108 protein-coding genes and 1 tRNA gene (2 of these 109 only partly in view) are annotated in these 111,699 nt (G+C 68.7%); 57 read left to right on the forward strand and 52 right to left on the reverse strand.

The genetic code is table 11. From position 1 onward, the window contains the following. Positions 1–297, reverse strand: the 5' portion of a protein-coding gene (locus ABG085_RS01765; protein ID WP_347977732.1) for a hypothetical protein. It extends 312 nt beyond the left edge of the window; 297 of the gene's 609 nt are visible here — the first part of the coding sequence; the start codon lies at positions 295–297; its stop codon lies beyond the left edge, outside the window. After that, positions 297–923 (reverse strand): hypothetical protein, encoded by a 627-nt coding sequence (locus tag ABG085_RS01770; protein ID WP_347977733.1) that lies wholly within the window; start codon positions 921–923, stop codon positions 297–299. Before ABG085_RS01770 ends, ABG085_RS01765 begins: the two co-directional genes overlap by 1 nt. A 244-nt stretch (positions 924–1,167) precedes the next feature. Between ABG085_RS01770 and ABG085_RS01775 the strand changes: the two genes are divergently transcribed. From ABG085_RS01775 to ABG085_RS01785, 3 genes are all read left to right on the forward strand, one after another. Continuing rightward, positions 1,168–3,693 (forward strand): ATP-dependent Clp protease ATP-binding subunit, encoded by a 2,526-nt coding sequence (locus ABG085_RS01775; RefSeq protein ID WP_347979258.1) that lies wholly within the window; start codon positions 1,168–1,170, stop codon positions 3,691–3,693. 258 nt (positions 3,694–3,951) lie between these two features. Further along, the gene (locus ABG085_RS01780; RefSeq protein ID WP_347977734.1) at positions 3,952–4,455 is read left to right on the forward strand and encodes an amino-acid N-acetyltransferase; all 504 of its coding nucleotides are present in this window, start codon (positions 3,952–3,954) and stop codon (positions 4,453–4,455) included. A gap of 73 nt (positions 4,456–4,528) precedes the next feature. Then, positions 4,529–5,233 carry a hypothetical protein gene (locus ABG085_RS01785; protein ID WP_347977735.1) on the forward strand — a complete coding sequence of 235 codons (705 nt, stop codon included), beginning with the start codon at positions 4,529–4,531 and terminating at the stop codon, positions 5,231–5,233. Between the two features lie 99 nt (positions 5,234–5,332). Here ABG085_RS01785 and ABG085_RS01790 read toward each other — a convergent pair whose 3' ends face one another. Continuing rightward, a complete protein-coding gene (locus ABG085_RS01790) occupies positions 5,333–6,916 on the reverse strand; it encodes an amino acid permease (RefSeq protein WP_347977736.1) in 1,584 nt (527 codons plus the stop codon). Positions 6,917–7,115: 199 nt separating this feature from the next. Here ABG085_RS01790 and ABG085_RS01795 point away from each other — a divergent pair, with 199 nt between their 5' ends. The 6 genes from ABG085_RS01795 (at position 7,116) to ABG085_RS01820 (ending at position 12,874) form a co-directional block, all read left to right on the forward strand. Then, positions 7,116–8,471 carry a glutamine synthetase family protein gene (locus ABG085_RS01795; protein ID WP_347977737.1) on the forward strand — a complete coding sequence of 452 codons (1,356 nt, stop codon included), beginning with the start codon at positions 7,116–7,118 and terminating at the stop codon, positions 8,469–8,471. 103 nt (positions 8,472–8,574) lie between these two features. Next, complete coding sequence (locus ABG085_RS01800) at positions 8,575–9,312, forward strand: gamma-glutamyl-gamma-aminobutyrate hydrolase family protein (protein WP_347979259.1); 738 nt, start codon at positions 8,575–8,577, stop codon at positions 9,310–9,312. Further along, positions 9,309–10,670 carry an aldehyde dehydrogenase family protein gene (locus ABG085_RS01805; protein WP_347977738.1) on the forward strand — a complete coding sequence of 454 codons (1,362 nt, stop codon included), beginning with the start codon at positions 9,309–9,311 and terminating at the stop codon, positions 10,668–10,670. Before ABG085_RS01800 ends, ABG085_RS01805 begins: the two co-directional genes overlap by 4 nt. A gap of 123 nt (positions 10,671–10,793) precedes the next feature. Beyond that, entirely contained in the window at positions 10,794–11,567 is a 774-nt protein-coding gene (locus ABG085_RS01810) for a 3-oxoacyl-ACP reductase (protein ID WP_347977739.1), read from the forward strand. A gap of 127 nt (positions 11,568–11,694) precedes the next feature. Beyond that, the gene (locus ABG085_RS01815) at positions 11,695–12,411 is read left to right on the forward strand and encodes a GntR family transcriptional regulator (RefSeq protein ID WP_347977740.1); all 717 of its coding nucleotides are present in this window, start codon (positions 11,695–11,697) and stop codon (positions 12,409–12,411) included. Between the two features lie 52 nt (positions 12,412–12,463). Further along, entirely contained in the window at positions 12,464–12,874 is a 411-nt protein-coding gene (locus ABG085_RS01820; protein WP_347977741.1) for a dehydrogenase, read from the forward strand. A 306-nt stretch (positions 12,875–13,180) separates the two neighbouring features. Here ABG085_RS01820 and radA read toward each other — a convergent pair whose 3' ends face one another. The 3 genes from radA to ABG085_RS01835 form a co-directional block, all read right to left on the reverse strand. After that, entirely contained in the window at positions 13,181–14,551 is a 1,371-nt protein-coding gene (gene radA / locus ABG085_RS01825) for a DNA repair protein RadA (protein ID WP_347977742.1), read from the reverse strand. Between the two features lie 205 nt (positions 14,552–14,756). Further along, positions 14,757–15,710 (reverse strand): L-lactate dehydrogenase, encoded by a 954-nt coding sequence (locus ABG085_RS01830; protein ID WP_347977743.1) that lies wholly within the window; start codon positions 15,708–15,710, stop codon positions 14,757–14,759. Between the two features lie 152 nt (positions 15,711–15,862). Further along, the gene (locus ABG085_RS01835; RefSeq protein ID WP_347979260.1) at positions 15,863–17,233 is read right to left on the reverse strand and encodes an MFS transporter; all 1,371 of its coding nucleotides are present in this window, start codon (positions 17,231–17,233) and stop codon (positions 15,863–15,865) included. A 168-nt stretch (positions 17,234–17,401) separates the two neighbouring features. On the opposite strand from ABG085_RS01835, the gene ABG085_RS01840 reads away from it, so the two are divergent. Together ABG085_RS01840 and ABG085_RS01845 are read left to right on the forward strand one after the other, a co-directional pair. Next, entirely contained in the window at positions 17,402–18,259 is an 858-nt protein-coding gene (locus tag ABG085_RS01840; RefSeq protein ID WP_347977744.1) for an LLM class F420-dependent oxidoreductase, read from the forward strand. Between the two features lie 56 nt (positions 18,260–18,315). After that, a tRNA-Ser gene (locus ABG085_RS01845) sits at positions 18,316–18,406 on the forward strand. 524 nt (positions 18,407–18,930) lie between these two features. Here ABG085_RS01845 and ABG085_RS01850 read toward each other — a convergent pair. Beyond that, entirely contained in the window at positions 18,931–19,446 is a 516-nt protein-coding gene (locus ABG085_RS01850) for a VOC family protein (protein ID WP_347977745.1), read from the reverse strand. Positions 19,447–19,902: 456 nt separating this feature from the next. On the opposite strand from ABG085_RS01850, the gene ABG085_RS01855 reads away from it, so the two are divergent. The 5 genes from ABG085_RS01855 to ABG085_RS01875 all read left to right on the forward strand — a co-directional run bounded on the left by ABG085_RS01855 (position 19,903) and on the right by ABG085_RS01875 (position 24,756). Beyond that, on the forward strand, positions 19,903–21,363 hold the full coding sequence (locus tag ABG085_RS01855; RefSeq protein WP_347977746.1) for a basic amino acid/polyamine antiporter: 1,461 nt from the start codon (positions 19,903–19,905) through the stop codon (positions 21,361–21,363). Positions 21,364–21,395: 32 nt separating this feature from the next. Further along, positions 21,396–22,634, forward strand: a complete 1,239-nt coding sequence (locus ABG085_RS01860; protein WP_347977747.1) for an arginine deiminase — start codon at positions 21,396–21,398, stop codon at positions 22,632–22,634. Between the two features lie 82 nt (positions 22,635–22,716). Next, the gene (locus ABG085_RS01865) at positions 22,717–23,286 is read left to right on the forward strand and encodes a hypothetical protein (RefSeq protein WP_347977748.1); all 570 of its coding nucleotides are present in this window, start codon (positions 22,717–22,719) and stop codon (positions 23,284–23,286) included. Between the two features lie 184 nt (positions 23,287–23,470). After that, entirely contained in the window at positions 23,471–24,358 is an 888-nt protein-coding gene (locus tag ABG085_RS01870; RefSeq protein WP_347977749.1) for a fructosamine kinase family protein, read from the forward strand. Positions 24,359–24,483: 125 nt separating this feature from the next. After that, positions 24,484–24,756: a DUF1905 domain-containing protein gene (locus ABG085_RS01875; RefSeq protein WP_347977750.1), complete on the forward strand. Its 273-nt coding sequence runs from the start codon at positions 24,484–24,486 to the stop codon at positions 24,754–24,756. 86 nt (positions 24,757–24,842) lie between these two features. Here the strand turns inward: ABG085_RS01875 and ABG085_RS01880 are convergent, their stop codons facing one another. Continuing rightward, the gene (locus ABG085_RS01880) at positions 24,843–25,295 is read right to left on the reverse strand and encodes a cyclophilin-like fold protein (protein WP_347977751.1); all 453 of its coding nucleotides are present in this window, start codon (positions 25,293–25,295) and stop codon (positions 24,843–24,845) included. Between the two features lie 167 nt (positions 25,296–25,462). Here ABG085_RS01880 and ABG085_RS01885 point away from each other — a divergent pair, with 167 nt between their 5' ends. Continuing rightward, on the forward strand, positions 25,463–26,320 hold the full coding sequence (locus tag ABG085_RS01885; RefSeq protein WP_347977752.1) for a helix-turn-helix transcriptional regulator: 858 nt from the start codon (positions 25,463–25,465) through the stop codon (positions 26,318–26,320). 387 nt (positions 26,321–26,707) lie between these two features. On the opposite strand, the gene ABG085_RS01890 is transcribed toward ABG085_RS01885, so the two are convergent. Both ABG085_RS01890 and ABG085_RS01895 read right to left on the reverse strand, forming a co-directional pair. Beyond that, positions 26,708–27,067, reverse strand: coding sequence for a hypothetical protein (locus ABG085_RS01890; protein WP_347977753.1), 360 nt, complete (start codon positions 27,065–27,067; stop codon positions 26,708–26,710). A 34-nt stretch (positions 27,068–27,101) separates the two neighbouring features. Beyond that, positions 27,102–27,749: a TetR/AcrR family transcriptional regulator gene (locus tag ABG085_RS01895; RefSeq protein ID WP_347977754.1), complete on the reverse strand. Its 648-nt coding sequence runs from the start codon at positions 27,747–27,749 to the stop codon at positions 27,102–27,104. 114 nt (positions 27,750–27,863) lie between these two features. Between ABG085_RS01895 and ABG085_RS01900 the strand changes: the two genes are divergently transcribed. Genes ABG085_RS01900 through ABG085_RS01915 form a run of 4 tightly spaced genes read left to right on the forward strand, consistent with a single transcriptional unit; the run spans position 27,864 to position 35,396 of the window. Then, complete coding sequence (locus ABG085_RS01900) at positions 27,864–30,395, forward strand: glycoside hydrolase family 2 TIM barrel-domain containing protein (protein WP_347977755.1); 2,532 nt, start codon at positions 27,864–27,866, stop codon at positions 30,393–30,395. Between the two features lie 37 nt (positions 30,396–30,432). Then, complete coding sequence (locus tag ABG085_RS01905) at positions 30,433–31,791, forward strand: MFS transporter (protein ID WP_347977756.1); 1,359 nt, start codon at positions 30,433–30,435, stop codon at positions 31,789–31,791. 28 nt (positions 31,792–31,819) lie between these two features. Continuing rightward, entirely contained in the window at positions 31,820–34,318 is a 2,499-nt protein-coding gene (locus ABG085_RS01910) for a glycoside hydrolase family 78 protein (protein WP_347977757.1), read from the forward strand. Then, entirely contained in the window at positions 34,311–35,396 is a 1,086-nt protein-coding gene (locus ABG085_RS01915) for a family 43 glycosylhydrolase (protein WP_347977758.1), read from the forward strand. Before ABG085_RS01910 ends, ABG085_RS01915 begins: the two co-directional genes overlap by 8 nt. A 143-nt stretch (positions 35,397–35,539) precedes the next feature. On the opposite strand, the gene ABG085_RS01920 is transcribed toward ABG085_RS01915, so the two are convergent. Next, positions 35,540–36,424, reverse strand: coding sequence for a helix-turn-helix transcriptional regulator (locus tag ABG085_RS01920; RefSeq protein ID WP_347977759.1), 885 nt, complete (start codon positions 36,422–36,424; stop codon positions 35,540–35,542). A gap of 163 nt (positions 36,425–36,587) precedes the next feature. Here ABG085_RS01920 and ABG085_RS01925 point away from each other — a divergent pair, with 163 nt between their 5' ends. Then, complete coding sequence (locus ABG085_RS01925) at positions 36,588–37,409, forward strand: SDR family oxidoreductase (protein WP_347977760.1); 822 nt, start codon at positions 36,588–36,590, stop codon at positions 37,407–37,409. A gap of 18 nt (positions 37,410–37,427) precedes the next feature. After that, on the forward strand, positions 37,428–37,793 hold the full coding sequence (locus ABG085_RS01930) for a DUF2255 family protein (protein ID WP_347977761.1): 366 nt from the start codon (positions 37,428–37,430) through the stop codon (positions 37,791–37,793). 62 nt (positions 37,794–37,855) lie between these two features. Here the strand turns inward: ABG085_RS01930 and ABG085_RS01935 are convergent, their stop codons facing one another. Together ABG085_RS01935 and ABG085_RS01940 are read right to left on the reverse strand one after the other, a co-directional pair. Next, entirely contained in the window at positions 37,856–38,743 is an 888-nt protein-coding gene (locus tag ABG085_RS01935) for an aldo/keto reductase (protein ID WP_347979261.1), read from the reverse strand. A 245-nt stretch (positions 38,744–38,988) separates the two neighbouring features. Next, positions 38,989–39,627: a hypothetical protein gene (locus ABG085_RS01940; protein WP_347977762.1), complete on the reverse strand. Its 639-nt coding sequence runs from the start codon at positions 39,625–39,627 to the stop codon at positions 38,989–38,991. A gap of 222 nt (positions 39,628–39,849) precedes the next feature. Between ABG085_RS01940 and ABG085_RS01945 the strand changes: the two genes are divergently transcribed. Beyond that, the gene (locus tag ABG085_RS01945; protein ID WP_347977763.1) at positions 39,850–40,461 is read left to right on the forward strand and encodes a hypothetical protein; all 612 of its coding nucleotides are present in this window, start codon (positions 39,850–39,852) and stop codon (positions 40,459–40,461) included. Further along, the gene (locus tag ABG085_RS01950) at positions 40,461–40,655 is read left to right on the forward strand and encodes a hypothetical protein (RefSeq protein ID WP_347977764.1); all 195 of its coding nucleotides are present in this window, start codon (positions 40,461–40,463) and stop codon (positions 40,653–40,655) included. The genes ABG085_RS01945 and ABG085_RS01950 overlap by 1 nt, the downstream gene beginning before the upstream one ends. 34 nt (positions 40,656–40,689) lie before the next feature. On the opposite strand, the gene ABG085_RS01955 is transcribed toward ABG085_RS01950, so the two are convergent. Further along, on the reverse strand, positions 40,690–41,427 hold the full coding sequence (locus tag ABG085_RS01955; protein ID WP_347977765.1) for an SDR family NAD(P)-dependent oxidoreductase: 738 nt from the start codon (positions 41,425–41,427) through the stop codon (positions 40,690–40,692). Positions 41,428–41,816: 389 nt separating this feature from the next. On the opposite strand from ABG085_RS01955, the gene ABG085_RS01960 reads away from it, so the two are divergent. From ABG085_RS01960 to ABG085_RS01990, 7 genes are all read left to right on the forward strand, one after another. Continuing rightward, complete coding sequence (locus tag ABG085_RS01960; protein WP_347977766.1) at positions 41,817–42,806, forward strand: alpha/beta hydrolase; 990 nt, start codon at positions 41,817–41,819, stop codon at positions 42,804–42,806. A gap of 38 nt (positions 42,807–42,844) precedes the next feature. Next, complete coding sequence (locus ABG085_RS01965; protein WP_347977767.1) at positions 42,845–43,588, forward strand: alpha/beta hydrolase; 744 nt, start codon at positions 42,845–42,847, stop codon at positions 43,586–43,588. A gap of 198 nt (positions 43,589–43,786) precedes the next feature. After that, a complete protein-coding gene (locus tag ABG085_RS01970) occupies positions 43,787–44,191 on the forward strand; it encodes an ATP-binding protein (protein ID WP_347977768.1) in 405 nt (134 codons plus the stop codon). Then, the gene (locus ABG085_RS01975; RefSeq protein WP_347977769.1) at positions 44,149–46,551 is read left to right on the forward strand and encodes a LuxR C-terminal-related transcriptional regulator; all 2,403 of its coding nucleotides are present in this window, start codon (positions 44,149–44,151) and stop codon (positions 46,549–46,551) included. Before ABG085_RS01970 ends, ABG085_RS01975 begins: the two co-directional genes overlap by 43 nt. An 87-nt stretch (positions 46,552–46,638) precedes the next feature. After that, on the forward strand, positions 46,639–47,463 hold the full coding sequence (locus ABG085_RS01980; RefSeq protein ID WP_347977770.1) for an alpha/beta hydrolase: 825 nt from the start codon (positions 46,639–46,641) through the stop codon (positions 47,461–47,463). 23 nt (positions 47,464–47,486) lie between these two features. Next, positions 47,487–48,320, forward strand: a complete 834-nt coding sequence (locus tag ABG085_RS01985) for an alpha/beta hydrolase (protein ID WP_347977771.1) — start codon at positions 47,487–47,489, stop codon at positions 48,318–48,320. A gap of 86 nt (positions 48,321–48,406) precedes the next feature. Then, on the forward strand, positions 48,407–49,252 hold the full coding sequence (locus tag ABG085_RS01990; protein ID WP_347977772.1) for an alpha/beta hydrolase: 846 nt from the start codon (positions 48,407–48,409) through the stop codon (positions 49,250–49,252). Positions 49,253–49,377: 125 nt separating this feature from the next. Here the strand turns inward: ABG085_RS01990 and ABG085_RS01995 are convergent, their stop codons facing one another. The 9 genes from ABG085_RS01995 to ABG085_RS02035 all read right to left on the reverse strand — a co-directional run bounded on the left by ABG085_RS01995 (position 49,378) and on the right by ABG085_RS02035 (position 55,973). Continuing rightward, positions 49,378–49,695 carry a hypothetical protein gene (locus ABG085_RS01995; protein ID WP_347977773.1) on the reverse strand — a complete coding sequence of 106 codons (318 nt, stop codon included), beginning with the start codon at positions 49,693–49,695 and terminating at the stop codon, positions 49,378–49,380. Between the two features lie 104 nt (positions 49,696–49,799). Beyond that, a complete protein-coding gene (locus ABG085_RS02000; RefSeq protein WP_347977774.1) occupies positions 49,800–50,270 on the reverse strand; it encodes an amino acid transporter in 471 nt (156 codons plus the stop codon). Between the two features lie 86 nt (positions 50,271–50,356). After that, a complete protein-coding gene (locus ABG085_RS02005) occupies positions 50,357–51,382 on the reverse strand; it encodes a HoxN/HupN/NixA family nickel/cobalt transporter (protein ID WP_347977775.1) in 1,026 nt (341 codons plus the stop codon). Positions 51,383–51,446: 64 nt separating this feature from the next. Further along, positions 51,447–52,178, reverse strand: a complete 732-nt coding sequence (locus ABG085_RS02010; protein ID WP_347977776.1) for an urease accessory protein UreD — start codon at positions 52,176–52,178, stop codon at positions 51,447–51,449. Next, complete coding sequence (ureG, locus tag ABG085_RS02015; protein ID WP_347977777.1) at positions 52,175–52,957, reverse strand: urease accessory protein UreG; 783 nt, start codon at positions 52,955–52,957, stop codon at positions 52,175–52,177. The genes ABG085_RS02010 and ureG overlap by 4 nt, the downstream gene beginning before the upstream one ends. Further along, positions 52,950–53,624, reverse strand: a complete 675-nt coding sequence (locus ABG085_RS02020; protein ID WP_347977778.1) for an urease accessory UreF family protein — start codon at positions 53,622–53,624, stop codon at positions 52,950–52,952. The genes ureG and ABG085_RS02020 overlap by 8 nt, the downstream gene beginning before the upstream one ends. Continuing rightward, entirely contained in the window at positions 53,624–55,327 is a 1,704-nt protein-coding gene (locus ABG085_RS02025; RefSeq protein WP_347977779.1) for an urease subunit alpha, read from the reverse strand. The genes ABG085_RS02020 and ABG085_RS02025 overlap by 1 nt, the downstream gene beginning before the upstream one ends. Next, the gene (ureB, locus tag ABG085_RS02030; RefSeq protein ID WP_347977780.1) at positions 55,327–55,662 is read right to left on the reverse strand and encodes an urease subunit beta; all 336 of its coding nucleotides are present in this window, start codon (positions 55,660–55,662) and stop codon (positions 55,327–55,329) included. Before ureB ends, ABG085_RS02025 begins: the two co-directional genes overlap by 1 nt. Before the next feature lie 8 nt (positions 55,663–55,670). Further along, a complete protein-coding gene (locus ABG085_RS02035) occupies positions 55,671–55,973 on the reverse strand; it encodes an urease subunit gamma (RefSeq protein WP_347977781.1) in 303 nt (100 codons plus the stop codon). Positions 55,974–56,435: 462 nt separating this feature from the next. On the opposite strand from ABG085_RS02035, the gene urtA reads away from it, so the two are divergent. The 9 genes from urtA to ABG085_RS02080 all read left to right on the forward strand — a co-directional run bounded on the left by urtA (position 56,436) and on the right by ABG085_RS02080 (position 65,219). Next, a complete protein-coding gene (gene urtA / locus ABG085_RS02040) occupies positions 56,436–57,737 on the forward strand; it encodes an urea ABC transporter substrate-binding protein (RefSeq protein ID WP_347977782.1) in 1,302 nt (433 codons plus the stop codon). 91 nt (positions 57,738–57,828) lie between these two features. Further along, positions 57,829–58,713 (forward strand): urea ABC transporter permease subunit UrtB, encoded by an 885-nt coding sequence (gene urtB / locus ABG085_RS02045; protein ID WP_347977783.1) that lies wholly within the window; start codon positions 57,829–57,831, stop codon positions 58,711–58,713. Beyond that, complete coding sequence (gene urtC, locus ABG085_RS02050; RefSeq protein WP_347977784.1) at positions 58,710–59,813, forward strand: urea ABC transporter permease subunit UrtC; 1,104 nt, start codon at positions 58,710–58,712, stop codon at positions 59,811–59,813. Before urtB ends, urtC begins: the two co-directional genes overlap by 4 nt. Further along, the gene (urtD, locus tag ABG085_RS02055; protein WP_347977785.1) at positions 59,810–60,631 is read left to right on the forward strand and encodes an urea ABC transporter ATP-binding protein UrtD; all 822 of its coding nucleotides are present in this window, start codon (positions 59,810–59,812) and stop codon (positions 60,629–60,631) included. Before urtC ends, urtD begins: the two co-directional genes overlap by 4 nt. Next, on the forward strand, positions 60,631–61,311 hold the full coding sequence (gene urtE / locus ABG085_RS02060) for an urea ABC transporter ATP-binding subunit UrtE (RefSeq protein WP_347977786.1): 681 nt from the start codon (positions 60,631–60,633) through the stop codon (positions 61,309–61,311). The genes urtD and urtE overlap by 1 nt, the downstream gene beginning before the upstream one ends. 81 nt (positions 61,312–61,392) lie before the next feature. Next, on the forward strand, positions 61,393–63,090 hold the full coding sequence (locus ABG085_RS02065) for a cytosine permease (protein WP_347977787.1): 1,698 nt from the start codon (positions 61,393–61,395) through the stop codon (positions 63,088–63,090). After that, positions 63,090–63,653 (forward strand): TetR family transcriptional regulator, encoded by a 564-nt coding sequence (locus ABG085_RS02070; protein WP_347977788.1) that lies wholly within the window; start codon positions 63,090–63,092, stop codon positions 63,651–63,653. The genes ABG085_RS02065 and ABG085_RS02070 overlap by 1 nt, the downstream gene beginning before the upstream one ends. After that, on the forward strand, positions 63,653–64,237 hold the full coding sequence (locus tag ABG085_RS02075; protein ID WP_347977789.1) for a helix-turn-helix domain-containing protein: 585 nt from the start codon (positions 63,653–63,655) through the stop codon (positions 64,235–64,237). The genes ABG085_RS02070 and ABG085_RS02075 overlap by 1 nt, the downstream gene beginning before the upstream one ends. 1 nt (position 64,238) lies before the next feature. After that, positions 64,239–65,219, forward strand: a complete 981-nt coding sequence (locus ABG085_RS02080) for a hypothetical protein (RefSeq protein ID WP_347977790.1) — start codon at positions 64,239–64,241, stop codon at positions 65,217–65,219. On the opposite strand, the gene hutI is transcribed toward ABG085_RS02080, so the two are convergent. Genes hutI through ABG085_RS02105 form a run of 5 tightly spaced genes read right to left on the reverse strand, consistent with a single transcriptional unit; the run spans position 65,197 to position 71,192 of the window. Beyond that, positions 65,197–66,342, reverse strand: a complete 1,146-nt coding sequence (gene hutI / locus ABG085_RS02085) for an imidazolonepropionase (protein WP_347977791.1) — start codon at positions 66,340–66,342, stop codon at positions 65,197–65,199. The two genes, ABG085_RS02080 and hutI, sit on opposite strands and share 23 nt — an antisense overlap. After that, positions 66,339–67,664 carry a formimidoylglutamate deiminase gene (locus ABG085_RS02090; RefSeq protein WP_347977792.1) on the reverse strand — a complete coding sequence of 442 codons (1,326 nt, stop codon included), beginning with the start codon at positions 67,662–67,664 and terminating at the stop codon, positions 66,339–66,341. Before ABG085_RS02090 ends, hutI begins: the two co-directional genes overlap by 4 nt. Then, entirely contained in the window at positions 67,661–68,860 is a 1,200-nt protein-coding gene (locus ABG085_RS02095; protein WP_347977793.1) for an allantoate amidohydrolase, read from the reverse strand. Before ABG085_RS02095 ends, ABG085_RS02090 begins: the two co-directional genes overlap by 4 nt. Next, positions 68,857–70,509: a urocanate hydratase gene (hutU, locus tag ABG085_RS02100; protein ID WP_347977794.1), complete on the reverse strand. Its 1,653-nt coding sequence runs from the start codon at positions 70,507–70,509 to the stop codon at positions 68,857–68,859. Before hutU ends, ABG085_RS02095 begins: the two co-directional genes overlap by 4 nt. A 23-nt stretch (positions 70,510–70,532) precedes the next feature. Then, entirely contained in the window at positions 70,533–71,192 is a 660-nt protein-coding gene (locus ABG085_RS02105; protein WP_347977795.1) for a helix-turn-helix domain-containing protein, read from the reverse strand. A 234-nt stretch (positions 71,193–71,426) separates the two neighbouring features. Here ABG085_RS02105 and ABG085_RS02110 point away from each other — a divergent pair, with 234 nt between their 5' ends. From ABG085_RS02110 to ABG085_RS02120, 3 genes are read left to right on the forward strand one after another with little or no spacing between them, the layout of a single operon-like run. Next, a complete protein-coding gene (locus tag ABG085_RS02110) occupies positions 71,427–72,026 on the forward strand; it encodes a dihydrofolate reductase family protein (protein WP_347977796.1) in 600 nt (199 codons plus the stop codon). A gap of 37 nt (positions 72,027–72,063) precedes the next feature. Continuing rightward, entirely contained in the window at positions 72,064–72,393 is a 330-nt protein-coding gene (locus ABG085_RS02115; protein WP_347977797.1) for a YciI family protein, read from the forward strand. Beyond that, positions 72,390–73,610, forward strand: a complete 1,221-nt coding sequence (locus tag ABG085_RS02120) for a DUF6596 domain-containing protein (RefSeq protein WP_347977798.1) — start codon at positions 72,390–72,392, stop codon at positions 73,608–73,610. The genes ABG085_RS02115 and ABG085_RS02120 overlap by 4 nt, the downstream gene beginning before the upstream one ends. Positions 73,611–73,625: 15 nt before the next feature. Here the strand turns inward: ABG085_RS02120 and ABG085_RS02125 are convergent, their stop codons facing one another. From ABG085_RS02125 to ABG085_RS02155, 7 genes are all read right to left on the reverse strand, one after another. Next, positions 73,626–74,324, reverse strand: coding sequence for a TrkA family potassium uptake protein (locus ABG085_RS02125; RefSeq protein WP_347977799.1), 699 nt, complete (start codon positions 74,322–74,324; stop codon positions 73,626–73,628). Continuing rightward, positions 74,317–75,693, reverse strand: coding sequence for a potassium transporter TrkG (locus ABG085_RS02130; protein WP_347977800.1), 1,377 nt, complete (start codon positions 75,691–75,693; stop codon positions 74,317–74,319). Before ABG085_RS02130 ends, ABG085_RS02125 begins: the two co-directional genes overlap by 8 nt. A gap of 47 nt (positions 75,694–75,740) precedes the next feature. Continuing rightward, entirely contained in the window at positions 75,741–77,237 is a 1,497-nt protein-coding gene (locus ABG085_RS02135; protein WP_347977801.1) for an alanine/glycine:cation symporter family protein, read from the reverse strand. Between the two features lie 93 nt (positions 77,238–77,330). After that, a complete protein-coding gene (locus tag ABG085_RS02140) occupies positions 77,331–78,686 on the reverse strand; it encodes a hypothetical protein (RefSeq protein WP_347977802.1) in 1,356 nt (451 codons plus the stop codon). Positions 78,687–78,812: 126 nt separating this feature from the next. Beyond that, positions 78,813–79,403 carry a TetR/AcrR family transcriptional regulator gene (locus tag ABG085_RS02145; protein ID WP_347977803.1) on the reverse strand — a complete coding sequence of 197 codons (591 nt, stop codon included), beginning with the start codon at positions 79,401–79,403 and terminating at the stop codon, positions 78,813–78,815. A gap of 70 nt (positions 79,404–79,473) precedes the next feature. After that, positions 79,474–80,028, reverse strand: a complete 555-nt coding sequence (locus ABG085_RS02150; protein WP_347977804.1) for an N-acetyltransferase — start codon at positions 80,026–80,028, stop codon at positions 79,474–79,476. Between the two features lie 111 nt (positions 80,029–80,139). Then, positions 80,140–83,205: a glycoside hydrolase family 38 C-terminal domain-containing protein gene (locus tag ABG085_RS02155; RefSeq protein ID WP_347977805.1), complete on the reverse strand. Its 3,066-nt coding sequence runs from the start codon at positions 83,203–83,205 to the stop codon at positions 80,140–80,142. Positions 83,206–83,379: 174 nt separating this feature from the next. Here ABG085_RS02155 and ABG085_RS02160 point away from each other — a divergent pair, with 174 nt between their 5' ends. Next, positions 83,380–83,892, forward strand: coding sequence for a DUF1990 family protein (locus tag ABG085_RS02160; RefSeq protein WP_347977806.1), 513 nt, complete (start codon positions 83,380–83,382; stop codon positions 83,890–83,892). Between the two features lie 6 nt (positions 83,893–83,898). Here ABG085_RS02160 and ABG085_RS02165 read toward each other — a convergent pair whose 3' ends face one another. From ABG085_RS02165 to ABG085_RS02190, 6 genes are all read right to left on the reverse strand, one after another. Continuing rightward, positions 83,899–84,240 carry a hypothetical protein gene (locus tag ABG085_RS02165; RefSeq protein ID WP_347977807.1) on the reverse strand — a complete coding sequence of 114 codons (342 nt, stop codon included), beginning with the start codon at positions 84,238–84,240 and terminating at the stop codon, positions 83,899–83,901. Between the two features lie 137 nt (positions 84,241–84,377). Then, positions 84,378–85,052: a DUF6766 family protein gene (locus ABG085_RS02170; protein ID WP_347977808.1), complete on the reverse strand. Its 675-nt coding sequence runs from the start codon at positions 85,050–85,052 to the stop codon at positions 84,378–84,380. 2 nt (positions 85,053–85,054) lie between these two features. Continuing rightward, the gene (locus ABG085_RS02175; RefSeq protein WP_347977809.1) at positions 85,055–85,180 is read right to left on the reverse strand and encodes a hypothetical protein; all 126 of its coding nucleotides are present in this window, start codon (positions 85,178–85,180) and stop codon (positions 85,055–85,057) included. A gap of 89 nt (positions 85,181–85,269) precedes the next feature. After that, the gene (locus ABG085_RS02180) at positions 85,270–86,235 is read right to left on the reverse strand and encodes a TIGR03885 family FMN-dependent LLM class oxidoreductase (RefSeq protein ID WP_347977810.1); all 966 of its coding nucleotides are present in this window, start codon (positions 86,233–86,235) and stop codon (positions 85,270–85,272) included. A 79-nt stretch (positions 86,236–86,314) separates the two neighbouring features. After that, complete coding sequence (locus ABG085_RS02185; RefSeq protein ID WP_347977811.1) at positions 86,315–86,761, reverse strand: DUF6098 family protein; 447 nt, start codon at positions 86,759–86,761, stop codon at positions 86,315–86,317. Positions 86,762–86,875: 114 nt separating this feature from the next. Continuing rightward, positions 86,876–87,208, reverse strand: coding sequence for an ATP-dependent DNA ligase (locus tag ABG085_RS02190; RefSeq protein ID WP_347979262.1), 333 nt, complete (start codon positions 87,206–87,208; stop codon positions 86,876–86,878). Between the two features lie 166 nt (positions 87,209–87,374). On the opposite strand from ABG085_RS02190, the gene ABG085_RS02195 reads away from it, so the two are divergent. From ABG085_RS02195 to ABG085_RS02205, 3 genes are all read left to right on the forward strand, one after another. After that, a complete protein-coding gene (locus ABG085_RS02195; protein WP_347977812.1) occupies positions 87,375–88,079 on the forward strand; it encodes a GAF and ANTAR domain-containing protein in 705 nt (234 codons plus the stop codon). Then, positions 88,076–88,819 carry a GAF and ANTAR domain-containing protein gene (locus ABG085_RS02200; protein ID WP_347977813.1) on the forward strand — a complete coding sequence of 248 codons (744 nt, stop codon included), beginning with the start codon at positions 88,076–88,078 and terminating at the stop codon, positions 88,817–88,819. The genes ABG085_RS02195 and ABG085_RS02200 overlap by 4 nt, the downstream gene beginning before the upstream one ends. A gap of 76 nt (positions 88,820–88,895) precedes the next feature. Then, complete coding sequence (locus ABG085_RS02205) at positions 88,896–89,255, forward strand: hypothetical protein (protein WP_347977814.1); 360 nt, start codon at positions 88,896–88,898, stop codon at positions 89,253–89,255. Positions 89,256–89,265: 10 nt separating this feature from the next. Here the strand turns inward: ABG085_RS02205 and ABG085_RS02210 are convergent, their stop codons facing one another. From ABG085_RS02210 to ABG085_RS02220, 3 genes are all read right to left on the reverse strand, one after another. After that, positions 89,266–89,679, reverse strand: coding sequence for a CBS domain-containing protein (locus ABG085_RS02210; RefSeq protein ID WP_347977815.1), 414 nt, complete (start codon positions 89,677–89,679; stop codon positions 89,266–89,268). A 139-nt stretch (positions 89,680–89,818) separates the two neighbouring features. Next, a complete protein-coding gene (locus tag ABG085_RS02215; RefSeq protein WP_347977816.1) occupies positions 89,819–91,093 on the reverse strand; it encodes a hypothetical protein in 1,275 nt (424 codons plus the stop codon). 279 nt (positions 91,094–91,372) lie between these two features. Next, positions 91,373–92,020 carry a DUF2510 domain-containing protein gene (locus ABG085_RS02220; RefSeq protein ID WP_347977817.1) on the reverse strand — a complete coding sequence of 216 codons (648 nt, stop codon included), beginning with the start codon at positions 92,018–92,020 and terminating at the stop codon, positions 91,373–91,375. A gap of 258 nt (positions 92,021–92,278) precedes the next feature. Between ABG085_RS02220 and ABG085_RS02225 the strand changes: the two genes are divergently transcribed. From ABG085_RS02225 to ABG085_RS02235, 3 genes are all read left to right on the forward strand, one after another. Next, positions 92,279–93,247, forward strand: coding sequence for a ThuA domain-containing protein (locus ABG085_RS02225; RefSeq protein ID WP_347977818.1), 969 nt, complete (start codon positions 92,279–92,281; stop codon positions 93,245–93,247). 187 nt (positions 93,248–93,434) lie between these two features. After that, entirely contained in the window at positions 93,435–94,175 is a 741-nt protein-coding gene (locus tag ABG085_RS02230) for an IclR family transcriptional regulator (protein WP_347977819.1), read from the forward strand. Positions 94,176–94,193: 18 nt separating this feature from the next. Further along, complete coding sequence (locus tag ABG085_RS02235) at positions 94,194–94,961, forward strand: IclR family transcriptional regulator (protein WP_347977820.1); 768 nt, start codon at positions 94,194–94,196, stop codon at positions 94,959–94,961. Positions 94,962–94,979: 18 nt separating this feature from the next. Here ABG085_RS02235 and ABG085_RS02240 read toward each other — a convergent pair whose 3' ends face one another. Genes ABG085_RS02240 through ABG085_RS02250 form a run of 3 tightly spaced genes read right to left on the reverse strand, consistent with a single transcriptional unit; the run spans position 94,980 to position 98,409 of the window. Beyond that, the gene (locus ABG085_RS02240) at positions 94,980–95,642 is read right to left on the reverse strand and encodes a TetR/AcrR family transcriptional regulator (protein ID WP_347977821.1); all 663 of its coding nucleotides are present in this window, start codon (positions 95,640–95,642) and stop codon (positions 94,980–94,982) included. Next, entirely contained in the window at positions 95,639–96,568 is a 930-nt protein-coding gene (locus ABG085_RS02245) for a shikimate dehydrogenase (protein WP_347977822.1), read from the reverse strand. The genes ABG085_RS02240 and ABG085_RS02245 overlap by 4 nt, the downstream gene beginning before the upstream one ends. After that, complete coding sequence (locus tag ABG085_RS02250; protein ID WP_347977823.1) at positions 96,565–98,409, reverse strand: TIM barrel protein; 1,845 nt, start codon at positions 98,407–98,409, stop codon at positions 96,565–96,567. The genes ABG085_RS02245 and ABG085_RS02250 overlap by 4 nt, the downstream gene beginning before the upstream one ends. A gap of 137 nt (positions 98,410–98,546) precedes the next feature. Between ABG085_RS02250 and ABG085_RS02255 the strand changes: the two genes are divergently transcribed. Both ABG085_RS02255 and ABG085_RS02260 read left to right on the forward strand, forming a co-directional pair. Continuing rightward, the gene (locus ABG085_RS02255) at positions 98,547–99,302 is read left to right on the forward strand and encodes an IclR family transcriptional regulator (RefSeq protein ID WP_347977824.1); all 756 of its coding nucleotides are present in this window, start codon (positions 98,547–98,549) and stop codon (positions 99,300–99,302) included. Positions 99,303–99,307: 5 nt separating this feature from the next. Next, a complete protein-coding gene (locus ABG085_RS02260; protein ID WP_347977825.1) occupies positions 99,308–100,099 on the forward strand; it encodes an IclR family transcriptional regulator in 792 nt (263 codons plus the stop codon). 105 nt (positions 100,100–100,204) lie between these two features. On the opposite strand, the gene dctP is transcribed toward ABG085_RS02260, so the two are convergent. Beyond that, entirely contained in the window at positions 100,205–101,260 is a 1,056-nt protein-coding gene (gene dctP / locus ABG085_RS02265) for a TRAP transporter substrate-binding protein DctP (RefSeq protein WP_347977826.1), read from the reverse strand. A 315-nt stretch (positions 101,261–101,575) separates the two neighbouring features. On the opposite strand from dctP, the gene ABG085_RS02270 reads away from it, so the two are divergent. After that, on the forward strand, positions 101,576–102,688 hold the full coding sequence (locus ABG085_RS02270) for a Gfo/Idh/MocA family oxidoreductase (RefSeq protein ID WP_347977827.1): 1,113 nt from the start codon (positions 101,576–101,578) through the stop codon (positions 102,686–102,688). Then, positions 102,672–104,048, forward strand: a complete 1,377-nt coding sequence (locus tag ABG085_RS02275) for an FAD-dependent oxidoreductase (protein ID WP_347977828.1) — start codon at positions 102,672–102,674, stop codon at positions 104,046–104,048. The genes ABG085_RS02270 and ABG085_RS02275 overlap by 17 nt, the downstream gene beginning before the upstream one ends. A gap of 4 nt (positions 104,049–104,052) precedes the next feature. Here ABG085_RS02275 and ABG085_RS02280 read toward each other — a convergent pair whose 3' ends face one another. The 4 genes from ABG085_RS02280 to ABG085_RS02295 form a co-directional block, all read right to left on the reverse strand. Next, positions 104,053–104,490, reverse strand: a complete 438-nt coding sequence (locus ABG085_RS02280) for a type II 3-dehydroquinate dehydratase (protein WP_347977829.1) — start codon at positions 104,488–104,490, stop codon at positions 104,053–104,055. Between the two features lie 77 nt (positions 104,491–104,567). Beyond that, entirely contained in the window at positions 104,568–105,845 is a 1,278-nt protein-coding gene (locus ABG085_RS02285; RefSeq protein ID WP_347977830.1) for a TRAP transporter large permease, read from the reverse strand. 2 nt (positions 105,846–105,847) lie between these two features. After that, positions 105,848–106,504 carry a TRAP transporter small permease gene (locus ABG085_RS02290; RefSeq protein ID WP_347977831.1) on the reverse strand — a complete coding sequence of 219 codons (657 nt, stop codon included), beginning with the start codon at positions 106,502–106,504 and terminating at the stop codon, positions 105,848–105,850. A gap of 235 nt (positions 106,505–106,739) precedes the next feature. Continuing rightward, the gene (locus ABG085_RS02295) at positions 106,740–109,436 is read right to left on the reverse strand and encodes a PQQ-binding-like beta-propeller repeat protein (RefSeq protein WP_347977832.1); all 2,697 of its coding nucleotides are present in this window, start codon (positions 109,434–109,436) and stop codon (positions 106,740–106,742) included. A 303-nt stretch (positions 109,437–109,739) separates the two neighbouring features. Between ABG085_RS02295 and ABG085_RS02300 the strand changes: the two genes are divergently transcribed. Then, complete coding sequence (locus ABG085_RS02300; protein ID WP_347977833.1) at positions 109,740–111,188, forward strand: aldehyde dehydrogenase family protein; 1,449 nt, start codon at positions 109,740–109,742, stop codon at positions 111,186–111,188. Continuing rightward, positions 111,185–111,699: the 5' portion of a citryl-CoA lyase gene (locus ABG085_RS02305; protein WP_347977834.1), read on the forward strand. Its footprint extends 400 nt past the window's final position; the window shows 515 of its 915 coding nt (coding positions 1–515); it begins with the start codon at positions 111,185–111,187; its stop codon lies off the right edge, out of view. The genes ABG085_RS02300 and ABG085_RS02305 overlap by 4 nt, the downstream gene beginning before the upstream one ends.

Below are 111,699 nucleotides of genomic sequence, written 5' to 3' on the forward strand. Positions count from 1 at the left end.
GAGCCACGCGACCGCGCTCACGATGATCGATGCGCCGAGCGACACCGTAGAGACCACGTTGACACCCGTGGCCATCACGTCGCCTTCTGTCACGCGCACCGTCGTCACCGGCAAGCCTTCCGCCGGTGCGAAGTCGGCCGGCACGCCGGCGAACGGCACGCCGACCGAGACGCCCCCGCCGGTGAACGTCTCGAGCCACCGGAACACCGAGGTGACCACGACGATCACCGCGACCACGCCGGCGACCACGAGGGTGGAGAGGATGTCGTTGCGCTCCTTGGTCGTCGTCTCGGGCATCAGACCAGTCCTTCGGTCTCGCGCTGCAGGCGCGCGCCGATCGCGAATGCCCCGGCGACGAGCGCCAGCGCGAAACCCCATCCGACAGGCGCGAGATCGAGCTCCATGACGAAGGTCCCGAAGACGTCGACGACCTGCGGCGACGTCACGGCCAGATCGTCCACGAGGAACGCCCGGCCGAAAGCGCCGAGCACCTGACCGAGCACTCCGCCGACGACGACGAGGACGGCGACCACGCCGATCGCGGTCGACATCGCGCGGCGGAAGGGGCGTGCCCGCATGAGGGAGACGCCCAGCCACCAGGCGACGATGCAGACGCCGATCGTCGCCAGTGCCGGCAGCGCCAACTCCAGCCAGAGCATCCAGCCGACGGCAGCGGGAAGCCCCGTGAACGTCACGTCGGCCGACGCGAAGGCCGCCGCCGAGATCTCCGGAACGCCGGCGAGATCGGGCACCTCACCCCCGGTCACCAGCATCCGGACCGTCGGTGCGCTGCCGAAGATCTCGACGCCGCCGCGGACGACGGCCACCAGAGCCGCCACGGCGACGCTGATCGCACCGGTCGCGATGAGCCCCAGGGCGAACCCCTCGCCCCGGGACACGTGCAGACGTGAAGTCGAAGTCATGGGGAGCTCCTTTCGTATCGATAAACGTTGTTATCGAAGAACGATATGCCCATCGGATGCCGCCGGTCAAGGCATCCGTCGATCCCGTGGTGTCCCTTCCCACGCATTCCGCGCCCGCTCACCGACGCAAATGCGGCGCGCTATGCCCACGGCGAACACGGGTATGCGGCATCCACCCTCTGGTTACCCTCGATGTAAGGCGCAGTGGGCTCAGCAGACCCGCATCGCCCAGGAGGAGTGAATGATGTTCGAGAGATTCACGGACCGTGCCCGTCGTGTCGTCGTCCTCGCCCAAGAAGAGGCGAAGATGCTGAACCACAACTACATCGGCACCGAGCACATCCTGCTCGGTCTCATCCACGAGGGTGAGGGCGTCGCCGCCAAGGCCCTCGAGAGCCTCGGCATCTCGCTCGACGCCGTGCGCGAGCAGGTGCAGGACATCATCGGCCAGGGTCAGCAGCAGCCGACCGGCCACATCCCCTTCACGCCGCGCGCCAAGAAGGTGCTCGAGCTTTCGCTGCGCGAAGCGCTGCAGCTCGGTCACAACTACATCGGCACCGAGCACATCCTCCTCGGCCTCATCCGCGAGGGCGAGGGTGTCGCCGCCCAGGTTCTGGTGAAGCTCGGCGCCGACCTCAACAAGGTCCGCCAGCAGGTCATCCAGCTGCTGTCGGGCTACCAGGGCAAGGAGCCCGCCGGCGTCGCCAGCGGCGCGGGCGAGCAGACTCAGGGCACCACCCAGGGAGGTTCGCAGGTGCTCGATCAGTTCGGCCGCAACCTCACGCAGGCGGCGCGCGACAACAAGCTCGACCCGGTGATCGGGCGCGAGAAGGAGATCGAGCGCGTCATGCAGATCCTGTCGCGCCGCTCCAAGAACAACCCTGTGCTCATCGGCGAGCCCGGCGTCGGAAAGACGGCGGTCGTCGAGGGCCTCGCTCAGGCGATCGTCAAGGGCGACGTGCCCGAGACGCTGAAGGACAAGCAGCTCTACTCGCTCGACCTCGGCTCGCTCATCGCCGGTTCCCGCTACCGCGGTGACTTCGAGGAGCGCCTGAAGAAGGTCACCAAGGAGATCCGCACGCGCGGCGACATCATCGTCTTCATCGACGAGATCCACACCCTCGTGGGTGCGGGCGCCGCCGAGGGTGCGATCGACGCCGCGTCGATCCTCAAGCCGCTCCTCGCCCGTGGCGAGCTCCAGACCATCGGTGCGACCACGCTGGACGAGTACCGCAAGCACTTCGAGAAGGATGCCGCGCTCGAGCGCCGCTTCCAGCCGATCCAGGTCGCCGAGCCGAGCCTGCCCCACGCGATCAACATCCTGAAGGGGCTGCGCGACCGCTACGAGGCGCACCACAAGGTGCAGATCACGGACGGTGCGATCGTCGCGGCGGCGAACCTCGCCGACCGCTACATCTCGGACCGCTTCCTGCCCGACAAGGCGATCGACCTGATCGACGAGGCCGGCGCACGCCTGCGCCTGTCGATCCTGTCGAGCCCGCCCGAGCTGCGCGAGTTCGACGACAAGATCGCCAAGGTCCGTGAAGACAAGGAGCGCGCCTCCGAGGACCAGGACTTCGAGAAGGCCGCGGGCCTCCGCGACGAGGAGAAGTCCCTCCTCGCCGAGCGCCTGCGCCTCGAGAAGCAGTGGCGTTCCGGCGACGTCGCGACCCACGCGGTCGTCGACGAAGGCCTGATCGCCGAAGTCCTCGCCCAGGCCACCGGCATCCCGGTCTTCAAGCTGACCGAGGAGGAGTCGAGCCGACTCGTCTTCATGGAGAAGGCGCTGCACCAGCGCGTCATCGGCCAGGAAGAGGCGATCGCCGCCCTGTCGAAGACCATCCGCCGCCAGCGCGCGGGCCTCAAGGACCCGAAGCGCCCGTCGGGCTCGTTCATCTTCGCCGGGCCCACAGGCGTCGGAAAGACCGAGCTCGCCAAGGCGCTCGCCGAGTTCCTCTTCGACGACGAGGCCGCGCTGATCGCCCTCGACATGTCGGAGTTCGGCGAGAAGCACACGGTCTCGCGCCTGTTCGGTGCCCCTCCCGGGTTCGTCGGCTTCGAAGAGGGCGGGCAGCTCACCGAGAAGGTGCGCCGCAAGCCGTTCTCGGTCGTGCTCTTCGACGAGATCGAGAAGGCCCACCCCGACATCTTCAACTCACTCCTGCAGATCCTCGAAGAGGGTCGCCTGACCGACGGTCAGGGTCGCATGATCGACTTCAAGAACACGGTGATCATCATGACGACGAACCTCGGTTCGTCGGCGATCGCCGGGGGTCCGGTCGGCTTCCAGGTCGAGGGCAACAGCGGTACGACCTACGAGCGGATGAAGGGCAAGGTCAACGAGGAGCTCAAGCGCAACTTCAAGCCCGAGTTCCTCAACCGCGTGGACGACATCATCGTCTTCCCGCAGCTCGACAAGGACGAGCTGCGCCAGATCGTGGGGCTGTTCACCAAGCGCCTCGGCGAGCGCCTGCTCGACCGCGACATGACCATCGAGCTGTCGGATGCCGCGAAGGACAAGCTGATCGAGATCGGCTTCGACCCCGCGCTCGGCGCCCGTCCGCTGCGTCGCGCCATGCAGCGTGAGGTCGAGGACCGCCTGTCGGAGAAGATCCTGCACGGCGAGCTCGACCCGGGCGACCACGTGAAGGTCGACGTCGAGAACGGCGAGTTCTCCTTCGAGCACGGCCCGCGCGGCGAGAAGGTCGCGGTGGGCGTCGTCCACAACGGCGAGATCACCGCCACCCCGGACCTCGCTGCCAACGCGTAACCCTTCGACAACTCAGGGACCGGCAGCGGTTGCCGAGCCCGTCGAAGCACACGAAGAGCGGATGCCGCGGCCCTGTGCCGCGGCATCCGCTCTCCGTCGTTTCAGGCTCGGGTCGTTGCGGCGCGCTCCGCCGCCCCGGTCGTTGAGCGAGCGAGGAACGAGCGAGACGAAACGCCCCGCACGCGGCTCGCGACGTTTCGTCTCGGTCGCTGGCGCTCCCTCGCTCAACGACCGAGGGCGGGCATCTACGCTGGACGGGTGGCAGAGTTCACCGTCAGGCCCGCGCGCACGCGCGATGTTCGCCGCATCCAGGCGCTGCTCGAGCCGTTCGTGCAGCGGCGCATCCTGCTCGGCAAGGATCTCGTCGTCCTGTACGAGGCGACGCAGCAGTTCCTGGTCGCCGAGGATGCCGCGGGCGAGCTGATCGGCTGCGGGGCGCTGCACGTGATGTGGGAGGACCTCGGCGAGATCCGCACGCTCATCGTGGCCGACGGCTGGCTGCATCACGGCGTGGGGCGCGCGATCGTCGAGGCGCTCGAGACGAACGCGCGCACGCTGGGACTGTCGCGCCTGTTCTGCCTCACCTTCGAGGTGGACTTCTTCACCCGACGCGGCTTCGCGCCCATCGGCGAGCAGGTGGTCGACCCCGACGTCTACTCCCAGCTCATCCGCTCGCCCGACGAGGGCATCGCGGAGTTCCTCGACCTGGCGCACGTGAAGCCCAACACCCTCGGCAACACCCGCATGATGAAGCGCCTCTGACTCCGGCCCTCAGGATCGCGGCAAGCGGGGCGCGCCGAACGGCGATCACAGGCGCCGCGGTTAACCTGTGAGCATGACCGGCACCACTCCGCGACGTCGCCACTCCCCGGCGGTCTATCGTCGTCGGCGTCTGGCGCTGCTGCTGCTCGCCCTGCTGGTGATCGCCGGCGTCGTCTGGCTCCTCATCGCGCAGCCGTGGGCCGTCGCCGCGACGGACACGTCCGATGAGACAGAGCCCTCGCAGCAGCAGGACACCGCCGATTCCCTGCCGGTGCCGTCGTCGCAGGCGACGTCGGGGGGAACCGACACCGGGGTCGTCGAGGGCGCGGTGGTCGAGGGTGCGACGCCCACACCGGGCGCCACGCCGACGGCACTGCCGTGCGTCGCCAGCGAGATCAGCGTCGAGGCGGTGACCAGCGCCGACACCTACGCGGGCGATCAGAAGCCGGAGTTCTCGATCACGCTCACCAACAACGGCGCCGACTGCACCCTCAACGTGGGAACCACTGCCCAGTCGTTCACCGTGACCAGCGGCGACGACGTCTGGTGGCGGTCGACCGACTGCCAGAGCGAACCGAGCGACATGATCGTGATGATCGCCGCGGGCCAGACCGTGTCGAGCGCCGCACCCCTCACGTGGGACCGCACGCGCTCGGCCGTCGGCACCTGCGCGGACGGCAACCGCCCCCTCGCCCCGGGCGGCGGCTCCTCGTACCACCTCTCGGTCGAGATCGGCGGCATCGGCTCCACGGAGCCCAAGCAGTTCCTGCTCTACTGACGAACCCCGCTGTCCGATTCGCCCTCGCAACACGACGAAGCGGGGCGGCCCCCAGACCGCCCCGCTCGCCTTCCCCAACCTGAGGGTCTGGCCGAACCCCTAGGACTTGCCGCCGAAGACCTCGGTCTCCATCGCGTCATACCCCTCCTCCTGAGGGTCGCCGTGCGTGCCGCCCGAGAGGGCGTACTCCTCCTCCGGGGAGAGCACCAGGCGGTGACGGAAGTAGACCGCGAAGCCGACGAGGATCACGACGTACACGATGGCGATCGCGACGATCGCCGGCTGGAACGCGGCGTTGAGCAGGAACCCGAGGAAGATGAGCGCCGCGATCACGGCGGCGATGATGGCGCCCGCGACGCCCCACGGGCTCCGGTACGGGCGCCTCGCATTCGGGTACTTCCTGCGGAGGATGACGAACGCGATCATCTGCATGAGGTAGGCCAGCACCGCGCCCCACACCGCGATGTTCAGCACGATCGCGCCGGCGACCGCACCGGCGTTGTCGGGGTCGAGCCTTGCCAGCACGTCGAGCACGACCAGCGCGACGAAGCCGATGAGGGCGCCGACGAGCAGAGCGACCCACGGCGTCTGCTGCTTGCCCGTGAGCGAGAGGAACTTCGGGTAGTAGCCGGCGCGCGACAGCGAGTACATGTTGCGGCCGTAGGCGAACATGATGCCCTGCAGTGATGCCAACAGCCCGATCAGCGCGAACAGCGCGAGCACCGCGGCGAGCTGGTCGCCGACGATCGCTCGGAAGCCGTCGAGCAGGGGCTCCGCGGAGACGCCGGCCGCCTCGGCGCCGATGACGGCGGTGTTGAGGAAGAGCACCAGCAGACCCGTGACGATCAGCGTGCCGCGGGCCCAGAAGCCGGCGCGCGGGATGTCGCGCACGGGGTTGTGGGACTCCTCGGCGGCCAAGGGAAGCTCCTCGATTCCGAGGAAGAACCACATGGCGAACGGCAGGGCGAACAGGATCGGCAGCACGCCGTGAGGCAGGAACTCGTTCCAGCCCGGGTCGGGGGCGATGTTCCAGAGCGAGCTCCAGTCGAGCGCCGACGAGAAGAGGGCCATGACGGAGAAGACCACGAGGATGCCGATGGAGATGATCGAGACGACGATCGCGAACTTGAACGAGATGTTCGCACCTGCGGCGTTGAGCGCGATGAACACGGCGTAGAGGATCACCCACCACACCCACGCGTCCAGCGAGATCCCCAGCAGCTCCGACGTGATGGCGTTGGCGTACGAGGCCGAGAAGAACACGATCACCGCCGTCGTTGCGACGTACTCGATGGTCTCGGCCGCTCCGGTCACCAGGCCGCCCCACGGCCCCATCGCGGATCGCGCGAACGAATACGCGCCGCCGGTGTGCGGCATGGCGGCCGCCATCTCTCCGATCGAGAAGATCATGCCGTAGTACATGACGACGAGGATGGCGAAGGCGATGAGCATGCCGCCGAAGCCGGCGGCATCGATGCCGAAGTTCCATCCCGAGAAGTCGCCGGAGATGACGGCGGCGACGGCGAGGCCCCAGAGGCCCCAGACGCCGGCGGAGCGCTTCAGGGTGCGCTTCTGGAAGTAGTCCTGACCGGCCTGCGTATAGGTCGCTCCTGCGACCTTCGAAGAACGATCGGGTGTGGATGCCGGGGACGCCGGCTTGGGTGCACTGCTCGCTTGGGACATCGGTCCTCCAGGGATTTGCGAAGGGAGGTGCGCTCGGGTCGCGCGGATGCGCTTTTCGCCGATTGTGGTGCTTATTGGTGGGCTGTGTCTACCTTTGAAGTGGATTTTCGTTAGAGTGTGCGGGTGAGCGCGGTTCGGGGGGACCGCGCTCACGAGTTCGTCGCACGTCGACGGTCGCGTCGTCAGAGGAGGAGAGCGGATGCCGGGCAACCTCACCGTCGAGCAGTTGAACGCCGGGATCGCCGCGGGTGACATCGACACCGTGGTCGTCGCCTTCGCCGACGCGCAGGGGCGTCTGGTCGGCAAGCGCGTCTCGGCACGGCTCTTCCAGGAGGAGGTGCTGCCGCACGGCGCCGAAGCGTGCAACTACCTGCTCTCGGTCGACGTCGACATGAACACCGTGGACGGCTACGCGATGTCGAGCTGGGAGACGGGCTACGGCGACATGATGCTGCGGCCCGACGTGGCCACGCTCCGCCGCATCCCCTGGCTCCCCGGTTCCGCGCTGGTCATGGCCGACCTCACGTGGGAGAACGGCGCGCCCGTCGTGCAGTCGCCCCGCGACATCCTCAACCGCCAGCGCGCCCGTCTCGCCGACCGGGGCCTCGTCGCGTTCTCGGGCACGGAGCTCGAGTTCATCGTCTTCGACGACACGTACCGGGATGCCTGGGCCAAGGGCTACCGGGATCTCAGACCCTCGACCGACTACAACGTCGACTACGACCTCCTCGCCTCCGGCCGTCTCGAACCGCTGCTGCGCGACATCCGTCTGTCGATGGACGGGGCGGGCCTCTACACCGAGGGCGTCAAGGGTGAGTGCAACCTCGGTCAGCAGGAGATCGCGTTCCGCTACGCCGAGGTGCTCGAGACCGCCGACCAGCACGCGATCTACAAGAACGGCGCGAAGGCGATCGCCGAACACCACGGCAAGGCGCTGACGTTCATGGCGAAGTTCAACGAGCGCGAGGGGAACAGCTGCCACATCCATCTGTCGGTGCGGTCGGCGTCCGGCGAGCCCGTGATGGCGGGCGACGGCGAGCACGGCTTCAGCCCCCTCATGGAGCATTGGATCGCCGGCGTCCTCGCCACGCTCCGCGAGTTCACGCTGCTGTTCGCACCCAACATCAATTCGTACAAGCGGTTCGCGAAGGGCTCGTTCGCGCCGACGGGAATCGCGTGGGGCATCGACAACCGCACGTGCGCACTGCGGGTCATCGGCCGGGGCCCATCGCTCCGGGTCGAGAATCGGGTGCCCGGCGGCGACGTCAACCCGTATCTGGGCATCGCGGCGATCATCGCGGGCGGCCTGCACGGCATCGAGCACGAGCTGCCGCTGCCCGACCGGCTCGAGGGCAACGCGTACACGTCCGGCGTGGATCACCTGCCGACCACCCTGCGCGAGGCCGCGCAACTCTTCGACGAGTCGGCCATCGCCCGAACGGCGTTCGGCGACGACATGGTCGAGCACTACCTGAATCAGGCACGCATCGAGGTCGAGGCCTACGACGCGGCCGTGACCGATTGGGAGAGGGTCCGTGGTTTCGAACGGCTCTGACGCTTCGACAGGCTCAGCGACCGGGAGTGCGGGCTCAGCGACCGGGAGTTCCGGGGCCAGCTGGAGCGCGGTCCCTGAGCCTGTCGAAGGGCGCCGGCCGGTCATCGGCCTGACGACCTACCTCGAGCAGGCGAAGCAGGGGGTCTGGGACGTCCGCGCCGCCTTCCTGCCGCAGCAGTACTTCGACTGCGTCACCGCATCGGGCGGCATCGCCGTGCTGCTGCCGCCGCAGCCCGAGCCGGAGGCCGCCGCTGCCGCGGTGCTGGACGGGCTCGACGGGCTGATCCTCACCGGGGGACTCGACGTCGACCCGTCGCTGTACGGTGCGCAGCGGCATCCGCTCACCGACCCGGCGCGTCCCGATCGCGACGCGTGGGAGCTCGCGCTGTTCCGGGGAGCCGAGGAGCGGCGCATGCCGGTGCTCGCGATCTGCCGCGGGCTCCAGCTCGTCAACGTCGCGCGCGGCGGTACCCTGCACCAGCACCTGCCGGACGCGCTCGGCACCGAGCGGTTCCGCGTCGGCGGGGGCGTGTTCGCGACGAACGAGGTCGTCGTCGACGAGGGGTCGCGGCTCGCGGACCTCGTCGGCCCGGGTGAGCTCGACGTGCACAGCTACCACCACCAGGGCATCGACCGGCTGGGCGAGGGGCTCGTCGCCACCGCGCACACCGACGACGGTCTCGTGCAGGCGTTCGAGTCCGAAGGCGAGGGGTACGTCCTCGGCGTGCAGTGGCACCCCGAGGAGAATCGCGAGGACCGGCGGCTGTTCGCCGGCCTCGTGGCCGAGGCATCCGCGTTCCGTCGCGTCTCGCACGAACCGTCGAACGGAGTGCCGGCATGACGTCGACCTTCACCCTCATCAACCCCGCGACCGCACAGCCGATCCGCGAGATCGCGCGTGCCGACGTGGCGCAGACGGATGCCGCGATCGCGCGGGCGGTGATCGCTCAGCGTGCGTGGGCGTCGCTGCCGCCGGTGGCCCGTGCCGACGCGCTGCGCGCGTTCGCCCGCGTCGTCGAGGCGCACGTCGAGGAGCTCGCCCAGCTCGAGGTGCGCAACTCGGGGCACCCGATCGGGTCGGCCCGGTGGGAGGCGTCGCACGTCGCCCAGGTGCTGAACTTCTACGCCGGCGCGCCGGAGCGCCTCAGCGGTGAGCAGATTCCGGTGGCGGGCGGGCTCGATGTCACGTTCCACGAGCCGTACGGCGTCGTGGGCATCATCGTGCCGTGGAACTTCCCGATGACGATCGCATCGTGGGGGTTCGCGCCGGCGCTCGCCGCGGGCAACGCCGTCGTGCTCAAACCGGCCGAGCTGACACCGCTGACCGCGATCCGGCTCGGCGAACTGGCGCTCGAGGCGGGGCTTCCCGAGGGACTGTTCGCCGTGGTCACCGGGTCGGGCTCCGTCGTCGGGCAGCGGTTCGTGTCGCATCCGGACGTGCGCAAGGTGGTCTTCACCGGCTCGACGTCTGTCGGCACGGATGTCGCGGCCGGGTGCGCGCGCGAGCTCAAGCCCGTCACGCTCGAGCTCGGCGGCAAGAGCGCCAACATCGTCTTCGCCGACGCCGACCTCGAGAAGGCGGCCGCCGCCGCACCGGGCGCCGTGTTCGACAACGCCGGGCAGGACTGCTGCGCGCGCAGCCGCATCCTGGTCGAGCGCTCGGTGTACGACCGGTTCCTCGAGCTGCTCGAGCCGGCCGTGCAGGCGTGGCGCGTCGGCGACCCCGCAGACGAGGGCACCGACATGGGGCCGCTGATCTCGGCATCCCATCGCTCGACCGTCGCGGGATTCCTCGACGGCGCGAACGTCGCCTTCCGCGGCTCGGCGCCCGAGGGAGACGGCTTCTGGTTCGCGCCGACGGTGGTGCTCGCCGACCGCGCCGACCGCATCGCGCGGGAAGAGGTGTTCGGACCGGTCGTCGCGGTGCTGCCGTTCGACGACGAGGCCGACGCGATCGCTCTCGCGAACGACACGGCGTACGGGCTCGCCGGCTCGATCTGGACCGAGAACCTGGGCAGAGCCGTGCGGGTCTCGCGTGGCGTGAAGAGCGGCGTGCTGTCGGTCAACTCGCACTCGTCGGTGCGGTACTGGACGCCGTTCGGCGGCATGAAGGCGTCGGGACTCGGGCGCGAGCTCGGCCCCGACGCGGCAGAGCACTTCACCGAGACCAAGAACGTCTTCTTCGCGACGGATGCCTAGCCCCATGCCACCCGTCACCCCCTGCGTGTCCCGATCTCACGCCTTCATGTCCCCGAACCGATCGATCGAGTGCCCCTCGAGCGGTGGAGATCGGGACATGCTCAAGAAAGGAAGCCCTCTCCCATGGACCTGACCCAGCGACTGAAGGACCGGGTTGCGATCATCACCGGCGGCGCATCCGGGATCGGCCTCGCCACCGCGCGTCGCTTCGCCGCGGAGGGCGCGCGCGTCGTGATCGCCGACCTCGATCCGGCGACCGGCGAGGTCGCGGCCGACGAGGTCGACGGGGTGTTCCGCGCGGTGGATGTCGCCGACGAAGCCCAAGTGAACGCGGTCTTCGACGGCGTCGCCGCGGAGTTCGGCCGCATCGACATCGCGTTCAACAACGCCGGCATCTCTCCGGCCGACGACGACTCGATCGAGACCACCGAGCTGCCGGCGTGGGACCGCGTGCAGGACGTCAATCTCAAGAGCGTGTACCTCTGCTCGCGGGCGGCGCTGCGGCACATGGTGCCGGCGGGCAGGGGCTCGATCATCAACACGGCGTCGTTCGTGGCGCTGCTCGGCTCGGCGACCTCGCAGATCTCGTACACGGCGTCGAAGGGCGGCGTGCTCGCCATGACGCGCGAGCTCGGCGTGCAGTTCGCGCGGCAGGGCATCCGCGTGAACGCGCTGTGCCCGGGCCCCGTGAACACCCCGCTGCTGCAGGAGCTCTTCGCGAAGGACCCCGAGCGCGCGCAGCGCCGACTCGTCCACGTGCCGATGGGGCGCTTCGCCGAGCCCGAGGAACTGGCCGCCGCCGTCGCGTTCCTCGCCTCGGACGACGCGTCGTTCATCACTGCGACGGCGTTCGTCGTCGACGGCGGCATCACCAACGCGTACGTCACCCCACTGTGAAAGGTCGGTCGTTGAGCGAGCGAAGCGCGTCGAAACGGCCCGGACGGGCGCAGAGAGTCCGGTGCGTTTCGTCTCGGTCGCTGCGGCCCCTCGCTCAACGACCGCGGCTCGACGAAGGGGTTTTCCCATGAGCGACGCGCCGCTGCACGAGGTGCGCAGGGCCGTGTACCGGCCGGTGCGCGAGGGCAACGCGCTCGAAGACACCGTCGCCCGTCTGGTGCAGACGATCCGGCTCGGCGTCGTCGCGCCGGGGGAGTCGCTGCCGTCGGAGCGAGAGCTCGCCGTGCTGTACGCCGTGAGCCGCGACACCGTGCGCGAGGCGATCCGTGAGCTCGCCGACACCGGCTACCTCGTGCGTCGGCGCGGCCGCTACGGCGGCACGTTCGTCGCCGACCCCCTGCCGCAGCCCCCGCATCCCCGCGATGTCACGCCCGCCGAGCTCGAAGACGTGCTGGGACTCCGCCGCGTGCTCGAGGCGGGCGCCGCCCGAGCGGCCGCGGCCCGCAGCCTCGACGCCGCAGCGCGCGACGAGCTCTGGGCGCGGTACGAGGTCGTCGCCGAGGCATCCACGTCCGACTATCGCCGCCTCGACACGCTGCTGCACCTGTCGATCGCCGAGCTCGCCGGCATCCCGTCGCTCGTCGCGCTCGCCGCCGAGAACCGGGCGCGCGTCAACGAGTGGCTCGACACCTTCCCGCTGCTGCCGCGCAACATCGAGCACTCCAACGCGCAGCACGAGCGCATCGTGTCGGCCATCCTCGCGGGACGACCGGATGCCGCCGAAGCGGCGATCCTCGAACACCTCGCCGGCTCGGAGGCGCTGCTGCGCGGGTTCCTTGCCTGACCAGGCGACCGCTCGCCGCATCGCCCCGTCGCCGGGCGATTACGCTGGACGGGTGGCAGGCAAGAAGCGCGCGAACAAGCCGAAGGAACCGCTGGAGTTCCGCAACACGCAGCTCGCCGACGCGCTGCAGACACAGGACATGGCGGCGGTCGCCTTTGCGCTGCGTCATGGTCCGACGATCGCGCCGCTGATGCGCGCCGGCGATCGCGACAACCCGCTCGATGTCGGTGAGGTGTGGACCTACCGCGATCCCAAGACGGGCGACATCGCGCTGCTGCTGTTCAGCGACGCCGCCCACAAGCCGGCGTCGCTGCCCCCCGGCGTCGCGCTGCAGTCGCCGGCGTGGCTGCGCGCCTTCCTCGGGGCGCACGAGGACGAGATCACCACGGTCTTCTTCGATATCGCCGGCCCGCACCCGCTGCAGGCATCCCCCACCGACCTCATCGCCGCCCTCGACGCCTGACGCATCCCGCGCCGAGCTTCACCGGTGTGGGGCGCGTCGTGCCCATCCGGGGCGCGTCCGGTGCGCCCCGAACGACAATTCTGCGCCCCAAACCCCCGGTGCGTCGGGTAGGCGTCCGCGCGACAGAAGTCGGACTCTCCGTGCGAGCGTTTGCATCGCCGGGGAAGACGGGGCAGACTCGCCGGGTGGAATTCCTGCTCGTCGGAATCGTGTGCGCGGCCGGACTGGTGATCCCCATCGCCCTCGGGTACGTCGACCCTTCGCGTCGACGCCGGACTCGGGGTCGCTGAGCGGACCGGCCGAACCTCAGAACTCGGGGATGTCTTCCCCTGGCCGGCCCTTGGACCGGGCTCGCACGTCGCTGACGGCGCCGCCCAGCGACCCCGAGCGGTGGTCGATGACGTCTCGATACCCGAGACGCGCGCCTTCGCTGCGCCGCTGCGTCGCCTGGGTGACGGGCCGCACCTCGCCGGCCAGGCTCAGTTCGCCGACCGCAGCGATGTGACGGGGAATCGTCCATCCCTCGACCGCGCTGGCCACGGCGAGCGCGATGGCGAGGTCGGCCGCCGGTTCGGCGAATCTCACCCCGCCGACCGTCGAGACGTACACGTCTTGATCCGAGGTCTTGATCTTCATCCGCTTCTCGAGCACCGCCAGCACGGTCGCCACGCGGGCGGCATCGACACCGTTCACGATGCGCCGCGGGTTGCCCGACTTGCTGTCGATCGTGAGCGCCTGCACCTCGACCGGGAGCGCGCGGCGCCCCTCGAGCGCGATCGACACGCAGGTGCCCGGTTCGGTGCTGCCGTGCCCCAGGAAGAGGGCGCTCGGATCGGGCACCTCGGCGATCCCGGCGCCGGTCATGTCGAAGCATCCGACCTCGTCGGTCGGGCCGAAGCGGTTCTTGAGGGCGCGGACGAATCGCAGGGAGGTCTGCCGGTCGCCCTCGAACTGGCACACCACGTCCACCAGGTGCTCCAGGATGCGCGGCCCGGCGATGGAGCCGTCCTTCGTGACGTGGCCGACGATGATGGTCGGCAGCCCGCGGTCCTTCGCGACGCGGATGAGCGTCGCCGCGACCTCGCGCACCTGTGACGGATGCCCCGCCATGCCCTCGGAGAGCGCCGACGACACCGTCTGCACCGAGTCGACGATGAGCAGGTCGGGCGCCACCTCGTCGACGTGGCCGAGGATCGTCGCCAGATCGGTCTCGCTCGCGAGATACAGCTCGTCATGCAGGGCCCCGGTGCGCTCGGCCCGCAGCCGCACCTGTGCCGTCGACTCCTCGGCGCTCGCGTACAGCACCCGACGCCCCGCCTTGGCGGAGCGGGCCGCCACTTCGAGCAGCAGCGTGGACTTTCCGACGCCGGGTTCGCCCGAGAGCAGGATCGCGGCGCCCGGCACGAGCCCTCCGCCGAGAACCCGGTCGAACTCGCCGACGCCGCTCGTGCGTCGAGGTGCATCGGACGTGTCGATGCGGGTGATCGGCTGCGCCGCCCGCCCCGCGCCGGGGGAGACCGGCGTGATCGAACGCAGGATGCCGGTCTGCTCCGCGGCCTCGACCACCGTTCCCCACTGCTGGCACTCGCCGCAGCGCCCGACCCACTTGAGGGTGGTCCAGCCGCACTCGGTGCACCGGTAGGGCGCGGTCTGCGTCGGGCGTCTGGCAGCGGGCATGTGGCCAGCGTAGGCCGGGCGTGCGACACAGCCCGCGCGGCGAGCCGTGGGCGCCGCGACCTCCGCGCACATGAGCCGAGACGGAGCTCACACCAGCGGCATCCGCTCGCGGTGAAGTCAGCCCAGCGCGGCGGCGAGCTGCTGGAAGATCGTCGGGGCGGGCTCGCCTCCGCCAGAACACCGGGCGGAGGCTTCCCGGCCGGCATCAGCCGCGCAGCGAGTCGGCGACCTGCTTCAGCGCGTCGGCCGAGGCGTGGAACAGCTCGAGCTCGTTCGGCGCGAACCGGGTCTCACGGATGGGCACCGCGCCGGCGGCGCTCACGACGGACGGGACGGACAGCGCCACGCCGTCGACGCCGTGGAATTCGCGCAGCACCGTCGACACGGGCATGACGGCACGCTCGTCGTTGAGGATCGCCTCGATGATGCGGGCGCTCGACAGGCCGATCGCGTAGTTCGTCGCCCCCTTGCCCTGGATCACCTTGTAGGCGGCGTCCCGCACGTCGATGGCGATCTGATCGAGCTCCTCGACCGTCAGCCGATCACCGTGGGGCGTCACCCACTCGAGGATCGGGACCGTGCCGATCGTGGCCTTCGACCACAGCGGAAACTCCGTGTCGCCGTGCTCGCCGACGATGTAGGCGTGCACGCTGGACGTCGACACCCCGGCGCGCTCGGCGAGCTTCCAGCGCAGGCGGCTGGTGTCGAGCACGGTCCCCGACGCGAAGATGCGCTCGTAAGGCAGCTCGGTGTCTTCCTGCGCGAGCACGGTCAGCACGTCGCAGGGGTTCGTCACGATGACATAGATGGCGTCCGGAGCGACACTGAGCAGCTGCGGCATCATCTTCTTCATGATCCCGGCGTTGACGCCGGCCAGCTCGATGCGCGTCTGGCCGGGATTCTGCTTGGCGCCGGCGGTGATGACGACGACGTGCGAGCCTTCGACCACCGACAGGTCGCTGCCGCCGATGATGTCGCTCGTGCCGGTGAACTGCGTGCCGTGCGCGAGATCGAGCACCTCGGCCTCGACCTTGGCGGTCGCGATGTCGTACAGCGCCACGTGGCGGGCGGACCCGCGGATCAGCGCGGCGTACGCGGCGCTCGAGCCGACGCTGCCCGCTCCGACGATGGTGACTTTCGAGTTCTCGATGACGGCCATGGGCTCAGTCTTGCAGGGGGCGGCACGGCGCGGCCAGCATGGCGCCGGAAGAAAGGCGGGCGAGCGGATGCCGCGGCCACCCTGGTCGCCCGGCTGTGCCTGAGAACACCCCGGCGTGCGGAGAGAGGCAGGGCAGCAGCATCCGTCGTCCGTCAGGGTGCGGGTGTCGCGGCGGTCGCGCGATCCGGATTGCGGATGCCGAGGAACGACGTGACGCCGCCGGCGATCATCAGCGCCGCGGTGACGACGGCGGCGCGGTGGAAGCCCTCGAGGTCGAGGCTGCCGCCGACGATGGTGGCGAGCAGGGCGACCGCGATGAGCCCGGCGACCCGCGAGACGGCGTTGTTGACCGCCGATGCGATGCCCGAGCGCTCCGGCTCGATCGCACCGAGGATCGCCGACGTCAGGGGCGCCACGGTGAGGGCGAGGCCGGCTCCCATCACGATCATGCTCGGGAGCACCTGCCACCAGTACGAGAACTCGGTGGTGGTCGTGAGGAGCAGCAGAGCGCCGGCGCCCATCGTGATCGGGCCGACGGTCATGAAGAAGCGCGGACCCCACGTGCCGCTGAGCGCCCCGACGCGGGAGCTGAACAGGATCATGAGGATCGTCATGGGGAGGCTCGCGAGGCCCGCGAGAGTTGCGGGAAGCCCTGCGCCCTCCTGCAGGTAGACCACGACGACGAGCCCGTTGAGCGCGAGTGCTCCGTAGATGAAGGCGGTCGCGACGTTGCCCGTCCAGAAGTTGCGCACGCGGAAGAGGTCGAGCGGCAGGATCGGGTTGCGGACCGTCCGCTGACGGAGGATGAACGCCGTGAACATGCCGGCGCCGAGCACGAGCGTCAGCCAGATCACGGGGGAGCCCCACCCGAGGTTGGGCTGCTCGATGAGGGCGTAGACCATGCCGCCGAGGCCGAGGGTGCACAGCGCTGCGCCGATCCAGTCGATCGATGCGCCAGGATGCCGGGTGTCGCGGAAGCCGCCGCGGGCCAGGAGCACGAGGGTCACGCCGATGGGCACGACGTTGATGAGGAACGCGAGCCGCCACGACGCCAGGTCGACGAGCACACCGCCGACGAGCGGTCCGACGATCATCGCGGATGTCGTCATCGCGGTCCAGATGCCGATGGCCCGGCTCTGCACTGGGCCGCTGAAGTTCGACGTGATGAGCGCCAGCGAACTGGGGACGAGGAACGCGCCTGCGGCGCCCTGCACCGCGCGGGCCACGATGAGGAACTCGGCCGTGGGCGCGGCGGCGATCGCGATCGAGGCGATGCCGAAGCCGATGAGTCCGATGCGCAGCACGAGCACGCGTCCGTAGGCGTCGCTGACCGAGCCGGCAACGAGGATGAGCGCGCCGAGCGTGATGAGGTAGGCGTCGACGACCCACTGCTGCGTCGTGAGCCCGCCGCCGAGCTCGTCGCTGATCGAGGGGAGGGCGACGTTGATGATCGTGCCGTCGAGGAAGGCCACGAAGGAGCCGAGCACCGCGATCCACAGCACCGACCGCTGGATGGTGGACATTCTGCTCACCGGCGCTGACGTGCCGGGGGCGGGCTGATGATCGGTCACCAGCCCACGCTAGACCCGGCCGAAGACACCCGGGGCCGTCGTGGACGGTTGTCGGCGCTCACGGCTGCGGGCTAGCCTGACCCGTGCAGCGGACCCCGCCGCACGGACGGAGCACAGCAGATGGACTACGGGCTTCACATCGCAGACTTCACCTGGCGCAGCGGTGCGGCGAACCTCGGTCCCGCTCTCGCCGCACATGTGCGCAATGCCGAGGCCGCCGGCATCCGTCGAATCACCGTGATGGACCACTTCTGGCAGCTGCCGGGTCTCGGCCCGGTCGAGCACGAGATGCTCGAGGCGTACGCCACGCTCGGGTTCATCGCCGCGCACACGGAGACCGCGATGCTGCACGCCCTCGTCTCGGGTGTGATCTACCGGCATCCGTCGCTGCTGGCGAAGCAGGTCACCACCCTCAATGTGCTGTCGGGCGGTCGCGTCGGCCTGGGCATCGGGGCGGCATGGAACGAGGAGGAGTGCCGCGGGCTCGGCTTCCCGTTCCCGCCGGTCGCCCGGCGCTTCCGCGAGCTCGAGGAGACGCTGCAGATCTGCCTGCAGATGTGGTCGGACTCGGAGGAGCCGTACGAGGGCGCGATCTGGCAACTGGAGCGCACCCTCGACTCGCCGCAGAGCATCAGCCGCCCTCATCCGTATCTCCTGATCGGCGGTGGCGGCGAGAAGAAGACGCTCCGGCTGGTGGCCCAGTACGCGGATGCCTGCAACCTCGGCGTGAGCGGTGACCTGCCCACGCACAAGCTCGACGTGCTGCGCTCCCACTGCGACGATGTCGGCAGGAATTACGACGACATCGAGAAGACCGCGATGATCGCGATCACCCCCGAGTCGACGGCCACCGAGGTGGCCGAGCTGTCGGATTCGCTCGCAGGCGTCGGCTTCACCGCGACGTATGTGTATGCGGTCGGGATCGACGAGCCCGAGCGCGTCGTCGACGTGATCCGCGGTGCCATCGAGCTCGCCTGAACCAGCCGGTCGGCGCCGATTCGCGGCATCCGTCGACGTGTCGTAAGCTTGTCGGCGGTGACGTGTCCGAGCGGCCGAAGGTGCAACTCTCGAAAAGTTGTGTAGGGTAACCCCCTACCGTGGGTTCAAATCCCACCGTCACCGCCATTTTGGGCCAGATCGACGTCCTTCTCGGACGGTCTCGATCTGGCCCATTCCATGTGGTTCCGTCTCGTTCCGTCTCAGATGTGGGCGCGGCCGTGGTCAGGGGTTTTCCGGAGCTGGCGAGGCCGTTGAGAGCGATCGTGTGGAGCGGGAACGAGACCGACTCGGACCGCTCGAGAACGGTCGGGAAGGACGTCGGACTGTCGTCGAGGTGGGCCGTGCCCACACTTTGCCCACACGATTTCACGTGGGCATGCTGCCCACCGAAGACCAAGGTTTCGAGACGGCTCCGTCGCCGCACTCTTGGCCGTGTTGGCACCTTCGTGTCTGGCGTCCGCCACACGTATAGTGCGGCGGCAGCTTCACCGTTTTCTACTCGGGCACAGACATCCGAGGTGGGGGGCGGGCTCGCTCTGCCGGTGGAGTGAGAACACCGGTATGCCGGCGATGTTGATTCCAGGAAGGCCGTCATCGGGGCACACCGGCATCTCGCTCTCGCGGTCGTTCACTGCGCCGCCGGCGGCAGTTCAGCTCTTCTCGCGGGGGTCCCGCAAGTTGTTCATGGCGTCGATGAGCGTGGAATGGATGTAGTCGAGTTCGGGTGTCGCGAAGTTCTCCCACGACTCGCCGGCATCGGCCGCATCCCCCTCCTGGGTGCCGCCAGATGAGTCGGAGGCCTCGGATGCCGCTTCCCACTCCTGCTGCCCGGGCGTGTGCTGGTAGACCCACCACAGGTGACCGAAGGGGTCGGCGAAACGTGAGAACACATCGCCCCAGAACTCGGTGGGTTCCGTGACGATCCGCGCACCGTGCGCGACAGCCCGCTCAAGCGTCCCTGCCGCGTCGGCGACGTAAACGCGCGTGAACGCGGGCGTGTACGGCCACGTCGGCTTGCGATCGGCGATGGTGAGAAGAGAGTCGCCGATGTGAATCTCCGAGTGAAGCACCAGCCCATCAGCGTCGGCGGTGCGGGCGTCGGGGTTCTCGGCCCCGTCGAAGACCGCACACACAAAGGCGATCAGGCCGGTCGCATCGTCAGTCATGATGAACGAGTTCACGGTGTTTGAGCCGGCAGGCGCCGGCGGAATGGGACGGGAAGGCAGCGTGGACATTTTGGATTCTCCTTCGTATGTCTGCTCGACGTTCCACCGGAGCCCCACCACGGATCGGGGCCACGGTACCCACAATCCGTGCTGCCGACACCAACCGCAACCGCCGGCGTATGGTCGCAGACCTCGAGCCGCTCACTATGCGCCGATCTCGATAGCGGCGTGTCCGACGTTGTCGCCTGAGGCTCTACGCGAGGGCATCGATGCCTCCTCGGACTGAGCCGGATGGGTGTCGGAGCGCCTTACGGAGCTTCGGCGGTCATGGCCGCCCGCCTGCTTCGCGGGATCGCAGGGGAGGTCTTGTCCACCTCTGGCGACTGCGCTAGACATTAGTCACTAGCCCCAACAAACGTCGCTTAGACCGGAGTTGCACATGGGATCACTCGCCTGATGCCCGAAACGGCCGAGACTGCATCGAAGTCCAAACTCGCCCTGCCCGCGCTGACGGCGATGGTCGTCGGATCCATGGTGGGGGCGGGAGTCTTCCAGCTCCCGGCGCGCTTCGCCAGCCAGACCGGCGTGTACGGGGCGTTGATCGCGTGGTCGATCGCCGGCCTCGGCATGCTGACGCTCGCGCTGGTCTTCCAGACTCTGGCGGTCCGCAAACCGAAACTCGACAACGGCGTCTACGTCTATGCGCGGGAGGGGTTCGGACTCTATCCGGGGTTCCTCTCCGCCGTGGGATTCTGGGCCTCGACGTGCGCGGGGAACGCGTTCTACTGGGTGCTCATCATGACCACCCTGTCCCAACTGTTCCCCGACTGGCGATCAGTGCTGGGGGACGGCGATACCTGGCCCTCGTTCTTCATCTCCGCGGCCGCCGTGTGGGGCTTCTTCCTCCTGATCCGGCGGGGCGTCAAGGAGGCCGCGGCGATCAACTTCATCGTGACTGTGGCCAAGCTCGTCCCGCTCGCGCTCTTCCTCGTCTTGGTGATCTTCTTCGTCCGCTGGGACGTCTTCGCCGGCAACCTCACCGGCGGCTACGACGTCCCCGGCGGCGAGTCGCTGTTCGCGCAGGTACAGGGCACCATGCTCATCACCGTCTTCGTCTTCCTCGGCATCGAGGGCGCCAGCGTCTACTCGCGGTATGCAAAGAAACGTGAACACGTCGGCACGGCGACGGTGCTCGGATTCCTCTCGGTTTTGGCGCTGTTCGCGTCGATCTCGATCCTGTCCTACGGCATCCTGCCGAGGGACGAGCTCGCCGCGCTGCCGCAACCCTCCGTCGGGGGCGTCTTGGAGGCGGCGGTGGGGCCGTGGGGTGGAGCGTTCATCCGCGTCGGCTTGATCATCTCCGTACTCGGCGCCTACCTGGCGTGGCAGTTGCTTGCAGCGGACGTCGTCTACGCCGCAGCGAAGGACAACGACCTGCCGCGCCACTTCGCAGCGCTCAATCGTCGCCAGGTGCCCGAGCCAGCCGTGCTCTGGACGTCGGTCTTCGTCACCGTGATCTTGTTCGTGGTGCAGTTCGTCGACAATGCTCTGGACTTCACGCTCGATCTGACGGCGGCTCTCGCGTTGGCTCCGTATGCGCTCGCCAGCGCGTACGCGCTGAAGATCGCGATACAGCGAGATGGGTACAACGATCCCGCCGCTGGTCGTCGTACGCGTGATCTGGTGATCGCCGCCGTCTCCACGATCTATACGCTGTTCCTCATCTGGGTTGCCGGATACGTGTTCCTCTTCCTCGCGTGCATCCTGCTCGCGCCCGCGACCATCCTCTACATCGTGGCGCGAAGGCAGCAGCAAGCGAAGGTCTTCACCCGGCCCGGGCTCGCCACCTTCGTCGTGGTGCTGGGTTTCGCTGTCGTCGGCATTGTGCTGCTCGCGACGGGTGCTGTTCAAATCTGACCGGGAACGCCATCCGAAAGGAAGCCACCTCCATGCCTCAGAACACCTACGGTGTCCACTCCGAAGTCGGCAAGCTGAACAAGGTCCTCGTGTGCCGGCCTGGTCTCGCCCACGAGCGCCTCACGCCGAGCAACAATGACGCACTGCTGTTCGACGATGTCCTGTGGGTGCAGAACGCGAAACGGGATCACCATGACTTCGTTTTGAAACTTCGCGACCGAGGAGTCCAGGTCGTGGAGTTGCATGAACTCCTCACCGAAACGCTGGGAGTGCCTGGAGCCAAGGAGTGGCTCCTCGATCGCAAGGTGCAGGCGAACGATGTGGGCATCGGGCTCGTCGCGGATACACGGGCCTATCTGGAGTCCCTGGATGACGCCACTCTCACCGAGCACCTGATCGGCGGACTGTCCACCCGGGAGCTCCCGAACGACTTCCGCTCCGGCTACCTCGCGCTTGCTCGTGAGTTCAGCGGCGCGAACGAGTACCTGCTTCCGCCGTTGCCGAACACCATCTACACCCGTGACACGACCTGCTGGATCTACGGCGGGCTCACGCTCAATCCGCTCTTCTGGCCCGCACGCCACGACGAGACCCTCCTGATGAAGGCGATCTACGACTTCCATCCCGAATACGTAAGCAGCAACGTGTGGTGGGGCGACCCCGAACGGGACTGGGGGCAGGCGACGCTGGAAGGCGGCGACGTCATGCCGATCGGCAACGGCGCCGTTCTCATCGGCATGAGCGAGCGCACGTCGCGACAGGCGATCACCCAGGTCGCCGCAAACCTGTTCGAAGCCGGCGCTGCCGAACGCGTCGTCGTGGCGGGGATGCCGAAGCTGCGCGCCGCCATGCATCTCGACACCGTGTTCACCTTCGCCGACCGCGACCTCGTGACCTACTACCCGGACATCGTCGACGGCATCCATTCGTTCTCGCTTCGTCCCGCAGACACCGGAGGCGTAGAGGTCACCGAGGAGACGCGGACCTTTGTGGAAGTGGTGGCGGACTCGCTCGGCCTCAAGAAGCTGCGCACAGTGGAACCCGGCGGTGGCTGGTACGCGGGAGAGCGACAGCAATGGGACAGCGGCAACAACGCCGTGGCCGTCGAGCCCGGGGTGGTCTTCACCTATGACCGCAACACCCATGTGAACACGCTGCTCAGAAAGGCCGGCGTGGAAGTCATCACGATCGTGGGCGCCGAACTCGGACGCGGGCGTGGGGGCGGACACTGCATGACCTGTCCGATCTCACGCGATCCCGTCGACATCTAGTCATCCGGTTTCGGCCATGAAGTCTGTGCGCCCGGCCCGAGGATCACGGTTTCGACAGGCGCGGGGCTCGCTGGAGGCGATGGTGTCCGGTGAGCCCCAGCTGACGCCAGTTCCGCCGAGGTCGTCGCCCGCACTGTCTCCTCGGATCAGCAGGTGGGGCATCCTGACCGGCGGCGTCTTCGCGCAGGGAGTCGCTCAGCTCGCAGCGTTCTTCGTCGCCTACTTCGGGGCGGTCCCTTCCCTCGTGAATGCCGTGATACATCCGTATGAGGAGACCGCGACGGCGCAAGAGCTCGGCGTCGCGGTGTTCTGGTTCGTCATCCTGCTGCTGTCTCTCGGGATCGTCGTGCTGATGAACCGCTTCGCTCGCTACATGCACCAATGGTGGTTGGGGGAAGTCGCTGCCCGTGTCGCGGCGAACTACGACGTTCCCTGGCCGATGATCTCCAAAGCCACGCGGTACAAGCCGCTTGCCACACCGTACTGGCCCACGCGCAACCGGATCGTCCGTCTGCACGACAAGCGAGGATGGCTCTCCGGCGAACCGACCATCGAGATCCTCGTGCCGGCGAAAGCTGACCGGTCCATGCTCGTCGCGGTCCGCCGTGACGATCCGCGGCAGTATGGCGGCGCAGTCGAGGACGGCAGATAAACGGCGACTGAATTGGCCAGGCATTCGCTCGCGGGGGACGTCCCGTCGTCCACCCTCAAACTGACGATCTCGAATCGCGCGTCCCATGCTCGCTATCCATCAACCCGGAACCCGCGGTGGGACACTTGAAACCCCGAGCTGATCGCGCACCGCTGCGGGCCTGAAGAAGTGGGAGGAGCCGTCGATGCACGATCCGATCGCGTTGCTGACGGAGCGGCTGCGGTCGGCAGGGATCACCGACGTCGTCTCGAACGATCCCGTGACCGGCGGGCTCGCTGCGACGGCGGGGATCGCGCGGCGCGCCGACGGCGGATCGATCTTCGTGAAAGCGTTCGCCGCTCCGTCGGGCGACGCTTTCGTCACCGAGGCGGAGGGTCTCGACACTTTGCGAACGCTCGGCGGCGTCGTAACTCCCGAGGTGTTGCTGGCGGGCCGGGACCTGCTCGTCCTCTCCGTGTTGAGACCCAGGCGCGACTCTGAAGCCTTCTGGGAGCAGCTCGCGCACGCGCTGGCTCGCTTGCACACCACCACTTCCCACCCGAGGTTCGGCTGGCACCGCGACAACTGGCTGGGTCGCCGTCGGCAGGTCAACACCTGGGACCCCGATGGGTTCGAGTTCTTCGCTCAGCACCGGCTGCTGCGGTGGCTCGACGAACCTCGCGTGCAGTCGGCACTCTCCGCCGCGGACCGGTCCGCGTTGGAGAATCTGTGCGCACGACTGCCCGAGTTGCTCCCGGACAAGCCTGCCTGTCTGACGCACGGCGACCTGTGGGCGCAGAACGTGCTGAGCTCGGTGGACGGGCAGCCCGCGCTGATCGACCCCGCCGTCTCGTACATGTGGGCGGAGGTGGATCTCGCCCACCTGTGGACGACAGGGCCGCCTCCCGAGGCGCGGGTCTTCTTCGACCGCTACGCGGAACTGACCTCCCTCGACCGAGACTGGCGTCAGCGCATGCCGATCCTCCAGCTGCGCCAGCACCTCGCCGTCATCGCCCAGTTCGACGACGACTGGGGGGCAGCGGAGGCGGTGCGGACGACGTTGGCGCCGTTCCGGCGAATCGCCCGGACCTGATCCGGGCCGCGCCATGGGTCTGTGCCGGCTCTTCGAAAACCGCGGGGGTAACGGGGCGCCTTCCGACGGCTTCCCGCGATTGCCGCCGCCGTAGCGCCGCATCCCGACATCGTTAGAGTGAGCCCATGTCACAGCCTGCCCTGCGTTTCGAGGCGCCGATCGGAGTCGACGTCAAAGGTGAGACGTGGTCCTGCGTCGAGATTCCGGGTTCGGTCGATTTCCTCGGAACCAGAAAGTCGGTCCGGGTCGACGCGCAAGTCGATGAGGTCCGACTGGAGAACGTCGGTGCGATGGTCACGGGCACAGGTGGCCACATGATCTCGATCAGCGCAAAGGTCCGCAAACAGCTGGGCAAGGACATAGGCGACGTCGTTCGAGTCGCGGTAACGCTCCGCTGATCGACCCCCTCACGCGCCGGGAGGTCCAGAGGGGCGCCTTCGGTGACGGTACGCACGATGTGGCGTTTGTCGGGTTCTGCCCGGTGTCAGCTGGTCCTGGTGGCCACGAGTTCGACAGCGCAGTCTCGCGCGCAGTCGACGAGCTCATCCAGCCCGGTGGAGAGGTGGCCGAGGAGGATGAGTCCGTGGTCGGGGACCGCGGTCCCATCGGCGAGGAAGACGACGATGCTCCGCTCCGCCGCGACGTAGGCCGCGTCGCCGGCGCGGTAATCGTTCATCGGAGTGGCGCGGTCGAAGGAGAGGGGCGTGGGCAGCTGCGCGAACGCGGCGGTGCCCATCCGGTCGTGGAACGTCACGGTGACGGGAAGTCGCGCGGCGATCTGCGCGGCGCTCGCGGAGTCGTTGAGCACGACGGCCGCCCGCGGGGGCGGGGATGTAGTGGTGGGCGCAAGGATAGGCGTCGTCAGGAGCAGGAGTGCGGCGACGACGCTGTTGAGAATGCGTTGCGGCGCGAGTCGGAGAAGTGAAAGCTGCGGCATACCGCCCAGCCAACGGGTCGGCTGACGCGGGCGGGAGTCCCTGGTCCGACGTGCCCTATCAGGGCGTCCCAGCGCTACGGCGGTCGACTTAGCCTCTGTTCATGGACAACCGTTCAGAGGTCCGCGACTTTCTGATGTCGCGTCGAGCGCGCGTCGAACCCGAACCTGTGGGCTTCGCCCGCGGTGCCGACCGCCGCGTGCCGGGGCTGCGCCGGGGCGAGGCCGCCGCGCTGGCCGGCGTCAGCGTCGAGTACTACGCACGCCTGGAGCGGGGAGCGATCGCCGGCGCGTCGGAGGCCGTGCTGGATGGTGTGGCCAGGGCGCTGCAGATGGACGATGCCGAGCGGGAGTATCTTTACCGCCTCGCGCGACAGGCGGCAGGGGCGACCCACGCCGGCCGGCGATCGGGAAAGCATGCTGCGGTGTGGCGACCGACGCGGAGCATCCAATGGGTTCTCGACTCGATGCAGTCCGCCGTGGCCATGGTCGGCAACGGCCGCACGGATCTGCTGGCGTGGAACCCGCTCGGCGGCGCGCTGATGGACGAGATGCTGGCGTCGGCGACGACCACGCCCCCGAACTTCGCGCGGTTCATCTTCCTGGAACCTGTCGCTCGCCGGTTCTACCCGGACTGGGAGTCCATCGCGGGTATCAACGTCGCGCAGCTCCGCACTGAAGCAGGACGTGACCCGCACAGCAAACCGCTGCACGAACTCGTCGGGGAGCTGTCCGCGCGCAGCGATCACTTCCGGACCCTCTGGGGCCGCCACGACGTGTGGGAGCACCAGTCAGGAGTCAAGAGATTTCACCACCACGTCGTCGGCAACCTGACCCTTCACTTCAACGGGCTCGACCTGGTCGGTGAGTCAGGGGTGCAGCTGACGGTGCTCACCGCTCACCCGGGCTCACGCGACCATGAGGCGCTTGAGCTACTCGGCAGCTGGGCCCCGTCGACCTCCCGCGAAGAGCGTCCGCACCCGACCGACGCTGAAACGACGCCGAGAAAGTTCGGGGAGACCGTATGACAAGCCGACCGTTACGCATCGCCGTGCAGTTGCAGCAGCAGCAGGCGAGGTACAGACGGTCGGTCACCGTGCAGCGCGATCGGGACAGGAGTCTGGTCACCGGGAAGGCGAAGCCCCCGCGCGACGAAGTCGGCGGGGGCTCGCTTTGGTATTTCAACGATCGTGGCTGCTCATAATCTGTCCTTCCCTAGGGAACAACGCGAATCTAGTCAGCGCGTGGAGCTTTGACAATGCCAGGTGATGCACCCGCCATCGCCACCGTGCCCATTGAGCCGCGAGTGACCCGACGTGGAGCGTGGTCGCGATCGGCTCGCGGCAGCCGGGCCCGAGGTGACGGTTCAGGGCAGGAACAGCACGACAGACGACGGGTACGTGCCGGCCGCTGCGTCAGCCCGGACCGTCCGGATGCGCCATGTCGAACGCGCGGGCAACTTTGTCGGGCACGACCATGCGCCACGCGTCGACGACCAGTTCGCGCGCTTCCGCGGGCTCCAACGAGGCAAGATCCGCGTGCACCCAGTTGAAACGCATGTCGGATGCCGTCGGCATCTGGAACTTCCGGGGATCGCCCCCGACCAGAGCCGCCCGCTCCTCCTTCGGGAATGCGAAGCCCATGACGGTCTCATCGCGGGAGAACGCCACGTAGACGAGCTGTCCGACACGGAACTTCAGCATGCCGCGCACGTACACCCGATACGAGCGCTCCAACTCGGCCTCCAGCGCCAGGACATCCTGGATCACAGCCATGTTCAGTCTCCCGCGTAGGCTATTCGCCGCGGCGTCAGTGCGCGGCTGCCCTCACCATCGGCCCCGCCGCCGTCAGCGACGGGAACGATGGGATCACACTGCGCAGATATGCATGCAGGACGCGGTCGATGTCGGTGGCTGCCGGGTTGTAGAGCCACTGGATCTGCAGCCCGTCCATGAGTGCCAGGAAGGTGGCCGCCAGGGTGTCGGAGTCTTCGCTGGACTGGAGCTGACCGGCCTGCCGGACCTGTTCGAACGCGCGGGACAGATACAGGCGCAGGCGGTCGTATTGCAGACGGTGATGCTCGTGTGCGGGATGCTCAGCCGCAGTCGCATCTGCGCGGAGAAGGCTGTAGAGCTGGATGAGGCCGGGGCGTTCGGCGTTGTGGGTGGAGACGGCGGCCACGGCGGCGAGTGAATCGACTCCAGACGTGTTGCGAATCAGCTCCGCGTCTTCTTCCTGCCTCTGATCCAGTACCGCAGTGAGCAGCTCTTCCTTGCTCTTGAAATGGTGCCCCAGCCCACGCCTGCTGATCCCTGCGCGGTCGGCGACGTCATTCAATGAGGTCGCGAAGTACCCGACCTGCGCGAACGCCTGCATACCGGCTTCCAGAATTCGCTGCCGAACGGCAGCGGTTTTCGCGTATGGCCCTCGAACGCCGGCTCCGCCTTCGGTCGTCATCGTGCGCTCCTTCACCTCGGGATCGAATTTACCCCACCATGGCGATATTTGTGCTACTGTCTCCAAAACCGCCACAGTTGGGTATTTTAGCGGTGGATCATCGAGGAGGATGTCGTGCTGTCAGAGCAGACCGCCGTTGCCGGCGCAGAGGTCGACAAGATGCCGATCCGTTCGGCAGGTCGCACCCTCTTCAACGACGGCTGGTCGTTTCGCGAGAAGGTGACGGCTTTCCAAGAGCTGGGCGGCAGTTCCGCCTCCGCCTGGGCTCCTGTCCGGCTTCCGCACGATGGCCTCATCGGGCAGGCTCGTCGTGCGGACGCGCCGCGCGGTGAGACCAACGGGTACTTCCCGGGTGGCGTCTTCGAGTACCGCAAGACGTTCCTCGCTCCCGAAGCGGACAGCGGGCGACGCGTGCTCCTGGAGTTCGACGGTGTCTACCGGGACGCCGCGATCTTCGTGAACGGCCATCTGGCCGGGCAGCGAGCCTTCGGATACTCCCGCTTCACCGTCCGCATCGATCCCTTCCTCGTTTTCGGGGAGGACAACGAGATCCGTGTGGAGTGCCGCACCCACCTCGACAGCCGGTGGTATGCGGGCGCCGGCATCTATCGCGACGTGCACCTGCTCGTGAAAGATGCGGGGCACATCGTCCCCGATGGCGTGCGGGTCGCCACGCCCGTCGTCGATGCCGACGCAGCAGTCGTCGAGGTGACAGCTGAGGTGGAGAACGGCACCGCACTCACCAGGACCTACCGCCTCGACATCCTCATCGTCGACGCGGGAGGTGCCGTCGTCGCCAGCGGTGACTCGCCCGTCACGCTCCTTCCCGGCACTCGTGCGACGGTCCGACGGAGACTGTTCATCGACGAGCCGGCGCTGTGGAGCGTCGACTCGCCGAACCTCCACGACGTCCTCCTCACAATGCGTGACGGCGACCAGGTCGTCGACGAGGAGGCGGTGGCGCTCGGCATCCGATCACTGCAGCTCGATCCGCGGAACGGGCTGCGCATCAACGGGCAGTCGATCAAGCTTCGCGGCGCCTGCATCCATCTCGACAACGGCCCGCTCGGTGCGGTGTCGATGCGGGCTGCCGAGGAGCGCAAGGTCGCCCGGCTGAAGGCAGCGGGATTCAACGCCATCCGCAGTTCGCATTGTCCGATGAGCACGGCGCTGCTCGAGGCATGTGATCGACTCGGGATGCTGGTGATGGACGAGACGTTCGACGTCTGGACCTCCGGCAAGAGCGACTACGACTACTCGTTCGACTTTCCCGAATGGTGGGAACGTGACGTCGAGGCGCTGGTCGCCAAGGACTTCAACCACCCCAGCGTGATCTTCTACTCGATCGGCAACGAGATCCCGGAGACCGGTACGCCGATCGGGTCCACCTGGGGACGTCGCCTGGCAGAGAAGGTGCGTGCGCTCGATCCGACGCGGTTCGTCACCAACGGGATCAACCCGTTCGTCTCGATGCTCGACACGATCGTGCCGCAGATGAAGGCGCGCCGCGATGCCGCGGACGACGCGGCCGGCCAGGGCGGAGTGAACACGATGATGGCCGGCTTCGGTCAGATGATGGGTCACATCCAGTCGTCGGCCGCCGCCACCGAACGTACGGAGGAATCGTTCGCAGTGCTCGATGTGGCCGGCATGAACTACGCCGATGCCCGCTACCTCGCGGACGCTGAGCAGTTCCCCGGCCGGATCATCGTCGGCACCGAGACCTGGCCGAGCTCCATCGCGGGAAACTGGGAACTCGTCAAAGCCGATCGGCGGATCATCGGCGACTTCACCTGGACGGGGTGGGACTACCTCGGTGAGACCGGCATCGGCACCGTGCGCTACGCGGCGGCGGGGGACACCTCGAGTGCGTCGCCCCAGCTCACGTCCTTCTCAGGCGGTTTTCCGGAACTGACAGCCTGGTGCGGGGACATCGACATCGTCGGCCACCGCCGGACCGTCTCGTACTTTCGAGAGACGGTTTTCGGGCTGCGGACAGAGCCGTACATCGCCGTCGACAGGCCCGCATTCCACGATGTCCCGATCGCGGTCGCGACGCCGTGGTCGTGGACCGACTCGCTCGGCAGCTGGTCATGGCCGGGGTTCGAGGACCGCGGTGTCAGAGTCGAGGTCTACAGCGACGCCGACGAGATCGAACTGCTGCTGGACGACAACGTGATCGACCGGCGGCCTGTCGGCGAGGAGGCGCCGTTCCGAGCGGCATTCGAAACGAGCTACCGCCCCGGAGTCCTCACCGCCGTCGCCTACACGAGCGGCGTCGAAACCGGGCGATCTGAGCTTCGCAGCGCGACCGACGACATCGTCTTGCGGGTCGACGCAGAGCGCAACGAGTTGCGTCTCGACGGCACCGATCTCGGATACATCGGCGTGACTCTCACTGATCTGGACGGGGTCCTGCACACGACCCGCGACCGCTCGGTGAGCGTCCACGTCGACGGTCCCGCCGTGCTCCAGGCACTCGGCAGCGGCAACCCCGCCCCCACGGAGGCATTCGCCACCGCCGATCACCGCACCTTCGACGGTCGCCTCCTGGCCATCATCCGGCCGACCGGACCAGGGGCGATAACGGTCACTGCAACCGCCGACGACTGCGTTCCTGCCGTCGTCGTCCTCACCGCCAACTGAACACATCCGCACGTAACCTCGACAAAGGAGTCTTCCCATGTCCGTACACGACAACCAGCCACCGGTTCCTTCGGCCGGCGCCTTCCCACTGCCCAACGTCGGCGCAGCGGAGGAGCTCGAGCAGCAGCTCGCTGTGCTCAACGCAAACGAGCCGGATGACCTGCCCAAGGTGAGTCGCACCTGGATTCTCTTCAACACCCTGGCGGTGTTCGGTGCGTTCATCGCGCTCGTCACCCCGATCGCGATCGCCCTCGCCATTCAGGTCAACCGCCTCGCACCCGGAAACGAAGCCTCGCTCGGCGTCATCCTGGGCATCGGCTCGCTGGCAGCCGTCATCGTCGGCCCGCTCACGGGCCAGCTGAGCGATCGCACCCGGTCACGTTTCGGCCGCCGTTCGCCGTGGGCACTCGGAGCGCTTCTGGTCGGTCTCGTCGGACTCGCCATCATGGGCGCCGCTCCGAACCTCATCGTTCTGGGTGTGGGCTGGGCTGTGGCACAGGTCGGCCTGCAGACGGTGATCAACAGCCTCAGCGCGATCGGCGCCGACCACCTTCCGGAGTCGCAGCGTGGAAAGGTCGGCGGCCTCGGAGGTGCCGCGTCGATGGCCGCGCCGGTATTCGGCGCCATCATCGGTGGCGGACTCTCCGGGAACCCGCTCCTGCTGTTCCTGGTGCCGGGCATCATCGCGCTCATCCTGGTCCCGCTGTTCCTGCTGGTCGTCAAGGAGAAGGACTCCCGCTCGCTGACCTTCGATGCTCGCCTCACCGTGATGGGCGTCTTCGCGAAGTACGTGTTCAACCCGAAGCGGTACCCCGACTACTCGTGGAACTGGGCTGGCCGGTTCGCGTTCTACTTCGGACTGACCCTCAGCACGACGTTCACCGCATTCTTCTTCTCGCAGCGCCTCGGCGTGCCGGTGGACGACATCGGCGGCGTTGTCGCGATCGTGGGGCTGGTGGGCATCGTGGGAACCATGGGAGGTGCACTGGCGAGCGGGTTCCTCTCCGACAAGATCCGTCGGCGCAAGCCCTTCGTGCTCAGCGCCGCCGTCATCTTCGCTCTGGGTTCGATGATCATCTTCGTCGCCCCGGAACTCCCGCTCCTCGTCGCAGGCTCGTTCCTGTGCAATCTGGGAATCGGCGTCTTCTCAGCCGTCGATCAGGCCCTCGTCCTTGACGTGCTGCCCGAGAAGAAGACGGACGCCGGTCGCTTCCTGGCGATCACCCAGTTCGCAACCACCATTCCGCAGGGCCTCGCGCCGTTCATGGCATCCCTTGTGATCACGCTCGGCGCAGCCGCCGGCGGCGAGAACAACTACGCCATCCTCTACGTCGCCGCGGCCGTCCTGACCCTCCTCGGCGGACTGCTGGTGCTACGGGTAAAGTCCGTCCGCTGAGCCGCACGCAACCATCAAGGAGCATCCGATGACCAGTTGGCACGCGTCGTTCATCAGCGCGACCGCCCCGACCGAAGCAGGGGACCCGGCGGTGTACTTCCGCCGAGAGTTCGACCTCGTGGAGACACCTGCTCGCGCCATGCTCCGAGTCACCGCGCTCGGGATCGTCGAACCGCATCTGAACGGAGCACGGGTCGGGGACGAGGTGCTCGCACCCGGTTGGACGTCGTACCGCAACCGGTTGATGGTGAGCTCGTACGACGTCACCGATCAGCTACGGGTGGGAGCGAATGCCGTCGGCGCAATCGTGGGCGAGGGCTGGGCGGTCGGTGGGCTGACGTGGGAGAACACTCGCCACAATTACGCCGACCGCCCTGCGCTGTTCCTCGAACTCGAGATCGGCTACCCGGACCGCACCGAGTTCATCGTCTCGGATGAGACGTTCCGGGTCGGGTCGGGGAGCGTGCGCGCAAACGGCATCTATTCGGGTGAAGTTCATGATGCGCGCCTGGAGCCGGAAGGCTGGACCCGCGCGGGCTTCGACGACAGCAATTGGGCCGGAGCCCAGCCGTTCCCCTGGGATCTCTCCACTCTCGAGTCGCCTTCGGCGCCCCCGATCCGGCGGGTCGAGGAGCGTGCGCCTATCAGCATCACGAAGAGCCCTTCCGGCAGGATGATCGTCGACTTCGGCCAGAACCTCTCCGGCTGGGTGCGACTGACGGTCAGCGGCGACCGGGGCCGCACGATCACGCTGCGCCACGCTGAGCTGCTCACCCCGGATGGCGAACTCGAACACGAGACGAACCGGACGGCTGATGCCACGGACAGCTACACGCTGCGCGGCTCCGGAACGGAGTCATGGGAGCCCGGATTCACCTTCCACGGATTCCGGTACGTACAGGTCGACGGATGGCCGGGAGAGATCGATCCCGACGCGCTGCGGGCGATCGTCGTGCACAGCGACATGACCCGCACCGGGTGGTTCGAGACCTCTCATCCGCTTGTCGACAAGCTGCACGAGAACACCGTGTGGTCGATGCGTGGCAACTTCGTCGGCGTGCCGACGGACTGCCCGCAGCGTGACGAGCGCCTCGGCTGGACCGGTGATCTGAACGCGTTCGCGCCGGCGGCGACGTACCTGTACGACACCCGCGGCGTCCTCGGCTCCTGGTTGCGGGATCTCGCCGCCGAGCAGCGCGAGTCGGGGACCGTTCCCTGGGTCGTACCCGATGTGCTGCCGACCGCATCGACTCCCACGGCCCTGTGGAGCGATGTCGCAGTAAGCCTTCCCTGGGCGCTGTACCAGGAGTACGGGGACCTCGCGATCCTCCGTGAGAGTTACGAGTCGATGTCCACGTTCATGCGCCAGGTCGAGGACCTGCTCGATGACGGTGGACTGTGGAGTTCGGGATTCCAGTTCGGAGACTGGCTGGACCCCGATGCGCCGGCGAATAACCCCGCCGGCGGCAAGACCGACCGCTACCTCGTGGCCAACGCGTACTTGTGCAAGACCACACGTGAGATGGCGGCGGCCGCAGAGCTTCTCGGACGTGCCGCCGATGCGGCGCACTTCGCCGACATGCATCGTCGGGTGCTGGACGCGTTCCGGCGCGAGTTCGTGACCGAGTCGGGACGGGTCGTGAACGAGTCCGCCACGGCATACGCGCTGACGATCATGTTCGACATCCTCGGTGAGGCGCAGAGACCGAAAGCAGGAGCTCGGCTCGCCGAGATCGTCGAAGCAGCCGGCTACACGATCTCCACGGGCTTTGCGGGAACTCCTCTGGTCACCGATGCGCTGAGCAGCACCGGTCATATCGATGAGGCGTACAAGATGCTGCTCGAGAAGCAGTGCCCCTCCTTCCTGTATCCGATCACAATGGGGGCGACAACCATCTGGGAGCGCTGGGACGCGGTTCTTCCCGACGGCACACTGAACTCGACCGGCATGACCAGCCTCAACCACTACGCACTGGGCGCAGTCGCGGATTGGCTGCATCGAGTCGTGGGCGGACTTTCGAGGCAGGAGCCCGGATGGAAGCGGATCTCCATCGCCCCCAAACCAGGTGGCGGCCTGATGTCCGCACGCACGTCCCACGCGACGCCGTACGGGTTGGCCGAGGTGTCGTGGCGGGTGCAGGACGGTGAAATGATCGTCGAGGTCACCATCCCAGCCGGGACCACCGCCACGGTGAGACTCCCGCTGCACCCTCAGGGGTCGATCGAGGAGGTCGGACCGGGCGAGCACTCCTGGCGCTATAGCGCGCCGGTGGGATACGGGGAGCGGGCGACTTTCACGATGGACACACCGATCAAAGAGATCTCGGCGGACCCTCGCATCTGGGCCGCAGTCGTCGACGTCTTCAAGGTGTACTTTCCCGGTGTGCCGATCGACGCGGCGGGAGCCCACCTGGCGGCGATGCCGCTCAGTGCCGTCCTCGAACGGATGCCTGGTGCAGCGGTCGCAGATCTCGCCCGCGACTTGGAGATCGCAATCAGCGACTCGCGAGAGGCCGTCCATGTCTGACCCCACCGCGGTGCGCACATCGATTCGTCCCGGGGAGCCGTGGCTGGACACCACCGGCAATCGAATCCAAGCCCACGGCGGTTCGATCCACTACGAGGACGGCACCTTCTACTGGTACGGCGAGAACAAGGAGCGGACAACCCCCGGCAGTGGGAACTGGCATTGGGGCGTGCGTGCCTACGTCTCGACAGACCTCTACAACTGGGAAGACCGCGGCCTGATCATCCCGCCCGTGCTGGACGACCCCGCGTCTCCGCTCCATCCCGCGCAGAAGATGGACCGCCCGCACATCATCTTCAACGAGGCGACCAAGAAGTACGTGTGCTGGCTGAAGGTGATGGGCGAGGGAGCGCACGACACTCAGGCATCCACAGTCCTCACCGCGGACCACTTGCTCGGACCGTACGAGATCATCCAGACCGGACTGCAACCGCTCGGGATGAGTGCCGGCGATTTCGACCTCGTCGTCGACGCCGACACCAAGAAGGCGTACTACTACTTCGAGAAGGTGCACACCGACCTGGTGTGCGCGGAACTCACCGAGGACTACACGGATGTCTCGGGCGAGTACAGCACGCACTTCCCACACCCCGGGCCGCCCTTCACACGTGAGGCCCCGGCACACTTCACCCGCGACGGTGTGCACTACCTGGTGACATCAGGGTCCACCGGGTACTTCCCCAACTTCAGCGAGATCGCCTCCGCCCCCGAACACCACGGGCCCTGGTCCATCCTGGGCGACCCCCACCCGGGTGACCCGACGAGGACCTCCTACCGCTCGCAGATCAGCTCTGTCTTCGAACACCCGCACAAGAAGGATCTGTACATCGCGCTCGCCGATCGGTGGCTCCCGCAGCTGCCGAAGGACATGCCGAACGTCTACGAGATCGTTGCCGCGATGGCGCGCGGCGAAGCGCCTCCGGCAGAGGCGAGGGGCGATCGTTCAGCGATGGCCGCGGGCCTGGGAGAGAACACCGCGATCGCCGACTACGTGTGGCTGCCGATCCGCTTCGACGGCGAGATCCCGCTCATCGAGTGGTCGGACGAATGGCGTGTCGAAGACTTCGCCGACCGCTGAATCACCGCACCCATCGCGGAGACCGCCATCCGTCGCTGGTCGTGGTCCGTGGTGTCCGTCACGGTGGTCTCCGGGTCAGTCTGCGGCTGCGAGCGATTGATCTGCTCGAGGACGTCGCGGGATTCGAAGGGTGCTGTCGGCGGTCATTCGGTGCCCGGCCGTGCGGATGATCCTGATCTGCTCGAAGCCCGTTCGGTGGCGCTCCAGCTGGCGAGGAGCGCAAGTGCGTCCGCGGCGGGCGTGCCAGGCTCCGCGGTGTACGCGAACAGGGTGAGGCCTTCGTCGCCGGGCAGCTGCATAGCCTGGAACGTGAGTTCGAACTGCCCGACGGCCGGGTGGTGGAACGACTTCGTGCCGGTGCGATGGAAGCGGACGTTCTGCTCGGCCCACATCTTCCGGAACTTCTCACTTCTCGTGGAGAGTTCGCCGATCAGATCGGACAGATCGCGGTTATGAGGGTCACGGGCGGCTTCCTGGCGAAGGATCGCAACGATGTCCCTCGCCATCGCGTCCCACGCCGGGAGCTCGGTGACGGAGGTTTCGTCGAGGAAGACGTACCGGGCGAAATTCACCGGCTCGTCGTCGTCCGCGTGATACAGCGCCTTGGCCAGGCTGTTCATGGCGATCACATCGAGACGCCCGTTCTGAACGAAGGCCGGCACCCCGGTCATCCCGTCCAGCAGGTGCTGCACGCTGGGCCGCACCTTCTGCACCGACCGGCGTCGGTGCCGAGGCGGGGAGGCGCTGGCCGCCTTGGCGAGGTCGAACAGATAGGCCCGCTCGGCGTCGTCGAGTTCGAGCGCACGGGCGAGGGACGACAGGATGCTGTCGGACACGCCGGAGAGGTTGCCTCGCTCGAGGCGGTTGTAATAGTCGACGCTCATCCCCGAGATCATTGCGAGCTCTTCGCGACGCAGGCCGGGGACGCGGCGGACACCGCCGTGGGTCTGCACGCCGGCCATCTCGGGTGTGATCCGGGCACGGCGCGACTTCAGGAACTCCTGAACATCTTTGCTGTTGGTCACCATCCCACGGTACGCGCGCCATTTCGTCTGCTGGGAGGTACTGGCGTTACACGGAAGAGCAGCCACTACCTGTGACCGGGCGAGTGGAGTTCAGTGGAATACGCAAGCCTCGCTGCCCTGCCCTGACTGATAGCGCTACGGACGCCCACCGAGAAGGAACCACCTCATGACTGAAATCGCCGTCCTCATCGGCACCGGAAGCATCGGCGTCGCAGTCGGCCGCCGCGCCGCCGTGGGCCGCAAACTCTTCCTCGCGGATTTCAACGAACGGGCGATGGCAGACGTCGCCTCCCGGCTGCACGACGAAGGCTACGACGTCACCACTCAGCAGATCGATATCGCCGACCACGGCTCCGTCGCATCCCTCGCCGACGCCGCGGCGAGCCTCGGCGATGTCACCCGCGTGATCGTCGCGGCCGGCGTCTCGCCGGTCCAAGCCAGCACACGGCGCGTCCTGGAGGTCGACCTCGCCGGCACGGCCTACGTTCTCGAAGAGTTCGGTCGCGTGATCGCGCCCGGAGGGTCCGGTGTCGTGATCGCGAGCATGGCCGGGCACATGGGTGACGGCTACTCGAAAGACATCGAGCACGCTCTCGCCTACACTCCTGCCGCGGATCTCCTCGGCCTCGCGGCGCTCGACCCGGAAACGGTCGGAGATTCGGGTGCCGCGTACACCCTCGCCAAACGCGCCAACGCGCTTCGCGTGCAGGCAGCTGCCGTGGAGTGGGGTGCGCGCGGCGCTCGGGTGAATTGCCTCAGCCCCGGCATCATCTCCACGCCTCTGGCCCAGGACGAGATGTCCGGCCCGAATGCCGCCGGCTATGCCGCGATGATCGACACCTCCGCCGCACGACGGATGGGTGCCCCGGTCGAGATCGGGAACATCGCCGCCTACCTGCTCGGCCCCGAGGGTGCCTTCATCACGGGCGCGGACCTGCTCATCGACGGCGGGGTCATCGCGGCCATGCGCGCCGGTCAGCTCGGCTGACCTGATTGGAGAATTGACGTGAGTACCTGGACCAAGCAAGAAATCGACACGGTTGCTCGCGCGAGCGAGATCCGCGTCGCCGGTCGCCGCCAAGACGGTTCCGCCCGCACGCTCGTCACCGTATGGCACGTCGTGGTCGACGGCGCTCTGTACGTCCGTTCCGTGTACGGCTCCGAGGGCCAGTGGTACAAGGGCGTCATCCGCCATCTGGAGGGGTTCGTGTCCTGGGGCGGACGCACGCACCCTGTCACCTACATCCCCGACCGCACTCGTGACCCGGACATCGATGACGCCTACTTCGCGAAGTACGGCCGTGGTGCGCCATCCCAGCACATCACGAGTTCTGTCGCGAAGACCACGACGCTTCGCATCGAGCCGAGGTAGTCGGTCACGCAGCCCGAACGAGTCAGCCCCTCGTCCCGAGTCGGGACGAGGGGCTGACTCCGTCACGCCTCGGGGATGTCGAAGGACAGGTACCGGTCATCCGCGTCGGTGGAGGGCTGATACGTGCTGCTGCCCGTGTCGAGCCCGTCGATGTGGGATAGCTCTTCGGGCGTGAGCTCGAAGTCGAAGATGTCGAAGTTCTCCGCGATCCGCTCCGGCTTCACGGACTTGGGGATGGCCGAGCGGCCTTGCTGCACGTGCCAGCGCAGCATCACCTGCGCCGCGCTCTTCCCGTGGGCTGCACCGATCCCCTGCAGCGCCTCGTCGTCCAAGGTGCTCCGGCGGTCGTCCCCGAATCCGGGGTAGAACGTGATGCCGCCGATCGGAGACCATGCCTGCGTCACGATGCCCAGTTCCGCGTGCAGGTTCTGAAGCACGCGCTGCTGCGAGTACGGGTGCAGCTCGATCTGGTTCACCGCCGGCACCACGCTCGTCTGCGCCTGCAGGTCGGCGAGGTGCTGCGGCTGGAAGTTGGAGACCCCGATCGCACGGACTCGACCGTCAGCAAGCAGCTGCTCGAGCGCCTGATAGGCAGCGATGGTCCGGTCGAACCGACTCGCGAGCGGCTGGTGCAGGATCAGCAGGTCGATGACATCGACGCCGAGCTTGCCGACGGCTTTGTCATAAGCGTGGAGGGTCTCGTCGTAGCCGAAGTCGCTGACCCAGATTTTGGATTCCAGGAAGATCTCGCCACGATCGATCCCGGATGCGCGGATGCCTTCGCCCACGCTGCGCTCGTTCCCGTAGGAGGCCGCGGTGTCGATGTGGCGGTAGCCCGTGCGGAGCGCGGTCGTCACGGCGTCAGCTGTTTCGGCAGCCGGCGTCTGGAAGACACCGAGGCCGAGGGTCGGCATCGTCACTCCGTTGTTCAGTTCGAGTTGGATCACCATGTTCCGACTGTAAGAACGCACGACCCGCCGCTGGGAGTGACTGGTATTACACCCCTGCCACCCGGCCAGGCAAGCGCCGGTCTCGTCCGCTTCGCTCCCGGTGCGCGAACCGCATGGCAGTCGCATCCCGGAGGGCATACCCTGCATATCCCAGCCCAGCGCCATCTGGGGCCACCACGTCACCGAGGCCGAGTACGACGCGCGCGGCAACGGCGTGGCAACGCACGAACAAGAGTGGCGCCGCGTCAGCCCCCCGGTCCGACCGGATCGATCGGCGCACCGTCGCCGTTCTCGGGCAGATCCCCGCGCTCGACGGGCTCGGGGGCGACCTCCGGCAGGTCGGAGAAGAGGAGTTCGAGTTCGGCATCCGACGGCACATGCGCGGCCTTCGCGGCCGCCAGAAGCTCTTCGGGCGAGGCGTCGCTCATGCCCGTGACTCGGATCAACGCGCCGTCCCGGGCGGCGATGTACTCGTGGACACCTCCGCCTGATCGGTGCCAGACCCCTTCCTCATCGGTGCAGGTCACCGGTTCGTCCGGTGCTTCCCACAATGGGGTCTCGGCGCAGGAGTCCGCCGTCAGCTCGCCTCGGTCCGTTCGGATGGTCAGCATGGCCCCGGTGGTCCCCTTGACCCAGGTGGCCGACATCCCGTCAGCGGCACCCGGCCCGACCGACTGCGGCGCCAGATCGTAGCCGTCCACCTCGGTCGTGTACACGAGTTCAGGCGCGATACCGACGACGCTCGCGCGCTCAGCGATCGAGCTCGGATCGGCGGCATCCGTTCCCGGCGTCTGCGACGCGCATCCGCTGAGAGACACAGCGGCGAGGGCGACGACACCAACGGCTGCCGAAGCCACTCCGCGGTGTGGGCGTGGTCGAGGCATGAGAGCATCCTGCCGTACCCGCGGCTGCCGCACCACGACACGACTCTTCTCTCTTCCCGTCGTCACATTCCCGCGCTTCACCCGGTCCTGTCTTGCGTGGGCTGCCGATCGATGACGGTCGCGACCGGCTCACAATCGACACCGGAAGGAAGGACCTCTGATGACTGACCATGGCGAACTGGCGACGGGCGCCGACGCGGCCGCGATCGTGAGGAGCGTGTGATGGCGGATGCCGACTCCAACGCCGCCGCGTTCAACAGCGCCGTGGGCACAGAGCTCTTCGTGCTGCAATCGGTCGCGAGCTCGACCATCAGCGAAGCCGGGACGCGCAGCACGATCTACTTGTCGACGCTGTCCGGCGGGCTGGTGGCGATCGGCTTCGCGGGCGGATCACCGGCGCTGCTGGCCAGTCTCGCCTTCACCGTCTTTCCGACGATCTTCATGCTCGGGTGGTTCACCGTCGTGCGACTGGTCGACACCAGCGTCGAGAACATCACCGTGCGCCGGCGCATGGAGCGGATCCGTGAACACTTCGTCAGCCTGCACCCTTCGGGACCGGACCTGATCTCGCTCGACAGCCCGCGCACCGGCGAACTGGGTGTGCGCTACTCCCGCTCCTCGTTCCTCTTCACGATGGCGAGCATGATCGGAGCCGTGAACGCCGTGCTCGGGGGAGCGATCATCGCTCTCGTTCTGATCTTCGGATGGGACGTGGAGCCTGTTCTGGCGCAGATCTCGGGGGTGACCGTCGGGTTGCTGCTCCTCACCGCGACGCTGACCTACGAACGCCGCCGGATCCGCGCAGCGTCTTCGAGCCGACGGGTGCACATCTGATGGAAGATCCACGCTCTTGCACGCCCGACGATCTCACAGGGACCGTCGACGAACGGCAGAAGAAGCTCTCGCTCCTTGCGGCCGAATCGCTGTCCGCGGAGTGGCTTGGGCGACAGCTCGACAACGCGCTCGTCGCGTGGGCAGCAGCAGAGACCGAGCTCGACATCTCGAGGGAGGCGCACGCCGACTACTGACGCAGGCGCACGCCGATTCCCCCGAGAACCCGTGTCAGCGGACCTGATCGGTGGGGCGGATGAGGATCTCATTCACCGCGACATGGTCGGGCTGGCTCAGCGCGTAGACCACTGCCTGCGCGATATCCTCCGCGGCCAGCGTCCGCATCGACTGCGCGATCTCAGCCGCGGTTGCCCGCATCGCCGGATCGGTGATGTGGCTGGTGAGCTCGGTGGAGACGAACCCGGGTTCGATCAGCGTGACGCGCACCCCGCGGCCCGTGACCTCTTGACGCAGGGCCTCGGTGAATGCCGAGATGCCGAACTTGGTCGCCGAATACGCACCGCTCCCGAGTGAAGCGATGCGACCGGACGTCGAAGACACCTGGACGATCGCGCCCCGCGCTTCGATCAGATGAGGCAGTGCTGCGTGGACCGCATACATGGAGCCCAGCAGATTGGTCTCGACCATGCTGACCCACTCGCGCGTATCCGCCCCCAGAATCATTCCGTTCTGCATGATCCCCGCGTTGTTCACGAGAGCGTCCAGACGCCCGAACCTCTCTACCGTCGCCGCGATCGCCCGGTTGACGGACTCGGGGTCGGCGACGTCGAGTTCGAGTACGACCAGCTCACCGGGCGCTTCGTCGGCGAGAGAGCGGAGTCGGTCCCGTCGTCGCGCGCCTGCGGCGACCTTCGCCCCGCCGCGTGCGAGCGCCAGGGCGGTGGCGCGCCCGATTCCCGAAGACGCGCCGGTCACCAGTACGACGCGATCGCCGAGGCTGTCACTCATCTGTTCCTCCGATACCCGTATGTCAGTGACCCGCGGGAGGGGTTCAAGGAAGCCACGATGTGGGGTTCCTATGGCCCTCCGCGAGCCGAGGGCGCACGGTCGGCGCCCAGAGCTATGACAGGGGAGGAGCGCGAGTTGTGACGGATGCCGCGTGCTGTCGGGGGAACGGTCGAGCGGAGAGTGCCGTCAGGCTGCAGCGGTGGCAGCGCGATGCGGCCCGTCGGGGTTCACGGTCCGGGGCGCTCGTCGGCTGCCGGCGTGTTGGCGGCGTTCGCGACGATCGACATGAGTGTCACAACGGCGAGGGATCCCCGGTCTTCCTTGCAGGCTCACCATGAACCGGTCGAGCTCTCGCACCGCCCACCCGTCACGAGACAGAAGGAACCGACATGTTCGACCACACTCTGCAGCCGGAGGCCCAGGCGTTCGCCGACCTCACCTCGGCCCCACCGTTCCTCGCCGATCTCGGCGTCGAAGGTGCTCGCAAACTCCTCGACGACGTGCAGGCTGCACCCGTCGACAAACCCGACATCGAGGAGGAGTGGCTTACCGTGCCGGCGGCCGTCGGCGATGTCCGTGTTCGCATCGTGAAGCCGATCGGTGCGAGCGGCCCGCTCCCGGCCGTGCTCTTCGTCCACGGGGGAGGCTGGGTCCTCGGCAACGCCGGCACTCACGACCGTCTCGTTCGCGAGATCGCGACGGGAGTGGACGCTGCCGTGGTGTTCGTCGAGTACGACCGGTCGCCCGAGGCGCGGCATCCCGTCGCCATCGAGCAGGCCTACGCCGTCGCGCAGTGGATCACGCGGGACGGCGCCGCGAAGGGGCTGGATGCCGCGCGCCTGGCCATCGCCGGAGATTCCGTCGGCGGCAACATGGCGGCCGTCGTCGCGATCCTCGCCAAGCGACGCGGGGATGTGACCTTCATCCACCAGTCGCTGTACTACCCCGTCACCGACTCCGCCATGGACACCGGCAGCTACCGCGAGTTCGCGGAGGGCTTCCACCTGCGCGCCGACGCGATGGCCTGGTTCTGGGACTGTTACCTTCCCGACGCCGAGGCGCGCAAGGACGTCACCGCCTCACCGCTGCAGGGTTCGGTCGACGATCTGGCCGGGTTGCCCGAGACCTTCCTCATCGTGGACGAGAACGACGTCCTCCGCGATGAGGGCGAAGCCTACGGACGCAAGCTCATCGCGGCGGGGGTGCGCACCACCCTTGTCCGCTATGACGCCACCATCCACGACTTCATGATGCTCAACCCGCTGCGCCCGTCGGCGGCAACCACCGCCGCGGTGGAGCAGGCCGTCGTCATCCTGCGCAAGGCCTTCGATCCCGCGCGGGCCGTTCTCACCCCGGCCAAGGCCACCGCCCTCGCCTGATCCACCCACACCGAGAAAACACGAGAAGGAAGCAGATCATGACAAACCAGAAGCCCACCATCGTCCTCGTTCACGGCGCCTTCGCCGAGTCCGCGTCCTGGAACGGCGTCATCGCCCGCCTGCACGAGCACGGAGTCCACGCGATCGCGGTGGCCAACCCGCTGCGCAGCCTCGCGAGCGACGCCGCGTACGTCCGTGATGTCATCGCCTCGGTGGACGGGCCGGTCGTCCTCGTCGGCCACTCCTACGCCGGGATGATCATCACGCAGGCCGCCGCGGACAGCAGCAACGTCGTCGGCCTCGTGTATGTCAACGCCTTCGTGCCCGAGACCGGGCAGAGCGCGTTCGACCTCTCCACGAGCGCGCCCGGCAGCACGCTGGGCGACACGCTCGCGGCGTATCCCGTCGCGACGGGTGGCAACGAGTTCGTGATCCGTCCGGAGCTGTTCCACGACCAGTTCGCGGCGGATGTCCCTGAGGATGTCACCGACATCATGGCGGCGACGCAGCGCCCGGTGACCCAGGCTGCCCTGTCGGAAGCACTCGCCACTGACCGGCCGGCGTGGAAGCACATCCCGTCCTGGCATGTGTTCGGCGATCAGGACCGCAACATCCCCGTCGCCGTCCTCCGCGCCGGCGCAGCACGGGCCTCCTCCCGCGGCACCACCGAGATCGCCGGCGCCTCGCACGCGACATCGGTTTCGAACCCCGAAGCCGTGGCCGCCACCATCGCAGAAGCAGGCAAAGCCTACGTCGCGTCATCCGCGCAGACCGCCGCATAGCCCGTCCTGATCTGTTGATGCCCCGGGACCGATCGGGTCCCGGGGCATCGGCGACTGTGCGGGTCGCCGAGGCCCCACCAGGGGTGCGGCGCTCCCGCTGATCTGGGAGCGGTCCCAATTCTTCTCGACAGGCGATCGGTTCGTCGGGCACTCTTGGCCTACCAGCACCGACGACGTGCTCCGGGACGGAGGGAACCCGTGGATACAGAGGCGGCCGAAGAGGTCTCTACGGTCGTCCCGCTTCTGGGAAGGTCCCATGATGCCCAGTTGATCCGGGGACTGATCACGGCTGCGCGCAATGGGACAAGCGGTGCCCTCATCCTTCGCGGCGACCCCGGTATCGGCAAGACGACTCTTCTCCGGAGTGCGACGCAGTCCATCAGCGGCGCCACGGTGCTTCGCGTGACGGGCTTTCATGCCGAGTCAGCACTGCCGTACGCAGGTTTGCAGCGACTGGGCATGCCCTTGCAGTCTCTGCTCGGTGAGATCCCGAGAAGGCAGCGTGAGGCGCTGGAAGTGCATCCGGTGTCGCCGACGGTCCGCCACCGGACCGCTACCTCGTGGGTCTCGGAGTGCTCTCGCTGCTCGCAGCCGCCGGCCTGAAGCAACCTGTCGTCTGTGTCATCGACGACGCGCACCAGCTCGACCGGGAGTCGCTGGAGGTGCTGGCCTTCGTCGCTCGACGGCTGCAGGCGGAGTCCGCCGTGCTGCTGTTCTCGGCGCGCGACGATGACTCCTTCGACCTGATCACCGCGGGAATTCCGAGCCATCGACTGCGCGGACTGGATTCGTTGTCGGCGGTGCAACTCCTCCGGGAATCGACGACGGGAGCCTTCGATCCCTACCTGGCGACGCAGATCGCGGAGCAGACGGGCGGGAACCCGCTGGCGATGGTCGATCTCGCGCACGAGTTCACGATTCAGCAGCTGACGGATGCCTCGCTGGTAGAGCAGCCCTTTCCCATCGGAAGGCGACTCGAGCTGCACTACATCCGCGAACTGCGGGCGCAGCCGATGAGCGTGCAGAAGTGGTTGCTGCTGGCCGCGGCGGAGCCGACGGGCTCGACGGATCTGATCGAGGGCGCCGCCCGCCATCTGGGCTTGGATGCTGACGGTGCCGGCGCAGTCGAGGGCTCCGGTTTCGTCCGCGTGGACCGCAGGGCGGTGCGCTTCAGGCACCCGCTGGTGCGGTCCGCCGTGTACGGAGCGTTCCCTGCGGCCGAGAGACGCGGAGTGCACGATGCGCTCGCGCGCTCGGCGGCAGAGCGTGGTCTGTGGGACGTCGAGGCGCAGCACTCCGCGGCCGCCGCCACCGGCACGGACGATGGGGTCGCGGCCAGACTGGAGGCGGCCGCGGACCGGGCGGCGACGCGGGGCGGTCTCTCTTCACGCGCCAACCTTCTTGCGCGAGCCGCAGAGCTCACCTCGACGGCGGGTGTGCGGAGCGACCGCCGGATCGCGGCGGCCGAGTCCGCGGCGGGGGCGGGAGCCGCACAGTTCGCGATCTCACTGCTCGACGAACTGGAGGACGACGCGCTCGACGGGATCGGGCGGGGGCGGGCGGTCAGCCTGCGGGCGATGCTCGCTGTCTTCCTGGGCGATCCAGGTGGCGTGCTGCGCTCATCCGCCGACCTGCTCGCAGCAGCCGACGCGTTCCACGGCCTCGCCCCTGGACTCGAGCAACGCACACTCATCCGTGCATTCGAGTTCGCTCTCACCACCGAGTGGATGATGCAGGACGTCTCGCTGGAAGAGCTGGGGCAGCGTCTCCACGAGGGGGCGAAGGTGCAGGAGGGCCCACTCGCGATCGCGCTGCGCGCGCTGAGCGCGCACATCCTGTTGCCGTACGACCAGGCGGTGCCCCTGATGCGCGCCGCCGTCGAGATGCTGCAGGCGGCCGACGATGCCGCGCTCCTGGAGCTGGGGGTGTTCGGCGTCGCGCTGACGATGGGGCTCTGGGACGAGCGTGCCTGCGCCGAACTGCTGGAACGCACGGCTCGCATCGCGCGGGACAACGGCTCTTTGAGGATGCTCGACACGGCGCTCTGGGTGCTCAGCATCCTCGAGCTGGTGCGAGGAAATCCGACCGCCGCCGGTCGCTATATCGAACAGGTGCGCGAACTGCGTCGCGCGATCGGCTATGCCGCCGAGCAGGTGGTCAACGCCTCGTACCTGGCGTGGGTCGGTGCACCCCGGGCGCAGGTCGAGGCGATCGCGGAGGCGATCATCGGCACCGGCTTCGGGGGAGCCTGGACGATCGCGATGACGGGACTGAGCGTGCGGGATGTCGCCGAGGGCCATTACGTGGACGGGTATGCGCGACTCAAGCCCATGGTGGAGCGTCCCTTTCTGCAGGTCACCTACCAGCAGTGGCCGGACTACGTCGAGGCTGCGATGCGCAGCGGCCATGCCGAGGTGGCTGCCGTGGCGGCGCGACAGCTGCGCCATCACGCCGAGGTCAGTGGCACACCCTGGATCCGAGGTCTGGCCGACCGCAGCGACGCCCTGCTTGCGACGGATCCGGTAGCCGAAGCGCTGTTCCTCTCGGCCATCGCCTGGCTGGAACAGAGCACGGCCATCGGCGACCTCGGCCGCGCCCACCTGCTGTACGGGGAGTGGCTCCGCCGTATGAAACGCCGGAGGGATGCCCGAGAGCAACTGAGGACGGCGCTCTCCATCTTCGAAGATGCCGGCGCCCCCGCGTTCGCGGCCCGAGCGCGGTCGGAACTGGCGGCCACCGGGGAGCAATCACCCCGGACGGAGGTCTCCGGGGTGGCCTCGCTGACTCCGCGCGAGGCCACGATCGCCAGCATGGCAGCTGCCGGCAACACGAATCAGGAGATCAGCTCCACTCTTTTCATCAGCACGAACACCGTCGACTACCACCTCCGAAAGGTGTTCAGGAAGCTCGGCGTGAGCTCCCGCCGCCAACTCGCCGACACTCTCGGCCCAGGCGCCTCGTAGGCACGACTACGAGAACCACGTGGTTCGCTCGCAGCGCCGTCCCGGCACGATCGGTGGCATCACCCACCTTTCCGCAGGGAGGCCACGATGCCATTCGTCACCACTGAAGACGGCGCCCAGATCTTCTACAAGGACTGGGGCGCCGACGGCTCGCCGGTGATCCTCAGCCATGGCTGGCCACTGAACGCCGACGCGTGGGATGCCGCAGCCCGCTTCCTCGCAGAGAACGGCCACCGCGCCATCGCCCACGACCGGCGTGGGCACGGCCGTTCCAGCCAGACGTGGCACGGCAACGAGATGGACACGTACGCCGACGACCTCGCCTGTCTCGTCGAGAACCTCGACCTCACCGACGTCACCCTCGTCGGGCACTCCACCGGTGGGGGCGAGATCGTCCGGTACATCGGCCGCCACGGCACCGCCCGCATCGCCAAGCTGGTGCTGGTCTCCGCCGTGCCACCGCTGATGCTTCAGACCGAAGACAACCCGGCAGGGCTGCCGATCGCCGTATTCGACGGGATTCGCGCCGGCGAGGCATCCGATCGTTCACAGCTCTATCGCGATCTCGCGGACGGTCCGTTCTTCGGCAACAACCGCAACAACGACATCTCGCAAGGTGTGCGCGATGCGTTCTGGTTGCAGTCGATGGCCTGTGGGCACCGGGCAGCCTACGAATGCATCGCCGCCTTCTCCGCCACCGACTTCCGCGACGACCTGGGCAAGGTCGACGTCCCGACGCTGGTGATCCACGGCGATGACGACCAGATCGTCCCGTTCGAGGTGGGCGGCAAGCGCTCCGCCGACGTGATCGCGGGTGCCACGTTGACCGTGTACGAAGGCGGCGCCCACGGGCTGCCCGACACCGACCGTGACCGCCTGCACGCAGACCTGCTCCGATTCATCCGCGCGTGAAACGAACCCGAAGGCGAGAACCCATGAACGACAAGCCCCCCATCGTCCTCGTCCACGGACTGTGGATGACTCCCTCCAGCTGGGACACCTGGGGCAACCGGTACCGCGATCAGGGCCATGAGGTCATCGTGCCGGGATGGCCGGGGATCGGCGATCGGACTCCGCAGGACGTGCGCGCCAATCCCACGGCACTGGAGGGTCGCACGATCACCGAGATCGTCGACTCCTATGACCGCATCATCCGCGCCCTGCCGGAACCTCCCATCATCATGGGCCACTCCTTCGGGGGCATCTTCATCCAGATGCTGCTGGATCGCGGGCTCGGTCTCGCCGGAGTGGGCGTCGAACCCGGGCAGCCCGCCGGCGTGCTCGCACTGCCATGGTCCACGCTTCGGACCGGCCTCCCGATTCTCGCCAACCCGTTCCGCATCAACAAGGCGAGCAGGTTCTCCCGGCGACACTTCCACTACACGTTCGGCAACGACCTCACCCGCGCCGAATCCGATGCGGAGTGGGAGGCGAGTGCCGTCAACTCCGTGAACCGGGTGTTCTTCGAGGGCGTGCTGTCGCTGCCCAAGAAGAAGACCGGCATCACCAAGGTCGACTTCCACAAGCCCGGCCGGGCCCCACTGCTGCTGATCTCCGGCGGCATCGACCACGTCGCACCACCGGCCATACAGAAGGCCACCCTCCGGAAGTACCAGTCCGGGCCGTCGCTCGTCGAACGGATCGAGTTCCCGGGACGCACCCACCGGATCGTCAGTCAGGACGGCTGGGAAGAGGTCGCAGACTACGCACTCCAGTGGGCACTCACCCACTCCGCCGCCGTGAAGCCCGACACGGCGACGAACCGTTAGCGCGATCCGCACGATCATCCGCCGACTGCCCGACGGCTGAACCGTCGAGGTCGAGATCCACCACCCGCACAACGAAAGGCAACATCATGCGCAAGCCCACCCGCAGAGGCATCGCGGCACTCGCTGTCGCCGCTGCACTCTCGCTCGCCGCACTCGGGGGTGCAGCGTTCCCCGCCGCCGCGTCGAGCGCATCGCAGACGCAGACTGCGAAGAACCTGCCGGCCCCGGCGATCAAGCCCACGATCGTCTTCGTGCACGGCGCGTTCGCCGACTCCAGTGGCTGGAGCCTCGTCGCGGCGGGTCTCCAGGCCAAGGGATACCCGGTCATCTCGTTCTCGAACCCGCTGCGCGGCCCGCAACACGACGGCGAGTATCTGCGACAGTTCCTCAGCACCATCAGCGGCCCCGTCGTCCTCGTCGGCCACTCGTACGGCGGAGCTGTGATCAGCAACGGCGCCACCGGCAACCCGAACGTCAAGTCGCTCGTCTACATCGCCGCCTACGCGCTCGCCGAAGGGGAGTCGGTTCAGGCTGCCAACGCACTGGGGGGAGGCCACACCGACGTCATCGACCATCTGGTCCTCCGGCCCTTCCCCGGAGCGACCGCCGGAGACGCCGACGCCTACATCGACCCCGAATTCTTCCCGCAGCTTTTCGCGCAGGACATCCCCAAGTCGGTCGCTCAGAGCATGGCCGGCTCCCAGCGGCCCGGCGCTCTCGCTTCGCTCGTCGTGCCTTCCGGCCCCGCGGCGTGGGAGACCATCCCGAGCTGGTACATGGTCGCCAAGAACGACCGGATCATCCCGCCCGAAGCCGAGCGTGCCATGGCCGCCCGCGCCAACGCCACCACGGTCGAGGTGAACAGCTCGCACGTCCCCATGATCAGCCAGCCCCAGAAGGTGATCTCGCTGATCATCGACGCCTCCAAGTAGCGGAATGGATGCTGGTCGCCGCGAGCCGTTGCGACCAGCATCCGTCCGCTCGCCAAGGCTGCCTCCGATGCGCCCGCGACTGCGGGCAGTCGGGGGCTGGGCTGCATCCGGCCTGCGACTCGGGTCTACGACACCTGGGTCCAATGACGCACGATGTCGTCGCGTTCGACGAGGAACCGATCATCCTCGGGGTAGTAGACGGCGGTGTCGATGTCCGCGCCCGCGAAGCCCGTGATCGCCTCCAGGCTCTCCCAGCGCGAGACCGTCACGATCTCGGTGGTGCCGTCGCCGAGGTCGCGCGTCAGCATCCATGCATCGAGGTTGCCGGGCGTCTCGCGATATTCCGTCATGCCGGTGCGCTCGATGTAGGCGACGTACTCGTCGACATCCTCACTCCGCACACTGCCGCGCCACATCCGGACGATGCTCCTCTGCCCAGTCATGCCGCTATTGTGCGCGGAATCCGGATGCCGCGCACCCGGGTGGTCCGACAGGTACCACGCGAATCCCGCCAGCCGTCGGCACACCTCGCCCCGCTGAACGATCGCTAGCGGCGCTTCCGCAGCAGCTCGAGGTCGTGGATGTCCGCGGAGCGAAGCTCGTACCCCTCGCGGAAGCGCAGCTGCTGGGCGACGGAGAGGCAAGGGATCACCGAGCCGTCGATCGTGCCCGTGGCGAATCCGTCCGACGCGTAGTGGAAGCTGTCGCCGCCCAGACCCGCCTGCTCTCCGCTGCCGTCTTCGGCGAATGCCACGGGATGCACGTCGACGGCTTGACCGTCGGGGGCCGTGAGTTCCAGACGAGAAGGCGCCCAGTCGATCGTCACGACGAAACTCCGGTCTCCGAGCAGTTCGAGAAGCCCCGGCAGGTCCTGCGTATCCACCGCCACGTCCATGTCGCCGTGCGCTCTCGTCTGACGTCCCACGATGGCATCCACGGCCCAGCCGCCGGCCAGCCACACTCTCAGCTCCGCGGCCGCGAACGCCCGAAACAGATCGACGACCTGGCTGCTCTCCACGGCTCTAGCTTCTCGCACCATCCGTCACTGCGTGCCTGCCCGTGCGCATGCCGGCCGGCCGGGGTCGAGGTCCCACCCCCTGAGCGTCATGATCGTCGCGCGGAGACGGAGGGTGTGCGCTGCAAGCGGGCGAAGACCCAGCTGGTGAACCACGCCAGCAGGAGCACTGCGACGATGATCAGTCCGAACGAATCGAGGTTCGTCGCGGCGATGGCTTCCACGGGGGCCCAGCGCACGCCGGCCGCGTCGACGAGCACGCCGCACAGGCCGACGGTGCCGACGGTGAAGGCGACAGCGACGGAGATCGAGATGAGCGTGGCGTTGTACCGGCTCCGCCGTTCGGGATGGTCCGCTGACCAGCGGTAGATCCTCGCCGTGATGATGCTGTTGAGCCCGTCGCACATCACCATGCCGGCCGTGAACAGCAGGGGCAGCACCATCGCCGCGTACCAGGGCATCACGATGCCCGCGCCGCCCGCGATCAGGAGCAGCGCGATCGTTGATGCCGTGTCGAATCCGAGGCCGAAGAGCAGGCCGACGACGAACATCCTCCAGGGGGCATCCAGCGTCGCGGACGTCCGCGCGATGAGCGCCGAGACCACCCCGCCGGTCACCGGGCGGTGACCGTCGCCGGCAGCGCCGCGCCGCTCGCGGCCGAAGAGGCGGATGAGGATCGTGAGGTTCACCGCGGCCAGGGCCAGCAGGAACAGGCTCGAAAACGTCGGTCCCCAGACTCCGGTGAAGATCGTCAGGGGCGACTCGTCGACGCCGATCTGCGACGTCAACGCGCCGACTCCGGCTGTGACGAGACCGACGGCGACCAGCACCACGGTGGAATGTCCGAGCGCGAACCACAGACCGACGCTCGAGGGATCCTGTCCGTCCGCGACGAGCTTGCGGCTGGTGTTGTCGATCGCGGCGATGTGATCCGCATCGAAGGCGTGACGCATGCCCAGCACGAAAGCCGTCAGGGCGAGGCCGATCCCGAACGTCGTGGTACCCGCCTGATAGTCGCCGGGCAGCACCACACCGGCGAAGAGCGCCCAGCCGACGATGAGCAGTACAGCGATCGTGATCAGCACGCGTCGTGCTGTCGGGGTCACGCGGTTCATCTGTGCTCCGTTCCGGGTGGGATTCGATGGCGGTGGATCAGGATGCCGGCTGCCGGCCGGCCGCTCAGAAGACCGCCGCCGGCCGCGGCTCGAGCAGGACGGCGCCCATGCCCGCGCCCTCGAACGGGCTCTGGTGAAGCGCCTCGCCCAGATAGCGCAGCATCGCGCCCCCGCGTTCGAAGTCCAGGCGCGCTGCACCCGGGACGTCGGCGAGGCCGGAGCGGTCGCCGAGGGCGAGGATGCTGTCCACGATGCGGTCCGTTCCGAGCACGCCCGGCACGGGCTCCGCCCCGTTGACCTCGAGCCTGTCCCGCAGAATCGGCCCGATGGCATCCGCGGCATCCGTCTCGGTCGTGACACGGCCCCCGCGTTCCCCGGAGCGGCCGAGCACCAGCGTCTCGCGCAGCGTCGCCGACGAGTCGGCAGCGAGTCTGACCGTGAGCGATCGCGTCAGATGACCGGCATCCGTGATCACCGTCGGAAGCCCCTGCCAGCCGAGGTGCGCCCCTTCGGCCAGATCGATGCGAGCGTGCCAGTGAGACGGCTCTCCCGTCTCGCCGGGCCGGCCGTATACGACGAGGCCACCGACGTCGACGAGGCGCAGCGTGCATCCCTCACCGACGCTGATCTCGATGCGCACGGCGTCGCCGGGCAGGAGCATGGCGCGCCCGGCGACCAGCGCCACCTCGACGGAGCGTCCCTCCCGCCGGACCAGCCGGGGGATGACGAAGTCGCCCGCGAGCACGCACGACACGCGCTCGCCGCGTGGCGAGACGTCGACGACGGTGGCGCTCACGGGTGGGCGTGAGCGGCGTGGCTGTGTGCGCCCTCGCCCGGCCCTCCGGCGTGCGCGTCCGCCCCCTCTTCGTGGGTGTGCAGGTAGCCGTTGCCCTCCTCGTCGGCGTGGAAGTGCGGCGCCATGGGCCCCGGATCCTGGGGCACGTGCACGCCGGATCGGTGCGCGGCGAGTACGGCGAGCACCCACCGGCGCAGCTCGGCCACCGACAGCGCATCGGTGCGCGAGAGGGCGAGCACCGGCCGCCCGTCGCGCGCGTCGGTGGCGTCGGCGACCATCTGCGGGACGTCCACCCCTACGTAGGGCGCGAGGTCCGTCTTGTTCACCACCAGCAGGTCGGCGCGGCCGATCCCGGGTCCGCCCTTGCGGGCGACATCTCCGCCGCCGGCCACGTCGAGCACGAAGATCTGCGCGTCGACCAGCGCCGGCGAGAAGGTGGCGGTCAAGTTGTCGCCCCCCGACTCGATCACCACCATGTCCAGCGGTGCGAACATCCGCTCCAGGTCTTCGGCCGCGAACAGGTTCGCGGTGACGTCGTCGCGGATCGCCGTATGCGGGCACGCGCCGGTCTCGACGGCGACGATGCGCTCGGGCTCGAGCACGCCGGCCGACCGGAGGAAGCGGGCATCCTCATCGGTGTAGATGTCGTTGGTGATGACGCCGATGCGGATCTCGTCGGCGAGCGCGCGGCAGATCGTCGCGATGAGGGACGACTTGCCGGTGCCGACGGGGCCGGCGACGCCGAGGCGCAGAGCGCGGGATGCGGGGGAATCAGGCACGGAAGAGCCTCCTGGTGGATCGGGCGTGGGCCTCCGCCCACGCTTCGGATTGAGGTGCGGTGAGCGCCGGGATGTCGGCGGGGTCGGTGATGGTGGAGATCTCGCTCACGCGGTCTTCGACACCGCTGCAGAGCTCGACGACCAGCGTGACGAGGTCGAGGGGATCGCACGGCTCGAGCTTGAGCACAGCGGCGGCGGCCGCCTGCATGTCCTCGTACACGACGAGTCGCGCGAGCTCCAGCGGCGACAGGGCGAGCCCTGCGCCGATGACGCCCAGCACGCACGGTCGCGGGGGCGGTGTCGGTCGGCGCCGCCACGCGGCGAGGGCCTCGTCTCCGGGCAGCAGCGCCCCGCCGACACGCAGGTAGCCGCGCGCGAGCACCCGTGCGGCATCCCGCTGCGCCCGGCTGGGGGTGCGTGCCGCCCACGCGGCCTCGACGGCATCGAGGTCGCCGCCCTCGAGCCGCGCATGGCGCGCGACCACAGCAGTGCCCGCCTCGACGAGCGTGGTGGTGGAGGCTCTGCCGCGCAGCAGTGCCGGAAGATCGGCAGGGCGCACTCCCGCCGTCACCGCCGGTTCCACCCCGGCCGAATGCGTGTGACCGCCCGACGGCAGGCGCGCGTCGGCCAGGAGCATGGCGGCGGTGGAAGCGGCGAGCGTCGGCATCAGAACAGCTGGTAGAGCTGGGCGAGCGGCAACCGCGCTGCGGGTGCCGGCTCGACGCGGTCGCCGTCGATGGTGATGTCGAAGGTGTCGGGCTGGATGTCGATCCGGGGGAGCGCGTCGTTGTTGCGCATGTCGGCCTTGCCCACCCCCCGCGTCGACGCCAGCGGCAGCAGGCGGCGCGTGAGCCCCAGCCGCTCCTCGATCCCCGCGTCCAGTGCCGCCGGCGCGACGAACGACACCGAGAGCGAGCCGCCGATCGCGTCCGCGAACGACGGGCGCATCAGCACCGGCTGCGGCGTCGGAATCGAGGCGTTCGGATCGCCGAGCGCCCCCCACACGAGCCCGCCGCCCTTGATGACGACGCTGGGGCGGAATCCGAAGAAGCGCGGGTCCCAGAGCACGAGGTCGGCCAGCTTGCCGACCTCGATCGAACCGACCTCGCCGTCGATGCCATGCGCGATCGCGGGGTTGACGGTGTACTTGGCCACGTACCGGCGGGCGCGCTCGTTGTCGGCGGGCAGCCCTCCGCCGAGAGGGCCGCGACGAGCCTTCATCACGTGGGCGACCTGCCAGGTGCGCGTCACCACTTCGCCGATGCGGCCCATCGCCTGGGCGTCGGAGGATGTGATCGAGATGGCGCCCATGTCGTGGAGGATGTCTTCCGCGGCGATGGTGGTCGCCCGGATGCGGGACTCGGCGAACGCGAGATCCTCGGGCACTCCGGGGTTGAGGTGGTGGCAGACCATCAGCATGTCGAGATGCTCGGCGACCGTGTTCACCGTGTGCGGCAGGGTCGGGTTCGTCGAACCGGGGATGACGTACGGCAGGCTCGCGATCGACAGGATGTCGGGGGCGTGGCCGCCGCCCGCTCCTTCGACATGGAAGGCGTGGATGCTGCGCCCCGCGATCGCCGAGATCGTCGACTCGACGAACCCGGCCTCGTTGAGCGAGTCGCTGTGCAGGGCGACCTGCAGGCCCCACTCCTCGGCCGCGCGGAGGCTGGCATCGATCGCCGCCGGCGTGGAGCCCCAGTCTTCGTGCACCTTGTAGCCGGCGGCGCCGGCGAGCGCCTGCTCCTCGAACGCCGCGGCCGAGACGGTGTTGCCCTTGCCGAGCAGCAGCACGTTCACCGGGAGCGCGTCGAGCGACCGGTGCATCTGCTCGAGATGCCAGGCGCCCGGGGTCACGGTCGTCGCCTTCGAGCCCTCCGACGGCCCCGTCCCGCCACCGACGATCGTCGTGACGCCGGTCGCCAGCGCCTCGTGGATCTGCGAGGGCGAGAGAAGATGGACGTGGGAATCGATCGCCCCCGCGGTGAGGATCTTGCCTTCGCCCGAGATCACATCGGTCGACGGTCCGATGACGAGCCGGGGGTCGACGCCGTCGGCGATGTCGGGGTTGCCCGCGCGGCCGATGCCGGCGATGCGGCCGTCACGGATGCCGACATCGGCGCGGACGACGCCCCACCAGTCGAGGATCACCGCGTTGGTGATGACCGTGTCGAGCGCTCCGTCGGCCCGCGACAGGGTGCTCTGCGCCATGGACTCGCGGATCGACTTGCCGCCGCCGAAGATCGCCTCCTCGCCGCCGACGGTGAGGTCGTCCTCGAGTTCGATCCACAGATCGGTGTCGCCGAGGCGTACCTGGTCGCCGGTGGTCGGGCCGTAGATCCGCGCGTACCGCTCCCGGTCGATGCGCACCATCAGCGGGCTCCCTCGGTCGAGCGCCGCTGGATGCCGGGAACCCGTCGGTGTCCGCGCAGGGTCACCGCGGCGACGCGCTTGGACGCGCCGGGCTCGAACCGCTCGGACGTCCCCGAGGGGATGTCCAGCCGGAACCCCTCGGCCGCGGAGCGGTCGAACTCGAGCGCCGCGTTCACGTCGGGCAGGTGGATGTGCGAGCCGATCTGCACGGGCCGATCGCCGGTGTTGAGGATCACGAGCTCGAGGCGCTCGTCGTCGGCGCGATCCGCGTTGAGTTCGAGCCATCCGGGCCGGACCCGGATGGCGCCGGGTCCGGATGCTGATCCTGATGCCATGGCAGTCCTCAATCGATCGGGTGGTGAAGGGTGACGAGCTTGCGCCCGTCGGGGAACGTCGCCTCGACCTGCACGTCCGCGAGCATGTCGGCCACGCCGTCCATCACATCGCCGCGGCTGAGGACGGCGCGGCCCTCGGTCATCAGCTGGGCCACTTCCGCGCCGTCGCGAGCGCGCTCGATCACCCAGGTGGACAGCAGCGCGACGGCTTCGGGGTGGTTGAGCTTGACCCCGCGCTCCTTCCGGTCCCGCGCCACCATTCCCGCGACCGCCAGCAGCAGCTTCTCCGTGTCTGCAGGAGACAGGTGCATCCGAGCTCCGTCCGTCGTCGATCCGGGCGAACCGCCGCATCTGCTGCCGGTTCGCTGACACCGACTGCGACCTCTGCGCCGCCGCCAGGTGTCAGAAGTCTGCCATCAACTTTCACCGGCTGCGCGCGCGCTGATCCGGATGATGAGCGGTACTCGCCCGTGTTTCCTGGCCGGAACGCGCAATCGGCCGGGCGACTGTTTACACGCCCGATATATGCGAGCAATGGCAATGTAATGCCGTAGCCCCATCGTGGGAGCACCCACAGCAGTCGACGGATTCCTGCCGTCGGCGAGGAGAGGGCCGGATCGCCGTGAGTGTGACGATCCGCCCGACAAGCACCACGAGCAATGCCTGACCCGGCGAGCCGGCGCATCCAGACGGATCCGCCTCGCGGGCGGTTCGTGCGCCGGTCGCCCGCCGTTCCGCAACTCGCACCCTGCATTCACGAAACGGAGCACAGCATGATCACAACGAGCAGGAAGCGCCTCAGGGCGATCCTGGCAGCGGGGGCGCTCGCGACGAGCGCCGCGCTGGTTCTCTCCGGCTGCGGCAGTCGCGCCGGCGACGCCGCCCCGGCCGAATCGGAGTCGGCCGCAGCCAGCTGCGTCGACACCTCCGGCGACACCATCAAGCTCGGCTTCCTGAACTCCCTCACCGGGGGAATGGCCATCTCGGAGAAGACGGTGTCCAACGTCCTGCACATGGCGGCGGACGAGATCAACGCCGACGGCGGCATCCTCGGCAAGCAGATCGAGTACGTCCAGGAGGACGGCGCCACCGACTGGCCGACCTTCGCCGAGAAGACGGAGAAGCTGCTCACCCAGGACTGCGTCGCCGCGATCTTCGGCGGCTGGACCTCGTCCTCGCGCAAGGCCGTCAAGCCGGTCGTCGAGGAGCACAACGGACTGTTCTTCTACCCCGTGCAGTACGAGGGCCTCGAGTCGTCGCCCAACATTTACTACACGGGCGCGACGACCAACCAGCAGATCATCCCGGCGATGGACTTCCTCGCGGCCCAGGGGGTCGAGAAGCTGTTCCTGGCGGGTTCGGACTACGTCTTCCCGCGCACGGCGAACGCCATCATCAAGCTGTACGCCGCTGAGCTCGGCATCGAGATCGTCGGTGAGGAGTACGTGCCGCTCGACAAGGACGACTGGACCACACAGGTGGCGAAGATCGTCGAGGCCGAGCCCGACTTCGTCTTCAACACCATCAACGGGTCTTCGAACGTCGGCTTCGTGAAGGCCTACTACGAGGCGGGCCTCACCCCCGAGACCACCCCGATCATCTCGGTGTCGATCGCCGAGGAAGAGGCGCCGGCGATGGGGCACGAGGTCACCGGCAACTACGCATCGTGGAACTACTTCCAGTCGCTCGACACACCGAACAACCCGGCGTTCATCGAGGCCTGGAAGGCCTACCCGGGCAGCAGCGGTGTGACGTCCGACCCGATGGAGGCCGCGTACATCTCGATGTACCTCTACAAGGAGCTGGTCGAGAAGGCGGGATCCTTCGATGTCGACGCGGTGAACGAAGCCGCCGCGGAAGGCGGGATCACCGTGGACGCGCCGGAGGGCGTCGTCACGCTCGACGGTGAGAGCCATCACATCTCGAAGCCGGGTCACATCGGCAAGATCAACGCCGAGAACCAGTTCGACATCGTCTGGGAGTCCGACGAGTTCATCGAACCCGACCCGTACCTCTACGGCTACGACTGGTTCCCCGAGGACATCCGCAAGTCGCTCGTCGCCGCCGCGGGCTGAGCCTGCACTGACGCGGGGTCCCGTGCCCCTCACGGCACGGGACCCCGCGCACCGTCCTCACATCTCGATCCGCACAGAAGGGAGACCGCACATGGATGCACTCATACCGCCGCTGCTGAACGGCACCGCACTGGGTGCGCTGCTGCTGCTGGCCGCCCTCGGCCTCACGCTCACCTTCGGTCAGATGGGGGTGATCAACATGGCGCACGGCGAGTTCATCATGGCCGGAGCCTTCGTCGCCTACCTGACCCAGCTCGTCATCCCCGACAGCAACATCTCCATCCCGGTGGCGCTGCCCCTGGCCTTCCTCATCGCCGGCCTCCTCGGGCTGCTGCTGGAGGTGAGCATCATCCAGTGGATGTATCGCAGACCTCTCGACACCCTGCTCGTCACGGTCGGCGTGGCGCTGATCCTGCAGCAGGCCGCGCTCCAGATCTTCCCCGCCCAGGGCGTCCCGGTGGAGAACCCCGGGTGGCTCCAGGGCCAGATCGACGTCTTCGGCTACGCGTGGCCCCTCCGCCAGGCGTTCACCATCGCACTCGCGGGAGTCTGCGTCGCGATCCTGGCCGCCTGGCTCAAGTTCACGTCCTTCGGTCGCCGCATCCGTGCGACCGTCCAGAATCGCGACCTCGCCGAGACGGTCGGCATCCGCACCCGCCGGGTCGACCGTCTCACGTTCTTCGTCGGGTCGGGGCTTGCCGGGGTGGCCGGCGTGGCAGCCTCCCTCATCGGCGGCACGAACTCCCAGATGGGCGTCCAGTACATCATTCCGGCGTTCCTGGTGGTGGTCGTCGGCGGCATCGGGCAGATCAAGGGCACCGTCATCGCGGCACTGGGCATCGGGATCGCCATGGCGCTCTTCGCCGACTGGACGACGGGCAGCCTCGCACAGGTGCTCGCCTTCATCCTGGTCGTGATCTTCCTGCAGATCCGCCCCCAGGGCCTGTTCACCGTCCGCACGAGGGGGCTCGCATGACCATGCTCACCAAGATGAAGCCGTGGGCGTCCCTCATCGGCATCGGCGTGTTCGCGATCCTGCTGCTCGCCGTCGCTCCGGCGGTGCTGTCGATGCACTGGGTCGGCAACCTCGGCAAGTACTGCGCGTGGGCGATCGTGGCCGTCGGCATCGGCCTCGCCTGGGGACGCGGCGGCATGCTCGTGATGGGTCAGGGCGTCTTCTTCGGGCTCGGTGCGTACGCGATGGCGATGCATCTCACCCTGGAGTCGTCGGGACCTGGTGCGACGCCGACGTTCATGATCCTGTACGACCCGCTCGCGCCGGTTCCCGTGTTCTGGGAGCCGTTCCGCAGCGAGTGGTTCACAGTGCTGGCGATCGTCCTGCTACCGGTGATCGTGGCGGGCGTGCTGGGCTACGCGCTCTTCAAACGCCGGGTGAAGGGCGCGTACTTCGCGATCCTCACCCAGGCGCTCGCGGTGGCGCTCGCCGTCTTCATCAGCTCGACGATCCGCGAGACCGGCGGCGACACAGGACTGAGCGGCTTCAAGTACTTCTTCGGGTACGTCCTGAACGACGACGCGAACAAGATGATGATCTACATGATCACGGCTGGGCTCCTCATCGTGTGCATGCTGGTGGCGTGGCAGCTGTATCGCAGCCGGTTCGGTGAGCTGCTGCTCGCGACGCGGGATGCCGAGGACCGCGTCCGCTTCCTCGGCTACGACCCCGCGAACATCAAGCTCGTCGCCTTCGTCATCGCGGCGGTGATGGCCAGCATCGGCGGGGCCATGTTCGTCCCGCTCGTCGGCATCATCACTCCGCAAGAGATCGGGGCCTCGGCATCCATCCTGATGATCGCCGGCGTGGCACTGGGAGGCCGGGCCTCCCTCTTCGGCCCGGTGCTGGGTGCGATGGCGATCGGGTGGGGACAGTCGAGCCTCGCCTCGAGCTGGCCCGAGGGATGGATCTACATCCTCGGCCTGGTGTTCATCCTGGTGACCCTCTTCCTGCCGAACGGATTGTCCTCGCTGTTCGGCAGGATGAAGACCGTCGTGGTGCGCGGCAGGGCCGAAAAGCCCGTGCTGCGAGCGCGCGCTGAGCCGGAGGTGTCGGCATGAGCGCTGAGGGAGCGGCCGGTGCGGCCACCCGATCGGGCGAGCTGCTGGCGCCGGAGCCCGAGACATCCGTGAACGTGTCCAATCTCACGGTGACCTTCGACGGGTTCAAGGCCGTCGACGACGTCAGCCTGCTGATGCTCAAGGGCCAGGTGCACTTCCTGATCGGCCCGAACGGTGCGGGGAAGACGACGCTCGTCGACGCGCTGACCGGACTTGTCCCGTCGACGGGGACAGCGGTCTACAACGGCATGAACCTGCTGTCGATGAAGACGAACAAGATCATCCGGGCGGGAGTCGGCCGCACGTTCCAGACCGCGGCCGTCTTCGACGAGCTCTCGGTGCTGCAGAATCTCGACATCGCCGGCGGGCTGCACCGCAAGGCGTGGGGGCTTCCGCTCATCCGCCGCGGGGTTCCCGACTACGTCGAGTCGGCGCTGGAGACGATCGGACTGAGCGACCTGCGAGACAAGCCGGCCGGCATCCTCGCCCACGGCCAGAAGCAGTGGCTCGAGATCGGGATGCTGCTCGTGCAGGACGCGCAGGTGATGTTCCTCGATGAACCCGTCGCCGGCATGAACGCCGACGAGCGGGACGAGACCGGACAGCTGCTGCGTCGCATCGGCGACGAGCGCACCATCATCGTCATCGAGCACGACATGGACTTCGTGCGCAGCTACGCCGAATGGGTGACCGTGATGCACACCGGCAAGCTGCTGACCGCGGGCACGGTCGAGCAGGTTCAGGCCGACAAGCGCGTCCAGGAGGTCTACCTCGGATCGGCTGCCGATGCGGCCGCGGAAGGCGAAGGAGGTCACTGATGCTCGAGATCACAGGGGTCACGGCCGGGTACGGCCGCACCAAGGTGCTCCACGATGTCACGGTGCGCATTCCGCAGGGGCAGGCTGTCTCGGTCATGGGGCACAACGGCGCCGGCAAGACGTCGCTCCTCCGCGTCGCCACCGGACTGATCCCGGTGATGACCGGTCGCGTCCTCATCGACGGCGAGGACGTCACACGGATGCCGCCCTCCAAGCGGGTGCAGAGAGGGCTCGGCTACGTCCCGCAGGGGCAGCAGTCGTTCCCGCAGATGACGACGCTCGAGAACCTGCAGCTGGTGGCGAGGCGCCAGTCCGACATCGACGAGGTGTTCGACCTCTTCCCGGTTCTCAAGGAGCTGCTGGGCCGGCGTGCCGGTCTGCTCTCCGGAGGTCAGCGACAGCAGCTCGCGATCGCGCGCACGCTGCTCACCAAGCCCAAGCTTCTTGTGCTGGACGAGCCGACGGAGGGCATCCAGCCGAACATCGTCGCCGACATCGAGCGCGTCATCATCGACCTCACCCGGCGCGGCGACCTGTCCGTGCTCCTCGTCGAGCAGCACGTCGGATTCGCACTGCGTTCCACCGACACCTTCTACGTGCTGCAGTCCGGCCGGATCACCATGACGGGCGACGGGGGAGCGGCCGCCATCGACACCGTGCGCCACGCGATGGCGATCTGATCCAGATCGATTCGCTGCGGCAACGCGGACGAAACACGCCTCCGGCATGATCCAGACATCGTGGACGTGCGGGAGGTGACAATGGTGGCACCCGGCGTGAGGGCCGTGGAACGTGGCGGGGACGCGCGCGCCGCCGCCGAAGACAGCCTCGAGGACTACGCCTTCCGGTACGTGCCGCGCTCGTTCCGTCGCTGGAGCGCACTGTCGGTCGGGGGCACCGCTCTCGGCTCGATCGCCTTCCTCGCTGACTTCTCGATCGGCGCGGCGATCGGCCTCGAGCATGGCACGACGAACGCCGTGCTCGGCATCCTGCTCGCCTCCGTGATCATCTTCCTGGTCGGTTTCCCGGTCGCGTTCTACGCCGCGCGCTACAACCTGGACCTCGACCTCATCGCTCGCGGCTCGGGATTCGGCTACTACGGCTCGATCATCACGACCGTGGTGTTCGCCGGCTTCACCTGCATCTTCTTCGCGCTCGAAGGCGCGATCATGGCTCAGGGCCTGGAGGTGGCCGTCGGCATTCCGCTGCCGCTCGGCTACGTGATCTCCACCGTGGTTGTCATCCCCATCGTCATCTTCGGCATGCGCGCCCTGGAGCGGCTGCAGTTCTGGACGACGCCCCTCTGGCTCGCTCTGGCGCTCGTCCCGCTCATCTGGGTCGTGTTCACTCAGCCCGACGCGGTGACCGAGTTCCTGGAGTTCACCGGCGCCTCCGACGGCTCGGTCAGCTTCAGCGCCGTCGTCGCGAGCGCCGCGGTGTGCTTCGCCTTGACGCCGCAGCTCGCCGAGCAGATCGACTACATCCGGGTGATGCCGCCACGGACCGCGGCCAACTCGACGTCGTGGTGGGCGGCCTTCGTCTTCAGCGGACCGGGCTGGGTGATCTTCAGCGGGACGAAGCAGGTGATCGGGCTCTTCCTCGCCGTCTACCTGGTGACGAAGGTCGACCCGTCCCTCACCGACCGCGCCGTGGAACCCGTGAAGCAGTTCCTCGGCATGTACCGCTCGCTGCTGCCGGACTGGGTGGCTCTCGCGCTCGCGCTGATCCTCATCGTCATCGCGCAGGTCAAGATCAACGTGACGAACGCGTACTCCGGCTCGCTCGCCTGGTCGAACGTCTACACGCGGGTCAAGAAGCGCTACCCCGGCCGCACCGTCTTCGTGCTCTTCAATCTCGTGATCGCCCTCGCCCTCATGCTGCTCGACGTCTTCAGCCTCATCTCGTTCGTGCTGAGCCTGTACGCGAACGTCGTGATGGCCTGGCTCGTCACCATCTCGGCCGACATCGCGATCAACAAGCACCTGCTCGGCCTCTCGCCGCGGTTCCCCGAGTTCCGTCGCGGGATGCTCCACGACTGGAATCCGGTCGGGCTCGTCTCGGTCGGGCTGGCGTCTCTGCTCTCGCTGCTGTGCTTCGCGGGGATGTTCGGCCCGGAGATGAAGCCGTTCTCCGTCCTCATCGCGATCGCGGTCGCCGCCATCGCCACACCCCTGATGGCGATTCTCACGCGCGGCCGGTACTACCTCAGACGTGCCTCCGACGGCATCCCGACCCCGATCCTCGATGGCGACGGCAACCCGTCGGGCGACCGGCTGCGCTGCCATGTCACCGGCTATACCTTCGAGCGGCCGGATATGCTGGCCTCGGCCGAACCGGGGCCGCGAGGTGAGGTGCAGTTCGTCTCCTCTCTGGCGCTGGCGCTGGACGAATCCGACCGGTACGTCCTGCCGCCGGAGCCGGCGGTGCCCGATCGGTATGGACGGGGAAGGATGCTGTGATGGATGAGGCCGTAGACACCCCGTCTGCGATCCTCTCGAGCGCCGCACTGCTGCTGCGCCAGCGCACGTTCGAGGACATCTCGTACCTCGAACTCGCCGAGATCGCCGATGTCTCCGAGCGGACGATCTACCGGCGATTCCCGACCAGGTCCCACCTGCTGGAAGCGCTCGGACGCTGGATCGAGGCGGAGCACTTCCCGGTCGCGGAGTTCCGCACCGGGGCCGAGTTCCGCGAAGTCGTCCGCCTGAGGTTGCGCGCGTACGAGGCCGAGCCGGCATACGCGTTCGTCGCGGCACGGGGTGCGGCACTCTCGCCGATCGGCGGGGAATCGGCCGGCCCTCTCACCGACGCCATCGTGGCGATGCTCGAGTCGGCAGCGCCGGACCTCAACCGGCGCGACGCCCAGCGGGTGACCGCGACCCTGCGGTACTTCGCATCTGCGCTGTTCTGGGCGCGCATGCGGACCGGGTTCGAGATGAGCGCGGACGAGGCCTTCGACGTGTTCGACCTCGCCGCGGACCGGATCCTCCCCGTCGCGGTCAAGGCGAAGAGGACGGCGTAGTGGCGGCGCACGCGCCGGCATCCGAGCTCTCCGCGACGCAGGCGTCGATCCTCTCCGCCTACGCGGAACTCATCGAGGAGGTCGGCACCGATGACGTCTCCTTCCGCGTGATCGCGCTGCGCGCGGGGGTCGGCGAGCGCACCGTCTTCCGCTACTACCCGACACGTGCGGACCTCCTGCTCGCGACGTCGACGTGGATCGAGCGAACGATCTTCACCCGCGCGGAGTCCGGCTCGATCTTCGACGTCCCGCTCGCGATCCGCGAGGCGATGGAGGCATACGAACGGCGCCCCGAACTGGCCCACGTGGTCGCCGAGACCGCGATGCGCGGGGTGAACGGCGCCGATCCGTCGCCGCAGCGCGCAGAGTTCGACGCCCTGCTGCTCCGGGAGGTCCCGTCGCTCGGCGACGAGGAGCGCCGCGCCGTCGTCGCGGCACTGTGCCACCTCGACTCCTCGGCGACCTGGGTGACGATGAGGCGAGAGCTCGACATGAGCGGTCGTGACATCGCCGACGCAGCGGGCTGGGCCGCGGAGGCGATCCTGGATCCGATCCGCGATCGCGGCAGTGAGCCCCAAGACTGACATGACCTTCCTCCGCTGGCTGGTTCCGACCCCGTATCCCTACGTCGCGCTGGGCATCCCCGTGATCGTGTTCGCGATGGGGTACGGGTGGCTGAACGTCGTCGTCGCGCTGGCCATGAGTCTCGGCATCTTCCTCTCCGCAGGTTGGGTCGACTATCGCCGGCGGGGACGCAAGTACCCGTCGCCGTCCGGGATGAGCGCATCCAGTGCCCCGATCGCCGAGCCGCTGGACATCGCGGAACCACTCACACCGGGCGGCCCGCGATACGTGGAGTTCGATCGCCGCATCCCCACCCGCGCAGAAGCGGACCGGATCATCTCCGAGGGGCTCGGGCTCGCGTTGCGGCGTGTGCCCCGCGAGCACCGGGACCTGGAATTCCTCCAGTGGTTCCCGCACCTGCGCGGGCTGTGGATATACGGTCCCGTGAACGCCGCTCGCATCGGCGACCTGACCGCCTTGTCTCACCTTTCGCTGATCGCGGCAGGCGGTGACGACGTCGACTTGTCGAGGCTGAGAGGCCTGACGTTCTACGAGGGCGAATTGCGGGGGCGCGAGTCGGTGACTGCGCTGCCCGCCGTGCGAGAGCTGTACCTCGGAGAGGTCGACGCAGGGCGTTTGGAGCGCGTGCCTCCTGAGCTCAAGAGCCTCGCACTCCACGGTGCCACCGGCCTCACCGCCCTCGACGTGGTCGGCACAGCCCCAGGTCTGCGTGAGCTCGACGTGCAAGGCCCGCGACAGCTCGACATCGGTGCTCTCTCAGACCTCAAGCACCTGCAGAAGGTGAGCTTGGCCGACATCCGGCGTCTGACGGGGTGTGCGGCACTCTCGTCTCTCGCAGCGCTCCGTGAGCTCCGCCTGGACAACGTGGAGGAGGTCGACGACCCGGCCGCGCTCCGCTCACTCCGCGGCGTCGAGGTCGTGACGACGGGCCCCGGAGGGCTCGCACATGGGCTCTCGGTCAGCCCCACACCCGGTACGTGAGGTCCATGCCCGGGCGGTAGGCGAAGTGCGAGACGGACGGCGCATCGATCGCGTGCAGGTGCGCCCGGTAGCCGGGGATGATCGCGCCGATGCTGTCCGACCGCCGCAGCGCCGCGGCGCCGCCGGCGGTGGCCGCCCAGATCGCCTCCTCGACGGTGAGACCCATCTGCAGCACGGCGGTGGCGACGCAGAACGCCATGGATGTCGTGTTCGAAGTCCCCGGATTGCCGTTGCTCGCGAGCGCGATCGTCGCACCCGCATCCAGCAGTGCACGTGCCGGGGGGAACGGCTCGCGGGTGCTGAGGTCGCACGCCGGCAGCAGCGTCGCGACGGTGCTCGACGACCCCAGTGCCTCGATGTCGCGGGCGCTCAGGTGGTTGCAATGATCCACGGATGCCGCATCCAGCTCCACGGCGAGCTGCACGCCGTCGCCCTCGCCCAGCTGATTACCGTGCACCCGGAGTCCGAGCCCGGCGGCCCGGCCGGCCTCCAGGACGACCCTCGACTGGTCGGCGTCGAACGCGCCGCGCTCGCAGAAGACGTCGATCCACGTGCAGTACGGCCGCACCGCGTCGAGCATCTCGCCGGCGACGAGCGCCACGTAATCATCGGCGTCCACATCGGGCGGAACGACGTGCGCGCCCAGGAACGTCACGTCCGAGGTGACCTCGGCAGCGAGGCGCGCCAGCCGCGTCTCGTCAGCGACGCTGAGCCCGTAGCCGGTCTTGATCTCCATCCACGTCGTGCCGCTTCGCCGCGCGACCGCTCGCCGCAGGGCCAGTTCGGTGCGGAGGCGCTCATCCGATGCCTCGGTCGTCGCCCGGACCGTGGTGCGGATGCCCCCCGCCTGGTAGGCGTGGCCGGCCATCCGGTACTCGAACTCCTCCGAGCGATCACCGGCGAAGACGAGGTGCGTGTGCGAGTCGACCCAGCCCGGCAGCACGGCGCGTCCGCCGAGGTCGGTGCGCCGGTCGGCGGCGGGCGCATCGGCCGCGCGCCCCACCCACGCGACCGTGCCGGCCTCGACGACGATCGCGGCATCCGTGAGCCGGCCCAGCAGGCCACCGCGCTCAGGATCGTTCGTCGTCAGTTCGCTGATCCCGGTGACGAGCTCGCTGGTCATGTGTCCTCCTCGAACCGTTCGTCCTCGGCAAACAACGTGCTGATGCACCGGCGCAGGCGCTCGGCCACCGCCACCTCGTCGTGCACGACGACGCGGCCGCCCACGATCGTCTGCGTCACATCCGCCGCCGTCGCGGTGAGAGGAAGCTGCTCGATCCTGCTGCCGGCGGTGCGGATCGAGACCGGATCGAGCTCGACGAGATCGAGCGGTCCGCCGAGGCGGGCGGGCTCCGCGAGCCCGAGTGAGCCGTAGCCGCCCCCGGAGCCGATGCGCCACAGCGACTCGGGCGCGATGCGTCCGCGGCGGAGTGAGCGCAGCCGCTCGCCGGCTTCGAGACCTCTGAGCTCGAGCAGCGGGTCGACCACAGCGTTCTGATCGGACCCGACGGCGAGTGTCGCCCCGGCCTCCAGCAGTTCGACCGCCCGGCCGATGCCGTCTCCGAGGTCGGCCTCGGTCGTCGGGCAGAACACCGCGTGAACCCCCGCCTGCCCGAGAAGACGGATGTCGCCCTCGGTCAGGTGCGTCGCGTGAACGACCGACAGCCGCGCAGAGAGCACGCCCTTTTCGGCGAGAAGCTCGGTGGGGGTCAGCCCGTAGGCGGCGACGCAGTCCTCGTTCTCGGCTGGCTGCTCCGACAGATGGATGTGCAGCGGCACGTCGCCGGGCAGCTCCCGGGCGACGTGGCCGAGCGCGTCGCGCGGGACACCCCGCACCGAGTGCAGCGCGGCGCCGAGCGTGACGAGCTCCGACCTGCCGTCGAGCGCGGTGCGCAGCGAGTGCCACCGGTCCAGCCATGCGCCCGCATCGGCGTCGCCGAAGCGCGCCTGCTCCGCGGCGAGCGGTCGGCCGATGCCTCCCGCGAGATAGCAGGTGTCGAGCAGCACGAGGCGGATGCCCGCCTCGGCTGCGGCATCCGCCAGCGCGATCTCCATCGCGTGGTCGTCGTAGGGGGTGCCGTCCGGACGGTGATGGACGTAGTGGAACTCGCCGACGCTGGTCCATCCCGCTGCGACCATCTCCGAGAACACCGCCACCGCGAAGTCCCGGTACGTCGTCGGATCCAGTCGGCCGGCGGCGCGATACATGAGCTCGCGCCACGTCCAGAACGATCCCGACTCGTGGGTGCGCCCACGGAGCGCCCGGTGGAAGGCATGCGAGTGCGCGTTGGCGAAGCCGGGAACCGCGAGGTCGAGCACCGTCGCATCGGCGGGGGCCGCGGTGCCGGCGGTCTCGGTCACGACCGACCCCGCGGCATCCGACTCGAACAGCACGCCGCGCTCGACGACGCCTCCCCTGAGCAGGCGGTCGATCCAGATCCTCATGCGAGATCCTCGATCGTGCGGGCGAGCGCCTCGACGCCCGCGCGGACGGCGGCATCGTCCGCGCCTTCCTCTGGAGCGTGGGACACACCGGACGGGTTGCGGACGAAGAGCATCGCCGTCGGCACGTACGCCGCGAGCACCCCCGCATCGTGGCCGGCGCCGGTGGGCAGCGCCGGAATGCCGCCGAGCGTCGTGGCGATGCGGTCCCGCAGCTGCGGATCGAAGCGCACTTCGCCGCTGTACGACTCTTCGATGACGGATGCCTCGCATCCCTCTGCGGCGGCCGCTTCGGCGACCGCGGCGTGGACCTCGGCGACGATGTCGCGGGTGTCGGCCTCGGAATCCGCGCGGACGTCCATCCACGCCGACACCCGTGAGGCGATGACGTTCGTCCCGCCCGGCACCGGTTCGAGTCGGCCGATGGTGGCCCGAGAGCCCGTGCGGCGTGCGGCGGCGCGGCGCGCGGCGAGCACGGCGGCCGCGGCCGGAAGCATCGGGTCGCGGCGGTCGGCGATCTCTGTCGTGCCGGCGTGGTTGCCCTGGCCGCGCACGTCGATGCGCCAGCGTCCGTGCTCGAGGATGGACGACCCGACGGCGACCGGCGCGTCGAGGTCGATCAGTCCCTTGCCCTGCTCGACGTGAAGCTCGACGTACACGCCGATGCGCGCGAGCGACTCGGCGTCGTAGCCCGGCGCATCGAGGGAGGCGCCGCGTGCGACGTCGACGAAACGCTGCCCTGCGGCATCCGTCAGCTGTTGCAGTCGGTCGGGAGTCACGGCGCCGGCGAGCAGCCGCGAGCCGAGGCAGGCCAGGCCGAAGCGCGACCCCTCCTCTTCGGCGAAGACGACGACGGCGAGCGGGCGCGACGGGACGAACCCGGCAGCCTTCAGCTGCTCGACGGCGGCGAGGGCGCTGGCGACACCGAGAGGTCCATCGTGCGCGCCGCCACCGGGGACGGAGTCGAGGTGGCTGCCGGTGACGAACGCGTCGGGTCCCGGTTCGCCCCACCACGCCCACAGATTGCCGTTGCGGTCGGCTGTCACCTGCAGTCCGAGGCGCTGCGCGCGCTCGACGAACCAGTCGCGCAGCTCGCGCTCGGCGTCGTCGAAGACATGGCGCGAGTACCCGCCTCGCCGCCGGTCCCGGCCGACGTCTTCGATCTCGGCGAGCAGATCGAGGGCGTCGAAGCCGGTCACTCGCCCTCCCACATCGGCACCCGAAGGCCGCGCGCGCGGGCGATGTCGGCCGCGTGCTCGTAGCCCGCGTCGACGTGCCGCATGACGCCGGTGCCGGGATCGTTCGTGAGCACGCGCTCCAGCTTCTGCGCCGCCAGCGGAGTGCCGTCGGCGACCGTCACCTGCCCGGCGTGGATGGAGCGGCCGATGCCCACGCCGCCGCCGTGGTGCAGCGACACCCAGGTCGCGCCGGACGCCGTGTTGAGAAGGGCGTTGAGCAGCGGCCAGTCGGCGATGGCGTCGGAGCCGTCCTTCATCGACTCGGTCTCGCGGTACGGCGATGCCACCGAACCGGAGTCGAGGTGGTCGCGGCCGATCACGATCGGCGCCGACAGCTCGCCCGCGGCGACCATCTCGTTGAACCGCAGTCCGGCGAGGTGACGCTCCTTGTACCCGAGCCAGCAGATCCGCGCCGGAAGGCCCTCGAAGTGCACCTTCTCGGACGCCTGCGTGATCCAGCGCGCGAGCGCCTTGTCTTCGGGGAAGAGCTCGAGCACCGCACGGTCGGTCGCCGCGATGTCGGCCGGGTCGCCGGAGAGAGCAGCCCAGCGGAAGGGCCCGCGGCCCTCTTCGAACTGCGGGCGGATGTAGGCGGGCACGAAGCCCGGGAAGGCGAACGCACGGTCGTAGCCGGCGAGGGCGGCCTCGGCGCGGATGGAGTTGCCGTAGTCGAAGACGGCGGCGCCGGCATCCAGGAATCCGACCATCGCCTCCACCTGCTTCGCCATGCTGCGCCGCGACTGGTCGGTGAACCCTTCGGGGTCCGCCTCGGCAGCCGCCTTCCACTCCTCGAACGGGATGCCCTCGGGAAGGTACGCGAGAGGGTCGTGGGCACTCGTCTGGTCGGTGACGATGTCGATCGCGACCTGGCGCTCGAGGAGCTGGGCGAAGACGGTCGCGGCGTTGCCCGCGAGGCCCACCGACAGCGCCTCGCCCGCCGCCTTCGCGGCGAGGACCCGCTCGAGTGCGCGGTCGAGATCGGTGGTGTACTCGTCGAGGTACCCGTGATCGACGCGCCGCGCGAGGCGCGACTCGTCGACGTCGACCACGAGGACGGCGCCGCCGTTCATGGTGACCGCGAGGGGCTGGGCGCCGCCCATGCCCCCCGCACCGCCGGTGAGGGTGAGCGTGCCGGCGAGGTCGTCGCGGCCGAGTGATCGCGCGACCGCCGCGAACGTCTCGTACGTGCCCTGCAGGATGCCCTGCGTGCCGATGTAGATCCACGACCCCGCGGTCATCTGGCCATACATCGTGAGTCCGAGCGCTTCGAGTCGCCGGAACTCCGGCCAGTTCGCCCAGTCGCCCACCAGATTCGAGTTGGCGATCAGCACGCGCGGCGCCCACTCGTGCGTGCGGAACACCCCGACCGGCTTGCCCGACTGCACCAGCAGGGTCTCATCAGATTCCAGCGTCTCGAGCGTCCGCACGATCGCGTCGTACGCCTCCCAACTGCGCGCGGCCCTGCCGGTGCCCCCGTATACCACGAGGTCTTCCGGGTGCTCGGCGACCTCGGGGTCGAGGTTGTTCATCAGCATGCGCATGGCCGCTTCGGTCTGCCAGCTCTTGGCGACCAGGGTGTTGCCGCGAGCGGCGCGGATCTGGCGTGACATGGGATTCCTTCGTGTAGACGGCCCTAAAGGGCGGTGCCATTGGTGAGTCCCGCCGAGAGGCGACGGGCGGCGGCGGCCAGCAGCACGCCATATTGCTCGGCTGACATCGGCGTCATGCGATAGCTCGGCACCAGGATGCTGAGCGCGGCGACGACACGACCGGCCGCGGCGATGGGAGAGGCGATCGCCGTCACGTCGCGTTCGATGCCACGCTCGACGATGACGTAGCCCTCAGCGGGTGTCTCGCCGCTCAGGACCAATCCCGCGGCCGACCCCTGTAGGGGGACGGTGCGGCCGACCCAGTTCGCATGCCGGACGGAGTGGGAGCCCTCGACGATGCTGAGGTAGAGCGCGGTGGCCGCGTGGCCTTCCACGCTCAGATAGACGGACTCGCCGGTCGCCTGCTCCAACCCGATCATCTCGTCATGGCAGACGTTGATGAGCGACTCGTGGCCGAGCGCCTGAGCCCCCAGCTGCATCAGCCGCGAGCCGGCGCGATAGCTTCCCTCATCATCGCGGCGGACGAAGCCGCTCGACTCGAGCGTGCGGAGGAGCCGCAGCGCCGTGCTGGGGGCCAGGTCGACCGCGCGCGACGCGTCGGCGAGCGTGGTGCTGCCCTTCTCGCACACGTTCGCGAGCAGCGAGAGCGCCCGTTCGACGGTGCGTGTCGACTGTTCGCTCATGGATTCTCCTGGATCGGGACTCCTGCGGTGCGCCGCTGCGATGTTCCCGGACATAGCCGTTGTTGCTATCTAGCAAAATACACGTGCCATTGGATGAAACATAGCGATGAGTTTGTCGAATCCGGCTCGTCCCGTCCGTAGAGGTAGTGAAGGCGAGGATCAGCGGGCACCGACCGCTCGCGATGATCGCGATCTCGCCGCACACCGCTCCGCGACCAGAAAGGCCTCACGATCATGAGCACGACCTTCACCATCGGATTCTTCTGCACGCTCGACGGCTACGGCATGGCCGAGGGCTGGCCGGGATACTGGGGCAAGGAAGGCCCCGAGCTCATCGACGACCTCGTCCGCACCTACGCGCAGGACCAGGTGCTCGTCTTCGGCGCGACGACGTTCCGGGAGTTCCGGGCGTTCGTGAAGGAGTACGACGAGCCCTACTACGACCGCCTCAATGAGCTGCCGAAGATCGTGTTCTCGCGCACGCTCGAGGAGCCGCTCGGGTGGCAGAACTCGACCGTGCTCCACGAGGACGCCGTCACCGCCATCGAGCGCCTCAAGCGCACCACCGATGTGCCGATGCGCTCGCACGGCAGTATCTCGCTGAACCGCGCCCTTCTCGCCGCCGGCCTCGTCGATCGGCTGGAAGTCATCATCTTCCCCGCCGTCACCGGTCGAGCGGGTGGAGCCGCCCTCCTCCACGGCGGGGCGGAACTCGACCTCGAGCTCATCGAGTCGACCGTGCTGGACGGACGCATGCAGAAGCTCGTCTACGCCCCGCGCCTGCACGGTGAGATCCCGGCGGGTGTCGGGCCACAGCGCCGGAACGCCGAGTAGGGTACCCCGCGTCGCGCAGGCGAGGAAGGATACGACCATGCAGTATCTCGTCAACGTCATCGACAGTCGCAGCAATTCGGGAACGGCCGAAGAGGCCGTCGCGATCGACGCCTTCAACGACAAGCTCCGCGCGGGCGGCCACTGGGTGTTCGCCGCCGGGCTGGCCGACCCGACCGTCTCCACCGTCATCGACGGTCGCGGCGACGAGCCGCTGTTCACCGACGGCCCGTTCGTCGAGGCGAAGGAGTGGGCCGCCGGCTTCTGGATCATCGACGCCCCCGATCTGGACGTCGCGCTGAAGCTGATGAGCGAGGGCTCGAAGGCCTGCAACCGTCGGCTCGAGGTGCGTCCTCTCCTCGGCGGGTGACCGACGCGCAGGATGCCCTGACCCGCGCCCACCGCGACGAGTGGGCGCGGGTGGTCGCGACCCTCGCAAAACGATTCGGGAGCCTCGACACCGCCGAGGAGGCGGCGGCGGATGCATTCGCCACCGCCGCAGAGCGCTGGCCGGTGGAGGGGACGCCGCCCAACCCCGGGGGGTGGCTCGCCACCACGGCGACCCGCAAGGCGATCGACCGACTGCGCCGTGAGAGCGGCCGCGATGAGAAGCACAGGGAGGCGCAGCTCGTGTACGACGCGGAGCCCGAGCCGCTCGGTGCGATCGACGACGATCGGCTGCGGCTGATGTTCATCTGCTGCCATCCGGCACTGGCGATGGATGCGCGGGTGGTGCTCACGCTACGCATGGTGGGCGGGCTGAGCGTTCCCGAGATCGCCCGCGCGTTCCTGGTGCAGGACACGACGATGGGGGCGCGCATCACGCGCGCGAAGGCCAAGATCTCGGCGGCCCGCATCCCCTACCGGATGCCGGAGGCCGAGGATCTTCCCGGCCGGGTCGCGGGCGTGCTGGCCGTGCTGTTCCTCATCTACAACGAGGGCTATCTGGCGTCCGGAGCGGACAGCGACCCGGTGCGCGAGGAGCTCACCGGCGAGGCGGTCCGGCTCGCGCGGCTGCTGCACCAACTGTTGCCCGACGATGGCGAGGTGACCGGCATCCTGTCGCTCATGCTGCTCACCGATGCGCGTCGCTCGGCACGGGTGTCGTCGGCGGGCGAACTGGTTCCGCTGGCAGAACAGGACCGCGGACAGTGGGATGCCGAGCTGATCGCCGAGGGGCACGCCCTGGTCCGTGAGCGGCTGGCGTCGGGCCTGCCGCCCGGCCGCTACCAGCTGATGGCGGCGATCAACGCGGTGCACACCGACGGGGACGCGACGGACTGGGCGCAGGTGGTCGCACTCTACGACCACCTCCTGCGACTCGATGGCTCGCCGATCGTGCGCCTCAACCGGGCGATCGCGGTCGGCGAGCTCGATGGCCCGGCCACCGGGCTGGCGCTCATCGACACGCTCGCTCCCACGCTGAAGGGGTACCACCCGTATCACGCGGCACGCGCACTGCTGCTGCGCCGACTCGGCCGCGCCGCGGAAGCGCGCGATGCCTACGATGCGGCGATCCGGTTGGCGGGCAACACCGCTGAGGTCGCACACCTCACGCGGCAGCGCGACGCGGCTGCCGGCGAGTGAGGGGACGGCGGGGTGTCAGCGCAGCTGCGCGAAGCTCTCCGCCTCACTCGTCGGTCCCGCGACGAGCATCATGTCGCCCTCCTCCAGGACGGTGGTGTTGTCGGCGTTCGTCCACGACCCGCCCTCATGGTGGTACGCGGCGATGGTGACGCCGTACTTCTTGCGCAACCCGGTCTCGCCCAACGGCGTGCCCTGGATGCTCGACGGCACGGGTGCCTTCACCAGGGCGTAGCCCGGTGCGATCTCGATGAAGTCCAATGCGGCTCCCCGCACCAGATGTGCGACTCGGCGCCCCATGTCCTTCTCGGGGTAGATGACGTGGTGCACACCGAGCTGCTCGAGGATCAGCCCATGACGGTCGTCGACCGCCTTGGCCCAGATGACCGGGATCTTCATGCTGAGCAGTACCGAGCAGGTGAGGATGGATGCCGAGATGTCGCCGCCGATCGCGACCACCACTCGATCGAACTCGTCGACCGCCAGCTGCTGGAGCACCTCGCCCCGAGTGGAATCGGCGCGGACGACCTGCGTGAGCTCGCCGTTCAGAGACTGCACCAGCTCTTCATCGACATCGATGCCCAGCACCTCGGTGCCTCCGGCCACGAGCTCGAGGGCGAGAGCGCTGCCGAATCGACCCAGGCCGATGACGGCGACCGAGTCTGCTTCGGCGATGCGGCGCGACGTGTCGGCGCCGAGAAACGGGAATCTAGCCAACGGCGGGCCTCTCCTTCGGGAACTCGTACAGGATGCGGCGATCGCGCAGTGCGATCGCGGAGCCGAGGGTCAACGGGCCCAGCCGGCCGAGGAACATGAGCACGACCAGGACCACCTGCGCGCTCGCGGACAGGTCGGCCGTGATGCCGGTCGACAGTCCCACGGTGGCGAACGCCGACACGGTCTCGAAGAGCGCGCGGTCGAGGCTCTCGCCGCTCAGGAGCATGAGAAGGGCGGCACCGACGACCACTGCGGCGACCGCGATCAGCACCACCGTGATCGCCTGGCGGTGAACCGCGCGGGAGAGACGCTTGCCGAAGATGTTGACCGCGCCTTCGCCGCGCAGCTCGGTCATCATGATGAAGAACAGCACGGCGAAGGTCGTGACCTTGATCCCGCCCGCGGTGCCGGCGGGGCCGCCGCCGATGAACATCAGGACGTCCATGCCGAGCCAGGTCTCGTCGTGCATCGCGCCGATGTCGACGGAGTTGAACCCGGCCGTCCGTGTCTGGACGGAGTGGAAGAAGCCCGCCAGCACGCGGCCCCAGGGATTCATGCCGCCGAAGGTTCGAGGGTTGTTCCACTCCAGGATGGTGATGAAGGCCGTCCCGGCGATGACCAGCACCGCCGTGCCCCACAGCACCAGCTTCGTGTTCATCGACCAATGCAGCGGGCGACGGAACTCCTTGCGCAGCTGCATGATCACCGGAAAGCCCAGGCCGCCGAGGATGATCGCCCCGCACAGGGGCAGGCAGATGAACGGGTCCTGCGCGAACCCGATCAGGTTGTCGCTGTACAGCGCGAAGCCGGCGTTGTTGAAGGCCGACACGGCATGGAACGTCCCGTGCCACGCCGCTTCGCCGACGGTGTAGCCGTATCCCAGCAGGAAGCGGAGGAAGAGCATGGCGAACGTGATGGCCTCGATGGTGAGCGAGATCAGAACGATGCCGCGGACGAGCCCTCGCACGTCGTTGAACCCGACCGCTTTGGCTTCGGCCGCCGTGTTGAGTCGTGCCCGCACCGACAGCTTCCGGGCGAGCACCAGGCCGATGAGCGACGCGAAGATCATGATCCCCAGGCCGCCCAGTTGAATCAGCAGCAGGATCACGACCTGCCCGAAGGGCGTCCAGAACGTCGGCGTGTCGACCACGGTCAGACCCGTGACGCATACCGCGCTCGTGGAGGTGAAGAGCGCCTGGATGAAGTTCGCACCACCAGGGCCGACCTTCGAGATCGGCAGCATCAGCAGGACGGTTCCGGCAGCCACCGCGATGCCGAACCCCGTCACGACGGCCTGCGCCGGATGGAGCCGCAGGCGCCGCCTGGCGCGGAAGAGCTGTGCACGCTCGGAGTGCAGGCGGTTGCTCACCCCCGAACTGTAGCGCGGTGCCCGAGGGACCGGCCCGGCATAGCGCCTCAGTCCTGGTGAAGGTGGTCGCGATGCTTCTCGGCCTGATGGCGCTTGGTCTGGAGGTCGATCGGTCCGGTGACGCTGAGTTCGTCCTCCCAGCACTCGATGCCCGTCACATCAGGGAGGAGAGCGCGGGTGAAGACGGGATCCCGGCCGGCTCTACGCTGCGCGGTGTAGTCCTTCAGCAAGCGGAACGCGATGCCCGACAGCAGGCCTATCGCGATGAGGTTGGTCAACGCCATGAGTCCCATCACGCCGTCCGCGAAGTTCCAGACGAGGTCGGCGCCGGCGACCGAGCCCGCCAGGACGGCGACGACGACGAGGATGCGGTAGGCCGTGAGGACGGAGCGGCGCGTGGTGATGAACTCGATGTTCGATTCGCCGTAGTAGTAGTTGCCGAGGATCGATGAGAACGCCAACAGGAAGATGATGACGCTCAGTGCGATGTTCGACCATTCCCCGAGCGTGCCGACCAAAGCGCCTTGCGTGAGGCCGATCCCGCGCTCGGCTCCGGCGAGATCAGGCACCGAGACGAGGATGATGAACGCGGTGATGGAGCAGACCAGGAAGGTGTCGAAGTACACCCCGAGCGTCTGCACGAGGCCCTGCTTGACCGGGTGGGTGACCGCCGCGCTGGCCCCGGCGTTGGGTGCCGAGCCGAGCCCGGCCTCGTTCGAGAACATGCCGCGCTTCACCCCGGTCAGCACGATGTAGCCGAATGCCGCGCCCACGACCTCGTTGAACCCCCACGCCTGCGTGAAGATCTCGGCGAACACCGGGCCGATGCGGTCGACGTGAAGGCCGACGACGACCAGGCCCAGCAGCAGATAGGCGAGCGCCATGATCGGCACGAGCAGCTGCGTCACCGACGCGATGCGGCGCACGCCGCCGAAGACGACGAGGCCGGTGAGGACGGCGATCCCGATGCCGATGCCCCACGGGAGCCACGCTGGACCGCCGCCGACGCTGGAAGTCACCGTCGCCGAGATCGTGTTCGCCTGCAACGAGCTGAAGGCGAATGGGAAGCAGATGATGAGGATGATCGCGAACCACACCCCGAGCCAGCGGGCCTTGAGGCCGCGCTGCATGTAGTACGCCGGTCCGCCGCGGAAGCTGTCGGTGTCGCGCACCTTGAACAGCTGCGCAAGAGAGGACTCGATGAAGCTGGATGCGCCGCCGATGAAGGCCATGACCCACATCCAGAACACCGCTCCCGGCCCGCCCACCGCGATCGCCGTTCCCACGCCGGCGATGTTGCCGACGCCCACGCGGGACGCCGCGGAGATGGTGAACGCCTGGAACGCCGACACCGACTGCGGCTCCCCGGTGGCGGTCCGCGGGGTCTTGTCGGTGAGCGTGCGGAACATCTCCGGGATCAGCCGGAACTGGACCACTCCCGAGCGCACGGTGAAATACAGCCCCAGGAGGACGACAACGGGCAGCACCACCCACGTCCAGAGAATGTCGCCCCACGTCAGCAGCCACTCGTTCACGTCATCCATGGTCGCCAGTATGGCGAAGGAGTGCCGATAGGGAGGGGATTGGACACGGTCAAGGGGCACGGGCGACCGCGGGGCCCCTTGCCGTGGGCCTGGCTACTGCGCGAACAGCCAGTCGATCATGATGTCGTTGGTGTACGTCGGGATCCACGAGCCGTGGTCGAACAGCGGCGTCGTGCCGGCCGAGAAGGTCGTGAACAGGTGCTCGCTCCCATCGGCTTGAGCGGCCGTCAGCGCGGCGGCTGCGAGCGCTTCCTGCTCGGCGTCCGGCAGCAGACCCGACCACTCGCTCCACGTGACCGGCACTCCCGCTGCCTGCAGAGCCCGGAAGATGCGGTAGTCGGAACCGGGGGCGTCGTATGCGACGATCGAGTCGTCCACGGAGTGGACGGCCCAGATCGGGAATTCCGTGAGGTTGGCGACTGCGGCCGCCTCGCTTCCTGCACCGCACACCAGCAGCGCCCCCGCGAACAGGTCGGATCGCTGGCCGAGGATGCCCCACGAACCGTACGAGCCCATCGAGAGCCCCGACAGGTACACGCGGGACGGGTCGATGCGCGGGTTATCGGCGATCGTCTTCTCGACGAGCTCGATGACGGCGGTCTGCATGCTCGGCGACCACCAGGCTCCCTTGCTGGGATCGGTCGGGTCGGCCTGAGGCGACAGCACGAACGCAGCGTGGCGCGCCTGCCGGAGCGGGTCCGCGAAGGCGACCGACAGCTGGTTGCCGGCGATCTGCTCGATGTTGCCCGACCCGCTCTCGCCATAGCCGTGCAGGGTGACGACGAGCGGATAGCTCGACTCCGCGTCCAGCGCAGGGGTGAACATCCGGTACGGCAAGGTCGCGCCCGACGGCGCGGTGTACGACCCGGCCGCGTAGTCGTCGACGATCAGGTCGATCACGTCGTCGTTGACGACGGTGCGTCCGGGGTGGCCGTTGAGCTTCTGCGCTTTCTCGCCGTTGCCCGGGTGCGAGGTGTCTGCCGCCGCGCCGACGACGGAGGCGACCTGCGCGACGGAATACGACCCGACGAGGTCGAAGAGGCGCGTGAATCCGCCCTCGTTGTACGAACCCGCCGAGAGTGGTTCATTCTCGTCGAGCTCGAGGATGATGAATGATCCAGCCCGCTGGGCGTCACTGAAGGCAGGTCGATCGCTCGCGTACGCGTCGACGACGGTGCGCGCTCCCTCGAGGGGGGACGCACCCGGTCGCGTCAACGCCACACGGACGGCGAACGCCGTTTCGTCGATGTCCGCGGTGCCGAGGTCGATCGCCCCGTCGTATTCGAGAGCGAGACCTGTCACCTTGTAGCCGAGCGGGGTGACCTCGGTGATCACCGTCGTATCGATGATCCGCGGCTGCGGGGCCGATGCCTGAGCGGGGGCGGGCGCCAGCGCGGCGAATGCCACGCCGGCGGCGACGACGGCGGAAGTGCCGAGTCTCCGTTTCATGTCTGACTCTTTCGTTGAGTGGTTCCACATCACCGTGGAGCGCGGCGAGACAGCCGCGGTGAAGGCACCATAGCAACGAAAAACTGTCAACGATAGGTTTTCTACATTCTTCGACCTGGCGAGTTCCTACACGACTTCCTGGGCAGGAGCCGCCAGGCCTTCCCAGAGGCGTCGCAGGCGGGCGCGCATGTCCACTGATTCGGGGTTCAGCAGCCACTGCAGTTGGAGGCCGTCCGCAGCGGCGACGAGGAGCGACGCGAGCTCGGAGGCCGCGTAGTCGGTGCGCACCGACCCCTCCGTCTGCCGGCGTGTGATGTCGTCGGTGAGAGCGCCGAGCGTGCGGTCGTACCGTTCTGTGAAGAAGTCATGCCCGGGTCCGGGCTCGATGGTCCCCTCCGCCGAGAGCAGCACGTACAGCCTCACGAGGCCCGGCTCGAGCGAATTCCAGCCCGCGGCGTCGATCAGGGCGTCGACCGCCCGCGTGCCGGGCTCGAAGCGGTCCGCGTCCTTTGTGTGCCGCCACTTGATGACCTCGAGGAAGAGATCGCGCTTGGTGGCGAAGTGGTGGAGCAGCCCGGCCTGGGTCATTCCCGCTTCGCGGGCGACCTCCCGCACCGACACGCGATCGTAGCCATCACGCGTGAAGTGATCCAGCGCGATACGCAGGATCTGCTCCCGTTTCGCTGCACTCTTGGCATACGGCCCGCGCGTCGACATGGCGTCATCGTAGTTCGTCGCCTTCGGGCGGCAGGCAACGGCCTCCGGGCACGCGGGGGTGCCCACGCCGTCAGCCGCGAAGCCCTACGGCGTCGTGGGTCCAGAAGGGCCAGGCGTAGACCAATGTGCCGGTCATCCAGGGCTCGTAGTCGGGCAGACATACCACCTGGAAGGCGGCATCCGGAATGCGAAGCGATGGCTTGCGGAAGCCGAGTTCACCTGCCGGGCGGAAGCCGAAGCGGGCGTAATAGCGGGGGTCGCCTTCGAGGATCACGAAGGGCCAGTCAGCCGCCGTCGCCGAGCGGAGAGCATGTCGCATGAGAGAGGCGCCGAGGCCGGCTCCCTGATGCTCTGGGGCCACGGCGAGCGGGCTGAGCACCGGCGCCGGGAGCAGGCGGCGCGCGGTGTCGAGGAGGCTCATCGTGACCATCACATGGCCACGTACGTCGTCGTGGGCCACCGCGACGAACGAAGATCCCCCGAGCTCGGCGATCGTAGAGCGCAGGTCGTCGACCAGCGCGTTGACGACGCGTCCGTGGTCACCGAACGCCGACAGATGAAGCCGGCGGATCGCCTCGACATCCCCGGGCTGCTCGGAGCGAATGGGTGTCGCGTCAGCGTGCATCGAACCAGTATCACCGTGTGCGGGGGCGCCCGCGCTTCGATGAGCGACAGAGGCGAGCAGCCTCGCGGACGTCCAAGCGCAGGAGCAGCTGGCCGAATGCCGCACGGGCTGTCATCGGCCGGATGAGGCGGCATCCCCTCCCGCGCGCCGGTAGCGCAGCGTGACGATCTCGAACGGCCGGAGCTCGAGCGTCACGGATGCCGCGTCCCACTGTTCGCCCGCCGGTCGTTCCAGCAGATCGGTGCGCTGGCAGCTCGCCGCGTCGAACAGCGCCGACACCGAGACGGAGCCGCGGCCGCCCGCCGACTCATAGAGCCGCAGGATGACATCGCCGGACTCGTCGTCGGCCAGCTTGACCGTCTCGGCGACGACGGTCTCGCTGCGGATCGCGAACAGCGGGGCTGCCGGGTGGTCGCCGGTCACGTGCCGCAGAGGCCGGTTGAGTCGGTATCCCTCGGCAACGGCATCCCGGATGCCGGCATTCGGCCGCAGCGAGACGCGGAGCGTGTGCATGCCCTGGTCGGCCACCGGGTCGGGATAGCGGGGTGCACGGATGAGCGACATGCCGAGCGTGGTCGAGCGTCCGCCCCCGGCGCGCGCCGTCCGGCGGGCGTCGTGACCGTAGGTGGAGTCGTTGGTCACCGCCACTCCGTAGCCCGGCTCGCCGACGTGCACCCACCGGTGTGCGCAGAACTCGAAGCGGGCCGCCTCCCACGACGTGTTCTCGTGCGTGACGCGGTGCACGTGGCCGAACTGGGTCTCGGCCGCTGTGACGTCGGCGTGAACGTCGATGTCGGCGAACAGCTTCAGCAGCTTCTGGCTCTCGTGCCAGTCGATGACCAGCTCGATGTCCAGCGCGGGCGACCCGGGTGCGAGGCCGAGCCGCTGCGTGACACTCGACGATCCGAAGGAGCGGGTGACGACGACCGTCACCGCACCGTCGTCACCGCTGATCACATCCAGCGCGTCGGGGGTGCCGACATCCAGTGGAGTGGCGTTGCGTCGATAGTGGTCGTCGATGTCCCAGGCATCCCACTCGTTCGGTGTGTCCCGGTGCAGCACCAGCCGGTTCGCCGCACCACCAGGCGCTACCGCCTCGCGACCCGAGGCCGCGTCGACGAGCGAGACGACGAGGCCGCGCGCGTCGATGACAGCTTTCAGCACGCCGTTGTCGACCACCACACCGCCGTCCTGCCGGCGCTCCCACGTCGCCGGGGCTGCGGTCTCGTGGGGCGTGCCGACGGCGAAGGCCTCGACCCCGTCGCGCGCCATGGGCATCGGATTGGCGAGAAGCGCCGTCGATCCGCCGCCGACCAGTGCCGCCAGGCTCCGGTCGACGAGGGCCGTCAGCTCGTCACGGACCCGTGCGTGGTCGCGCTCGGCCTCGCGGTGCACCCAGGCGATCGAGCTGCCGGGGAGGATGTCGTGGAACTGCAGCAGCAGCACGGTCTCCCACGCGCGCCGCAGCTCGTCGTAGGGATACGGCTGTCCGGTGCGGATCGCGGCCGTCGCCGACCAGAGCTCCGCTTCGTGCAGCAACTGCTCGCTCCGCCGGTTGCCCTGCTTGGTGCGCAGCTGCGAGGTGTAGGTGCCGCGATGCAGCTCCAGGTACATCTCGCCCGCCCACACCGGCGCATCGGGATACTCGGCCTCGGCATCCGTGAAGAAGCGGCTGGGCGTGCCGATCTCGACGCGGGGGAGTCCCTCCAGGTTGCGCGACCTGTCGGCCGCGGCCAGCATCTCGCGGGTCGGACCGCCGCCCCCGTCGCCGAATCCGAACGGCACCAGCGACATCGTCGCGGCACCGGCATCCTGGAAGTTCCGCTCGGTGTGCAGCAGCTCGGCCGGGCTCAGCTCGGAGCTGTACGTGTCGGCCGGCGGCAGGTGCGTGAACACCCGCGTGCCGTCGATCCCCTCCCACCAGAACGTGTGGTGCGGGAGCCGGTTGACCTGACTCCATGAGAGCTTCTGCGTCAGGAACCAGCGGCTGCCGGTGCCGCGCACGATCTGCGGCAGTGCTGCGGAGTAGCCGAACGAGTCGGGAAGCCAGACCTCCTCGGTCTCGATCCCGAATCGCTCGCGGAAGAACCGCTTGCCGTGGAGGAACTGGCGGATCATCGACTCGCCGCCGGGCATGTTCGTGTCGGACTCGACCCACATGCCCCCGACGGGCACGAACCTGCCGGCACGCACCTGCTCGCGCACCCGCTCGAACAGGTCGGGGTAGTGCTGCTCGAGCCATGCGTACTGCTGCGCGGACGAGGCGGCGAAGACGAATTCCGGATGCCGCTGCATGAGGTCCAGCGCGTTGGCGAAGGTCCGCGCGACCTTGCGGACGGTCTCGCGCGTCGGCCACAGCCATGCCGAGTCGATGTGGGCGTGGCCGACCGCGACGAGGCGATGGCTGGAGGCGTGGGCTGGGGAGGCGAGCAGCGGTGCGATGACCTCGCGTGCGCGCGTCGCGGTGCCTGCGATGTCGTCGGGGTCGAGCGTGTCGAGCATCCGCTCCAGTCCGCGCACGATGAGGTGGTGCCGGGGCGAGTCCTGCGGCACTTCGCGCAGCAGACCGCGGAGGACGTGGATGTCCTGCAGCAGTTCCCAGACGGTCTCGTCCCGTTGCGCGAAGCCGATGGCGCCGAGGCTGTACAGCGCGTCCTCGCCCGAGGTCAGCTTGTCGCCCAGGTCTGTCGTCGCGAACGTCCACTCGCCGGCGACGTCGGGGTTGGCGGCGGCCTCGATGTAGAACGTCACCTCATCCGCGGCGTCGGCATCGGCATCGGTGTCTGTGTCGGCGTCCAGCGGCAGGTGGTGACTGCGGGGCGAGACCGCTTTGAGGATGCTGCCGTCCGGGCGATACGCCAGTCCCTCGACCTGGAAGCCCGGGCGATCGGCCGTGAAGCCGAGGTCGCAGACGATCTCGGTGTGCCGCCTGCTCCACCCCTCGGGCAGCCGGCCCGAGAGCCGGAACCAGGTGGAGCTCCAGGCGCGTCCCCACGTCCAGCCCGCCGGGGTCGGCTCGTAGTCACGATCGACGGCCTCCGAGAACGGGACGGGCTCGTCGGGGACCGACCAGTGCTCCACTCGCAGCGGGCGGAAGTCCGGGTGCACCGCGGGCTCGAGCCGCTCGCGGATGAACCTTCGCAGACGTGCCTCCACATGCGAACGGTCGTCGTGCACCTTTGCTCCTCACCGCAGGGGCGGCCGCTTCCGCGCCGGGTCGCCCGCCGACGAGAGTACCTCCACCACTCTGGACCGGTTGCGCGCCGGTCGGCCAGCCTTCCGAAGGATACGTATCGCCGCACTCAGCCGAAGGGCTCACCGTCGGGTGCCCGACGGTGAGATCATCGGTGGATGGTCCCAGACCCAGGGATGTCGCTGACCCGGCCCGCAGATCGGCAGTGGCGTGCTCCGAGCACCGGGTTCCGTCGCTGGGAGAAGTCGGCGGAGCTGGGCCGCGGTGACGATGTCTGGCGTTGGGCGGTCCGCGAGTTGCTGCAGTGGGGGATCAAGACCCGCAGCGGCTTCACGGTGACGCCGGGCGAGCGGGTCGCCGCGGGAGACCGGCCCATCATCATGGCGCACCCGTTCGGCCTCTCGGTCCGGGAGCCCGTCGAGGTCGTGGAGGTCGTGGAGACCAGCGACCGCGTCGGATTCGCGTATCGGACGCTGCCCGGCCACCCCATCAGCGGCGAGGAGGCGTTCATCGTCCACCGCGAGGGTGACGCGGTGGTCCTGACGGTCCGCTCGCTCACCCGCGCCGGTTCGCAGCGGGGGTGGCGGGCCGCCTACCCTGCGCTGCTGGTGGCGCAGCAAGTGGCGCGACGGCGCTACTTCCGCGCGCTGCGCCTGCGCGCACCGCGCTGATCACGGCTACGCGTCCGGGCTCACCGCCACCGGGACGGTGAGCGCCCCGGTGGCGTGGTCGGGGACGAGAGCGATGCCCCCGCTGCTGTTGGCCGACGCGGCCAGCCTCTCGATCCACTCCCGGTTCAGCTCGGGGGTCTCCGGAGCGTCGAACACGAACCGCATCGGAATGGCCGCGTGCAACCAGATGGTCGACCGGCCTTCGGGATCGTCGGCGGTGTGCTGCCATGACAGCGTGAAGCTCTCGTGGCGACGGAGCTTCGTCGCGATGATCACCGTCAGGTGAGCGAGCGCCCGATCCTCGATCTTGATCGGTTCGCCGATGTTTCCGTAGAACATCACACCCACGCGCAGCCTCCCGTCCGGATGCGGGATCCCACGCGGACCGCGGCATCCCGCCCAACTCGCCGCCATGCTATCGAGTCGGCTCCGGGGGGATGGATCGACGCGCCCGCGCCCGATCTGCGGGCGAGGAGGGGCTTCGGCTACTCGCTCTCCGTCGCGCTGGCATAGTGCGGAAGGCCGACGGGCTTCGACTCACCCGAGCCCCGCTGGCGCAGGAAGATCGAGAGCGCGATCATCGCGCCGACCGCCAGGAACTCGGACTGCCAGTTCTGCAGCGTGCGGTTCCAGAAGTCGGGTGTACCGAGGTATTCCACCCACGGAATGGCAGGCTGCCCGTGCTCGGCGTTCTCGGAGTTCATGACGACGTTGCCCGCCAGCGACTGCGCCAGCCACGACAGGACGAACACCGTACCCATCACGAGCAGCAGCGAGTTCGAGAAGAGCGTCTGACGGATGCCGCGGGCCCGGGCCCAGGAGGGCGAATCCGGTCGTGCGTGCTCGCCGACCATCTGATCCTCGTCGGTGCCGGGTCCCTCGTCGCCGGGCTTCTTCGACTCGGGTGAGCCGCGTTGCACGAACCAGATCGTCGCGGCGATGAAAAGGAAGAACTGCAGGAACTCCGACTGCCAGTTCTCCGCGACGTCGACGACGAACTCCGATGACGTCAAGAAGGAGCCGAATGCCTCGGCCGGCATGCCGTGCTGCTCCAGCCGCTCGTTGTTCTCCAGCCAGCCCGCCACCGACTGACCGACGAGCGCCAGCAGGAACAGCCCGCCGAACAGGAGGCTGAGCGCGTTGTCGCGAAGCTGTCTCATGGCTACTGTCCCATCAGGGGAATGGTGATCATGTAGGCGAGGCCCACGCCCAGGAGCGTGATCCACGACCAGAACACCACGGCTTCGCCGCGGCGCGGGCCTGCCTCCTCGGGGGTGAAATCGGGCACAGCGTCCTCCCTTCTTCGACCGACATGTTCCCCTCGAGCGCCCGGTCACGGGAGGGGATTGACACCGGTGTCATTCGCGTCGGCGAGCTTCACGCGCGCTCCCTGATCGAGTCCAGGAGCCCCTCTCGCGCCCGCTCCAGGAAGGAACTCTGGTCCTTCGAGACGGGGTGGAGGAAGAGCTCGTCGGCGCCGGCGGCGACCAGCGCGCCGAGGCGTTCGGCGACATCGCGCTCATCGGCGGAGATGAGGATGCCGCGCTCGAGCGCTGCGGTGTCGTCGGGGTCGGCGAGCCGGTCGAAGTCCTCCGGCTGCATGAGCTCCCACATCAGAGCGGGGTCGACGGTCGCCTGGCGCCATTGGTCGCCTGCCGTCCGCAGGGCTTCGGAGTGGGAGTCGGCGAGGCTCACGTGCACCTGGACGGCGCACGGACCCGTGCCGCCGGCATCCCGGTACGCCGACAGGATGCGCCCGACCGACTCGACGTCGTGACCGACCGTCACGACGCCGTCGGCCCACGAGGCGGCCCACTCCGCCGTCTCGGCCGATGCGGCGGCGGCTCGCAGTGGCGCCGGATGCTGCGGCCTGCTCCAGACCCGGGCGTCATGCACCTGGAACGCCCCGTCGTGCGTCACGCGTTCGCCTGCGATGAGTCGGCGCATGACGTCGGCGGCCTGCACCAGACGCTCCTGCCGCTCGGGCTTCTCGGGCCAGGCATCGCCGGTGACGTGCTCGTTGAGGGCCTCGCCCGAGCCGAGGGCGCACCAGAAGCGCCCCTCGAACATCTCGGCGAGCGTCGCCAGCGCCTGGGCGGCGATCACCGGGTGATACCGCTGCCCGGGGGCCGACACCATGCCCATCGGGAACGACGTCGTGGCGAGGGCCGCGCCCAGCCAGCTCCAGGCGAAACCCGACTCTCCCTGCGCCAGCCCCCACGGGGCGAGGTGATCTGAGCACATCGCCCCGTCGAACCCCGCCCGCTCCGCCTCCTGGACGGCGGCGAGCAGGCGCGAGGGCGGGAGTTGCTCGTGGGACGCGTGATATCCGAGAAAGACCATGCCCTCCAGCGTGCCGGGCGGGGGAGGACTCGCCCACGCCATTGCACCCCATCGGCACGCGTGCTAACGCCCCGTCACCTCAGTCCTCCGGCCCCTTCCCGGCGTCGAACCGGGTCTCGTAGCGGTGCGCCGCCTCCGAGAGCAGCCGGTCGTCGAGCCGCGCGAGCGGCACCACGTCGCGCAGCAGCGGCTCGCAGTCGGGCCCTCGGCCGACCTCGCGTCCCAGGAGCACCCACGGATAGCGCTCGGGGTTCTTCTCCTGCAGGTCGCGATACTGACACACCTGCCGGGCGAGCCAGTCCTCGAACGGACGCGACCACCACGTCTCGGCATGCAGGGGATTGACCGACAGGCCGGGCAGGGCGAGGCCGCTCTCCGTATCGACGCTGGTGTCCTGGTCGTTCTCGGGACCCTCGCTGTAACGCACATAGGCGCGACCGCTGTCCTGAACGACTCTCGCGAGCTCCTCCAGCGTCGATACGGTGCCGATGCGCATCTCGGTGGTGCTCAGCAGGGGGGCGCTCATGGGTTCAGTGTGCGCAGGCGGCCCCGAGCGGTCATGCCCCTTGACTCGGGTGCCGACAGTCCTCTCGCAGCCCGCCCGGTCGCGGAGAGACCGCGCTTTCCAGAGGGGACGCCGTCACAGCTCGTGGTGGGGGTGGGTCTCCTCGGTGTGCTCCGGCGGCTCGGGCACGATGTGCAGACCCGTGACCGCGTTGGCGGTGTAGATGAGCGCCTCGACCCAGGCGCGGTTGATCGGCGGCTGCCGGCTGCCGTAGAACTTGTAGACGAGTGAGGCATGCGAGTGCACCCAGACCGTCGTGCGCCCGTTGCCGACGCCGGGGTCGTCCTTCCAGCTGAACGAGAAGGACTCGCCGCGACGGAGCTTCGCGCTGATGACCACCATGAGGTGAGCCAGGACGCGGTCGTCGAAGTCGACCTTGATCGCGCCCTCGTAGATGAACTTGCCCATGAGACCTCCGGATGCCGGGATCAGAGCGACGAGCCGGGGTGCGAGTCTCCTGCCGACCTCCATGCGCTCGAGGCCAGAATGCACCCGATCGGTGCTTCTTCGCGCCCCCTCGCGCTGATCGCTGGGCAGGCGGCCCCCCCGCGGGTAACGTGGGGAAAGGAGAATGATGAGCAGCAACTTCGCCGCCGCGCTGGCGCACCTCGAGCAATCCGGCGGTCGACCGGAGGAATTCAGCAGCCCGTTCGTCGAGCTCCTGCCGATCACCGGGGCTGCCGTGTCGACTCTCGGTGACGTCTTCGGAAGCGAGACGCTGTCGGCGACCGATGGCCGGGCCGCGCGGCTCGATGAGCTGCAGTTCGACCTCGGTGAGGGCCCGTGCTGGGACGCACTGCGCAGCGCGCGTCCGGTGGCGGAGCCATCCCTCCGCGTCGCGGGTCGCCGGCGATGGCCGGCCTTCGTCGGCGCTCTCGAAGGCGAGGAGGTCAGCTCGCTGTTCGCGTTCCCCCTGGTCGTCGGCGCGCTGCGCATCGGCGCGGTCGACCTGTACTCGCGCGAGCCCACCGCTCTCAACCCCGACCACGAGCACCAGGCCTCGGCACTGGCCTACGTGATCAGCCGGCACGTACTGCGGCTGGCGCTCGAAGAGCACGCCCGTGAAGAGAACCTGCAGCAGCCGCTCTCGCGGCGCGTCGTGCATCAGGCCACGGGCGTCGTCCTCGCCCAGCTCGAGCTGTCACCCGAGGACGCCCAGCTCGTCATCCAGGGGCAGGCCTTCGCGACGGGCAGGACGATGACGGATGTCGCGGAGGACGTCGTGGCGGGAAGGCTCCGGTTCACCCGGCAGAACGACAGGATCGAGGTCGAGTCATGACGAAGACCTCGCGCGACAGCCGCCTCCTCCAGACCTTCGCCATGCTGGCGGACACCATGGTGGACGACTACGACGTGGTCGACCTGCTCCAGTCGCTCGTGGACGCGTGCCACGACGTGCTGGGGATCTCGGCCGCCGGCATCCTCCTCGCCGACGACGAAGGCGAGCTGCAGGTCGTCGCCTCGACCAGTGAGGCGAGCCGCCTCGTCGAGCTGATGCAGCTCGGTGCGCAGGCGGGCCCCTGCATCGAGTGCTACCGCCGGGGCGCCTTCGTGTCTGTGGCGTCGATCGCCTCCGTTCCCGAGGAGTGGGGCGCCTTCCGCGACAGCGCGACCGCCCACGGATTCGGCGCGACGGATGCGGTGCCCCTTCGCCTCCGCGACACCACGATCGGAGCGCTCAACCTTCTGCGCGAGAAGGAGGGGCCGCCCGACGAGTTCGACGTGACCGCAGCGCGGGCCTTCGCAGATGTCGCGACGATCGGCATCCTGCACGAGCGCACGCTGCGGGAGTCGGAGCTGCTGGCGCGGCAGCTGCAGCAGGCGCTGCAGTCGCGGGTCACCATCGAGCAGGCGAAGGGCGTGGTCGCCTTCACGAACGGCGTTCCCATCGACGATGCCTTCCAGATCATCCGCGCATACGCACGCCGCCACCAGCTGCCGTTGAGCGCCGTCGCAGCTCGGCTCGTCAATCGCGAGCTGCGCATCGACGAGCCGGCCACCGACCATTTCCCGGGCTGACAGCTCAAAACCCGGAGCGTATACTGGCCGCGCGCGCCCCAGACCCTGGCGTTCTCTAGGAAGGCCGGGTGCACTGATGAAATTGCTGACGAACGGGACGGGCGCGTATCTGACCGGCGACCGGATCGCCGATGCCGTGGTGCGCCTCGGGGTCGCGCTGTCGAACGAACAGCGGGTCGACGTGGTGGAGATCCCCTACCGGGCGACGCACGGGGGCGTCGAGCAGGCGCTCCTGACGATCGGCTGGCAGACGCACGTGAACGCCGAGACCCGATCGGATGTCACCGACGAGCTCGTCGATCACGGCGCCGTCCAGGCCCTCGTCGCACGGGCGCACCGCATCGTGCCGAACGGCGACACGCCGATGTCACGCGACGAGGTCGGTCACACGCAGGGATACGACGGCATCACTCAGGGCTACGACGGCATCTTCTGACGCCGCCGCGTCACTCCGAGATCTCGGCGACGGTCTCGCCTGTCTCTGCCGGGGCGAGAGCGAGCGCGATGTCGGCCTGGCTGATGATCCCGACGAGATCGTGGCCGTCGATGACGGGCAGCCGGCGGACCTGGTGCCGCTTCATCGTCTCGAGGGCCTCCTGGATGTCGTCGTCCGCGCCGATCGTGACGGGCTTGCCCTCGCCGAGCGAGCCCGCGGTGGTGCTCGAGGGGTCGCCGCCCTCCGCGATGCATTTCACGACGATGTCGCGATCGGTGAGCATGCCCTTCAGCCGCTTGTCGTCACCGCAGATCGGCAGTGCACCGACGTCCAACGACGCCATCAGGCGCGCGGCGTCCACGAGGGTCTCGTTCTCTCCCACGCACCGGGCGTCGGGGGTCATGATGTCCCTGGCAACAGTCATGTCCTTCTCCTTTCACTGATTCAGCGACAGTAGGCGCGCGCCGGATCCGCTGCGGAGGGGCTTGACAGGAACTTGCCGTGCGGTTCGGATCGATGCCCACGGCGATGACGCAATGCCGGAGCCTGCCCGACGGCGGATCTCAGAGCAGGATGACGACGTCGGTGATCAGCCAGGTGCCGTCGACGAGGACGAGGGTGTACACCCAGTACTCGTCGACGAGGAAGGGCGGATCCACCGGCACACCGTTCGCATCCGTGAGCGAGTCGTACGTCTCGTGCGACTTGATCTCGAAGGTCTCGGACGAGCGACGCTCGATGTCGGTCGGCGTGAAGGCGAAGTCGGCGACGGCAGCGCTGTAGGACCGGGATGCCGGTCCGAACGCCGCACACCCGCTCGCGTCCATCGCGCTGCGGAACGAGGGGGTGGTGGTCGCCAGGTAGGCGTCGCAGTCGCCCTCCAACCAGGCGTCGTTGTACGCGCGCATGGCCTCGATCGCCGCGCGTTCATTCGTGTTCGCCGGTTCGTCCTCGGACGCCGCCCCGTTCTCCCCTTCGGCGATCCTCCACTCTCCGTCCGCCTCGACGAGGTGATAGCGGTACGGCGCGCCGGTCTCGTACGGCGGATCGATCGGCTCGCCGAATTCGTCGACGTCGAGCGTGCACACCTCGACGACGTCGACGATGATCTCGCCGACGTGCGCGTCGACGAGGGTGCGGAACCGCATGTCTTCGGGGTGCACGTCCATCGGGCAGTACGCGTTCTGATCGCTGATGTGCTGCTGGAAGCTGGGGCAGTCCGGCCATGCCATGGACTCGCGGAAGCCCGCTGTCGTCGACGCCTCCAGTGCGGCGCAGTCGCCCGCGGAGTAAGCGGCCCGCCAGTCGGCCATGGTCTCGGCGACCGCCTGGTCCTCGGCGGCCGTCAGCTGCCCCTCGGTGCGACCGCCGGTGACATCGTGCACACTCTCGAGCTTCCAGGTGCCATCCGCGCGGACGAGGTGATACCGATAGTCGACTTCGACGGACACCGGGGTGGCCACCGACTCACCGTTCTCGTCGATGTAGCTTCGAGCCTCCATGTGAGCGAGAGCGGCGATCGTGCCACGGCCGGTGCCGGCCGCCGAGATCGGCGTCACCTCGAGCGATTCCAGCACCTGCGCGCGGCCGCTGGCCGACTGGACGAAGACGTCGCAGTCCGGCAGGCCGATGCCTGCGCGGAACTCGGTCGTCGTCACCGCGACGAACAGGTCGCAATCCTCCTCGGCGAAGGCCGTCTCGTAGGCGGCGACGACCGCCATCGCGTCGGCCTGATTGCCGCCCGTGGAGGACGGCGAAGGCGACGGCTCCGCTACCGCATGCACCCGCGCCGCCGCGGTCGAGCCGGCGGCTGCGGCGGGGAAAGACGTGACCGCCACGGTGCCGAGGACAGCCGCGAGCAGCGCCGGTGCGATCCATCGGCGACGCCGTCGATGCCCCTCGGGCGCAGATGGCCGTCGACGTGCCGCCGTGTGTGCGCCGACACCGTCGGCCGCCCGTCCGACGGGGCCGACGCCACTGTCAGACGAGCCCCCAGAGCTCCCCATGGCCGGAGCATAGTCCCTCGCAGCCGAGGAGGGCATCCCTCGCGCTTCAATCGATGCAGAGGCCCGGGATCACGGGGCCCGGCGGGGAGCACAGCGCGCTGGGCGCGGCGGCTACTCCATGCCGTCGATGAGCCAGTCGTCGCCGTCGGCGACGACGGTGTACACCCAGTCGATGGAGTCCTCGGTCGGCTCGTCGAGCGGCGCGCCGTCCTCACCGACGAGCGCCGTGAACGTCTCGGTGGTCGTCACGACGATCGCGTCGCCGTCCTGGCGCACATCGGTGACGTCCACCTCATAGTCCTCGACGGCGTCCGTGAACGTCTCCGCCTCGGTCTCGAACGCCGAGCAGTCCGTCAGGCCCGATTGCGTGCGGAAGCTCTCGGTGGTCGATGCGACGTAGGCCTTGCAGTCCGCGTCCTGCCACGCCTCGTCGTACAGCTCGACGGCGGCGACGGCCGCCCGCTGATCGGGGTCGGTGGCCGTGCCCCCGCCGAGCGGTGCGGCGGCGCCCAGGCCGGCGATCAGCCGCGGAACAAGCGTGGCGGCCAGGATGATGATGGCGAGCACCACGACGCCGAGCACGACCCACACGATCCAGAGTCTCGACTTCGCCGGCCCCGGAGGAACTGCGGGTGCCGTGGCGGGGCCCTGTCCGGCCATCGCGCCCGGCTCGGCGACGTGCTCGGTCCAACGGGTGCCGTCCCACCACCGCATGGCGCCGTGGCCGTCGTCGTACCAGCCCGGCGGAGTCGTCGTCATGCGAGAACCATAGACCCGCGGCATCCATCGTGCACTCATCGGCCTTCCCGCGATCGGCGGGCCATCGTGCCGCGTGGCCCGGCTTACTGGGTGGAACGCGCGTTGCCGCTGTCGCAGCCCGGCTCCTACATTCGCACCAACCCGAGGGTCGATCCGGGATCCCGCTCCCCAGGGCGGGGCCGGAGGCCGTCATCGGCCGAGCGCGGCCACCGCGCTTCGACTCCCCGAGGACCACCTCGAATGATCGAAGGAGATCACATGAGATCGCTACTACGCTCCGGGGTCGCGCTCGTCGCAGCTGCGGCGCTCGGCGCAGGGATCGTCCTCGCCGGGACGGCGGCCGGGGCCGACAAGGACAACGGCAAGGGCCTCGGCGGCCAGCCGGCAACCGCCAGTCAGATCTACCTCGACGAGATCAAGGACTACGGCGTCTGCCGCGGCACCGATCCTGAGTGCTACCACGAGTGGGGCAACGGCTGGACGGAGGGCGAGCAGAAGCGCATCTTCGTGTGGAGCCGCACCGCGGGTCCGCGTCACGCTCACCTCGGCACGGCGCTCGGTCCCGGGCTCAACCCGCCGCTGAACGACAACAACGTCGCCCAGAAGGCGATGATCGCGTGGGCGGCGGAACGAGGGATCGCGGTGGACTACACCGAGGACCTTGGGAGCTTCAGCCGACTGAACAACTACCAGGCGGTCGTGTTCCTCGGCTCGAACCGCGACACACTCGACGACACCGCGCAGACCACTCTGATGCAGTACGTCCGCGGCGGGGGTGGATTCGTGGGAATCCACAACGCCTTCGGCGCCGAATATCACTGGCCGTACTACGAGGGACTGCTGGGCGGGGCGAACTTCTACAACCACGGGCCGAACCGCGACGGCACGGTCGAGACGATCAACAACCGCGACGTGTCGACGTCCTTCCTGCCGGAGACCTGGGCGTTCAAGGACGAGTGGTACAACCTGATCCCGTACCCGAGCTTCGTCAACGTCCTGCTCGAGGTGGACCAGGCCACCAGCGAGGCGACCCCCGCGGGCCACGGGGAATCGCACCCGGTGAGCTGGTGCCAGTACTACGACGGCGGCCGGTCGTGGCTCACCACCCTCGGCCACGATGTGGCGGCGTGGACCGACGCGCCTCTCGCCGGCGACGAGTTCTTCAAGGAGCACGTGATGGAGGGCATCGAGAGCGCCATGGGCGTCAAGCAGTTCTGCACCGTCTGATCCACGGGGACGGGAGTCCACCGTCCGCGGGCCGGGGGCCCGGGCACGTCGTCACGACGGGTCCGGGTCCCCGCCTTTTCGGCCGGATGGCACGCCTGCGAGCGGTGCTGTCCCACTGGGTGGAACCATCGGTTCCGTCCCGCCGCGCATGCTTGCCGCGCCTTCCGTGCCGACGGATACTGCACACATGCGATCCGCTCTCACAGGCGAGCCGGTGTCGGTGCTCGACCGGATCCTCGCCATCCTCGACACCGTCCGCGAGTCGCACGGCTCGACCACGATCACGCAGCTCGCGCTGGCCACCGGCATCCCGAAGTCGACCGTCTCACGGCTCGTCGGCGACCTCGTCCGGCGGCGCTATCTCATGCGCACCGACGACGGCGTCACGATCGGCCTGCGCCTCTTCGAGCTCGGCTCTCGCGCCAGCACGCCTCGCCGGCTCACGGCCGCAGCGCTCCCGGTGCTCGCCGAGCTGTACAACGCGACCGGCGAGCATCTCAACGTCGCGGTCCAGGAGGGGCGTGACATGCTCTCGGTGATCTCCGTCCGCGGGCGACTGCGGCCGGTGCCGTCGCGCGCGGGAGTTCGCGTCCCGTCCGCGACCACCGCCCTGGGCAAGGCGGTGCTCGCGTTCACCGTCGACGAGCGCGTGCTCTGCAGCGTCATCACCGGCCTGGATTCGAGCCGACGGCATGCCCTCGAGAAAGAGCTCGACGCCGTGCGCACGGAGTCCGTCGCGATCGACCGCTGCGAGACCTTCCCGGGCGTCGTCGGCGTTGCGAGCCCCGTCCTCTCGCCGGAGCGCCTGCCCTTGGCGGCCATCTCGGTCGCCGGTCCCGTGGCGGACATGGATCCGAAGCGGATCGCGCCCCTCGTGCGCCACGCCGCCCTCGCCCTCACCCATCGACTGGCGCTGCAGGTGGCGTGAGGCATGTCGCCCGGAGTCATGCCCACCGCCGCCGGTGACGCCGTCGGCGTCCTCGATCGCATGACGTGCATCCTCGAAGCGTTCGACGGCGACGACCGGGGCATGGGCATCTCCGAGCTCGCACTGCGCGCGGGCCTTCCGAAGTCGACCGTCTCGCGGCTGGTCGCGACTCTCGTGCGTCAGCGGTATCTCGAGCGCGACGGAAAGCTGATCCACCTGGGTCTGCGGCTCTTCGAGCTCGGGCAGCTGGCCGAGCAGCCCCGTGAGCTCAGGATCGCCGCGCTCCCGGTCATGGCCGACCTCCGCAACCAGACCGGCGAGAACGTGCATCTGGCGATCCGCGACGGCGGCGAGGTGGTGTGCATCGCGGTCATGCGCGGCCGGTCGGCAGGGCCGTCGACCGTTCGCACCGGTGGGAGACTGCCCCTGCATGCCACGGCGCTCGGCAAGGCGGTGCTCGCCCATGACTCGCCGTCGGGCATCGACGACGTCCTCTCGGCGCCGCTGGCGCCGTGGACGCCGCAGACCATCACCGATCCGGCGGCGCTGCGGCGTCAGCTCACCGGCATCCGAGGCGGTGGACTCGCCGTCGAAGCGGGGGAGTTCGCGACCGGCGTCTCGTGCACCGCGATCGCGGTGTTCGCGCCCGAGGGTCGGCTGGCCGGCGCCGTATCGGTGTCGGGGTACCAGGAGGATCTCGACGCGGACCGTGTGGCACAGGCGCTGCGGGCGGCTGCGCTGACGCTCGCACGTCGCCTCGGGGCGCTCAGAGGCCCGTCGGACTGACGCCGGACGTCGGGCGCGTCAGCCGGCGCGGCGATCGGTCATCGTGGCGACGACCATGTCGCCGATGAGGCGACGGTGGGAGACCTGCAGTCCAGGGTCGAGCATGTCCCGGTCGAAGATGGCGGCGAAGGTGTGGCGGTTGGCCACATGGAAGCAGGCATACGCGCTGATCATCATGTGGACGTCGACCGCGTCGACGTCGTCGCGGAACATCCCGGCGCGGACGCCCCGCTCGATCACCTCCTCGAGGAGTGTGATGGCGGTGGCGTTCTCGCGCAGGATCGTCTCGGACTGACGCAGATGCTCGGCGCGGTGGATGTTCTCGATGCTGACGAGCTGGATGAACGCCTCATGCGTCGTGTGGTGCGCGTAGGTCGCCTCGGCGATGGTGCGGAGCGCCTCATCGGGCGTCAGCTCGCCGATATGGATGCCGCGCTCGACCTGACGGATCTGCGCGTACACCCGCTCCAGCACCGCGAGGTAGAGGCCTTCCTTCGAGCCGAAGTAGTAGTAGATCATGCGCTTCGTCGTGCGCGTGCGAGCAGCGATCTCGTCGACCCGCGCACCGGCGTAGCCGTTCGCGGCGAACTCGGCGGTGGCGACCTTCAGGATGTCGCCCTGCGTGCGGACGGCACGCTCGGTGGCAGCGCCCTCGCGCGCCTCGCTGCGCTGATCGCTCATCGACCGCCCTTCCCTGTCACCGAGCGCTCCTCGTCGCTGATGAGTTCACGGAAGTGCCGCTGCATTCTGTCACGATCAGGCCGGATGCCCGTGATGATCTGGAGACTAGCGCATGCCTGGCCGACCGCCATGAGCCCGCCGTCCAGCACCGGATGCCCTCGCCGGGCGGCCTGCCGGATGAGCTGGGTCTCGAGCGGACGGTAGACGACGTCCGAGACCCACGCCTCCTGCGGGAGCAGGTCGAGATCGAAAGCGACCCCCGGGTGATGGAGCATCCCCATCGGCGTCGCGTGGACGATGCCGGTCGCGGCGGCGATCGCGGCGGCGAGCTCTTCGGGCGACAGCGTGGCGATGGTCTGCCCCGGAAAATGCGTGCGCATGCGCGCGGCGAGTTCCGCGGCGCGCAGCGGCTCGGAGTCGAAGAGGTCGAGCCGCCGTGTCCCCTGCGTCAGCAGCGCGTACGCGGTCGCGGCACCGGCACCGCCGCATCCGATCTGGACGACCCGCTCGAAGGACGCCTCCGGCAGCCCTGCCGCGAGGGCGTCGCGGTAGCCCATCCAATCCGTGTTGTAGCCGCGCAGGCGTCCGGCGTCGAACACCACGAGGTTCACCGCGCGCAGGTGCGCGGCATCCGTGTCCAGCTCGTCGACGAGGTCGAGAACGAGCTGCTTGCACGGATGCGTGATGTTCATCGCCGCGAAGCCCGCGGTCTGGGCGTCGGCGAGGATGGCGCCGACGTCCGCAGCGGGACGGCCGAGCTCGATGAGATCGAAGATGCGGTACTCGTAGTCCAGCCCGAGCGCGCGGGCCTCGGCTTCGTGCATCGCCGGTGTGAGCGACGCGGTGATCCCCTCGCCGACCAGGCCGACGAGGTAGCGGTCGCGCGGCCGTGGGGAAGTCGATTCGACGGCGACGTCCCGGGTCACGCCGCCACTCCCTCGAGGGCTCGGCGGTGCTGGTACTGCGCCGCGAGCCGCACCGGGGCGTTGAGCGCGCCGTAGCCGGCGTACTCGCCACGCCGCTCGACGACCTCGAGGAAGACGGTGCCGATCGGATGCGTGTAGAAGTGCAGGAATTCTCCGGACTCGTCCCGGTCGTACATCACGTTCAGCTGTCGGAGCTCATCCAGGAGCTCGGGCTCGATCTGGTAGCGCGCCTCGATGTCGTCGTAGTAGTTCGACGGGATGTCGAGTGGCCGGAAACCACGATCGCGGGCCGCGCGAGCCAGCCGCAGAACGTCGGTCGTCGCGAAGGCGATGTGCTGCGGGAGGATCGCGTCGTCACGGGCGCCGGACGGCACCAGGTTGAGGGCGATCCTCACGACGCCGTCGGCGCTGCTCAGCACCTGGCTGCGCACCAGACCAACGGGGGCCGCCACCTCGATCGACGCCTCGGCGTGCAGATCCAGCACCGAATGGAAGAACAGCACCGCGGCATCGAAGTGCTGCCAGGGCTGAGCGAGGTTGAGGTGGTCGACGCGTTCGATCATGCCCGCGTCCTCGTCGTGGGGTGTGCCGAACTCGCTCACCCACCTCGGCTCCGCTCCCTGTCCGGCCCCGAAGAACACCTCCGAGCCGTCAGGAGCGCTCACGCCGACGAGCCGCTCGTCGCCCTCGTGCTCGGCCCGCGGCACTTCGGGAGCGAACAGGCCCGTCGCCCGGCGGAGGGCGAGCGGGGGGTCGTCGACCGACAGGCCGATGCCGGCGACGGTCGGCTGGGGGTGCTCCGAGTCCGGAGCGCCCAGCACGACCCGCGCGGCGCCGTGGGACCACAGCTCGACGCTCTTGGTGCGGTGCGGCCCGTGCGCGCGGAAGCCGAGCTGCGCCAGCAGTCGTCGCAGCTCCGGGACCTCGCTGGTGCGCAGCTCCACGTAGTTCACATCGGTGGGCGGCGCGACCTGGGGCAGGAGCGCGGTCGACATGCGGGCGGCGCGGCCGCCGGCGCGTGCGCCCAAGGCTGCGGCCGTCTCATGCTCGAGCCACCGGAGCGAGCGTCGCGCGTCGATCGCGGTGGCGAGCGGGTCGGCCTGGCGGAAGGTGTCGTTGAAGATCTCCAGCGAGACCGGACCGTCGTATCCCGTGCGCACCAGGTGCGCCATGAAGGTGCCGAGGTCGAAGCCGCCCTCGCCGGGGAAGAGGCGGTGGTGCCGGCTCCACGAGAGCACGTCCAGCGAGAGCAGCGGGGCATCCGCCATCTGGACGAAGAAGATCCGGTCGGCGGCGATGGTCTCGATCGCCTCGGGGTTGTGGCCCTTCGAGAGGATGTGGAAGCTGTCGAGGCAGAGCCCGATGCGGGGGTGATCGGCCAACCGGACGATGCGCGCCGCCGCTTCATAGCTGTCGACGAACCGGCCCCAGGCGAGCGCCTCGTAGGCGACCCGCACGCCGAACTGCTCGGCGACGCCGCCGAGCTGCCGCAGCTGAGCCGCGGCGAGCTGCTCGTCGCCGCTGCGCGCGGTGGCGACGTTGCTGCACAGCAGCATGGTCTCGATGCCCAGGCGATTCATGAGGGCGAATTTCGCCGCGGCGCGGCGGAGGTTCTGCTCGAGCAGCTCCGGCCCGACCCCCTCGAAGTCGCGGAACGGCTGGTACAGATCGAGCGTCAGGCCGAGGTCGGCGGCGCGATCGCGGATGGCTTCCGGTGAGCGGGGCGACGCGACGAGGTCGGGCTCGAAGATCTCGACTCCCTCGAACCCGGCCGCGCTGGCGGCGACGAGTTTCTCGTCGAGCGTTCCGCTCAGGCAGACCGTGGCGATCGACGTGCGCATGGCACCTCCCTGCGGCCACCGGCGCTGGTGTCCGCATGATTCTGTCTAGAGCATTGCATGGTTGTGTACTAACTAGTACGTTCGAAAGCCAAGGGCGATCGACGACGATTCAACCTGCTGGGAGAGGACACTCGATGATGAGTCTCGCCGAATGGAACACGACTCCCTCCGGAGGGCGCGCGCCGGTCTCGGTGCTCGACCGCATCTTCGCGATCCTGGATGCCGTGAAGGAGTCCGACGGATCGATCACGATCACCGACATCGCCGCCCGGACCGCCCTGCCCAAGTCCACCGTCTCGCGGCTCGTCACCGAGCTGGCCGGGCAGCGGTACCTGGAGCGCACCGAGGAGGGGGTCGCACTCGGACTGCGCCTCTTCGAGCTCGGTGCGCGCGCCAGCCTGCCCCGCCGGCTCGTCGCGGCCGCCGCCCCCGTCCTGCGGAATCTCCGCGACGTCACCGGCGAACGTGTCGGGCTCTGGGTGCAGCAGGGCACCGACATGGTGTCGATCGCCGCTGTCGCCGGGCGCCTGCCCATGCTGCCGACCCGCGCCGGGATGCGGTCCCCGGCCCTGACGACCGCCAGTGGCAAGGCCTACCTGGCGTTCTGCGCCGACCCCGCCGTGGTCGACAGGATCAGCGCACCGCTCGTCGCCGACGATGCCGAGCACTTCCGGGAAGAACTCGCCCACGTGCGCGATGCGGCGGTGGCCCTCGACATCGAGGCGTCGTACCCGGGCATCCTCGCGGTCGCGAGCCCCGTGCTCTCCGGCGACCGCGTCGTGATCGGAGCGATCTCCGTCGCCGGTCCGAGCGGCGCGATGGATCCGGAGCGGGCCTCGCCGCTGGTGCGCGCCGCCGGCAGCACGGTCACCCGTCGACTGGCGGCGGCGTAGCGGCCATGCGCACCGCGAACTGGACCGATTCGGTCAGCGTGCTGGACCGCGTGACCGCGGTCTTCGACGCCTTCGGCGATGACGACCACGGGCTCGGCGTCTCGGAGCTGGCCCGGCGGGCGAATCTCCCCAAATCGACGGTGTCTCGGATCGCCGCCGACCTCGTGGCCCAGCGATTCCTCGACCGGGACGGCGAGCTGCTCCACCTCGGCGTCCGTCTCTTCGAACTCGGACAGACCGTGCCGCAGCCGCGCATGCTCCGCCAGCTCGCGCTCCCGGTGATGAGGGAGCTGCAGGACGTCACGGCGCAGACCGTGCAGCTGGCGGTGCTCGACGGATCGGACATCGTCCTCATCGCCATGCTGCGGCAGCCGTCCACGGAATCCTCGTCCACGGGGCCTTCTCCCGCGCCGTCGCGCGCCCGGATCGGCGGACGCGAGCCTGCGCATGCGACGGCGCTCGGAAAGTGCATCCTCGCGTTCTCGCCCCCGGAGGTGGTCGCGCGCCTCGCGGCAGGAGGGTGGGAGCGACGGACGCCGCACACGATCGTCGAGCAGACCGCGCTGGTGCGCGAACTCGCGGACGTGCGTCGCAGCGGTGTGGCGACCGAGCACGAGGAGTGCGCGCTGGGCACCGTCGCGGTCGCGAGCCCGATCCTCGTCCCGGGCGAGGCGCCGACCGCGGCGATCTGCGTGGCCGGCCCCGTCGCCGCGCTGCAGCCTGACCGTGTCGCCGCCGCCGTACGGGCCGCGGCCGTCACGCTGAGCCGCCGGCTGACGGCGGAGCGCGAGCACTGACGGCCCAGCGCGACCCCCGCCGCAGGCACAGGGCAAGCGAGGTTCCACAGGGCAAGCGAAGGGGGTGGGTGCGCGTGCGCACCCACCCCCTCCTTATGCGTGTGGTCAGCCCGCCATCTCGCGGATGGCCTCGTAGGCCTCCAGGCTCTCGCCGGTGAAGTACTCGCTGAAGAAGTCCTCCGACTTGGTGATGAAGGCATCCATGTCGATGTCCTCCGTCTCGATGACCGTCATCGCGTCGTTGGCACGGTACTCGTCGAGGATCTCCTCGGTCGCCTCGTCGACGCAGTCGGCGTTCTCGGGGCGGATCTCGTGGATGGTCTCCTCGAGCAGCGCGGTCTGCTCTTCGCTCATCTTCTCGTACGTCTTGTCGCTGACGAGGATCCAGTGGATGCCGACATTGTGGTTGTTCAGCACCGCGGTGTTGAGGATCTCGTCGTAGCTGGACGACCGCGTCGCGACGATCGGGTTCTCCTGGCCGACGGCGATGCCCTGCTGCAGCGCCGAGTAGACCTCCTCCACCGCGACCGAGACCGGGTTGGTGACGCCCAGCGCCTCGGCGTTGGCGAGGAACTGCGGCGAGTTCGGGAACCGGATCGGCACGCCGTCGAGATCTTCAGGGCTCGTCACCTCGACGTCCTTCGTGGTGAAGGTGCGGGAGCCGAAGAACCAGCCGTCGACGATGTTGACGCCGGTCGACTCGTGGAACGACGCGAACAGGTCTTCCGAGCCTTCGTCGATCCACTGGAACGCGTGGTCGACGTCGTCGAAGGCGTAGGTCGCGTCGACGACGCCGATCGGCTCGAACGTCGAGCTCAGCGCCGACGCACCCTGCAGGTCGATGTCGATGTCTCCGGCCTGGACCAGCGGGAAGCGGTCGGCGTCGGGGCCGAGCTGGCTCGCGGGGTACAGGTCGACCGTGAAGCCGATGTCGGCCTCCTCGAGCCGTTCCTTGAGCAGTTCGACGCCGCAGTAGTAGTTCGGCGTCTCCTCGTTCTGGCTGGTCGCGACGGTGAGCGTGACGGGTTCGTTCTCCGCCGCGGACTCGGTGTCCGTGCCCTCGGGCGTGCCGCCGCCGGCGCAGCCGGCGGCGACGAGAGCGGTTGCTGCGAGCGCTGACGCGGCGAACATGCCGCGGCGCTTCGAGCGGGCTGTGCTCATGGGACTCTCCTCTGGTGTGCGCACGTCGTCGTGCGGGTTCTGACGTGTCATTCGATAGCCGGTGCGTGATGTGCCGTCGACGCGGCTCGCGCTGCGAACTCCCTGTCGACCACGCCGTCACGTGCGGCCCGGTGGCAGTGCTGACTCTTACGGACTTCGATCGGCCGGCAAAGCGATGTCCCGGCGAATGGAACATGAGGTGGGAGCTCCCCGCGGGAGCCTCACCGCTGAATGGAACGATCCGCCCACGTCGGCCCATGGTGCCATACGCTCGTGGCCGACTCTCGCCGCGACGATGATGCAGGGAGGGGCGACGTGACCGCATCGACACCGCCACCGGTTCGCATGGGCGTGGTCGGCGCCGGGTTCATGGGGCGCCAGCACATCGCATACATCCGTGCCGCGCCGGGCGCCGTGTTGACGGCGGTCGCCGACCCCGCCGTGCAGCCGGCGGAGCTCGGATGCCCCACGTATCGGTCGATGGCGGAGATGCTGGATGCCGAGCAGCTCGACGCGGTGATCATCGCCAACCCCAACCCGCTGCATGTCGAGACGGCGGTCGAAGGCCTCGAGGCGGGCGTCGCGGTTCTTCTCGAGAAGCCGGTCGCCACCTCGTACGCGCAGTCGCGGCGGCTGGTGGACGCCGTCGAACGCCTGCAGGGACGTCTGCTCGTCGGTCATCACCGGCGTCATCACCCGGCGATCGCGCGGGCGCGCGCCGCGATCCGCGACGGGGAGCTCGGGAAGGTCGTCGCCGTGAACGGCATGTGGTCCGCGCGGAAGGAACCCGAGTACTTCACCGAGGCGCCGTGGCACAGCGAGCCGGGGGCGGGCGTCACCCTCATCAACGCCGTGCACGATCTGGACCTCCTGCGGCACCTGTGCGGGGAGGTCGCGGAGATCCAGGCGATGCACGGCTCGCACGCCCGCGGGCTCGACGTGGAGGACACGGTCTCGATGAGCCTCCGCTTCGAGAGCGGTGCCCTGGGCAGTCTGATCGCCTCCGACGCCGGCGTCTCGCCGTGGGGCTGGGACCAGGCCACGGAAGAATCGCCCGCCTTCCCGTTCCTCCCCGACGAAGTCGCCTACCGCATCGTCGGCACGCGCGCGGCGCTGTCGGTGCCGAACCTCGCGATGTACGCCTATGCACCGTCGGTGCCGGCGGATTGGCACTCGCCGCTCTCGCGCACCTACCTCCCGTACGCGCCGCGCGGATCCTTCCCCGCGCAGCTCGACCACTTCGTCGAGGTCGCCCGAGGCGCGGCGGCGCCCCTGGTGTCGGCGGACGATGCGTCGCGCACCCTCGCCCTGGTCGAAGCGGCGTCGCTCGCGGCGCGCACCGGCCGAACCGTGGACGTCGCGCGCTTCTCGTCCGATGCGGCGGAGCCGGCGGCGGGCGGTGAGCGGACCGATGACGGCACGGCATGAGCACCGGTTCGACGCGATCGTCGTCGGGGGAGGCCTCGCGGGTCTGGCGGCCACGCGGCGTCTGGCCGAGGCCGGACTGCACGTCGCACTCGTCGAGAAGCGGGACCGGCTCGGGGGCAGTTCGGCGCTGAGCGGAGGATGGTTCGCGCTGTCGGACACGCCGGTGCAGCGACGAGCGGGGGTCGAGGACTCCGACGACGTCTTCCTGGCCGACATGCTCGAGACCGGCGGCGGCTTCGCCGACCCGCTGCTGCTGCGGGGGCTCGTCGCCCACCAGGCGCACGCGGTGGCGGCGATCGACAAGGCGGATGCGTGGACCGACGAACTCAAGGTCAGCGCCGGCATGACGATCGCTCGCGCGCACCTGATCCGCATCCGCGGACTGCTCGCGTCGCTCGAGCGCGACGCCGTCGCGGCGGGGGCGGCGCTCCTTCTCGGCCGGCCCGCCGACGCACTGGTCAAGGAGGGCACGCGGGTGAACGGCATCCGCTCAGAGGGGGAGGTGTTCGCCGCAGATGCGGGGGTCGTCCTCACCACCGGCGGATTCTCACGCTCGCGCGAGCTGCTCGACCTGTTCGTACCGGATCAGGCGCCGGCCATGCCGTACGGCGGCGTGGGCAGCACCGGCGACGGGCTTCGCATGGCATGGATGCTGGGTGCCGGCCTCGCTGACGTCGGCCACGTCGCAGGGACCTACGGCCAGCACGCCGAGGCGACGGACGACGAGCACGAGCTGCTCACCGCGAACTACCTCGGCGCGATCCTCGTGAACGCGCTCGGCGCACGCTTCACCGACGAGTCGGAGTCGTACAAGGTGCTCGGCTCCGCGGTGCTGAACCAGCCGCGCCGGATGGCGTTCCAGATCTTCGACGCCCGGGTGCGGGCACTGTCGAAGCCGGGCGTGCCCCTGTCGGACATGGAGCGGATCGAAGAGCTCGGACACCTGGTGAACGCACCGACACTCGCCGAGCTCGGACGTCGGCTGGAGCTGCCGCCGGGCGCGCTCGAAGGCACTGTGGAGCAATACAACGAGAGCGTGGCCGGCCGGACCGCGGATGCCTTCGGCCGGACCGGTCTCGTGAACGGCGTCGGTGCGCTGCTGCCGGTCGCCCGGGCGCCCTTCTACGCGTATCCCGCCGTGACGGCCATGACCTCGACCTACGGCGGTCTGCGCGTTGCGCCCGACACCACGGTGGTGCGGGTCGACGGCAGTCGGATCGAGGGCCTCTCCGCCGCGGGAGAGGTCGTCGGCGGATTCCACGGCGCGTCCTACATGACGGGGACGGCGCTCACCAAGGCGCTCGTCTTCGGCGTCGTGGCCGCCGACACCATCACCGGCGGCGCGCGCCTGACCACCTGACCGTTCAGCCGGTCAGCCGGTCGGCTGCGCGGATCGCCAGCTCATACCCGTACACGCCCGCACCGGCGATCACCGTGCGCGCGACCTTCGAGGTGATCGAGTGACGGTGGTCGGCGTCGCGGGCGTGGATGTTGGTGATGTGCACCTCGACGACGGGCGTCGACAGCATGTGCAGCGCGTCGAGCAGCGACACCGAGCCGAAGCTGAGGCCGGCCGGATTGATCACGACGGTCGCCTGCTGGCGGAAGGCCTCGTGCACCCACTCGACGAGCTCGTGCTCGGCGTTGGACTGCGCGAAGAAGAGCTCGAACCCGAGCTCACGCGCGACCCGCTCGCAGTCCGCGCGCACCTCGTCGAGGGTCTGGGTGCCGTAGACCTCCGGCTCGCGCACGCCGAGCATGTTGAGGTTCGGGCCGTTCAGCACGAAGAGCTTTCTCGTCATGGAGGACTCCTTCCGCCCCGTGAGGCCCTCGATGCCCCCGCGTGGTCGTCGCGGGGGCACCGGGAGCCGGGGCGCTTCTACAGGCCGAGCAGCGTCGGCAGGAACGTGACGATCACCGGGAACAGCGTCAGCAGCAGCAGGACCGTTCCCAGCGGGATCAGGAACGGCAGGATGCCGCGGAACAGCTCGCCCATGGGTCTGCGGGTGATCGACCCGACGACGAAGAGGACGGCACCGACCGGTGGTGTCAGCGAGCCGATCATGAGGTTGAGGATCATCAGCACGCCCAGCTGCACCGGATCGATGCCGAACTGGGCGACGATCGGCATCAGGATCGGCACGAGCACGAGGATCACCGGCGGCGCCTCGAGCGGGATGCCGAGCAGGATCAGCAGCACGTTGAGCATCAGCAGGAACACGATCGGGTTGTCGGTGAACCCCGTGAGCCACTCGCCCAGCGCCCGCGAGACCTGCTCGCGAGCCAGCACCTGGCCCATGAGATTCGACGCGCCGAGGATGAGGAGGATCCCGCCGGAGATGACGACCGTCTCCTTGGCCGACTTCCAGAACACCCGCCACGTCAGCGTGCGGTAGATCACACCGAGAAGCAGCATGTACACCGCGGCGATGCCGGCGCTCTCCGTGGCCGTGAACAGTCCGCTGAAGATGCCGCCGAGGATGATCACCGGGAGCAGTGCGGGCCCGATGACGCGCACGGCGGCTTTGCCCAGCATCCCCCCGTCGAACGGGCGCCCCACGGCGACGTCCGGATGCCGCCGCACCCAGAAGAAGATGTAGGTCGCCAGGCCGACAGCCATGAGCATGGCGGGGATGATGGAGCCCGCGAACAGCGCCCCCGTGGAGATCGACGCGGTCGCGGCGAAGAGGACGGCCGGGATGCTCGGCGGCATGACGGTGCTCATCAGTGAGCCCGATGCCGTGAGCCCCGCGGAGAACCCGTACGGATAGCCGGCCTTCAGCATCTGGGGGATCTGCACCTTGCTCGTCGAGGCGGCGTCGGCGAGAGCGGAGCCGCTGATCCACGAGAAGCCGATGGCGGTGCCGAGATTGACGTAGGCGAGGTTGCCGGGCAGCCGCGGCAGGAGCGCCCGCGCCAGGTCGTACAGGCGCGTCGCGATGCCGAGGTTGTTGGCGACCGTGCCGACGAAGATGAACAGCGGCACGGCGAGCAGCGGGAAGCTGTTGATGCCGTTGACGATCGACGAGATCGCGTACCCCGCTGACAGCCCCTGGCTGTAGAAGTAGAGCATGCTCGATGCGATCATCGCGAACGCGACCGGCACCCGCAGCAGCAGGAAGACGACGAACAGCAGGATGTAGAGCCAGAGATCCACGATCAGCCCTCCATCTCGCCGATGTCGAGCTTGCGCTCGGGGCGGTTCGCGTAGGGGATCTTGAACGACGAGTGGATCGCGGCAGAGACGAAGCCGACGAGCGCGAAGATGTACAGCATGCCGAGCGGCACGTGCATCGCGGCACTCAGCCGGCCCCACTCGATGTCGATCTTCACCCAGGCCTCGTAGGCGAGCGCCAGGCTGGTGACGACCATGATGACCGCCGAGATCACGCGCAGTGCGACGAACAGCCGGGTGCCGGCCAGCATCTCGTCGAACATCTCGAGCACGATGTGGCCGTTGCGTCCCACGAGGTAGCCGGTGGTGATGAACGTCAGCGCGATCATCGACAGCAGGGCGAGCTCGCCGGCGCCCACCCAGCTGACCGCGGGGAAGTACCGGCCGAGCACCTGGTACATGACGCCGAAGATGATGAAGGCGAACAGCGTGACGCCGATCGTGATCTCGATGCCCGAGAGCACCCTGATGAACACCGGGTCGGGCGGGACGCCCTGGTTGAGCTTCGGCGTCGTGTAGTAGGTGTTCGTGTGCGGAAAGATCGACTCGCCCACCCCGGGCTCGTGCGCGGCTTCCGCAGCCTTCTCGGGCTCGGTGCGGCCGCTCTCCTCGGGTTCGGGTCCCGGGTCCTTGTCGGTCATGGCGCCACCGCCAGGGTGTCAGGGTGCATTGCCAACCTCTCTGTTGATGCCGGGCCGCGCGCGCATCGCCGCCCCTGCGACTCTGGTCTGCAGGCGGGAGCGTGCAAAGGAGAGTTTCGCCGAATGGGACACCGACCGCACGCGCAGATCCGCCCCCGTCGTGGGGGACGGGGACGGATCGGCGTGGTGGGTCGGCGTCGTCTCGCGGCCCGCGGAGGAGCCGCTGCGAGAACCGCTACTTGACCACGGTGACCGTCGCGGTGGACGAGAGCTGCTCCTGGACCCCCGCGGCGTTGAGGACGTTCGCCCTCACGGTCAATGTCACCTCCCCCGTGGGCACGTTGTGGTCGACCGCGTCGGCGTCGAACCGGACGATGATGCGGTTCTTGTTCGCCGTGACGTCCGACGCCTCGATCGGCGACGACGTCAGCGGGGCGATCAGCACCGCACCGCCGTCGTAGGTGTAGCCGGCCGGCAGTTCGAAGTGCGCCGAGACCTGGCCCTGCACCCCGGTGAACAGTCCGGTCTCCGAGCCGAGCTGCAGGGTTCCCGGCGTGAACCTCAGCGCACCCGGCTGATCCTGCGGCACGAGGTACACCTCGATCTTGCCGGTCGGGCGCGGGTCGGTGCAGTCGTTGAAGAAGTACTCACCGGCACGGTCGAACGTGTGCTGGTAGGTCTCTCCGGGCTGCAGCTTCGCGTTGAACTCGCCCTCGAAGAACTGCGTCGCGCAGTGCGGCTTCTGGTTGGGGAAGTTCGGGAACGTCTCGGCCCCGGGGTTGCGGAAGGTCACGGTCGTGCCGACCGGCACCCGCAGGTGGGTGGGCTGCATGCCGTTGGTCGACACGCTGTCGCGTGCGGCAGCCGTGTCCGCCGTGCGGCTCGACCGCGCCAGCAGCACCGTGTCGCCCACCGTGGACCCCTCGACGGCCGCGCCGCCCACGGGCCGGCGGATGGTCAGCGGCGCCGTGTCGGGCCCCTCCTGGCTTCCGGACTCCGTCGTGTACTCGCCGCCGAGCTTGAAGGCCCAGAGCGAGTCGCCCTGCGTCACGGATCCGCCGTACGGGTTGGTCGAGCCCGCCGCGAACACGGCGACGTACTGCTCGCCGTCGACCTCGTAGGTGACGGGAGCCGCCGCGATGCCGGACCCCGTCTGGAAGTCCCAGAGCACGTCGCCCGTGACGGCGTCCATCGCCAGCACCCTGCCGTCGATCTGGCCGACGAACAGCAGATCGGATGCCGTGGTCAGCGGTCCCTGGCCGTGTGACATGTCCGTGCCGAGGTGGTTCTGCCACGCGACTTCGCCGGTCGACGCGTCGTACGCCAGGATGCCGCCCGTCTGGTACTGACCGATGGCTCGCAGCCCGTTCGCCGAAGCGCCGTTGTAGTGCGCGACCGGGTTGGTGCCGTAGGGGAAGTACACGAGGTTCGTGCTGTGGCTGTACGAGTGGTTCGACCAGTCGCCGCCGCCGTTCTGGCTGGTGGTCGACAGGATCGGCACGTTCCACTGCGGGTCGTACATGCAGCCCAGACGATGGTCGGACGGATAGCCCTCGGGATACGTCAGGTAGGGCTCGTCGACCGCGACGTAGCTGTCGGGGTTGAAGACGAGGTTGCCCTCGGCGTCCGGCTGGTAGCCGTTGTAGTTGGGCACGCCGCGCCAGGGATTTCCGGGGATGTTGGCGGGGTCCAGCTTCTCCCAGACCAGGCATTCCGGCAGCAGCCGGGTGGCGGGGAACGGCTGGGTCGGGGAGTGGCTCTGGCGGGAGTCGGTGATCATCGCCTTCTCGGTCACGGGAAGCACGGGCTCGCCGTTGGTGCGGTCGAGCACGAACTGGTGGCCCGACTTGCTGCCGTAGAAGACGACCTTCCTCTCCTCACCGTCGACCACGATGTCGGCCAGCGTCGGCGGGTGGACGTTGTCCATATCCCAGACGTCGTGATGGATCGACTGGTAGTGCCACTTGTACGCACCCGTCATCGCGTCCACCGCGACCATGGTGCTCGAGAACAGGTTGTCGCCGGGTCGAAGCGATCCGTCCTGCGACGACGTGCAGCTGCGGGCGTTGCCGAAGGTCATGTAGTACATGCCGAGCTCCGGGTCCACGGCTCCGTGCATCCACGACGTGGCGCCGCCCTCTTCGGAGCAATCGGTGCCGTCTGGAAGCACCGGTCCCCAGGTCTCGGACGGGTCGAACGTGATGCCGTCGACGCCGGTGTACTGCTGGCCGCGCGGCGGTCCGCCGAAGAAGTGCCAGAGGTACGATCCGTCGCTCGCGTCCAGCGCGACCACGGCGCCGCGGTCGCCGTCCGCCGCGTGCGCGTAGACGATCCCGTTGTAGTAGACGGTCGCGACCTTGCCGACGCGTCCGAGGTCCTCACCGTCGGCGCCGGTGGGCTGCGCCGCCCACACCTCCGCGCCGGTGGCCTGGTCCAGCGCGACGACGCGGTTGCCGCCCGCCAGCGTGAAGATCTTGCCGTCGCCGGCCGAGACACCGCGGCGCGTGCCCGACAGCCCGTAGACGGTGTTCTCCCACTTCCAGACTGGCTCGCCGCTCGCCCCGTCGACGGCGATCACCCCGCCGCTCGGGGTGTCGAGGTAGATGACGCCGTCGACCACGATCGGGGTCGTCTGCTGCCCGGTGTCGTCGCTGGCCGGCGCAACAGCCGACACGTGCGTGCGCCACGTCGGCGCGAGATCCTCGAGGTTCTCTCGCGTGATCTGCGTGAGGCCGGAGTAGTGCTGGTTGCCGAGGTTGCCCCCGACCGTGGGCATGTCGGCACCGGTGGGTTCGAGACCTGTCAGCCCTGCCGGCGGGACCGGCTCGGCCGGTCTGGTCACTCCGTAGGCGGGTGACGCCGCGATCGCGAGCACTGCCACGAGTGCCCCGATTCCCGCAGCTGCCACCCTCGTGGTCAGTCGTTTGCGCATCCCTTGCTCCTTGATCGTCTTCGATCCGGCGCCGGGTGGCGCGTGCCCGCCGGCGCCCCTGTGGGGAATGCCGTCCGGCTCCCGACTCTGGGGATCGGCCGCACCGGCCGGCGCTCGGACGCTAACGCCGGGCCGAGGAGGCGGCAACCGTGCGACCCATCGAGTGGTACAACCCTCCGCTCGGTTCGGGTGCGAGGCCCCGGGCCTTCGGGGCCTTTCTGCCCAGTGGGACACGCGTTGTCTGGGGCTGCGCCGTCTGCGTACCATGCGGCGTCGGCATCAATGCCCATGGACGGAGTTGTCATGGCCGCTTCAGCACCCTCATCCCTGTCGCCCGAGCAGCAGGCGGAGCTTGATGAGGTCTTCGAACGGGCGCGAGCGGCGCTCGCCGTCATCGAGACCTACGATCAGGAACGCGTCGATCGCCTGATCCGTGCCGTCGCGTGGGCGGTCGCGAACCGCTCGTCGTTCCACCGGCTGGTGGAGATGGGCATCGAGGAGTCCGGCCTCGGCGACTTCGACAGCCGCATGAACAAGCGGATGAAGATCCGCGGCGTCCTCCGTGACGCGCTGCGCAGTCCCTCGGTGGGCATCATCGAGGAGGACCGCGAGAAGGGGCTCGTCAAGTACGGCAAGCCCGTCGGCGTGATCGGCTGCGTCGTCCCGACGACGAACCCCGACCTCACGCCCGCCGGCAACGCGATCTATGCGATCAAGGCGCGCGACGTCGTGGTGTTCTCGCCGCACCCGCGTTCGAAGCACACGACGTTCGAGACGGTCCGGCTGATGCGCGAGGCGCTCGAGGCGGAGGGCGCTCCCGCCGACATCCTGCAGTGCATCACGCTGCCGAGCCTCGCCGCCTCGCAGGAGATCATGCGCCGCTCCGACCTCGTCATCGCCACCGGTGGACAGGGCCTGGTCCGCGCGGCGTACAGCTCGGGTACCCCGGCGTACGGCGTGGGCGCGGGCAATGCTACGGAGTTCGTGGACGAGACCGCCGACCTCCGTGAGACCGCGCGCAACTGCATGCTCTCGAAGACGTCGGACTTCGGCTCGGGCTGTTCGGCCGACGGCAACGTGCTGGTGCCCGCGTCCAGATACCGCGAGATGCTCGAGGCGCTCCAGGCCGAAGGCGGGTATCTGGCGACCACCGGGCAGCGGGCTGCGCTGCAAGCGGTGATGTGGGATGCCGAGGGGCACCGGCTCGCAGACACGGTGGCGATCTCGCCTCAGCAGCTCGCGCGGGCCGCGGGATTCGACATGCCGTCCGAGAGCAGGTTCATCGTGGTCGAGGGCGATGGGATCGCCGAGGACCGGCAGTTCTGCAAAGAGAAGCTGACCACCCTGATGGCGGTCCACGCGTACGACGGCGGCTTCGAGGAGGGTGTCGAACTCGCCAAGCGGCTCTACGAGATCGGCGGCAAGGGCCACTCGTGCGGCATCGCCTCGACCGACGATGCGCACATCGACTACTTCGCACGGCACATGCCCGTCTCGCGCATCATGGTGCGGCAGCCGAACTCGAAGGCGAACGCCGGGTCGTTCACGAACGGGATGCCGATGACCTCGTCGATGGGATGCGGCACGTGGGGCGGCAACATCACGTCCGAGAACGTCTCGCTCCGTCACTACCTGAACACGACGTGGGTCTCGCGCACGATCGCGGAGGACCGGCCCACCGACGAGGAGCTGTTCGGCGAGTTCTACGATCCCGCGCTGGAATCGGCCGACGCCGCGGCGGCCCGGCCATGAGCGCCGCCGAAGACCGCGGCACGGCGGCCCAGCCTGGCGACGGGACGTCGGGCGACGGGACGTCGGCCGAGGCGCTCGTCGACGAGGCGCGTCGATGGTGGCAGACCGACATCATCGACATCCGTCCCGGCGAGATCGCCCTGCGCGGCTACCCGATCGAACAGCTCATCGGCAACGTGGGCTTCGTCGAGACCATCTGGCTCATGCTGCGCGGGGAGCTGCCCTCGCGGGCGCAGGCGACACTGCTGGAGTCGGCCCTGGTGGCCTCCGTCGACCACGGGCCGCAGGCCCCGTCCATCGCGATCGCCCGGATGGCAACGACGTGCGGCGTGCCGGTGAACGGCGCCATGGCCTCGGCGATCAACGTGCTCGACGACATCCACGGCGGTCCGGGGCAGCAGTGCATGGAGCTGTACCTCGAGGTCGACGCGGAGTGCGAGCAGGGGCGCGACCTCGATGACGCCGTCCGCCTCGTCCTGCAGCGCCGGCGGGACGCGGGCGTCACCTACAT

The organism is Microbacterium sp. ProA8 (assembly GCF_039905635.1).
Taxonomy (GTDB): Bacteria; Actinomycetota; Actinomycetes; order Actinomycetales; family Microbacteriaceae; genus Microbacterium; species Microbacterium chionoecetis.

What these genes read in the sequence shown, in the direction of transcription:
- ABG085_RS01795 (WP_347977737.1), top strand. Translation starts at nt 7,116, where the DNA reads ATGCCGGGCAACCTCACCGTCGAGCAGTTGAACGCCGGGATCGCCGCG.
- ABG085_RS01850 (WP_347977745.1), bottom strand. Translation starts at nt 19,446, where the DNA reads ATGACTGACGATGCGACCGGCCTGATCGCCTTTGTGTGTGCGGTCTTC.
- ABG085_RS01920 (WP_347977759.1), bottom strand. Translation starts at nt 36,424, where the DNA reads ATGGTGACCAACAGCAAAGATGTTCAGGAGTTCCTGAAGTCGCGCCGT.
- ABG085_RS01815 (WP_347977740.1), top strand. Translation starts at nt 11,695, where the DNA reads ATGAGCGACGCGCCGCTGCACGAGGTGCGCAGGGCCGTGTACCGGCCG.
- ABG085_RS02220 (WP_347977817.1), bottom strand. Translation starts at nt 92,020, where the DNA reads ATGACGACGACTCCGCCGGGCTGGTACGACGACGGCCACGGCGCCATG.
- ABG085_RS02255 (WP_347977824.1), top strand. Translation starts at nt 98,547, where the DNA reads ATGAGTCTCGCCGAATGGAACACGACTCCCTCCGGAGGGCGCGCGCCG.
- ABG085_RS02260 (WP_347977825.1), top strand. Translation starts at nt 99,308, where the DNA reads ATGCGCACCGCGAACTGGACCGATTCGGTCAGCGTGCTGGACCGCGTG.
- urtD (WP_347977785.1), top strand. Translation starts at nt 59,810, where the DNA reads ATGAGCGCTGAGGGAGCGGCCGGTGCGGCCACCCGATCGGGCGAGCTG.
- ABG085_RS02225 (WP_347977818.1), top strand. Translation starts at nt 92,279, where the DNA reads ATGAGATCGCTACTACGCTCCGGGGTCGCGCTCGTCGCAGCTGCGGCG.
- urtC (WP_347977784.1), top strand. Translation starts at nt 58,710, where the DNA reads ATGACCATGCTCACCAAGATGAAGCCGTGGGCGTCCCTCATCGGCATC.
- ABG085_RS01835 (WP_347979260.1), bottom strand. Translation starts at nt 17,233, where the DNA reads ATGTCCACCATCCAGCGGTCGGTGCTGTGGATCGCGGTGCTCGGCTCC.
- ABG085_RS02250 (WP_347977823.1), bottom strand. Translation starts at nt 98,409, where the DNA reads ATGCGCACGTCGATCGCCACGGTCTGCCTGAGCGGAACGCTCGACGAG.
- ABG085_RS02140 (WP_347977802.1), bottom strand. Translation starts at nt 78,686, where the DNA reads ATGAAACGGAGACTCGGCACTTCCGCCGTCGTCGCCGCCGGCGTGGCA.
- ABG085_RS02300 (WP_347977833.1), top strand. Translation starts at nt 109,740, where the DNA reads ATGGCCGCTTCAGCACCCTCATCCCTGTCGCCCGAGCAGCAGGCGGAG.
- ABG085_RS02070 (WP_347977788.1), top strand. Translation starts at nt 63,090, where the DNA reads ATGGATGAGGCCGTAGACACCCCGTCTGCGATCCTCTCGAGCGCCGCA.
- ABG085_RS02105 (WP_347977795.1), bottom strand. Translation starts at nt 71,192, where the DNA reads ATGAGCGAACAGTCGACACGCACCGTCGAACGGGCGCTCTCGCTGCTC.
- ABG085_RS02210 (WP_347977815.1), bottom strand. Translation starts at nt 89,679, where the DNA reads ATGACTGTTGCCAGGGACATCATGACCCCCGACGCCCGGTGCGTGGGA.
- ABG085_RS01925 (WP_347977760.1), top strand. Translation starts at nt 36,588, where the DNA reads ATGACTGAAATCGCCGTCCTCATCGGCACCGGAAGCATCGGCGTCGCA.
- urtB (WP_347977783.1), top strand. Translation starts at nt 57,829, where the DNA reads ATGGATGCACTCATACCGCCGCTGCTGAACGGCACCGCACTGGGTGCG.
- ABG085_RS02065 (WP_347977787.1), top strand. Translation starts at nt 61,393, where the DNA reads ATGGTGGCACCCGGCGTGAGGGCCGTGGAACGTGGCGGGGACGCGCGC.
- ABG085_RS01905 (WP_347977756.1), top strand. Translation starts at nt 30,433, where the DNA reads ATGTCCGTACACGACAACCAGCCACCGGTTCCTTCGGCCGGCGCCTTC.
- ABG085_RS01860 (WP_347977747.1), top strand. Translation starts at nt 21,396, where the DNA reads ATGCCTCAGAACACCTACGGTGTCCACTCCGAAGTCGGCAAGCTGAAC.
- ABG085_RS02240 (WP_347977821.1), bottom strand. Translation starts at nt 95,642, where the DNA reads ATGAGCGATCAGCGCAGCGAGGCGCGCGAGGGCGCTGCCACCGAGCGT.
- ABG085_RS02145 (WP_347977803.1), bottom strand. Translation starts at nt 79,403, where the DNA reads ATGTCGACGCGCGGGCCGTATGCCAAGAGTGCAGCGAAACGGGAGCAG.
- ABG085_RS01985 (WP_347977771.1), top strand. Translation starts at nt 47,487, where the DNA reads ATGAACGACAAGCCCCCCATCGTCCTCGTCCACGGACTGTGGATGACT.
- hutU (WP_347977794.1), bottom strand. Translation starts at nt 70,509, where the DNA reads ATGTCACGCCAGATCCGCGCCGCTCGCGGCAACACCCTGGTCGCCAAG.
- ABG085_RS01910 (WP_347977757.1), top strand. Translation starts at nt 31,820, where the DNA reads ATGACCAGTTGGCACGCGTCGTTCATCAGCGCGACCGCCCCGACCGAA.
- ABG085_RS01995 (WP_347977773.1), bottom strand. Translation starts at nt 49,695, where the DNA reads ATGACTGGGCAGAGGAGCATCGTCCGGATGTGGCGCGGCAGTGTGCGG.
- ABG085_RS01875 (WP_347977750.1), top strand. Translation starts at nt 24,484, where the DNA reads ATGTCACAGCCTGCCCTGCGTTTCGAGGCGCCGATCGGAGTCGACGTC.
- ABG085_RS01880 (WP_347977751.1), bottom strand. Translation starts at nt 25,295, where the DNA reads ATGCCGCAGCTTTCACTTCTCCGACTCGCGCCGCAACGCATTCTCAAC.
- ABG085_RS02035 (WP_347977781.1), bottom strand. Translation starts at nt 55,973, where the DNA reads ATGCACCTGTCTCCTGCAGACACGGAGAAGCTGCTGCTGGCGGTCGCG.
- ABG085_RS02290 (WP_347977831.1), bottom strand. Translation starts at nt 106,504, where the DNA reads ATGACCGACAAGGACCCGGGACCCGAACCCGAGGAGAGCGGCCGCACC.
- ABG085_RS02205 (WP_347977814.1), top strand. Translation starts at nt 88,896, where the DNA reads ATGAAATTGCTGACGAACGGGACGGGCGCGTATCTGACCGGCGACCGG.
- radA (WP_347977742.1), bottom strand. Translation starts at nt 14,551, where the DNA reads ATGCCCGCTGCCAGACGCCCGACGCAGACCGCGCCCTACCGGTGCACC.
- ABG085_RS02200 (WP_347977813.1), top strand. Translation starts at nt 88,076, where the DNA reads ATGACGAAGACCTCGCGCGACAGCCGCCTCCTCCAGACCTTCGCCATG.
- ABG085_RS01945 (WP_347977763.1), top strand. Translation starts at nt 39,850, where the DNA reads ATGGCGGATGCCGACTCCAACGCCGCCGCGTTCAACAGCGCCGTGGGC.
- ABG085_RS01805 (WP_347977738.1), top strand. Translation starts at nt 9,309, where the DNA reads ATGACGTCGACCTTCACCCTCATCAACCCCGCGACCGCACAGCCGATC.
- ABG085_RS02160 (WP_347977806.1), top strand. Translation starts at nt 83,380, where the DNA reads ATGGTCCCAGACCCAGGGATGTCGCTGACCCGGCCCGCAGATCGGCAG.
- ABG085_RS02135 (WP_347977801.1), bottom strand. Translation starts at nt 77,237, where the DNA reads ATGGATGACGTGAACGAGTGGCTGCTGACGTGGGGCGACATTCTCTGG.
- ABG085_RS01810 (WP_347977739.1), top strand. Translation starts at nt 10,794, where the DNA reads ATGGACCTGACCCAGCGACTGAAGGACCGGGTTGCGATCATCACCGGC.
- ABG085_RS01980 (WP_347977770.1), top strand. Translation starts at nt 46,639, where the DNA reads ATGCCATTCGTCACCACTGAAGACGGCGCCCAGATCTTCTACAAGGAC.
- ABG085_RS02025 (WP_347977779.1), bottom strand. Translation starts at nt 55,327, where the DNA reads ATGGTGCGCATCGACCGGGAGCGGTACGCGCGGATCTACGGCCCGACC.
- ABG085_RS02190 (WP_347979262.1), bottom strand. Translation starts at nt 87,208, where the DNA reads ATGGGCAAGTTCATCTACGAGGGCGCGATCAAGGTCGACTTCGACGAC.
- ABG085_RS01895 (WP_347977754.1), bottom strand. Translation starts at nt 27,749, where the DNA reads ATGACGACCGAAGGCGGAGCCGGCGTTCGAGGGCCATACGCGAAAACC.
- ABG085_RS01935 (WP_347979261.1), bottom strand. Translation starts at nt 38,743, where the DNA reads ATGGTGATCCAACTCGAACTGAACAACGGAGTGACGATGCCGACCCTC.
- ABG085_RS02170 (WP_347977808.1), bottom strand. Translation starts at nt 85,052, where the DNA reads ATGAGACAGCTTCGCGACAACGCGCTCAGCCTCCTGTTCGGCGGGCTG.
- ABG085_RS02150 (WP_347977804.1), bottom strand. Translation starts at nt 80,028, where the DNA reads ATGCACGCTGACGCGACACCCATTCGCTCCGAGCAGCCCGGGGATGTC.
- ABG085_RS02020 (WP_347977778.1), bottom strand. Translation starts at nt 53,624, where the DNA reads ATGCCGACGCTCGCCGCTTCCACCGCCGCCATGCTCCTGGCCGACGCG.
- ABG085_RS02280 (WP_347977829.1), bottom strand. Translation starts at nt 104,490, where the DNA reads ATGACGAGAAAGCTCTTCGTGCTGAACGGCCCGAACCTCAACATGCTC.
- ABG085_RS02080 (WP_347977790.1), top strand. Translation starts at nt 64,239, where the DNA reads ATGACCTTCCTCCGCTGGCTGGTTCCGACCCCGTATCCCTACGTCGCG.
- ABG085_RS01960 (WP_347977766.1), top strand. Translation starts at nt 41,817, where the DNA reads ATGTTCGACCACACTCTGCAGCCGGAGGCCCAGGCGTTCGCCGACCTC.
- ABG085_RS01870 (WP_347977749.1), top strand. Translation starts at nt 23,471, where the DNA reads ATGCACGATCCGATCGCGTTGCTGACGGAGCGGCTGCGGTCGGCAGGG.
- ABG085_RS01965 (WP_347977767.1), top strand. Translation starts at nt 42,845, where the DNA reads ATGACAAACCAGAAGCCCACCATCGTCCTCGTTCACGGCGCCTTCGCC.
- ABG085_RS01830 (WP_347977743.1), bottom strand. Translation starts at nt 15,710, where the DNA reads ATGGCCGTCATCGAGAACTCGAAAGTCACCATCGTCGGAGCGGGCAGC.
- ABG085_RS01990 (WP_347977772.1), top strand. Translation starts at nt 48,407, where the DNA reads ATGCGCAAGCCCACCCGCAGAGGCATCGCGGCACTCGCTGTCGCCGCT.
- ABG085_RS02275 (WP_347977828.1), top strand. Translation starts at nt 102,672, where the DNA reads ATGACGGCACGGCATGAGCACCGGTTCGACGCGATCGTCGTCGGGGGA.
- ABG085_RS02185 (WP_347977811.1), bottom strand. Translation starts at nt 86,761, where the DNA reads ATGAGCGCCCCCCTGCTGAGCACCACCGAGATGCGCATCGGCACCGTA.
- ABG085_RS01785 (WP_347977735.1), top strand. Translation starts at nt 4,529, where the DNA reads ATGACCGGCACCACTCCGCGACGTCGCCACTCCCCGGCGGTCTATCGT.
- ABG085_RS01775 (WP_347979258.1), top strand. Translation starts at nt 1,168, where the DNA reads ATGTTCGAGAGATTCACGGACCGTGCCCGTCGTGTCGTCGTCCTCGCC.
- hutI (WP_347977791.1), bottom strand. Translation starts at nt 66,342, where the DNA reads ATGACCAGCGAGCTCGTCACCGGGATCAGCGAACTGACGACGAACGAT.
- ABG085_RS02230 (WP_347977819.1), top strand. Translation starts at nt 93,435, where the DNA reads ATGCGATCCGCTCTCACAGGCGAGCCGGTGTCGGTGCTCGACCGGATC.
- ABG085_RS02090 (WP_347977792.1), bottom strand. Translation starts at nt 67,664, where the DNA reads ATGAGGATCTGGATCGACCGCCTGCTCAGGGGAGGCGTCGTCGAGCGC.
- ABG085_RS02180 (WP_347977810.1), bottom strand. Translation starts at nt 86,235, where the DNA reads ATGGTCTTTCTCGGATATCACGCGTCCCACGAGCAACTCCCGCCCTCG.
- ABG085_RS02235 (WP_347977820.1), top strand. Translation starts at nt 94,194, where the DNA reads ATGCCCACCGCCGCCGGTGACGCCGTCGGCGTCCTCGATCGCATGACG.
- ABG085_RS01890 (WP_347977753.1), bottom strand. Translation starts at nt 27,067, where the DNA reads ATGGCTGTGATCCAGGATGTCCTGGCGCTGGAGGCCGAGTTGGAGCGC.
- urtE (WP_347977786.1), top strand. Translation starts at nt 60,631, where the DNA reads ATGCTCGAGATCACAGGGGTCACGGCCGGGTACGGCCGCACCAAGGTG.
- ABG085_RS01950 (WP_347977764.1), top strand. Translation starts at nt 40,461, where the DNA reads ATGGAAGATCCACGCTCTTGCACGCCCGACGATCTCACAGGGACCGTC.
- ABG085_RS02295 (WP_347977832.1), bottom strand. Translation starts at nt 109,436, where the DNA reads ATGCGCAAACGACTGACCACGAGGGTGGCAGCTGCGGGAATCGGGGCA.
- ureB (WP_347977780.1), bottom strand. Translation starts at nt 55,662, where the DNA reads ATGGCATCAGGATCAGCATCCGGACCCGGCGCCATCCGGGTCCGGCCC.
- ABG085_RS01790 (WP_347977736.1), bottom strand. Translation starts at nt 6,916, where the DNA reads ATGTCCCAAGCGAGCAGTGCACCCAAGCCGGCGTCCCCGGCATCCACA.
- ABG085_RS01770 (WP_347977733.1), bottom strand. Translation starts at nt 923, where the DNA reads ATGACTTCGACTTCACGTCTGCACGTGTCCCGGGGCGAGGGGTTCGCC.
- ABG085_RS01940 (WP_347977762.1), bottom strand. Translation starts at nt 39,627, where the DNA reads ATGCCTCGACCACGCCCACACCGCGGAGTGGCTTCGGCAGCCGTTGGT.
- ABG085_RS01955 (WP_347977765.1), bottom strand. Translation starts at nt 41,427, where the DNA reads ATGAGTGACAGCCTCGGCGATCGCGTCGTACTGGTGACCGGCGCGTCT.
- ABG085_RS02005 (WP_347977775.1), bottom strand. Translation starts at nt 51,382, where the DNA reads ATGAACCGCGTGACCCCGACAGCACGACGCGTGCTGATCACGATCGCT.
- urtA (WP_347977782.1), top strand. Translation starts at nt 56,436, where the DNA reads ATGATCACAACGAGCAGGAAGCGCCTCAGGGCGATCCTGGCAGCGGGG.
- ABG085_RS01915 (WP_347977758.1), top strand. Translation starts at nt 34,311, where the DNA reads ATGTCTGACCCCACCGCGGTGCGCACATCGATTCGTCCCGGGGAGCCG.
- dctP (WP_347977826.1), bottom strand. Translation starts at nt 101,260, where the DNA reads ATGAGCACAGCCCGCTCGAAGCGCCGCGGCATGTTCGCCGCGTCAGCG.
- ABG085_RS02195 (WP_347977812.1), top strand. Translation starts at nt 87,375, where the DNA reads ATGAGCAGCAACTTCGCCGCCGCGCTGGCGCACCTCGAGCAATCCGGC.
- ABG085_RS01855 (WP_347977746.1), top strand. Translation starts at nt 19,903, where the DNA reads ATGCCCGAAACGGCCGAGACTGCATCGAAGTCCAAACTCGCCCTGCCC.
- ABG085_RS02110 (WP_347977796.1), top strand. Translation starts at nt 71,427, where the DNA reads ATGAGCACGACCTTCACCATCGGATTCTTCTGCACGCTCGACGGCTAC.
- ABG085_RS01840 (WP_347977744.1), top strand. Translation starts at nt 17,402, where the DNA reads ATGGACTACGGGCTTCACATCGCAGACTTCACCTGGCGCAGCGGTGCG.
- ABG085_RS02115 (WP_347977797.1), top strand. Translation starts at nt 72,064, where the DNA reads ATGCAGTATCTCGTCAACGTCATCGACAGTCGCAGCAATTCGGGAACG.